140 protein-coding genes and 2 tRNA genes (2 of these 142 running past the window's edge) are annotated in these 107,113 nt (G+C 64.4%); 71 read left to right on the top strand and 71 right to left on the bottom strand.

Annotated elements, in window-relative coordinates:
- On the bottom strand, positions 1–3 hold the beginning of the coding sequence (locus VIF40_RS18165; RefSeq protein ID WP_331938923.1) for a hypothetical protein. It extends 354 nt beyond the left edge of the window; the window shows 3 of its 357 coding nt (coding positions 1–3); its start codon is at positions 1–3; the stop codon falls past the left edge of the window.
- Positions 1–524: the 5' portion of a DnaT-like ssDNA-binding protein gene (locus tag VIF40_RS18160; protein WP_331938922.1), read on the bottom strand. It extends 1 nt beyond the left edge of the window; only the first 524 of its 525 coding nucleotides appear in the window; its start codon is at positions 522–524; only part of the stop codon is in view: it crosses the left edge, with 2 bases visible at positions 1–2. The genes VIF40_RS18165 and VIF40_RS18160 overlap by 4 nt, the downstream gene beginning before the upstream one ends.
- A 3-nt stretch (positions 525–527) precedes the next feature.
- A complete protein-coding gene (locus VIF40_RS18155; RefSeq protein ID WP_331938921.1) occupies positions 528–818 on the bottom strand; it encodes a hypothetical protein in 291 nt (96 codons plus the stop codon).
- Between the two features lie 18 nt (positions 819–836).
- Entirely contained in the window at positions 837–1,562 is a 726-nt protein-coding gene (locus VIF40_RS18150; protein ID WP_331938920.1) for a hypothetical protein, read from the bottom strand.
- An 11-nt stretch (positions 1,563–1,573) separates the two neighbouring features.
- Entirely contained in the window at positions 1,574–1,885 is a 312-nt protein-coding gene (locus VIF40_RS18145; protein ID WP_331938919.1) for a hypothetical protein, read from the bottom strand.
- A complete protein-coding gene (locus tag VIF40_RS18140) occupies positions 1,882–2,445 on the bottom strand; it encodes a hypothetical protein (RefSeq protein ID WP_331938918.1) in 564 nt (187 codons plus the stop codon). The genes VIF40_RS18145 and VIF40_RS18140 overlap by 4 nt, the downstream gene beginning before the upstream one ends.
- 16 nt (positions 2,446–2,461) lie before the next feature.
- On the bottom strand, positions 2,462–3,595 hold the full coding sequence (locus VIF40_RS18135; protein WP_331938917.1) for a P22 phage major capsid protein family protein: 1,134 nt from the start codon (positions 3,593–3,595) through the stop codon (positions 2,462–2,464).
- A gap of 141 nt (positions 3,596–3,736) precedes the next feature.
- A complete protein-coding gene (locus VIF40_RS18130; protein ID WP_331938916.1) occupies positions 3,737–4,537 on the bottom strand; it encodes a DUF6651 domain-containing protein in 801 nt (266 codons plus the stop codon).
- A 28-nt stretch (positions 4,538–4,565) separates the two neighbouring features.
- Positions 4,566–6,119 carry a DUF4055 domain-containing protein gene (locus tag VIF40_RS18125; RefSeq protein WP_331938915.1) on the bottom strand — a complete coding sequence of 518 codons (1,554 nt, stop codon included), beginning with the start codon at positions 6,117–6,119 and terminating at the stop codon, positions 4,566–4,568.
- On the bottom strand, positions 6,116–7,612 hold the full coding sequence (terL, locus tag VIF40_RS18120; RefSeq protein WP_331938914.1) for a phage terminase large subunit: 1,497 nt from the start codon (positions 7,610–7,612) through the stop codon (positions 6,116–6,118). The genes VIF40_RS18125 and terL overlap by 4 nt, the downstream gene beginning before the upstream one ends.
- Positions 7,572–7,955 carry a hypothetical protein gene (locus VIF40_RS18115; RefSeq protein WP_331938913.1) on the bottom strand — a complete coding sequence of 128 codons (384 nt, stop codon included), beginning with the start codon at positions 7,953–7,955 and terminating at the stop codon, positions 7,572–7,574. Before VIF40_RS18115 ends, terL begins: the two co-directional genes overlap by 41 nt.
- Before the next feature lie 110 nt (positions 7,956–8,065).
- Between VIF40_RS18115 and VIF40_RS18110 the strand changes: the two genes are divergently transcribed.
- The gene (locus tag VIF40_RS18110; protein WP_331938912.1) at positions 8,066–8,797 is read left to right on the top strand and encodes a hypothetical protein; all 732 of its coding nucleotides are present in this window, start codon (positions 8,066–8,068) and stop codon (positions 8,795–8,797) included.
- Here the strand turns inward: VIF40_RS18110 and VIF40_RS18105 are convergent.
- The 26 genes from VIF40_RS18105 to VIF40_RS17985 form a co-directional block, all read right to left on the bottom strand.
- A complete protein-coding gene (locus tag VIF40_RS18105; RefSeq protein ID WP_331938911.1) occupies positions 8,794–9,510 on the bottom strand; it encodes a pyridoxal-phosphate dependent enzyme in 717 nt (238 codons plus the stop codon). The two genes, VIF40_RS18110 and VIF40_RS18105, sit on opposite strands and share 4 nt — an antisense overlap.
- 19 nt (positions 9,511–9,529) lie before the next feature.
- Entirely contained in the window at positions 9,530–10,420 is an 891-nt protein-coding gene (locus VIF40_RS18100; protein ID WP_331938910.1) for a class I SAM-dependent methyltransferase, read from the bottom strand.
- Positions 10,420–11,187 (bottom strand): ParB/Srx family N-terminal domain-containing protein, encoded by a 768-nt coding sequence (locus tag VIF40_RS18095; RefSeq protein ID WP_331938909.1) that lies wholly within the window; start codon positions 11,185–11,187, stop codon positions 10,420–10,422. Before VIF40_RS18095 ends, VIF40_RS18100 begins: the two co-directional genes overlap by 1 nt.
- Positions 11,188–12,715: 1,528 nt before the next feature.
- Positions 12,716–12,964 (bottom strand): hypothetical protein, encoded by a 249-nt coding sequence (locus tag VIF40_RS18090; protein WP_331938908.1) that lies wholly within the window; start codon positions 12,962–12,964, stop codon positions 12,716–12,718.
- A 44-nt stretch (positions 12,965–13,008) separates the two neighbouring features.
- Positions 13,009–13,548: a hypothetical protein gene (locus VIF40_RS18085; RefSeq protein ID WP_331938907.1), complete on the bottom strand. Its 540-nt coding sequence runs from the start codon at positions 13,546–13,548 to the stop codon at positions 13,009–13,011.
- Positions 13,549–13,714: 166 nt separating this feature from the next.
- Entirely contained in the window at positions 13,715–15,037 is a 1,323-nt protein-coding gene (locus tag VIF40_RS18080) for an AAA family ATPase (protein WP_331938906.1), read from the bottom strand.
- A complete protein-coding gene (locus tag VIF40_RS18075; RefSeq protein ID WP_331938905.1) occupies positions 15,034–15,249 on the bottom strand; it encodes a hypothetical protein in 216 nt (71 codons plus the stop codon). The genes VIF40_RS18080 and VIF40_RS18075 overlap by 4 nt, the downstream gene beginning before the upstream one ends.
- Before the next feature lie 160 nt (positions 15,250–15,409).
- Complete coding sequence (locus VIF40_RS18070; protein WP_331938904.1) at positions 15,410–16,099, bottom strand: hypothetical protein; 690 nt, start codon at positions 16,097–16,099, stop codon at positions 15,410–15,412.
- Positions 16,096–16,353: a hypothetical protein gene (locus tag VIF40_RS18065; RefSeq protein WP_331938903.1), complete on the bottom strand. Its 258-nt coding sequence runs from the start codon at positions 16,351–16,353 to the stop codon at positions 16,096–16,098. Before VIF40_RS18065 ends, VIF40_RS18070 begins: the two co-directional genes overlap by 4 nt.
- Positions 16,350–17,906 carry a DUF4942 domain-containing protein gene (locus tag VIF40_RS18060; protein WP_331938902.1) on the bottom strand — a complete coding sequence of 519 codons (1,557 nt, stop codon included), beginning with the start codon at positions 17,904–17,906 and terminating at the stop codon, positions 16,350–16,352. Before VIF40_RS18060 ends, VIF40_RS18065 begins: the two co-directional genes overlap by 4 nt.
- A gap of 190 nt (positions 17,907–18,096) precedes the next feature.
- Entirely contained in the window at positions 18,097–19,377 is a 1,281-nt protein-coding gene (locus VIF40_RS18055) for a DUF7146 domain-containing protein (RefSeq protein WP_331938901.1), read from the bottom strand.
- On the bottom strand, positions 19,374–20,246 hold the full coding sequence (locus tag VIF40_RS18050) for a DUF5131 family protein (protein WP_331938900.1): 873 nt from the start codon (positions 20,244–20,246) through the stop codon (positions 19,374–19,376). The genes VIF40_RS18055 and VIF40_RS18050 overlap by 4 nt, the downstream gene beginning before the upstream one ends.
- Before the next feature lie 208 nt (positions 20,247–20,454).
- Complete coding sequence (locus VIF40_RS18045) at positions 20,455–20,631, bottom strand: hypothetical protein (RefSeq protein WP_331938899.1); 177 nt, start codon at positions 20,629–20,631, stop codon at positions 20,455–20,457.
- Positions 20,632–20,798: 167 nt separating this feature from the next.
- Positions 20,799–21,020, bottom strand: a complete 222-nt coding sequence (locus VIF40_RS18040) for a hypothetical protein (protein WP_331938898.1) — start codon at positions 21,018–21,020, stop codon at positions 20,799–20,801.
- Positions 21,010–21,450, bottom strand: a complete 441-nt coding sequence (locus VIF40_RS18035) for a helix-turn-helix domain-containing protein (RefSeq protein WP_331938897.1) — start codon at positions 21,448–21,450, stop codon at positions 21,010–21,012. Before VIF40_RS18035 ends, VIF40_RS18040 begins: the two co-directional genes overlap by 11 nt.
- On the bottom strand, positions 21,447–22,061 hold the full coding sequence (locus VIF40_RS18030) for an MT-A70 family methyltransferase (protein ID WP_331938896.1): 615 nt from the start codon (positions 22,059–22,061) through the stop codon (positions 21,447–21,449). Before VIF40_RS18030 ends, VIF40_RS18035 begins: the two co-directional genes overlap by 4 nt.
- A complete protein-coding gene (locus VIF40_RS21555) occupies positions 22,058–22,528 on the bottom strand; it encodes a helix-turn-helix domain-containing protein (protein ID WP_414684832.1) in 471 nt (156 codons plus the stop codon). Before VIF40_RS21555 ends, VIF40_RS18030 begins: the two co-directional genes overlap by 4 nt.
- On the bottom strand, positions 22,525–23,094 hold the full coding sequence (locus VIF40_RS18025) for a hypothetical protein (RefSeq protein WP_331938895.1): 570 nt from the start codon (positions 23,092–23,094) through the stop codon (positions 22,525–22,527). The genes VIF40_RS21555 and VIF40_RS18025 overlap by 4 nt, the downstream gene beginning before the upstream one ends.
- 2 nt (positions 23,095–23,096) lie before the next feature.
- Positions 23,097–23,312 (bottom strand): hypothetical protein, encoded by a 216-nt coding sequence (locus VIF40_RS18020; RefSeq protein ID WP_331938894.1) that lies wholly within the window; start codon positions 23,310–23,312, stop codon positions 23,097–23,099.
- A gap of 4 nt (positions 23,313–23,316) precedes the next feature.
- Positions 23,317–23,442 carry a hypothetical protein gene (locus VIF40_RS18015; RefSeq protein WP_331938893.1) on the bottom strand — a complete coding sequence of 42 codons (126 nt, stop codon included), beginning with the start codon at positions 23,440–23,442 and terminating at the stop codon, positions 23,317–23,319.
- 13 nt (positions 23,443–23,455) lie between these two features.
- The gene (locus VIF40_RS18010) at positions 23,456–23,962 is read right to left on the bottom strand and encodes a hypothetical protein (protein ID WP_331938892.1); all 507 of its coding nucleotides are present in this window, start codon (positions 23,960–23,962) and stop codon (positions 23,456–23,458) included.
- A gap of 168 nt (positions 23,963–24,130) precedes the next feature.
- Positions 24,131–24,499, bottom strand: coding sequence for a hypothetical protein (locus VIF40_RS18005; protein ID WP_331938960.1), 369 nt, complete (start codon positions 24,497–24,499; stop codon positions 24,131–24,133).
- On the bottom strand, positions 24,499–24,657 hold the full coding sequence (locus tag VIF40_RS18000) for a hypothetical protein (RefSeq protein WP_331938891.1): 159 nt from the start codon (positions 24,655–24,657) through the stop codon (positions 24,499–24,501). The genes VIF40_RS18005 and VIF40_RS18000 overlap by 1 nt, the downstream gene beginning before the upstream one ends.
- A gap of 2 nt (positions 24,658–24,659) precedes the next feature.
- A complete protein-coding gene (locus VIF40_RS17995) occupies positions 24,660–25,196 on the bottom strand; it encodes a hypothetical protein (protein ID WP_331938890.1) in 537 nt (178 codons plus the stop codon).
- Between the two features lie 54 nt (positions 25,197–25,250).
- Positions 25,251–25,937, bottom strand: coding sequence for a hypothetical protein (locus tag VIF40_RS17990; protein ID WP_331938889.1), 687 nt, complete (start codon positions 25,935–25,937; stop codon positions 25,251–25,253).
- Positions 25,934–26,158, bottom strand: coding sequence for a helix-turn-helix transcriptional regulator (locus VIF40_RS17985; RefSeq protein ID WP_331938888.1), 225 nt, complete (start codon positions 26,156–26,158; stop codon positions 25,934–25,936). The genes VIF40_RS17990 and VIF40_RS17985 overlap by 4 nt, the downstream gene beginning before the upstream one ends.
- A gap of 83 nt (positions 26,159–26,241) precedes the next feature.
- On the opposite strand from VIF40_RS17985, the gene VIF40_RS17980 reads away from it, so the two are divergent.
- The 16 genes from VIF40_RS17980 (at position 26,242) to VIF40_RS17905 (ending at position 32,737) form a co-directional block, all read left to right on the top strand.
- On the top strand, positions 26,242–26,670 hold the full coding sequence (locus VIF40_RS17980; protein WP_331938887.1) for a helix-turn-helix transcriptional regulator: 429 nt from the start codon (positions 26,242–26,244) through the stop codon (positions 26,668–26,670).
- Between the two features lie 683 nt (positions 26,671–27,353).
- Complete coding sequence (locus VIF40_RS17975) at positions 27,354–28,550, top strand: DUF932 domain-containing protein (protein ID WP_331938886.1); 1,197 nt, start codon at positions 27,354–27,356, stop codon at positions 28,548–28,550.
- Between the two features lie 55 nt (positions 28,551–28,605).
- Positions 28,606–28,812: a hypothetical protein gene (locus VIF40_RS17970; RefSeq protein ID WP_331938885.1), complete on the top strand. Its 207-nt coding sequence runs from the start codon at positions 28,606–28,608 to the stop codon at positions 28,810–28,812.
- A gap of 3 nt (positions 28,813–28,815) precedes the next feature.
- Positions 28,816–29,019 (top strand): hypothetical protein, encoded by a 204-nt coding sequence (locus VIF40_RS17965; protein WP_331938884.1) that lies wholly within the window; start codon positions 28,816–28,818, stop codon positions 29,017–29,019.
- Between the two features lie 3 nt (positions 29,020–29,022).
- A complete protein-coding gene (locus VIF40_RS17960; protein ID WP_331938883.1) occupies positions 29,023–29,220 on the top strand; it encodes a hypothetical protein in 198 nt (65 codons plus the stop codon).
- A gap of 25 nt (positions 29,221–29,245) precedes the next feature.
- On the top strand, positions 29,246–29,671 hold the full coding sequence (locus VIF40_RS17955) for a hypothetical protein (RefSeq protein WP_331938882.1): 426 nt from the start codon (positions 29,246–29,248) through the stop codon (positions 29,669–29,671).
- Between the two features lie 119 nt (positions 29,672–29,790).
- Positions 29,791–29,931 (top strand): hypothetical protein, encoded by a 141-nt coding sequence (locus tag VIF40_RS17950; protein WP_331938881.1) that lies wholly within the window; start codon positions 29,791–29,793, stop codon positions 29,929–29,931.
- A 2-nt stretch (positions 29,932–29,933) separates the two neighbouring features.
- Positions 29,934–30,212 (top strand): hypothetical protein, encoded by a 279-nt coding sequence (locus tag VIF40_RS17945; protein ID WP_331938880.1) that lies wholly within the window; start codon positions 29,934–29,936, stop codon positions 30,210–30,212.
- A gap of 60 nt (positions 30,213–30,272) precedes the next feature.
- Positions 30,273–30,578, top strand: coding sequence for a hypothetical protein (locus VIF40_RS17940; RefSeq protein WP_331938879.1), 306 nt, complete (start codon positions 30,273–30,275; stop codon positions 30,576–30,578).
- Between the two features lie 5 nt (positions 30,579–30,583).
- Entirely contained in the window at positions 30,584–30,880 is a 297-nt protein-coding gene (locus VIF40_RS17935) for a hypothetical protein (protein WP_331938878.1), read from the top strand.
- Positions 30,877–31,116 (top strand): hypothetical protein, encoded by a 240-nt coding sequence (locus VIF40_RS17930; protein ID WP_331938877.1) that lies wholly within the window; start codon positions 30,877–30,879, stop codon positions 31,114–31,116. Before VIF40_RS17935 ends, VIF40_RS17930 begins: the two co-directional genes overlap by 4 nt.
- A gap of 17 nt (positions 31,117–31,133) precedes the next feature.
- Positions 31,134–31,439, top strand: a complete 306-nt coding sequence (locus tag VIF40_RS17925; RefSeq protein WP_331938876.1) for a hypothetical protein — start codon at positions 31,134–31,136, stop codon at positions 31,437–31,439.
- 12 nt (positions 31,440–31,451) lie between these two features.
- On the top strand, positions 31,452–31,706 hold the full coding sequence (locus VIF40_RS17920; protein ID WP_331938875.1) for a hypothetical protein: 255 nt from the start codon (positions 31,452–31,454) through the stop codon (positions 31,704–31,706).
- Entirely contained in the window at positions 31,703–31,918 is a 216-nt protein-coding gene (locus VIF40_RS17915) for a hypothetical protein (protein WP_331938874.1), read from the top strand. Before VIF40_RS17920 ends, VIF40_RS17915 begins: the two co-directional genes overlap by 4 nt.
- A complete protein-coding gene (locus tag VIF40_RS17910) occupies positions 31,915–32,268 on the top strand; it encodes a hypothetical protein (RefSeq protein WP_331938873.1) in 354 nt (117 codons plus the stop codon). Before VIF40_RS17915 ends, VIF40_RS17910 begins: the two co-directional genes overlap by 4 nt.
- A 37-nt stretch (positions 32,269–32,305) precedes the next feature.
- Complete coding sequence (locus VIF40_RS17905) at positions 32,306–32,737, top strand: hypothetical protein (RefSeq protein ID WP_331938872.1); 432 nt, start codon at positions 32,306–32,308, stop codon at positions 32,735–32,737.
- A 137-nt stretch (positions 32,738–32,874) separates the two neighbouring features.
- Here the strand turns inward: VIF40_RS17905 and VIF40_RS17900 are convergent, their stop codons facing one another.
- The gene (locus VIF40_RS17900) at positions 32,875–33,135 is read right to left on the bottom strand and encodes a hypothetical protein (protein WP_331938871.1); all 261 of its coding nucleotides are present in this window, start codon (positions 33,133–33,135) and stop codon (positions 32,875–32,877) included.
- A gap of 165 nt (positions 33,136–33,300) precedes the next feature.
- Here VIF40_RS17900 and VIF40_RS17895 point away from each other — a divergent pair, with 165 nt between their 5' ends.
- The 25 genes from VIF40_RS17895 to VIF40_RS17780 all read left to right on the top strand — a co-directional run bounded on the left by VIF40_RS17895 (position 33,301) and on the right by VIF40_RS17780 (position 48,610).
- Entirely contained in the window at positions 33,301–34,329 is a 1,029-nt protein-coding gene (locus VIF40_RS17895; RefSeq protein WP_331938870.1) for a PD-(D/E)XK nuclease-like domain-containing protein, read from the top strand.
- Positions 34,330–34,342: 13 nt separating this feature from the next.
- The gene (locus VIF40_RS17890) at positions 34,343–35,497 is read left to right on the top strand and encodes a hypothetical protein (RefSeq protein WP_331938869.1); all 1,155 of its coding nucleotides are present in this window, start codon (positions 34,343–34,345) and stop codon (positions 35,495–35,497) included.
- 19 nt (positions 35,498–35,516) lie between these two features.
- Positions 35,517–36,701 (top strand): recombinase RecT, encoded by a 1,185-nt coding sequence (locus tag VIF40_RS17885; RefSeq protein ID WP_331938868.1) that lies wholly within the window; start codon positions 35,517–35,519, stop codon positions 36,699–36,701.
- Positions 36,698–36,955 (top strand): hypothetical protein, encoded by a 258-nt coding sequence (locus VIF40_RS17880; RefSeq protein WP_331938867.1) that lies wholly within the window; start codon positions 36,698–36,700, stop codon positions 36,953–36,955. Before VIF40_RS17885 ends, VIF40_RS17880 begins: the two co-directional genes overlap by 4 nt.
- A complete protein-coding gene (locus VIF40_RS17875; protein ID WP_331938866.1) occupies positions 36,952–38,076 on the top strand; it encodes an ATP-dependent DNA helicase in 1,125 nt (374 codons plus the stop codon). Before VIF40_RS17880 ends, VIF40_RS17875 begins: the two co-directional genes overlap by 4 nt.
- Before the next feature lie 10 nt (positions 38,077–38,086).
- Entirely contained in the window at positions 38,087–38,269 is a 183-nt protein-coding gene (locus VIF40_RS17870; protein ID WP_331938865.1) for a hypothetical protein, read from the top strand.
- A 7-nt stretch (positions 38,270–38,276) separates the two neighbouring features.
- Positions 38,277–38,708, top strand: coding sequence for an HNH endonuclease (locus tag VIF40_RS17865; RefSeq protein ID WP_331938864.1), 432 nt, complete (start codon positions 38,277–38,279; stop codon positions 38,706–38,708).
- A gap of 16 nt (positions 38,709–38,724) precedes the next feature.
- Positions 38,725–38,904, top strand: coding sequence for a hypothetical protein (locus VIF40_RS17860; protein ID WP_331938863.1), 180 nt, complete (start codon positions 38,725–38,727; stop codon positions 38,902–38,904).
- A gap of 226 nt (positions 38,905–39,130) precedes the next feature.
- Positions 39,131–39,712, top strand: coding sequence for a J domain-containing protein (locus tag VIF40_RS17855; protein WP_331938862.1), 582 nt, complete (start codon positions 39,131–39,133; stop codon positions 39,710–39,712).
- Positions 39,709–41,532, top strand: coding sequence for a ParB/RepB/Spo0J family partition protein (locus VIF40_RS17850; RefSeq protein ID WP_331938861.1), 1,824 nt, complete (start codon positions 39,709–39,711; stop codon positions 41,530–41,532). Before VIF40_RS17855 ends, VIF40_RS17850 begins: the two co-directional genes overlap by 4 nt.
- A 137-nt stretch (positions 41,533–41,669) precedes the next feature.
- The gene (locus VIF40_RS17845; protein ID WP_331938860.1) at positions 41,670–41,909 is read left to right on the top strand and encodes a hypothetical protein; all 240 of its coding nucleotides are present in this window, start codon (positions 41,670–41,672) and stop codon (positions 41,907–41,909) included.
- Positions 41,899–42,228 (top strand): hypothetical protein, encoded by a 330-nt coding sequence (locus VIF40_RS17840; protein WP_331938859.1) that lies wholly within the window; start codon positions 41,899–41,901, stop codon positions 42,226–42,228. The genes VIF40_RS17845 and VIF40_RS17840 overlap by 11 nt, the downstream gene beginning before the upstream one ends.
- On the top strand, positions 42,225–42,413 hold the full coding sequence (locus VIF40_RS17835; protein WP_331938858.1) for a hypothetical protein: 189 nt from the start codon (positions 42,225–42,227) through the stop codon (positions 42,411–42,413). The genes VIF40_RS17840 and VIF40_RS17835 overlap by 4 nt, the downstream gene beginning before the upstream one ends.
- Positions 42,406–42,912, top strand: coding sequence for a hypothetical protein (locus tag VIF40_RS17830; protein WP_331938857.1), 507 nt, complete (start codon positions 42,406–42,408; stop codon positions 42,910–42,912). The genes VIF40_RS17835 and VIF40_RS17830 overlap by 8 nt, the downstream gene beginning before the upstream one ends.
- On the top strand, positions 42,909–43,238 hold the full coding sequence (locus VIF40_RS17825; protein WP_331938856.1) for a hypothetical protein: 330 nt from the start codon (positions 42,909–42,911) through the stop codon (positions 43,236–43,238). The genes VIF40_RS17830 and VIF40_RS17825 overlap by 4 nt, the downstream gene beginning before the upstream one ends.
- Positions 43,239–43,290: 52 nt before the next feature.
- Entirely contained in the window at positions 43,291–43,581 is a 291-nt protein-coding gene (locus VIF40_RS17820) for a hypothetical protein (RefSeq protein WP_331938855.1), read from the top strand.
- Between the two features lie 2 nt (positions 43,582–43,583).
- Positions 43,584–43,988: a hypothetical protein gene (locus VIF40_RS17815; protein ID WP_331938854.1), complete on the top strand. Its 405-nt coding sequence runs from the start codon at positions 43,584–43,586 to the stop codon at positions 43,986–43,988.
- 13 nt (positions 43,989–44,001) lie between these two features.
- The gene (locus VIF40_RS17810) at positions 44,002–44,694 is read left to right on the top strand and encodes a hypothetical protein (RefSeq protein WP_331938853.1); all 693 of its coding nucleotides are present in this window, start codon (positions 44,002–44,004) and stop codon (positions 44,692–44,694) included.
- A gap of 2 nt (positions 44,695–44,696) precedes the next feature.
- On the top strand, positions 44,697–45,191 hold the full coding sequence (locus VIF40_RS17805) for a hypothetical protein (RefSeq protein ID WP_331938852.1): 495 nt from the start codon (positions 44,697–44,699) through the stop codon (positions 45,189–45,191).
- Complete coding sequence (locus VIF40_RS17800; protein WP_331938851.1) at positions 45,188–45,502, top strand: hypothetical protein; 315 nt, start codon at positions 45,188–45,190, stop codon at positions 45,500–45,502. Before VIF40_RS17805 ends, VIF40_RS17800 begins: the two co-directional genes overlap by 4 nt.
- Positions 45,499–45,837: a hypothetical protein gene (locus tag VIF40_RS17795; protein ID WP_331938850.1), complete on the top strand. Its 339-nt coding sequence runs from the start codon at positions 45,499–45,501 to the stop codon at positions 45,835–45,837. Before VIF40_RS17800 ends, VIF40_RS17795 begins: the two co-directional genes overlap by 4 nt.
- Positions 45,827–46,189: a helix-turn-helix domain-containing protein gene (locus tag VIF40_RS21550; RefSeq protein WP_414684831.1), complete on the top strand. Its 363-nt coding sequence runs from the start codon at positions 45,827–45,829 to the stop codon at positions 46,187–46,189. Before VIF40_RS17795 ends, VIF40_RS21550 begins: the two co-directional genes overlap by 11 nt.
- Before the next feature lie 23 nt (positions 46,190–46,212).
- Positions 46,213–47,163 carry a site-specific integrase gene (locus VIF40_RS17790; protein WP_331938849.1) on the top strand — a complete coding sequence of 317 codons (951 nt, stop codon included), beginning with the start codon at positions 46,213–46,215 and terminating at the stop codon, positions 47,161–47,163.
- A 135-nt stretch (positions 47,164–47,298) separates the two neighbouring features.
- A tRNA-Gly gene (locus VIF40_RS17785) sits at positions 47,299–47,373 on the top strand.
- 109 nt (positions 47,374–47,482) lie between these two features.
- Entirely contained in the window at positions 47,483–48,610 is a 1,128-nt protein-coding gene (locus VIF40_RS17780) for a GGDEF domain-containing protein (protein ID WP_331938848.1), read from the top strand.
- Between the two features lie 59 nt (positions 48,611–48,669).
- On the opposite strand, the gene ureG is transcribed toward VIF40_RS17780, so the two are convergent.
- The 14 genes from ureG to VIF40_RS17710 form a co-directional block, all read right to left on the bottom strand.
- The gene (gene ureG, locus VIF40_RS17775) at positions 48,670–49,287 is read right to left on the bottom strand and encodes an urease accessory protein UreG (RefSeq protein ID WP_331938847.1); all 618 of its coding nucleotides are present in this window, start codon (positions 49,285–49,287) and stop codon (positions 48,670–48,672) included.
- Positions 49,284–49,814, bottom strand: coding sequence for a HupE/UreJ family protein (locus tag VIF40_RS17770; RefSeq protein ID WP_331938846.1), 531 nt, complete (start codon positions 49,812–49,814; stop codon positions 49,284–49,286). The genes ureG and VIF40_RS17770 overlap by 4 nt, the downstream gene beginning before the upstream one ends.
- A 68-nt stretch (positions 49,815–49,882) precedes the next feature.
- Positions 49,883–50,587 carry an urease accessory protein UreF gene (locus VIF40_RS17765; RefSeq protein WP_331938845.1) on the bottom strand — a complete coding sequence of 235 codons (705 nt, stop codon included), beginning with the start codon at positions 50,585–50,587 and terminating at the stop codon, positions 49,883–49,885.
- A complete protein-coding gene (locus VIF40_RS17760; protein WP_331938844.1) occupies positions 50,556–51,062 on the bottom strand; it encodes an urease accessory protein UreE in 507 nt (168 codons plus the stop codon). Before VIF40_RS17760 ends, VIF40_RS17765 begins: the two co-directional genes overlap by 32 nt.
- A gap of 10 nt (positions 51,063–51,072) precedes the next feature.
- Entirely contained in the window at positions 51,073–52,785 is a 1,713-nt protein-coding gene (ureC, locus tag VIF40_RS17755; protein ID WP_331938843.1) for an urease subunit alpha, read from the bottom strand.
- A complete protein-coding gene (locus tag VIF40_RS17750) occupies positions 52,775–53,098 on the bottom strand; it encodes an urease subunit beta (RefSeq protein ID WP_331938842.1) in 324 nt (107 codons plus the stop codon). The genes ureC and VIF40_RS17750 overlap by 11 nt, the downstream gene beginning before the upstream one ends.
- Positions 53,095–53,397, bottom strand: a complete 303-nt coding sequence (locus tag VIF40_RS17745; RefSeq protein WP_331938841.1) for an urease subunit gamma — start codon at positions 53,395–53,397, stop codon at positions 53,095–53,097. The genes VIF40_RS17750 and VIF40_RS17745 overlap by 4 nt, the downstream gene beginning before the upstream one ends.
- A 94-nt stretch (positions 53,398–53,491) precedes the next feature.
- Positions 53,492–54,235, bottom strand: a complete 744-nt coding sequence (locus tag VIF40_RS17740; protein ID WP_331938840.1) for an urease accessory protein UreD — start codon at positions 54,233–54,235, stop codon at positions 53,492–53,494.
- Positions 54,236–54,300: 65 nt separating this feature from the next.
- Positions 54,301–54,999 carry an urea ABC transporter ATP-binding subunit UrtE gene (gene urtE / locus VIF40_RS17735; RefSeq protein WP_331938839.1) on the bottom strand — a complete coding sequence of 233 codons (699 nt, stop codon included), beginning with the start codon at positions 54,997–54,999 and terminating at the stop codon, positions 54,301–54,303.
- Positions 55,000–55,003: 4 nt separating this feature from the next.
- A complete protein-coding gene (gene urtD, locus VIF40_RS17730) occupies positions 55,004–55,765 on the bottom strand; it encodes an urea ABC transporter ATP-binding protein UrtD (protein WP_331938838.1) in 762 nt (253 codons plus the stop codon).
- Complete coding sequence (gene urtC / locus VIF40_RS17725) at positions 55,762–56,883, bottom strand: urea ABC transporter permease subunit UrtC (protein WP_331938837.1); 1,122 nt, start codon at positions 56,881–56,883, stop codon at positions 55,762–55,764. The genes urtD and urtC overlap by 4 nt, the downstream gene beginning before the upstream one ends.
- A 10-nt stretch (positions 56,884–56,893) precedes the next feature.
- Positions 56,894–58,468: an urea ABC transporter permease subunit UrtB gene (gene urtB / locus VIF40_RS17720; RefSeq protein WP_331938959.1), complete on the bottom strand. Its 1,575-nt coding sequence runs from the start codon at positions 58,466–58,468 to the stop codon at positions 56,894–56,896.
- A gap of 70 nt (positions 58,469–58,538) precedes the next feature.
- Positions 58,539–59,813, bottom strand: a complete 1,275-nt coding sequence (gene urtA, locus VIF40_RS17715) for an urea ABC transporter substrate-binding protein (RefSeq protein WP_331938836.1) — start codon at positions 59,811–59,813, stop codon at positions 58,539–58,541.
- 141 nt (positions 59,814–59,954) lie between these two features.
- Complete coding sequence (locus VIF40_RS17710) at positions 59,955–61,151, bottom strand: hypothetical protein (protein WP_331938835.1); 1,197 nt, start codon at positions 61,149–61,151, stop codon at positions 59,955–59,957.
- A gap of 171 nt (positions 61,152–61,322) precedes the next feature.
- Here VIF40_RS17710 and VIF40_RS17705 point away from each other — a divergent pair, with 171 nt between their 5' ends.
- The 4 genes from VIF40_RS17705 (at position 61,323) to VIF40_RS17690 (ending at position 66,309) form a co-directional block, all read left to right on the top strand.
- On the top strand, positions 61,323–61,664 hold the full coding sequence (locus VIF40_RS17705) for a hypothetical protein (RefSeq protein WP_331938834.1): 342 nt from the start codon (positions 61,323–61,325) through the stop codon (positions 61,662–61,664).
- A 28-nt stretch (positions 61,665–61,692) separates the two neighbouring features.
- A complete protein-coding gene (locus VIF40_RS17700; RefSeq protein ID WP_331938833.1) occupies positions 61,693–65,064 on the top strand; it encodes a hybrid sensor histidine kinase/response regulator in 3,372 nt (1,123 codons plus the stop codon).
- Complete coding sequence (locus VIF40_RS17695) at positions 65,054–65,971, top strand: DNA-binding response regulator (RefSeq protein ID WP_331938832.1); 918 nt, start codon at positions 65,054–65,056, stop codon at positions 65,969–65,971. Before VIF40_RS17700 ends, VIF40_RS17695 begins: the two co-directional genes overlap by 11 nt.
- A 110-nt stretch (positions 65,972–66,081) precedes the next feature.
- Positions 66,082–66,309, top strand: coding sequence for a SlyX family protein (locus VIF40_RS17690; RefSeq protein WP_331938831.1), 228 nt, complete (start codon positions 66,082–66,084; stop codon positions 66,307–66,309).
- 49 nt (positions 66,310–66,358) lie between these two features.
- Here the strand turns inward: VIF40_RS17690 and VIF40_RS17685 are convergent.
- Positions 66,359–66,443, bottom strand: a tRNA-Leu gene (locus VIF40_RS17685).
- 161 nt (positions 66,444–66,604) lie between these two features.
- On the opposite strand from VIF40_RS17685, the gene VIF40_RS17680 reads away from it, so the two are divergent.
- From VIF40_RS17680 to VIF40_RS17670, 3 genes are all read left to right on the top strand, one after another.
- Positions 66,605–67,186: a YqaA family protein gene (locus tag VIF40_RS17680; RefSeq protein WP_331938830.1), complete on the top strand. Its 582-nt coding sequence runs from the start codon at positions 66,605–66,607 to the stop codon at positions 67,184–67,186.
- Positions 67,183–67,689, top strand: coding sequence for a disulfide bond formation protein B (locus tag VIF40_RS17675; protein WP_331938829.1), 507 nt, complete (start codon positions 67,183–67,185; stop codon positions 67,687–67,689). Before VIF40_RS17680 ends, VIF40_RS17675 begins: the two co-directional genes overlap by 4 nt.
- Positions 67,690–67,812: 123 nt before the next feature.
- The gene (locus VIF40_RS17670) at positions 67,813–68,064 is read left to right on the top strand and encodes a hypothetical protein (protein ID WP_331938828.1); all 252 of its coding nucleotides are present in this window, start codon (positions 67,813–67,815) and stop codon (positions 68,062–68,064) included.
- A 45-nt stretch (positions 68,065–68,109) separates the two neighbouring features.
- Here VIF40_RS17670 and rlmN read toward each other — a convergent pair whose 3' ends face one another.
- The gene (gene rlmN, locus VIF40_RS17665; RefSeq protein ID WP_331938827.1) at positions 68,110–69,276 is read right to left on the bottom strand and encodes a 23S rRNA (adenine(2503)-C(2))-methyltransferase RlmN; all 1,167 of its coding nucleotides are present in this window, start codon (positions 69,274–69,276) and stop codon (positions 68,110–68,112) included.
- A gap of 71 nt (positions 69,277–69,347) precedes the next feature.
- On the opposite strand from rlmN, the gene VIF40_RS17660 reads away from it, so the two are divergent.
- Both VIF40_RS17660 and VIF40_RS17655 read left to right on the top strand, forming a co-directional pair.
- The gene (locus tag VIF40_RS17660) at positions 69,348–70,676 is read left to right on the top strand and encodes a glycosyltransferase (protein ID WP_331938826.1); all 1,329 of its coding nucleotides are present in this window, start codon (positions 69,348–69,350) and stop codon (positions 70,674–70,676) included.
- A 2-nt stretch (positions 70,677–70,678) separates the two neighbouring features.
- Positions 70,679–71,050, top strand: a complete 372-nt coding sequence (locus VIF40_RS17655; protein WP_331938825.1) for a protease inhibitor I42 family protein — start codon at positions 70,679–70,681, stop codon at positions 71,048–71,050.
- A 21-nt stretch (positions 71,051–71,071) separates the two neighbouring features.
- Here VIF40_RS17655 and VIF40_RS17650 read toward each other — a convergent pair whose 3' ends face one another.
- Positions 71,072–71,947, bottom strand: a complete 876-nt coding sequence (locus VIF40_RS17650) for a methyltransferase domain-containing protein (RefSeq protein WP_331938824.1) — start codon at positions 71,945–71,947, stop codon at positions 71,072–71,074.
- Between the two features lie 224 nt (positions 71,948–72,171).
- Between VIF40_RS17650 and VIF40_RS17645 the strand changes: the two genes are divergently transcribed.
- From VIF40_RS17645 to VIF40_RS17630, 4 genes are all read left to right on the top strand, one after another.
- On the top strand, positions 72,172–72,708 hold the full coding sequence (locus tag VIF40_RS17645) for a L,D-transpeptidase (protein ID WP_331938823.1): 537 nt from the start codon (positions 72,172–72,174) through the stop codon (positions 72,706–72,708).
- Positions 72,709–73,075: 367 nt separating this feature from the next.
- On the top strand, positions 73,076–73,579 hold the full coding sequence (locus VIF40_RS17640; RefSeq protein ID WP_331938822.1) for a YbjN domain-containing protein: 504 nt from the start codon (positions 73,076–73,078) through the stop codon (positions 73,577–73,579).
- A gap of 5 nt (positions 73,580–73,584) precedes the next feature.
- Complete coding sequence (gene proC, locus VIF40_RS17635) at positions 73,585–74,409, top strand: pyrroline-5-carboxylate reductase (protein ID WP_331938958.1); 825 nt, start codon at positions 73,585–73,587, stop codon at positions 74,407–74,409.
- A gap of 84 nt (positions 74,410–74,493) precedes the next feature.
- Entirely contained in the window at positions 74,494–75,303 is an 810-nt protein-coding gene (locus VIF40_RS17630) for a TetR/AcrR family transcriptional regulator (RefSeq protein ID WP_331938821.1), read from the top strand.
- Between the two features lie 23 nt (positions 75,304–75,326).
- Here VIF40_RS17630 and VIF40_RS17625 read toward each other — a convergent pair whose 3' ends face one another.
- The 3 genes from VIF40_RS17625 to VIF40_RS17615 form a co-directional block, all read right to left on the bottom strand.
- Entirely contained in the window at positions 75,327–77,825 is a 2,499-nt protein-coding gene (locus VIF40_RS17625) for an esterase-like activity of phytase family protein (RefSeq protein WP_331938820.1), read from the bottom strand.
- Positions 77,826–77,962: 137 nt separating this feature from the next.
- Positions 77,963–78,277, bottom strand: coding sequence for a hypothetical protein (locus VIF40_RS17620; protein ID WP_331938819.1), 315 nt, complete (start codon positions 78,275–78,277; stop codon positions 77,963–77,965).
- Between the two features lie 112 nt (positions 78,278–78,389).
- The gene (locus tag VIF40_RS17615; RefSeq protein WP_331938818.1) at positions 78,390–78,581 is read right to left on the bottom strand and encodes a hypothetical protein; all 192 of its coding nucleotides are present in this window, start codon (positions 78,579–78,581) and stop codon (positions 78,390–78,392) included.
- Positions 78,582–78,735: 154 nt separating this feature from the next.
- On the opposite strand from VIF40_RS17615, the gene VIF40_RS17610 reads away from it, so the two are divergent.
- Both VIF40_RS17610 and VIF40_RS17605 read left to right on the top strand, forming a co-directional pair.
- Positions 78,736–79,443, top strand: a complete 708-nt coding sequence (locus VIF40_RS17610; RefSeq protein ID WP_331938817.1) for a phospholipase — start codon at positions 78,736–78,738, stop codon at positions 79,441–79,443.
- A gap of 72 nt (positions 79,444–79,515) precedes the next feature.
- The gene (locus VIF40_RS17605; protein ID WP_331938816.1) at positions 79,516–79,728 is read left to right on the top strand and encodes a hypothetical protein; all 213 of its coding nucleotides are present in this window, start codon (positions 79,516–79,518) and stop codon (positions 79,726–79,728) included.
- A gap of 3 nt (positions 79,729–79,731) precedes the next feature.
- Here the strand turns inward: VIF40_RS17605 and VIF40_RS17600 are convergent, their stop codons facing one another.
- The 3 genes from VIF40_RS17600 to VIF40_RS17590 are packed head-to-tail and all read right to left on the bottom strand — an operon-like array spanning position 79,732 to position 82,441.
- Positions 79,732–81,099 carry an ATP-binding protein gene (locus VIF40_RS17600; protein WP_331938815.1) on the bottom strand — a complete coding sequence of 456 codons (1,368 nt, stop codon included), beginning with the start codon at positions 81,097–81,099 and terminating at the stop codon, positions 79,732–79,734.
- The gene (locus VIF40_RS17595; RefSeq protein WP_331938814.1) at positions 81,096–81,875 is read right to left on the bottom strand and encodes a response regulator; all 780 of its coding nucleotides are present in this window, start codon (positions 81,873–81,875) and stop codon (positions 81,096–81,098) included. Before VIF40_RS17595 ends, VIF40_RS17600 begins: the two co-directional genes overlap by 4 nt.
- Positions 81,872–82,441: a MarR family winged helix-turn-helix transcriptional regulator gene (locus tag VIF40_RS17590; RefSeq protein ID WP_331938813.1), complete on the bottom strand. Its 570-nt coding sequence runs from the start codon at positions 82,439–82,441 to the stop codon at positions 81,872–81,874. Before VIF40_RS17590 ends, VIF40_RS17595 begins: the two co-directional genes overlap by 4 nt.
- 252 nt (positions 82,442–82,693) lie before the next feature.
- Between VIF40_RS17590 and VIF40_RS17585 the strand changes: the two genes are divergently transcribed.
- The 3 genes from VIF40_RS17585 (at position 82,694) to VIF40_RS17575 (ending at position 85,328) form a co-directional block, all read left to right on the top strand.
- A complete protein-coding gene (locus tag VIF40_RS17585) occupies positions 82,694–83,581 on the top strand; it encodes a branched-chain amino acid aminotransferase (protein WP_331938812.1) in 888 nt (295 codons plus the stop codon).
- Between the two features lie 130 nt (positions 83,582–83,711).
- The gene (locus VIF40_RS17580; protein WP_331938811.1) at positions 83,712–85,130 is read left to right on the top strand and encodes a glutamate synthase subunit beta; all 1,419 of its coding nucleotides are present in this window, start codon (positions 83,712–83,714) and stop codon (positions 85,128–85,130) included.
- A 6-nt stretch (positions 85,131–85,136) separates the two neighbouring features.
- Entirely contained in the window at positions 85,137–85,328 is a 192-nt protein-coding gene (locus VIF40_RS17575; RefSeq protein ID WP_331938810.1) for a hypothetical protein, read from the top strand.
- 58 nt (positions 85,329–85,386) lie between these two features.
- On the opposite strand, the gene VIF40_RS17570 is transcribed toward VIF40_RS17575, so the two are convergent.
- The 3 genes from VIF40_RS17570 to VIF40_RS17560 form a co-directional block, all read right to left on the bottom strand.
- Positions 85,387–85,998, bottom strand: coding sequence for a L,D-transpeptidase (locus VIF40_RS17570; RefSeq protein WP_331938809.1), 612 nt, complete (start codon positions 85,996–85,998; stop codon positions 85,387–85,389).
- 164 nt (positions 85,999–86,162) lie between these two features.
- On the bottom strand, positions 86,163–87,569 hold the full coding sequence (locus tag VIF40_RS17565; protein WP_331938808.1) for an SGNH family hydrolase: 1,407 nt from the start codon (positions 87,567–87,569) through the stop codon (positions 86,163–86,165).
- Between the two features lie 96 nt (positions 87,570–87,665).
- Positions 87,666–88,091 (bottom strand): hypothetical protein, encoded by a 426-nt coding sequence (locus VIF40_RS17560; RefSeq protein ID WP_331938807.1) that lies wholly within the window; start codon positions 88,089–88,091, stop codon positions 87,666–87,668.
- Between the two features lie 253 nt (positions 88,092–88,344).
- Here VIF40_RS17560 and VIF40_RS17555 point away from each other — a divergent pair, with 253 nt between their 5' ends.
- Together VIF40_RS17555 and VIF40_RS17550 are read left to right on the top strand one after the other, a co-directional pair.
- On the top strand, positions 88,345–89,043 hold the full coding sequence (locus VIF40_RS17555) for a ribonuclease T2 (RefSeq protein WP_331938806.1): 699 nt from the start codon (positions 88,345–88,347) through the stop codon (positions 89,041–89,043).
- 3 nt (positions 89,044–89,046) lie between these two features.
- A complete protein-coding gene (locus VIF40_RS17550) occupies positions 89,047–89,898 on the top strand; it encodes a 23S rRNA (adenine(2030)-N(6))-methyltransferase RlmJ (protein ID WP_331938805.1) in 852 nt (283 codons plus the stop codon).
- Positions 89,899–89,947: 49 nt separating this feature from the next.
- Here VIF40_RS17550 and VIF40_RS17545 read toward each other — a convergent pair whose 3' ends face one another.
- The 3 genes from VIF40_RS17545 to VIF40_RS17535 all read right to left on the bottom strand — a co-directional run bounded on the left by VIF40_RS17545 (position 89,948) and on the right by VIF40_RS17535 (position 92,289).
- Positions 89,948–91,105: a Mu transposase C-terminal domain-containing protein gene (locus VIF40_RS17545; protein ID WP_331938804.1), complete on the bottom strand. Its 1,158-nt coding sequence runs from the start codon at positions 91,103–91,105 to the stop codon at positions 89,948–89,950.
- A 19-nt stretch (positions 91,106–91,124) separates the two neighbouring features.
- Positions 91,125–91,646, bottom strand: a complete 522-nt coding sequence (locus VIF40_RS17540) for a transposase (protein ID WP_331938803.1) — start codon at positions 91,644–91,646, stop codon at positions 91,125–91,127.
- Positions 91,647–92,142: 496 nt separating this feature from the next.
- Entirely contained in the window at positions 92,143–92,289 is a 147-nt protein-coding gene (locus tag VIF40_RS17535; protein ID WP_331938802.1) for a hypothetical protein, read from the bottom strand.
- A gap of 995 nt (positions 92,290–93,284) precedes the next feature.
- Between VIF40_RS17535 and amoC the strand changes: the two genes are divergently transcribed.
- From amoC to VIF40_RS17515, 4 genes are all read left to right on the top strand, one after another.
- Positions 93,285–94,061: a bacterial ammonia monooxygenase, subunit AmoC gene (gene amoC, locus VIF40_RS17530; protein ID WP_331938801.1), complete on the top strand. Its 777-nt coding sequence runs from the start codon at positions 93,285–93,287 to the stop codon at positions 94,059–94,061.
- Positions 94,062–94,200: 139 nt separating this feature from the next.
- On the top strand, positions 94,201–94,971 hold the full coding sequence (gene amoA / locus VIF40_RS17525) for a bacterial ammonia monooxygenase, subunit AmoA (protein WP_331938800.1): 771 nt from the start codon (positions 94,201–94,203) through the stop codon (positions 94,969–94,971).
- Between the two features lie 166 nt (positions 94,972–95,137).
- Positions 95,138–96,424, top strand: coding sequence for a bacterial ammonia monooxygenase, subunit AmoB (gene amoB / locus VIF40_RS17520; protein WP_331938957.1), 1,287 nt, complete (start codon positions 95,138–95,140; stop codon positions 96,422–96,424).
- Positions 96,425–96,603: 179 nt separating this feature from the next.
- Positions 96,604–97,074 carry a hypothetical protein gene (locus VIF40_RS17515; protein ID WP_331938799.1) on the top strand — a complete coding sequence of 157 codons (471 nt, stop codon included), beginning with the start codon at positions 96,604–96,606 and terminating at the stop codon, positions 97,072–97,074.
- A gap of 567 nt (positions 97,075–97,641) precedes the next feature.
- Here VIF40_RS17515 and VIF40_RS17510 read toward each other — a convergent pair.
- A complete protein-coding gene (locus tag VIF40_RS17510; protein ID WP_331938798.1) occupies positions 97,642–99,111 on the bottom strand; it encodes a hypothetical protein in 1,470 nt (489 codons plus the stop codon).
- Positions 99,112–99,166: 55 nt separating this feature from the next.
- Entirely contained in the window at positions 99,167–99,637 is a 471-nt protein-coding gene (locus VIF40_RS17505) for a hypothetical protein (RefSeq protein ID WP_331938797.1), read from the bottom strand.
- Between the two features lie 120 nt (positions 99,638–99,757).
- Between VIF40_RS17505 and aroA the strand changes: the two genes are divergently transcribed.
- Genes aroA through gluQRS form a run of 3 tightly spaced genes read left to right on the top strand, consistent with a single transcriptional unit; the run spans position 99,758 to position 102,615 of the window.
- Positions 99,758–101,140, top strand: coding sequence for a 3-phosphoshikimate 1-carboxyvinyltransferase (gene aroA, locus VIF40_RS17500; RefSeq protein ID WP_414684830.1), 1,383 nt, complete (start codon positions 99,758–99,760; stop codon positions 101,138–101,140).
- Complete coding sequence (gene cmk / locus VIF40_RS17495) at positions 101,133–101,780, top strand: (d)CMP kinase (RefSeq protein WP_331938795.1); 648 nt, start codon at positions 101,133–101,135, stop codon at positions 101,778–101,780. Before aroA ends, cmk begins: the two co-directional genes overlap by 8 nt.
- A 16-nt stretch (positions 101,781–101,796) precedes the next feature.
- A complete protein-coding gene (gene gluQRS, locus VIF40_RS17490) occupies positions 101,797–102,615 on the top strand; it encodes a tRNA glutamyl-Q(34) synthetase GluQRS (protein ID WP_331938794.1) in 819 nt (272 codons plus the stop codon).
- A gap of 9 nt (positions 102,616–102,624) precedes the next feature.
- Here gluQRS and VIF40_RS17485 read toward each other — a convergent pair whose 3' ends face one another.
- Entirely contained in the window at positions 102,625–103,656 is a 1,032-nt protein-coding gene (locus tag VIF40_RS17485; protein ID WP_331938793.1) for an AI-2E family transporter, read from the bottom strand.
- A 182-nt stretch (positions 103,657–103,838) separates the two neighbouring features.
- On the opposite strand from VIF40_RS17485, the gene VIF40_RS17480 reads away from it, so the two are divergent.
- Positions 103,839–104,081, top strand: coding sequence for a hypothetical protein (locus VIF40_RS17480; protein WP_331938792.1), 243 nt, complete (start codon positions 103,839–103,841; stop codon positions 104,079–104,081).
- A gap of 66 nt (positions 104,082–104,147) precedes the next feature.
- Complete coding sequence (locus tag VIF40_RS17475; RefSeq protein ID WP_331938791.1) at positions 104,148–104,705, top strand: hypothetical protein; 558 nt, start codon at positions 104,148–104,150, stop codon at positions 104,703–104,705.
- A gap of 4 nt (positions 104,706–104,709) precedes the next feature.
- Here the strand turns inward: VIF40_RS17475 and VIF40_RS17470 are convergent, their stop codons facing one another.
- Positions 104,710–106,743 carry a M23 family metallopeptidase gene (locus VIF40_RS17470; protein WP_331938790.1) on the bottom strand — a complete coding sequence of 678 codons (2,034 nt, stop codon included), beginning with the start codon at positions 106,741–106,743 and terminating at the stop codon, positions 104,710–104,712.
- Between the last annotated feature and the right edge of the window lie 370 nt (positions 106,744–107,113).

Here is a 107,113-nt window from a genome sequence, read left to right as displayed (position 1 = left end):
CATACGCGATACGAGGTTCCGACGATCGGCGAACCGCCGCCCCGGCAGACAAACGGCGCGATGAGATCGCGGACCATTGCCGATACGGCGCGATGCTCCTCGGCCCCGGCTAGCGGGTTTGCGTATTCGGTCTCGATCTGCCCGATAACCTCGCGCTTGATCGCTTCCGACGGGACGATCACCGGAGCGAGCGCATTCGGCGTCTCGAGTTCGATGAGCGCGAGCTCCGCGCATGCGCTCACGATCTCGATCGGGATTTCGTCGCTCCTGATCCCATAGCCCTCGAGATCGGTGCAACTGGCACGGGGCCACGCGAGCGCCTGAGCGCGCCCATGGGTCCGGAGGCCCGCCCATGTCACCGAGCGCGACAAATACGCTGTAGCGCGCCGGATCGCGGCCTCTTTGTCGGCATCCGCGCCGGTCCAGGCGGCATTCCCACGCGCCGCGTGATAGGCATCGCAATTGGCGACCGAGGCGAGAGCATCGGCGCCGGGCAGACCGGAGCCGGTTTCAACGGTCAGCATTGGTCAATCCGCCCAGTTGCTCGAGATGACGCCGCAGCGCCGGCACTGCGCGCCCTTCGGCGTCAGCCAGAACAGGAACTCGCCGCATCGGCAGCGCCAATGCATTTCGGGTTCTATGGCGTGCTTCGGAGCGCCCCAATCGCGCCCGCATTTCGGACATTCCATATGTGTCGTGCCCACCGGAGCGACGCCCACCCATTCATGCTCGCAAGCGCCGCAAACGAACGTCCCGGCCAGATGCGGGCCGTCGATTTCCTCGCACTTCTCCGGTCGAAGATCTATGACGTTGCCCATGGCACTCAGTGTTGCCTCCTACAGGCTAAGGCCGGCCGCCCTGCCGAGCCATTTGTTTACCGGCGAGCGGTTTGCGCCGAACGAACCTGCTTTGAAAATCCCGCCGAAGAATTTCATGCCGGTTGCCTGGACGGGGTTGAAGCCGCCGAGGTGAGCTGGTGATTGACCATTTGTCGCGGAATAGGAGCCATCCGCGACGTCGTTCCGATAGAACGCGCCGCTCGCGGCTCCGTCCATCATGAGCACGCATCGATCGGCGACAGAGAGCGCGGACCCAGCAGGCGCGTCGACCACGCCGGTATGGGTCCCCCATTTCCCGCCTGATCCCGCCCCCGTCTTGGCCAGCATCATCATCGCGCCAGTTGCAAAGAGGCCGGTATAGCTGGACTTGAGCGACGCGATTTCGACCGCTGCGGCGAATGCGCCGGCCACGGCGATCGAATGAAGAAGCTGGTCGTCGACGCCATCGTAGGCGAGCCAGAAGAGGCCCCCGGCGGTGTGGAAGGTCGGCCGCGAGGCCGCTGTGGTTTGGTAGAGATAGTTGCCAGAGCCGGAGAGATCATCGACGCGGCCGACCGGATCGCTATCGGCCGTCACCGGGATCGTCCCGGCTGCATCCTGCCATAAGGACGAGAGGACGCGGATATCCCACACGGCTATCGGCGTAGCCGTTAGCGGGTCGAACGCCGCATTCCCTTTCTTAGATAGGTTTGCGGAGGAAATATTCATCCCGATCCCGAGCATCTTCGGCTGTCTTACGAGATCGACTTCGCGTTGATTTTGTCGCCGACCTTGCCGACGATCGGAAGCCAACCGCCCGCGGCAATGACGACGCCTGCCGTGGTGGCAGCGCTCGCGGCCGTCGCAGCAGCATCCGGCGTTGTCCCGAAGGCGATAGCGACAGCAGTCGACTCGCCATTGACCACGATCGCGACCTCACCATTTGCGAAAGTGGCCGTGGTGGAAGCCGGGATAGTCAGCGATTCGCGAGCCCTGACCTGACCAATGCCCGGCGCATGGATAGAACCCATTCCGCGGGGCTCTGCGAAGCTGATGAAAACGGTCACTGCGCGCCTCCACTGGAGAGTTCGGCGACCGCGGCCGCAGCTTCTTCCTCGGTTGGGAATCCCTTCGAGACGATCGTATCGCCGGCCTTCAGGAAAAAGAGACCGCGGGGGCCTTTGGCGACGGTGAGATCAGGCGTGCCAGGCTCTGGAGCCGATGCAGGGGCCGTTTCCGTCCCGGCGATCGGCTGTTCCGGAGCGGTCGTCGTTTCGACGGCCACGGGTCCCGTGCTCTGCTCCTGCGCTGGAGCGGCCTGAGCGCCGATGTCGAGAGCCTGTTGCGCGACGAGTGCGGCTATGGACGCCGCCTGACGAGCGACTTCTTCCTCGGCGGCCTTGCGCTGCGCTTCCTCTTCCGTAGCCAGGCGCTCGGCCTCGGCGCGAGCCTTCTCGACCGCCTGCACGGCAGCGCTGGCCTCGTCGACATAAAGCTCGTGCCGCTGCGGATCGAAATCCTCCTCATTGAGGACCACGAACAGCCCCTGATCCTTCGACCAAGGCTTCACGCGAATTGTGGGAATCATGTGAGCTCCTCGAAATCGGCCGACGGCGCCAAGCGCCATCGGCCATGTCCCGGCCTTACGCGCCGATCAGCACGCCGGAGTGGCGAGGCGCGACCATCTTCACGCCCCAGGCCAGATTGACCTCGAAGCGCTGCTGGCGCTTCTGTTTGTAGACCGCGAACTCGTAGGCGATGCCCGAAACGGGATCGGTCATCGTCATCACGTCCTCGGCCGCGTCTCCACCATCGGGCATCGCCGGCGCGCGAGTCGCGAGCTGGATCGCCGAGCGATGGAAGAACATATTGCGGGTGGTCGCGCCGATCGTGGTGATGACGGTGGCCGCGGCCGGGATCGCCTGCTGGAGACCCGGTTCGGCGATGGTGATCGAGCCGCCATTCGACACATCGGTGTCGCCGGAAACGACCAAATATTTGTTGGTGTCCCCGGCGAAGCCGATGATATCGCCACCGATGAACGTGCCGGTGCCGGCCGCGGCGAGACCGATCGCCGTCGCCCCGACGGCATAGCCCGCCGTATCGGTCGTCGCCGCGCCATTGTTCGTGCCCGCGGTGACTGCCTTTTTCACCTTTCCCGAGTTGTGGAGCGCGAAGCCCTCCACATCGCCGAGCACGCCGAAGCGCAGAAGCTGATCCGTGCCGGCTTCGTTGACCTTGAAGAGGCCGGACTGTTTGCCGCGGATATTGGCGACGGCGGTGGAGCCGAGCACCATATGCAGGTCGCTCTGCGGGACGCCGTTATCGTCGAGAATGCGCCTCGACTGCGCGAAGTCGGAGAGGTCGCCCGCCGTGCCGAACGGGGTCGAATTATAGGTGCCATAGGCGCGGCTGGCATAGACGTGCAGCGCCGCGATGTCGTTCTCGACCTCATTGGTGAGCGTGCGCAGCGCCTGCGCGATTCGATCCTGAGTGATCGTCCCGATGGTGCCGGAATTTTGCAGGCCACGGGTCTCCTCACCCGTGATTCCGAACGGAACCGAACGGGATTTAGTGATCGTCATCTGCACATTGCCGATGGTCTGGTTCGGCGTATCCGCCGCATAGGCGGCGGGGGTCAGATCCTCAGCGGCCATCGCGCCGACGACCGGCGACGTGACCATCTGGCCGACTGCCGCGCGCTCCGCAGACGAGTCTCGGGAAACGGCGGGAATGAAGCCGACCAGCTCGCGAGAGACAACGTCCATCGCGTTCATGATCGGAGTGATGAGATTGGTGAGGGTAAGCGTCCCCATATCAGGACTCCTTTAGAGTTTGGATCAGCCGGCGGATGGCCCGCCATTCGAGGTGAGCCATCCGGCCCGAACGCCTTCCCTCATCCGAGAGTCGGCTCGAATTCATTCATCGACGACGGTGTGCCCGCTCTTGATCTTCGAGGCTTGGTCGGCGGGCGAGAGTGCGAAGAATTCGGCGCGCCGTATCGTCTTCGCGCCATTGCCGCCGTTGCCGGCGCTCTGGCGCGCTCCCGTGCCGCTGGCTCCGGAGCCCTTGAGGATGTGATCCTTCTGCGGGTAGGAGCCGACGATTGAGGAAAGCGCCTCGTCGAAGTCGGCCAGCTGCCCGGGGCGCGCGGGAGAATAGATCTGCTGCCCCGCGTCATCGTAGGCGATGACCTTTCCATCCTCGAGCTTGAAGTTCTTCCCGAATCGGGCCTGAACCAAGTCGGGTGGAATGACGAGCTTGTCCTTGATGAACTGTGAGCGCGCGAAGGCGCCGCCGATCTTTTCCGCATGTAAGGAGGATTCGAGCTTTTCGCTCTTCGCGCGCTCCTCGGCGATCGTCTGCTCATATGCCTTTTTCGCCTCGGCCATCTTGCCCTCGAGGGCTCGCGAAATGCCCTCCTTGACCTTCTCGACCTCGCCGGCGTCGATGAGCTTTTTCGCGTCGATGTTCGCGAGCTTGTCGAGCGCGTCGCGCGCGGCGGCGGGGTCGATCCCTTCGAACGCTTTCAGCTTCTCGAGCGCGGATTCCTTCGCCTCGCGATGAGTCTTCGCCTCGCCGTTGAGGCGCGAGATCGTCGCCGCGGTGCCCGGGAGATCGACGGCGGCTTCGGAGCCATCGTCGTTCACATAGACCGGCTTTCCCTCCTTGACCTCCGCATAGGTCACGCCGTCTTTCTCGATCGTTTTGAGCTTCATGTGCTACCTCTGGCCCATCCGAGCCGTTCTATGGCGCATCCGCGCCGGGCGCCGGCGGCGATCCGCTGCTGGCCGGGATTGCGGGGCCAGGATTGTTTCCGGCCGCCGCATCTGCTTCCGCCGCTGTCGGATCGCCAGGAGCTTCGTCGAGAAGGAGTTGGCGCTCCTTTTCCGCGTCGAAATTCGAGGAGAGCTTTCCGCGACGCTTGAACTCGCTCCATAGCGTCTCTTGGGAGAGGTCGTTGTTCTTGCGCATCTCGACGAGATCGGCGCTGCCATCATCAGCGCGAAGATCGAGCGAGTCGTCCGACGACATCTCGACTTCGATCGAGTCCGTCTCGCCTACCCACTTCGCGGTCAAAGCGAGCGCGTTTTCGAGCGCGTTCTTGAAGTTCAGTTTCAGCGCTTCGATGACGCTGATCGCCTTGTCTCCGGCAAAGGCAGCCGTCACCACCGTGATGTTGCCGCTCTGCGCCGTGAGAGGCTGGCGCCCGAGCTCCCGGAGCGCTTCTTCCGTTGCCTTCACTTCGTCGGCGAGAAATCGCAGCGACTCGGCGCTTGGCTCGATGAACTTCCACTCACCGTGGTTGCCATCGGAATCCATCGGCGCGTAGAGGACTGTCTTCGGCCCAACCGGAACCGGCTTCGGATTTCCAGTCGCGTCCTCGGCCGGCGTCACTCCGTTGCCCGCGAGCATCGGAAAAGCAGTTACCTCGCGCGCATATTTGAGGGCGCTCTCTTGCTGGAAATGCTCGATTTGCAGTTCCGCTGCGTCTTTCAGAACGGGCTTGAGGCGCCAGGAAGAGCCGATGCGGCGCCCCGCGATGAAAGGGACGATCGGGATAACGCCGATGCTGATCGAGCCGCGGTCGCGGCGCACCCATGTTTCTTTGTCCTGCCCGTTCTGCGGCTCGATCTCCTCCCAAAGCTCCCATATCGCCGGCGCGGCGGATATCGCGTTGTCGAGGTCATCGCGCGTGACCTTACGGTCCAGGACACGGACAAACTCGCGCTTCTTCTCTCCCCAGCCGTCGCGCTGAATGGAACATTCCGCGATGCGCGCATGAACGATCGTCTCTACGCCGCCGATCATTTCGGAATAGACGGCAATCATTTGTTGCGCCGGGATGTGCACCCAATAGGGGCGCGCGCCGAGCGCGGCCTCTTGCGCTACCGTGGCGCCCGGCGGAACATTCTTGGTGTAGTCGACGAAAATCCAGTCCAGCGCATAGGCGAGACCGGCATAGAACGACTGCGCCGCGAATTGATGCAGATGCGAGCCGTGCCCGTCAATATCCTCGACGAATGACTCGACGCGCGCGCTGGCGCCGGTGATAGTGATCTCTGTTCCGAACGGCTTCGAAGCCAGCGTCTCGACGATATCGCCGAAGATGTTGGTGAATTTCGCATTGGAAAGACGGAACTTGTAATCTGCGTCGGTCTCGTTCGGGAACTTCGGCAGATAAGCGCTGGCTTTGCGCATTGCGTCGGCGCCGCCCAAGAGCGCGTCGACCTTGCGCCAGTAGCACTGCATCTCTTCGAAATCCGAAGAGCGAGAGTCCGGTTCTTTGTCGTCGCTCAACCTTGACTCCCGTATGTTCCGAACACGGCAGGGGGCCCCTTTGCCGGCTTCACCAAGCGCCCGAATGCCCCCGACGAAGCGTCGACCTGATCCTTGAACGAGCCGCCTGGAAACAGGCATAGCTCGTCGAGATAATCGTCGTTCCAGGCGCCGCGGACGAGATAGACGTTCCCGGCTTCGCACTGCGCCGAGAACGGCGTGGCGCGCGTCTCCTTGTCGCCGGTCTCTGGCTCGGCCCGAACATCCCAGCCGGCGAGCTGCGCAACGAAATCCGACTTCTGGACCTTGCCGGCTTGGCCAGGATCCTGCGGCAAGCTGATCATCACGCCCTTTCCGTCGATTTCCGCCGTCGCCTTGATGAGCTTGCGTACGGCATTCCCTTCGTCTTGCGTCATGGCGACATGGCCGACGACATAGCGGCCGTCAGGAGTTTTCCCCAGCTTCACGCCGGCGGTGCGCGCCGACGTCTTCTTCTTCGTTGCCGCAAGGTCCCAATGTCGGACCCAGACGGTTCGCTCCGGCGCCGCGCCGATGATCTTTCCATCGAACCATGCGCGCTTGAACAACCCGCCTTCGCGTGGGGTCGGCCGCTGCTGATACTGCCCAGCATAGGAATAGGACCCCATCTCGCGTTGGAGCTTCTCGACTTCCTCACGAGGGAAACGGACCGGATCGAGGAGGTCGCCATCATTCGTGCGCGGGTCCTCGAACCCGATGCAGGTCCGGCACCGCCTCTCTTTCTCGAACTCCATCGGCAGGCAAAGATGGACATATTCCATCCCGAGCTTCAGAATCGTGCCGGAGATGTCATCGGAATGCAGGCGCTGCATCACGACGACGATCGCCGAGCGCTTCTGATCGTTGAGGCGATTGAGCGCGCCCTCACGAAATTTGCGCGTCGTCGCTGTCCGTTCGGCATCGCTTTCGACTTTGGTCGTCGAATGCGGATCGTCGATGATCAGACGATCACCGCGCTGCGATGTCAGCGAACCGAAGGCGACGCCCTCGCGCGTTCCGGTGCTCGAATTCGCGAACGACATTTCGCCGGCGCGAACGAGATCGACCTCGGGCCAGAGACTGCGATACCACTCCGACAGGATCAGATCACGGCACTTGCGCGAGTCGCGTTTGACCGGGACGTCGTTATGAGCGGTGGTCAGGAAGCGCATCGAGCGCTTCCCGATCGGGCCCCATTCCCAGGCCTGCCATAACACCGAAACGATCAGCGATTTCGACGAGCCCGGCGGAACGTTTGTAAGCAGACGCGTGATCTGCCCGAATGTGATCGCCTCTAAATGCTCACAGATCGCGTCGAGGTGCCAGTTCCAGACCAGCGGTGTGTTCGGCTCGAGGATCGGCCATGCCTCGCGGACGAAGCCGGCGAGCGATTGACACCGCGCCCGGATCGCGTCAGCGTTGCGCGCTATCCTTTCCCTTTCTCTTTGCGCCTCCCTACGCGCTCTCTCCGCCCGGATCGCTTCCAGGCTGGGCAATCTTGGCGCGGAGCTTTTCGAGCAAGTCGAGCTCTTCATCGCTCAGCGCCGACAAATCGCAATATTCAATCGGGCCGCCGTTCTTGCCGCCGTGTTCATGAATGGTGGTCTCTTTCCACCCAGCGCGCACCTTCAGCCAGAAGATCGCGGCGGTGACCGACGGGCCGGTGATCCCTTTCGATGTCGCCTTGGCGAAGAGGCTCTGCGCGACCATAGCGTTCGCCTTGATCGCGGCAGTCTCGAGTTCCAGGCCGTAATGCTTTCGCAGCGTCTTCGGATCGATTCCGATAACCGTTCCGATTTCGATGTGCGGAATTCCATAGGACGCCAGCGCTTCGACCATTTTGCGAGACTTGGCGTCAGGCGTATGCCTTGGACGACCTGGCTTTCTAGGTCGTCGTGGTTTGCGTGCAGCCATCGATGAGTTTCTTTTGATGTCGCATTAGACCGGAGTTGCTCCTGCATTCGTTCTGCGCTGTCCTGCGTTCATCAGAACTTCAGCAAAGGAGAGCAGCTATGAATGCCAACGACCTTTCCAAGCCTTTCACCGATCGCTCGAACTGCCGCCGCGCCGCTAAGCGTGAATGCGGCGACGCTTTCGAGATCGAACGCGTCGAAGGCGGCTTCGCGTTTCGTCGGCCGCCTGAGACTCGTTTCCCCGGCGCCGCGAAGGCGATCGCAGAAGAGACCCCCGGCCTGAAGCGCCTCCGCGCATCTTCCGTCGCGATCGCCCTTCGCGTATCCGCGATCGCCGATCAGACAAAGGAAATGACGCGCCAAGCCGAGAAGATGGCCTCCGTCAATATTGAAAACCTCACCCCCGCTTCACATCCGATTGCGGCGGCGAACGCGGAGAGCTGGCCGAAAGGCAAAGCGACAGCCAAGGCGGCGAACCTTGCCAAAATCGACAAGCCCGCAACGGCGAAGGAACTCGGCAAGCGCGCGGCCATTCTCGCAGCCGCGCAGGCCGGCGCGCTTCCGACGCCGCCCGATTTCAGCGCGGCGACGCACGCCCGGTTTCGTGGGAAGCTCGCCGAACTGACGAAGCTCGCGGAGGCCGGCGATATCGAAGGCCTCAAGGCTTACGCCATCAAGCCGGTTTCGAGCAGCCCCAAGGCGCTCGATCGATATCGGAATCTCTGCGTCCTCGCGCTCGAGGCGCGCATGACGGCAGCGGCCGCCTAATCGATGGTTGCCGGCGAGGTCACATTCCAGAACAGCACGAGCCCGGCCCCGCGCCGGGCTTTGCATATCTCCCACGCCTTGGCGTCGTAATGCGGGTCGCTCGGGAATGGCACAGCGGCCTTGCTGGCCTTCTCGAATTTCTGCTGGGCCACATGAATGGTCGCGCCGGCGACGTCATTGGCCTCGAGCTTCTTTCCCACTTGCACGACATGCCGGCGAGCGTTCGGCCATGCGGCGGCGAGGCCGCGGGCGAGCGTTCCAGATCCTGCGGCGCACCAGACCTCATCCGGCTGCACGCCCGAGGCGCGCGCGGCCGCGGCGATCGTCTGAATCGTCTCCGGGAGATCGACACCGAATGGAGCCAGCAGTGAACCTGTCTTCTCGGCATAGGCGCGGGCTCGCGCCGAGACGACGCTCAGATAACCGGGGCTCACCTGATAGACCTTCGCCCCGTGGCGCTTCGCCATCAGCGCCCTGGCGTGCGGCTGGGCGCGCTTGGCGACGAAGATCGTCGCACGCTTGCCGAGGCGCCGCGCCGTGATTGCGAGCGCCGTTTGCGCCGCGCCTTCGGCCGGGCTCGCGTAGACGATCTCATCCGCGTCGTGAAAGAGCGCCGGCAGATAGCGCGCCTTCGTGCCGCCCGAGAACAGATCGTCGCGGACGACGGCAATCCCCTCGTGCTCGCGAATGATTGGCCGTTCACTGGCATTCATTGGCGTTCACTACCATTCATTAGAGCAGCTCGCCGAACTCGTCGGCGGCGGAGGCATGCGGCGTCTCGCCGCCGACTCCTCCTTCGCCGAATGCAACTTCCCCAACGGCCTCGGTCGCCTTGCGCGGGTCGCCCTTGCAGAAGACCAGGACATTTTGGTGAGTCTTGCCGAGCTTCCGTGTCGCGGCGAATTGCTTGCCGGCGCGGATCGGAAGGGAGCCGATCGCGGTGACCAGAACGGCTTCATTGTAGAGACCGGCGCCGGCGGCGCGAAAGGCGCGGATCGTCTCGCCCGGAAAATCCCGATAGAAGCCGTCCGGCCCGCGGAAATCGCCGACGACGAAGCAGGCGAACCGATCCGGCTTGAGAAGCCGAACCGACGACGCGATGATATCGCGATAGGCCTCGCAAAAGGCCTCATGTTTCATCGTCGACAGGTCGGCCGCGAGGTCCGAATAGACCTCGAGGTCGCCATAGGGCGGGCATGAGAACACGAAGTCCGCTTCGACCTCGAGGCCCGGGAGGACCGCTCGGCTATCGCCGGCGATCCACTCCGGAGTCGGAAAGCCATTGCAGATCACCGCGGCCTGCGCGCGATTGGCGATGAGCTGCTCCGGCCTGAGATCGACGCCGATATATCGCCGGCCGAGCCGGCTGGCGACAATGCCGCGCACCGAGCCCCCGGCGAAGGGATCGAGCACGAGGCCGCCCGGCGGGCAGAACCAGCGATAGGCGAGCTCGCACAGGACAGGATCGAAAATCGATGTCCCGGTGATCGTGCGCCCGGCGCCGTCGAAGTTCTCGATCTCGCCAAAGACGAGACCCGCGGGGAGCGATGATCTCTTCTCTCCGACCTCATGCTCCCCGCGCGTCAGTTCCGGGGCGAAGCATCTGGCTTTTCCCTTCGCCATCAGTCCTCGCTCTTTCTGTCACGGAGCTTGGCGCGATTTGCCGCCATCTTCTCGTTCATCGCTTTCCACCCGCCACCGCCGCCGCCGGCGGGCTCAGCATTGGGCTTGCGTCTGCCGCGCGATTGCTTGGGCGCCATGAATTCGTTGGCTGTATCCGACATCCTGAGCAAGTTCTCGCCGCGCCCGACCTCGCTTTCGATGCCGAGCGCCAACCAGGCGCGCTTTCGATCCTGCCACCATCCCTCCCGCGCCGTCAGCACGGAGAACGGCGGAATTCCGAAGCGCTCGATCAAATTGCCGAGCCGCGGCGGCGCGCGCTCGGGCGTCGCGCCGATCGCGTCGCCGTCCCCTCCGATCCCGAAAGGCAGGGCGACGATCTCGTCGAGCGAGAAGCCGGTCAGCGCAATATCGAAGTCGAGCTCCTGCAGCGCGCCGATCTCGGCGGCGAGGATATCGAAGTCCCAGCCCGCGTTCAGCGCGAGCTTATTATCCGCGATGACATAAGCGCGGACTTTCTCCGGCGACCAATCCGCCCCGACGACGAGAGTCGGGACCTCTGTCATTCCGAGCGACTGCGCGGCCTGGAGACGTCCATGCCCGGCCCTGATCTCTCCATCACGGGAAATCAGGATCGGCGCCGTGAAGCCGAACTCGCGAATGGCCGCGGCGAGCTGCTCGACCTGCTCCTTGCTATGAGTCCGGGCATTTCTGGGGAAAGGCTTGAGAAGCGCGACCGCGCGCATCTCCACTGCATTGATCTTCGGCATGGCGCAAGACACCCTTGCCCCGCCGCAGCGCGCGGTGCGGGGTGGCCGGAATCGGCCGGTTCTTGGTCATGCGAGGTCAGCTCTCGCGGCGGGGAGCGCTGGAACGCTCCTCGCCCCCGCTTTCTCCGGTTCGGAGATCATGGGGGCGTCACGAGGCCTTGGGAGGCCGTGTTCGATGGAGCCGCCGGCGCTGTGGCGTCGGCGGTTTTATGAGGGGGAAATTCGACTTTCGTTCTTGGACCAGCTGGACGCTCGCGCCGACGGTGATCGGAGCGCCAGACTGCTTCGGCAGCATCCTTGTAATTGTCTCACAACAGTCTCACAACAGTCTCACAACAGTCTCATAATGATCTCATGGCTATCAAATTCGCGCCTGACCGAGCGAAAGGCACCACATGTTCATCCGATGCGTCTGCCACGCCTGCGGATACGATGTCTTCTCCCAAACATTCCCGCATTTCGGACGCTAGGACAGAGCTCATGCCCGAGCATTCCGCGTCGACGGGGTCTGCTCAGAGCGCGAACGAGCCGAGAAGACGCGGGAGGCCGAGGCTGGAAAGGCGGGGCCAGTCGCTTACAGCATTGAACATGCCCGAGCATTCCGCGTCGACGGGGTCTGCTCAGAGTGCGAACGAGCCGAGAAGACGCGGGAGGCCGAAGCTGGAAAGGCGGGGCCAGTCGCTTACAGCAATGAAACCGTGGGAATCAGCGGGGATGAGTCGGGCGACTTGGTATAGGAGACAGGCCGAGGAAGCCGCGAAGGGCGCGCAATAGGCGCGCCATCTCTGCGGCGTGATGGAAGTAATCGGCCGACGCGATAGCCCTCTCGCCGGGCCACGCTCACCGTGATGAGGCGCGCCTTACACTCCCCAGCCGATATCGGAGCCCATCGGGCGAATTCTCGCGCTTCTGGCCTCCTATGGGAGCGCCGTCGCGCGTCGGTTCTTGGGTTCGGCAGCTCGCTGAACACCGAAAAACAGCGAGGTCCTAGGGGACGGCTTTACGCCCCTGGCTAAACGTGCGCGCTGCGCGCGCCGCCCGCCCGGTCCTACATCAGAGCCCCGCGCATCGAGCGAGAGGGTTCGGGCCGGGCAGGCGAGGGGGACGAGCGCGCCGGACGATCGCTTCCGGACCCTACGCGTCCAGCTTCGGAACCGTGACGCCTGCTGGGGCGCTCGAAACTCTCCGCGGGGGCGCTCCGCGCCCGCCGTGGTCGGTCATATCCAGCTATGTCAGTCGTCAAACACAGCAGTGACCGTATCTCGGACGCGAGAATTGCGGGTTTTGTGCAATCCCGTCAATGAGTTTTGGAGCGGCCTGCGTTCGTGCGGGCGCGCCCTCGAACCGCGGGATGCTAGAGTTCACTGGGGTTTGGCCGCTATCCTTTGGCCTTCGATAATTCCGCTTTTTTCCCGCGGCAGATTTCGAAATTATGGCGCTCTAAACGCGGTGACGAACATGACAAGAGCGAATGACTGTGGTGACAGGACGTGAGTCAGAACGGAATTTGCGCCGCGGGAATGCTCGGTTAATCCTTTCCGATCGAAACCATCGCCCGGCTCGGGTCGTAGTCCATGACGCGATCGGGGATGCGATAGGCGGCGGCAAACGCGCCGGAGCGCCAGAATGTCACCGTGCGCAGCTCGGGCGACCAACGCGCTTCGAATGCGCCGGCGTCGAGCGGAAGCGCCCCGCGCTTTTGGAGGATGGCTGCAGCATATTGGCAGGCCCGAAGCGCCATGAGGTCGCCGCCGGCGACGCGGGGATCCCCGCGCATTCGTTCGTCGAGGCGGGCCTCTCGGACGATGGCGGCGCGAGCGTTCACGGTCGCACCCCGTCCCTGATCACGCACTCGAGAATGATGCGCATCGCGGCGTCGACCCGGTAATTCGCCATCCGGCGCGAGCAGCTGAGCGTCAGACATTCGCGGCTGAAAGAGAGATTGCGCGCCTCGCAGAGGTTCCAGAGCGCTAACGCCTTGCGCGGCAGCTCATGCTCGGACGCGCCGAGATAGCGCATTGGCCAATAGATCGCCTCTTCGATGCGGGAGATTTCTCGGTCCGACCCGGCGCCCATGTGCGAGAGCGGAGCCGCTCCGCTCCCGCGCGGCCGCGTCTTGTTCGCAGCCTGAAGCGCCGTCACCTGATCCGAGAATTCGACCTCTGTCGCAAAGAGCGCTGGATCAGGCCAGAAGCTCTTCATCGCCGCCGGCCCGACGCGGCGGACCAGGCGCTCGCATCCCCTGGCGGCCTCCCGGAGCCTGATCCTGACATGCTCGACTGTCCATTGGAGCTCCGCGGTGCGAATGACCGAAGAGGCGAGCAGGCGCGCCGATCGCGCATCAGAAAAGCGCCCGTTCACGTCTTCGTCAAAATGACGGGCGCTCTCGGATTCTGACATTTTCACCGTGTCAGATGACAGCGGCGCCAACGCGTCAAAACCGCGCAACGCTGATTTCCCTTTTCTAGCCATTGCTTAGCCTGCCCGCATCAAATCTGCGAAAATGACAGCCGATAAAATCGGGCTGTCAGAACATGGGCTCATCGGTCGCTACGGGCGGCGGTGGGTCTTCCCGTCGCTCGCCTCGCGTATTGCCGGCGCTGTCCGATCGGCGCGCGAAGCCGCGCACCTTTTTTCCAGTGAGCCATACAAAGGGATTCTCCCGCATGATGATATTGAGCTGCATCAGCCGTTCCCCGTGCCGCTTCATCGCTTGGCTCAGCGCGTTAGCGCGCTTCTTCGGGTCGTCTTCGTCGGCGCCGTCGAATGCCATTCCGGCGAAGACCTCGCCGAGCTGCTTCCACCGGACGACGTGTGTCCCCGCGGGCAAGTCGAGCGCGGCCGGCGCTTCCTCGCCGTGCTCTGAGAGCGCCTTGTAGATCGCCCGGAGGAAGACCTCACACTGTGGCGTCAGCCTCTGGCCGGCATCGGTGGGCTTTGAAGTTTCGCCTGGCTCCCCTTCGATATTTGGCAAGCGGACGACGCAGCTCGTGAGCGCTTCGCCTTCGGCGTCCTTGCCGATCTCGACCGCGGGCAGCACGAAGCGCCATTTCCGACCGCTCTCGCCGTCTTTCTGCTTTGCCAGCTCGATCTCACGAATCGCGCGACGGTCGACGTCCATCTCTTCGAGCTTCTCGACCTTCAGGACCGAGTCGAGGTTGGCGAGGATCGAGGTATGGCCGCGGGGCTTCTGGCCGCCCGAGTTCATATGATGGACGAGCATGACGGCGCAGGCGCATTCCTGGGCGATGCGCTCGCAGCGCGCGAGCACGGGCCCGACGTCCTTGCTCGAGTTTTCGTCGGCGCCCGGGGTCGCCGTTGAGAGGGTATCGATGACGACGAGCTCCAGTGGGCAATCGAATGTCGCGCCCCAATGCTTGGTCTCAGCGATCAGAGCGTTCGTCGCATCGTCGCCGGCATAGAGGTCGACCTGTGCCGGAAGAAGAACGAAAGGGAGCTCGGCGTTGGTTTCGAGATCATGTTCGAGACGGTAGGCCCTGAGACGCTTTTTGATCCCGCGGCCGCCCTCTCCAGCCTGATAGACGACACCGCCGCGACGCACCTTCGCGCCAAACCAGGAAACGCCTCGAACGATCGACATCGCGAGATCGATCGCGAGAAAGCTCTTCCCGGACTGCGAGGCGCCGACCATCATGGTCCGCTCGCCGCGCGTGATGACGCCCTTGACGAGCCATTCGTGTTCCGGGCCCGGCAGGTCGAGCTCCGTCCAGCGAACCGCCTTGAACTTCGAGACGTACGGCGGCGGCGCGAGATAAGGCGCGCTCTCGCGGATGAAATCCTCGAGCGAAAGAGGCTGCGGCAGGACGTCAAATGGTGGCGCGATCGTCATTCTGCCGCCGCCTCGTCTCGCTCGGCGAGCATCTGCAGTCGCACTTGGACAGAGCTTTTGGGGCGTCCGAGCTTTTTTGCGATCACGCCGAGGCCACCTGGTCTTTGCGCGAGCGGGCCGCGGCGGACCCCGCAATGCTCCAGACGCAGCGCGATAAGCTGAGCGTTTTCTTCAGGCGTGAAGCGACGGTTCTTCTGGCCTTTCTTGCTCATTCTGCCACTGCCTTCGATCGCCGCGCTGCCTTCGCGCGCGCTCTGGCGCGCTTGATCATTCCAGATGGACGCCGGATCACGACGGCAGAGCGCTCGACAGACCTGCGCGTGCTCTTATTCCAGAGGTCGAATTTGATCGTTTCGGGAGGCCTGAACCACATCATGCGGCGCGGCTCCGGAGAAGCGCAGCGCGCGCGGCGAGCCCCACGTATTCGGCGTAGGCTGGCGGAATTGATTCAGACAGCTCGGTCAGGCTCATCCAATCGATCCCCATGGCGCTATAGCCCTCGGCGATGCTGAAATCCGCGACGCCGCGCGCGTGCGAGCCTTCACGACGCTTTCGATTTCGGACATGGCCGCCGTAGAGGCCGATCGTCGCGGGCTGGAGTCCATGACGGCATTCGAGCCGAGGAACCGTGAAGTTCGCCTCGAGGCCGCGATGCCGCCGCAGCTCGGCGCCTGGCACGCCGAGCCCGAACATCGTCCCGCAGAGCGTCACAGGATCTTCGAGTGGAGCTCCTGGGACGTTCTCGATCACATAGAGCGCGCCGCTGGCGCGCAGCATCGCACGCGTCGCCGGAATGAGGTCTTCATGCGGCTTCGCATTGTGCATGCTCTTCATCGCTGTATGCGCTTGGCACGGCGGCGACGCCCATATAAGAGCGAATTTGCGCAGATGGTCAGGGTCGATCGTGAGGGCGTCGCGTTGGACAAACCAAATTCCGCGGCAAATGGGATAGTTCGGCTGCGGATTGATATCGACCCCCTCGACGTCGAACCCGGCGCGGTAGAGCCCCGCTGCCGCGCCGCCGGCCCCACAATAGAGATCGAGCGCAAGTGGGCGCGTCATGGCGCTTCCCCGAATTTCAACTGAAACCCGCGTGGTTCTTCGATGATCGCACCGGCGTCCTGCAGGCGCTCGAGCGCGGCGAGCACGTCAGCGCGCGACAGCTCCGTGACAACAACCAATCGACCGATCAATGTGCGTGAGCGCGGGACGAGTCCAAAGGCATCCGCCTCATTCGCCAGCGCGAGCAAGACGATCTTGGACATCGGGCCCCCGACCGAGCGTGAATAGGCCCAGGAAAGCACATGCAGGCTCAAGACATCCTCCTCCGCATCGTCACGACGACGGTGTTGACATTCGTCCCGCTCTCTCGAAACGAGCCGGGCGGAAGATCGCGGAACGAACCGCCGTTGCGCTCGACAAGCGCGCGGAACGCGACAGCCTTCCTGGTCTCACGGAACTCAGTTCCTGCCGAAATGATCGCGAAGAGTTGGCCTCCCGGTTTCAGGAAGCCAAGCGCGTGGGTGACGTGGTCGAGGTCCCTTTCTCTATCGAATGGGGGATTCATCACGACGAGATCGTAGGGCTCGAACGCGTTCGGCCGCAGCGAGAGGAAGTCGGCGCGGATGACGCGATTGTAGATCCCCTCGGCCTCGAGGCCTGCGGCGAGCTCCGGCTGGATTTCGACGCAGTCGACAAGATTGTCGAAGCGGTATTCGTCGACGTAGTTCCGCCCGCGATTTGACCATTCGGCCATCACTGCAGCCGAGTGGACGCACCGGCGCGCGAGGTTGCCGGTCCCGGCCGATGGCTCCAGGATGCGGAGTCGAGACTCTTCTCTGCGTCGCAGAATCGGAATGCCGGAGACGCATCCGCGACCGCGGAAAAACTCGTCCACCGCCTCTGGTGGCGTCGGGAAAAAACCGAAGTGCCGCGCCGGCGTCAGCTTGCGGTTCTGTAGCGGGTCCTCTTCCTTGGTCGCGCCGTCCGCAATGACCTCGCCATAATATTCGGCGAGCAGCTTATTGACCTTCTCGACGAGGTCATGGCGAGAAAGCCACAAATGCGCGTTGCCGTTTTTGAACGCGCGGATTTTAAAGTAGGGCGTCTCGTGCTCGCTCTGCGATGCTTCGCGCACGCGGCGCCCGACAAGCGCATCGATCGCCGATTGAAACGAGCCTTCAGGATGGCCGTCAAGCACGGCGAACACGCGCTCGACGTCGATAAGCTTGTCCCGGATCGAACCGGAATTGAGATGGCCCCACGAGTCGAACGCGTAAGTCAGAATGATGCGGCCGCCGACCTTGAAGCCGTCGTGCGACTTGAACCTGCGATCCAGCGCAGAAAAGACGTTGGCGATTCCGCGGCAGAAAATCATTCCCGCATCGCCTCGGAATTTCTCAAGCGTCGCGTAAACATTCTCGACCGTGATAGGTGGAAGGCCTTTGTCCATTTCGGCTTGATTGATGATCTGGCCATGAAAGCCGACCTTATCGGGGACGTAAGCCATTTGCTGGCGAAGCTCTTCCTTCGCCTTCGCGTCCATAAGGCGCTCGAGTTCCGTCATCTTGATGAGGTTCGCCCATGTCCCGTTCGCGAGCAGCTTGCGCGCCGTGCGCAGATATCGACCGCGTTCCGGGAGAGCGAGGGCGGCATAGAAGTCCTTGGCCTCTTCGACCTGCGACGACCCGCCGAATATGCGCAATTGGCCGGCGGTCGCCTCTCGTTCCCTGAGGTTCGCGGCCTTCAATGCTTCCTGTGCGATTTCCATCGCATCGAAGGCGCGCTCATAGAGCGCCAGCGCTTCGTCATGCGCCCGCACGATATCCTCGATCGTCTGGCGAGGGACCGGGAGGGCTGTCGCGCTCATCGCGCCTTCCTCCATTCCGAGGCGCCCACCTTCCGCCACCCCTTCGTCGGATGAAGCGAATAAGCGACGTGCCTCACTTCGATCCATTCGACGCGGCCACGCCAATCGAGGAACTTGCGGAGCCCGCGGACGACGCGCGTTGCGACGCTCTTCCTGCCTTTGATCGGGGAAATGCCGGGAGGATGCGTGATCATGCCGCGACCTTCTCCCGTTCCAACAGAAGATCATTCCAATCAATCGAGCGCCCGTCTCCCCAGGCATGCGGCGCCTTCGGAACCGAAACGACGACGTCAACGCCGCCGCGCCTATAGCGCTCGGCTCCGGTGCGGAGAGTCGCCGCCATCTTCGCTGCATCCGCGTCTGCGTCTCCGATTAGGACGAGGCGGCGCACCTCCGGCGGGAGCCAGATCGCCGCGGACCCCATATCCGGCTCCCCGTTCATGATCGTAGCGTTCGGCCGGCCGCGCGGAGGATTCGGATGTGGGCGCGTCCCCGTCGCGCTCCCGCACAGGTTCCCGAGGCTATAGGCCGCTGTGAGCGAAGCGCCTGCGAATTCGTCACCGAGCAAGCCTTCATCGGCTTTCGCTTTCCAAGACATCGCATTTTCGATCCCCTCGGCGCAGGCCATCGTTTCGTGGAAGGGGAGGGGGCCGAGCAGGATCAGCCCGCCACCAGCGTGAAAGACGGCTTTCTTCGCCGAGTTCCGTTTCCGATCGCCTGGCGGCCTCAGCTTGATCGGCTCTCCGCTGGGGCGGTAGGCGTCGCATCCCCGCCCGGCGTCCAAATAGATGCGGTGGACACCTTGGATGCGGCCCGTGCGATCGCGCAGCGCTGCGATGACGCAGTGATAGGAGCCGAGGTCGACTTCCTCTTCAGCATCCCGATCGGAGAATCCGCGATAGGGCAGGTTCGGGATAAAGCGCAAATCACTCGCCGCCAGAATGATCCGCCGCGGGATTCCGCGGGCGTCGAAATAATCCTCGCCGAGGGTTCCCTCGAGCGGGCGGACATCGAACTGCTGGCCGAATAGTTCCCCGCGCTCGAACAGCGCGGTCGCGTTCTCGATCGCACGAAGCAGAGACGCCGCCTCTTTCCGTTCCTCGACAATTGCCGCATCTCTCCGCTCGTCCCGGCGCTCTTTGTCGATCAAAGGATCTGGCTCACGGTGGGGCTCGGATTGCCCCGGCGCATCTTCGTCGAGGACGTATTCGCAGACGCGAATGAAGTCGGCTTTCGGATCGAACCCCTTGATATGCGCCGCCATGGCGATGACGTCGCCGCCGCCGAAGCCCCTGCAATTGAAAACCCGTTCTTTGATGTTGACGCTGAATCGGTCTGTTCCGCCGCATGACGGGCACGGCCCGGCCCATTCTGCGGCGCCGGCCTTCTTCAATTGCGCGCCAAGTCGCTGCGCGACCGGGAGAGGATCGGCGCTCTTCGCGCGCTCGACAAAATCGTCGCGGTCGGTCATAGGCGCACCTCCGGGAATTCTCTGACGAGCAAATCCTCTGGGAGAGGTCTCTTCCCGACGTTCTGCTTGCCGAAGAAGGCGACGCCAGCCTCCCGACATTGCGCGAGCAAGCTACGGGCGTTCGCTTCGTAACCATTATCCCGCGCGCCGGGGCCACTCTCTCCGCCGGCAATGACGAGGTCGAGTCCAGGTCCGCCCCCTTTGCGCCAAGCTGGCCGCAGAGCCGGCAATAATTCATGACCTTCCCCGCCATATTCTGGAATATTGCATGGCGACCAAAATTTGATTGTCGTCAAATCGATCGGCCCGAGCAGCGGCTCCGCTGAGAAGCCGACAATCGGAATCTCGAACTTCATTTTCAGTTGCAATAGCCTGTGTGCTTCCCGTTCCGCGCTCGCTTGATCGTGAACGCTCGTCAGAAGCCATGCGTGCTTCGGCCAGCCTTCGAACCCGGCTTCCGAAAGGCGCTTCTCGATCATCGAAAGGCGCTTTGTCACGATGATGATATCGACGCGGTTACAGGTGACGATAGTGCGCCATGCCTCTACAAACCATTCGAGTGGTGCCTCTTTGTCGAAGAGGTCTCCCATCGACATGCAGAACACGCGACGGCGAATGCCGCTCAACGGCGGAAGCAGACCGCATTCATGGTCTGCCGCCCATTCGGCATAATCATTGTCGAGACGATGCAACAGCGCGCGAGCGCCTTTGATCTTTCTGCGCGGCGCCCCGACGCCCCAAAGTTCCCCGCCGAACCGCTTCGCCCATGTCTCGGCGTAGCAATGGTCGCACGCGGCGCTGACCTTCGTGCAACCCCACCAGAAATTCACGGTCGCATCACACCATTCAATTTTGCTGTTCTCGCTCATCTCCCCGCGGCCTCCCACCCGTTATAGGAGCGGCGCGAGAGCGGGACGATCTCGAGCTGCTGTTCCGACCGTACGGCGCGCCAGTCGCGCAATAGCTTCCCGGCTTCCGACCAGGACGCGCGCTCAGCTCGGTCGTTTCGATTATCGAATACGACCGTCGAGAGCAGGGACCGACCGCCCGCGATAATTCCGAGATGCGTAATGTTGCTCATGGCTCGGCGTTCTCCTTCACGATCTCGCTCAAAATCACGCTTTCTCTGGCGGCTCGCTCCAGCAAACGCGCGGCGACAAAATGAGGATCGGCGCCGAATGGTTCTGCGATGCGCTCGATCTCCGTCATGGCCTCCCGAGACACCACCGCGACAAAAGCCGTTTGCGTGCTCATCTTCGGGGCCAATCGCAATCCATGACGGAATAGCAAGCCGCGGACTCCGTTTGCCGTGAGATTGTGTCTGAGGGATTCGGCGATTTCCGGCGCCGAGGCGCCTGATCCGGCGAGATAGGCTGCGCGGATGATGTCGCTGAATGAATAGCGGTGGCGTCTTGGACGCTTCAATGGCGGCCTCCATCGAGCTTCTTCATGGCGTCACGAAACGCAGGAATGATTTTGTCTTTGCCGATGTCCATTAGGATCACCAGTCGATCGATTACATCGATCCGATTGCTGCGATCCTGACCGAGGCGATAGACGCAATTCTGCGCGTCATCCGCGACGCGCATCAGCTCGTCGATGAAATCGTCGTAGGCATAGAGCTTCGGCTTGCTATCGCTCATCGGAAGCCTCGCTGCGCTCCATCAATTCGCGCAGACGCGCCGCGCTTTCTGCGGGGAGGCGATAGCCCTCGAAGCGGCGAGACTCGATCACGACACCGAGCCGTCGCAAGGCTTTCCGCAGATGGTAGATTTGTGGCTCCATGACGCTTCCGGACACAGCGTCGGGCTCGTCCCAACACGCCGTTAGAAGCCGGCTCTTCGTCACGAAGTTTGGAGATCGACGAAGCAGAAACGCGAGAACCCGCCGCTGCTTGGCCTGCAAAGGAAGGCTCGGGAGAACTGTGGCTTCCTCGTCGTTGCCGCCACGCGCTCCCGACAGCTCGCATTCGAGCTTATCGACCTTCGCGCGCAGGCTCTCATTTTCGGCGAGGAGCGATTTCACGCGCCAGTTCAGGACGAGCGGATCGTTGGCGGCGCCTTGCGCGGTCATGCAGCCTGACCTCCGTCGAACTTGTCCGCCTCTTTCCCCCAGGTCGCCCAGCCGGGGCGGGATTGCCGCGAAAAAACATCCAACCGGCGCGCATCCGGCGAAAGCGCTTCGACCATCTGATAGAATTCCTCGGGCTTGCGCGAATGCTCCCTCGCAAGACCATCGATCGAGCCGTGTTCATGGAGGCTTTCGACGAGATTGATCGTCCGCGGAGATCCGGGCATGTCGGCGCCTGGAAGGCGTCCGACGAAGTAGGGCTCGCAGACGGATCGAAGGACGTAGCCCGGGCCCCAGCGAAGTTTGCCGGTGGCGGTTCTCTTCACCCAGGCGCCTCCGGTAACGGGCGGAACTCCGTAGCGGGTCATCGCCTCGACATGGAATCCCTTTGCCGCCAATGGCCATGTCGTCCAGAAAATCAGAACGCCTCCTGGCGCGAGCAGATCGCCGACCGGCATGGCGCAAATTTCCCCGAGCGTCATGCAGTCGTATTGCGCTTGGGGAGACTTTTCTTGCCCCTTCGCCGATCGTGTCTCGAATGGAGTTGGCGCGTCCATGACCACGACGTCCCATTGAAACGGCATTATGTCGTCGCCGAATGGCCATTCGCTCATCTCGACCTCGCGAGATTGAGACGCTGTGCGATCACTGGGGCGATGAATTCGAATTTGCAGGCTCGCCGGAGAACGTCGTCGACACGGGAACGGTTGCAGTTCCGCCGAGCGCATATTTCGTCCGGGCAGAGCCCTTCGCGCGCATCGATGATGATCAGATTATTGAGCGATGGCTGGACGAAGCCTGGACCCACCAAGGGCGACTGCTGTCTGACGGCTGGCATGGACTCCGGCGCGACAGGCTCAACAGCACGCGGCTGCGCCTCTCTATCCTGCCCGCGACCATGCGGAGCTGCGGGGTTGCGGCGCGGAGCAATCCTGTGGCCATTGAATGCTCGGCCGATGGAATAGATAGTCGACCAGGACACGCCGAACTTGCGTGCGAGCTCGCGCGCGTCCACGCCGCCCGCAAGCTCGGTAGCTACCTGACGGCGTTGTTCGGGAGAAAGGCGAGGTGGCGCATTCATCCTTGCACCCCTTCGCCGAAGAGGTGGAGGTCTGCCGGCGCCGCTCCGCAATGCGTCGCGCAGCCATAGTCCCAGAGCGCCAGCGCGTCACCGATATTGTGGTTTTTGTTCTCACGCGGCAAATATCCGAGCGCGTGACAGCGATCTAGGACGGCATTCTTCGGGTCTTGCGGGCGTGCGGCGCCCAAAAAATGCTTCCTGACCGACTGCACGTTCGCCTGGACGCAGCGGATACCGTAGCAGCCGCCGCAGATCGAATGGACGATCGCGACTAGGCCATGCAGCATCGAGATCGTCTCGGACGACGTCTTGAAGCGAGCGCCCTTTGGCGCTTGATCATCGCGCTCCAGGAAGGCTCCGATGTTCACCGGCGCTTCGATGAAGACGATCTCAGGGCGCTCGAGGACCATTTCATCGCGAAGGAATTGCCCAAGCTTTCGATATGCTCGCGCCGCCTCGTCACCGGGACGTTTCAGCTTCCAGGAGCCGCAACGCGGGTTGCGCTCGCCGGCGATGGCGTTGACGAATCCTGTCTCCGTCGCGAGGTCGAGGGCGAGCGCGCGCATCGTCAGGCCACCTTCACCACAATTACGAGCTGCTGGGGATGGAACGCTGCGCTTTGCAGCGTATCGCTGTCGTCGAACCAGATGCACTCGATCGCGCCGGCCGGGTTCTCCGGGTCGATCTTGTCGACGGACAGACGCAGCGTCGAGCAGTTGAGCCGGACGATATCGCCGATGCCGAAATCATCCAGCTCCGCGCTCGTCGTCGTTTGCTTCGCCATGCGCTCAGCCTCCAATGATCGTGATAACGGGAATGTCGGAACGTAGATTGTGGGAGGCCGCCGCGGCGCCGACGCAGAGGACGACGAGGATCGCCCAATCGAGCCAATCTTCAGGCTGAAACCACTTCATGAGCGCGGCTCCCTCAGGCTTCCGTGGCGTCGGCGCCGGGCAGGCCAATAACAGCGGCCTTCTCGTCCAGCTTCTTGATCCCCATCATCACGCGCTCGCCGTTCTCGCGAAGGCGCTCGGCTTCCTGGTCACGCAAATGGCGGGGTCGGAGGTCGGTCTCATCGTCGCCGGTCGGCGCATTGGCTTTCACGGCCGCGTCGAAGAGGTCGCCTTCATTGGCGATGGCGCGCATCTGCTCCCATGCCTCGACGTCTTCGTCGTCCTCAGGCGTTGCGTTCTCGACCGCGCGGTCATAGGTCCGCTTCGCCAGTTCCGATTTTATCAGGGAGTTGAACGCCGCCTTCGGCAGCCCGGCGTTTTTCGCCGCCTTCTTGATGTCTTTGAGCGGCGCGCGGATTTGGCGGCACTCGTTCATGTTCGCGATCTTCTGCGCGTCTAACTTTTCGTAGACGCGCATCGCCTCACCGAGGAAGCGCTTCACGGTTGTTGGATCGATGGAATTTTGTCCCGCTGTCGCCATGCTCGGCCTTCCCGAAAAGGCCCCGACGCCGCGATGGCGCCGGGGAAGTGCCTACATCGAACGGATCGCCGCGCTTGCCCCGCGGCTCGGGCAGTCCCCTGGGAGGGAATTGGAAGCGATGCGCCGGGACGCTGGACCTGATCCGGCGCATCGCCGCGCTGCGGAGCGTCAACTGCAGCCAGTCGTCGCGCCGCATGTCTCGCATTTCAAACAGGTCCCGTTCCGAACCATCGTCATGGCGCCGCAGTCCGGGCAGGGGTCGCCTTCGTAACCTTTGAGCTTCGCTTCCCGGCGCGACTCCGCAGCGCTCAATCGCGGTGCGACGGCCGGCGCTGTGGTAATTGCGCTTTCCGGTTGCGCCGCGCCGATCTCGATTGCCAACACCTCAGCGAACGCAACCAGCACGCACACGGCGCCCTCAGAACGGCGGGTCTCGGCAGCATTGGCCATACGCTCTGCGGCATTGCCAGCAATGCCGATCGCGAGGCGGAGACCCGCGGCAAAGCCGGCCTGATATTCAGAGCTGAATTTCGCCATCACGGGAACGCCTTTCGGCTCGCATAGCCGGCAGCGACGCGCAGACGCTGCGCCGCCCAGGTCATCACCCCAGCCGGATAGACCAACGCTAGCGAAAGGTTATCCAACACCCACGAAACGACCGCCCACGCGATTCTCGAATTGCCGTCGCGTTCCATTGTCATCGCCCTTCGATTGCGCCTCGGCGCGCCTGTGATTTCAGGTCGTCGATTTCGCGCTCTCGCTGCGCGATTTCTGAATCTATGCGAGCCCCACGCTCGGCGACGCAGGCAGCGACGATCCATGCCGGCGGCGCCTCAAACATCGCAGCGAGAAATTCGGGGCCGTAAGCCGCGATGAGACGCATCATCGCGACGCAGTTCGGCAGAGTCCCGGCCTCGAGCCATTTCTCGACCTGCGCAGCGCTGCATCCGGTATCCGCCGCGACATTCATCGCCGTCTTGCTCGGATGGAGCCGGCGCAGGAACGCCTTCAGGCGATCTCCGAGAACGGTCTGTGCGACGACCGAAGACTTTCGGATGACGCCAGACGAAGATGATCTCGTCATCACCGCCGACGCAGGGTGGTCATGAAAGGAGTAGGCGAAAACAGAATCATGAAACGATTTCACGTCGATACCTCCATCACTGAATTGCACTAGACGAAGATACGCAGAACACAGGACGCTACTGGAAAAGCCCTGCGGCAGACGCCGCATAGAATGCACGCGCGAGTGCAGCGCAGATGATGATTGCGGGGAAGAACAGCATGTTCATGTCGGAGCCCTCCAGAACAGCGCCGCGAGATAGACAACAACGATGGAGTCGAGAGCGACGACAATCCAAAGCATGCCAGCGTCACGCACTTCCGCGCGTTGGATCGACTCGATCTCATCGTCGGCGGCGGTCGCGACAATGAGATCAGAGATGAATGCGGGCCAGGCGCTCTTGCAGACACGCCCGGCCCGCTTCACCATCGCGGTTGCCACACTCACGAGGGATTCCAGGAAATGTCGAAACCCACGAAGAACACGACGGGCCATCTCGACCCGCTCGCCGTGGAGCTCGCCGGAACGCGGCTCCTGTTGCGGGCGCTGCTCGGATATCTGCTCGTCGACGACCTCGACGAGGCCGACCACGCCGTCTCCGCCCTGATCGTCAAGATCGACAGAATGTCCGCGGCGGCTGTCATCACTGGCGACCCGAGTGGAGAAGCCAGAAAGGCCATCCGTGATAGCGCCGTCACGCTGATCGCCGATTTGGGGCAGGCCAGAGGCCCGGTCCAATGACGTGAGGCGGACGTCCGTCGAGAGGAGTTGGAACGGCTTCTCCAACGTGACCGGCGCCCACCGCAGGCGGCCGAGCAAGTACCGGGCGCTTGGGCGCTGTTCCGGCGCCATGCTTGCCGCAGCGAGCGCGACAGGTGCGAACAACACGGATCGGCGGGAGAGGCCGGTCATTGGGCGACCTCCGAACTAGAACTTTTCGGAGCAAAAGCATTCAGGGGTACGACGCCCTTAGTGGCCTCGGATAGCTTCGCGGCGAGCGACATCGAAGGAATCTGCTTTCGGCTTTCGATCTTGCTCAAAAAGCCTTTCGAGGCCCCGACCATCTCCCCGAGCTGGTCGAGCGTGATGTCGTGCTGTCGGCGGTAAGCGCGAAGCGGATGTTCCTGGTTCATGGGCGGCATGGTTGCCTAATACGCAACAACAGTCAAGGAAAAAGTTTCCTATTGGCTTAACGACGCCCGGCCTGAGGTTTCCTATGATCGGTAACATGGGAAATATGGTTACAATTCACGCAGATAAGGCCGGGCCTCGCGTCCACTTCATCGCGGAGTGGCTGGAGCATCGTGGGCTATCGCAAGCCGAAATCGTGCGCGAGCTCGGCGTGAACAAAGGGACGGTTTCGAAATGGTGCAGCGGAGCTCTACCGGCAGAGGACAATCTCCGCGCGTTGGCAGCCTTTCTCGAGCTCGAGCCCGTAGAACTCTTTCGTCATCCCCAGGACGACTGGCTTACTCGGTTTTTCATGAACCGGAGCACAGAACAGCTCAAGCAAATGGTTGCGACTCTGAACGCAGCCTTTCCCCGCAAAGACGACGAGCGCGTGAGGCCGAGCGTTGACCAGGAGGCGCCGTCGGAAAGCCGAGAAAAGCCGCAGACAAAAAACCGCCCTAGAAAGCGGCGGTGAGTAAGCGCTAAGCCCGCCGACTTTTACAAGCTCAGACGATTCGAGATGCTAATTACCTGAAAATAGGGCGATGCTTAGCATTTTGCCTGGTTGGTTTCCGGCCTCGATCCAGTGCGCGCTTGCCGGCGCAATGCCGCCGCTGCCCGGCGTGTCGGACGAGTTGAGACGGGAGCGCGGGATATTGCCGCAAGTCGTGGAAGCACCGGCACGCAAGGCCCCCAGAGTAAAATAGGAACGCGCGGCATTCATTCATGGCCGTCTCGTAATCTGCGGCTTGATCCGCGACATTTTTGATCACGCACCCTCATCAAGATTACGCGCGCGCCTGCATGCGTCTATAAACTCCAGAGATCTCTGAATCTGAATCATACCAGCCCGTTGGCAATTACCAGGGGGGCGCGCTAAACGCGCCCCGCCCTGTACCTATCCTTGCCTACAATCTTGGTACTGATAACCGAATCTCTCAGCTCCACGACTCCTGTAACCCCGCCGGCGCGAATTCAGATGTACGCGCGCAGGGGACGGCTTGTCAAGAAAAGTTTCGTAATATGCAACTCAGCGCTTGACGTTCGTTTCCTATTGCGCAACACTCCCCTCCATCGGCCGAACGCGAGCAAGCCTCGCCGGCGATCCGCCTTCCCCGGAACCAATCCCGGATCGGCGCGAATTTTTGGAGGATCGATATGCAAGCCCAAGCGATTACCAAGAGCCAGGCCGCGGCCCCCTACAAAGTCGGCAATTTCGACAAGGGCGCGCTTCGCGGCGACGTTTCCAAGCAGTGGATTTCGCGCCCCGCCGATCAGCGGTTTCTTTCGCTCGGCGAGCTGAAGGACGCGATGGCCGAGAAGCGCGACACGAGCCACGAGTACCGCGTCGATACCCGCAAGATCGAATTCATCGCGCCGGAGCCCAAACGCCTCGAAGATACCCACGCCCTGACGGTCGGCCTTCCCGACGGCACTGAGATCGCGCCGAACCATTGGAGCTTCGGCCAGCTCTGCAATCTCGCCCAGGCGCCTTCCAGCTACCTTCGCCGGCTTCCGTCGCAGATCGTCGCCGACGCGTTGTCCTACGGTATGCGCTACAGCCGCGATAGCGACGAGATCAAGGCTTATGCGAGCGGCGACTCGCTGCTCGCGGCCACCGGCCCGGACTATGGCCGCATCTTCGATTGCGAGGTCGTCGAGGCCGTCATGCAGATCGCCGGCAACGGGATCGGCGACATGCGCTGGAAAGTTCCTGGCGTCCTGGATTGGCAGACAATGCTCTACAATCCTGACGCGCCGGTCACCATCGACTCGACGACGCTCTACGCGAGCGACCGCGACGTTTTCATTTTCTTGGTCGACGACCGGAATCCGATCGAGGTCGGGAAGCTGCCGAGCGGCGACCCGGACCTGATCTTCCGCGGCTTCTATGTCACAAATTCCGAAGTCGGCTCCGGCTCGCTCCGCCTCGCGGCATTCTACCTCCGCGGGGTCTGTATGAACCGCAATCTCTGGGGCGTCGAAAATTTCCAAGAGCTGACAATGCGCCACAGCAAGTATGCGCCGGCGCGCTTCATCGAAGAGTCCAGGCCTGCGCTCGCTTCCTTCGCGAATGGCTCGACGAAATCCTTGGTCGAGGCAGTCGCGGCGGCGAAATCGACGAAGCTCGCATCGGACCAGGACGAGGCGCTGGCCTTCCTGCAGGCCCGCAGCATCAGCCGTAAGCGCGCGCTGTTGATCCTCGAACAGGGCGAGCGCGAGGAGCAGCGCCCGGTGCGCAGCGCTTGGGATTTCGCGCAGGCGTTGACCGCCAACGCTCGAAGCGAGCCGAATACGGACTCGCGCATCGAGATCGAAACCGTCGCGAAGAAAATCCTCGACAAGGTCGCGTGAACCGGACGGGGCGCGGCATCCGCGCCCCCATCCCATTTTCATTCGGGAGGCAAAGATGCCGCAATTCGAGGTCCGCGCCCCCTTCGCCGGCTATGTCCGCGTGAAGATCGAAGACGAGGACGAGGCCAGCGCGATCGAGAAGGTTCTCGGTGATGAGTTTGTTCTCGCAGAATGCATCGACGAATGGCGCGTTGTCCGCAATCTCGGCAAAGGCTACGCGACCGTGACGCCGATCAATGACTCCGCCGAAGAGGAGCGGTGAGCCATGATCCGCAGCACCAACATCGCTCCGTCGCGAGCCATCGATCCGATCGTCCGAGGCTTCGGTGCCCGCGTCGATACGGAGCTCGCCAGACAGGCTGTCGTGAGAGCGCGCAAGGACGCTCGTCTCGACGCCTTCCTCGGCGCCCACAACGCCACCTTCATCAGCGCCGAGCGCGACGAGCGCGGCGTCTACCGGGTGAGGTGATCCATGGTCACGCTGCTCAACGACGAGGCGACGATCTCAGCAATGGCGCGCGAACTGCGCGCGCTCCAGTCATTCGACATCCGCGGCGTCGCAAAGTTCGCCGCAGTTCTCGCCGGATTTACGACGACCGAGATCGGGCGGTTTCTCGATCGCGCGATCGAATACGAGCGGGGGCGTCGAAAGGCGCTCTCGTCCAGGTAGTCCAGACGATTTTACCAGAAAGGATTTGGCAATGACCGCTGCTGACACGACGGCCACGGATATCCCCGACGATTCCGAAAAGACGATCAAAGATCTGCGCGAGACGATCGCCGGCTATATCGCGGCTCGCGATGACCTCATGAACGAGATCAACGGCCTGCGCCAGCGCAACGCCGCCTTCGCGGCCGAAGTCCAGAAGCTCCAGCATGAACGCGATGTCACGAAGCGCGAGTCCGCCGAGCACGCGAATATCGAACAATCGCTGCGGGCCGAGATCACCGCAGTCGCTGCCGACTATCGCGAGGCACGAGACGAAGCGGCGACGCTCCGCGGCGACTTGTCCGACGCCCGCTTCGCTCTCGCCGAAATGGCGCAGGCATTCGCCGAAGCCCGCAGCGACGCCCGCCTGTCGTCGGGGCGCGTCGAGGTCCGCATCCCGGCCTGTCTATAGGAGCGCCCCGATGTCAGAACAGCAACTCGCCCCTCTGATCGCCGCATCGCCGTTTCTGGCGATCGCCGCGATCTGGATCCCCGCCTTGGCTATCCAGGCGATCTGGGGAGACGACGACTATGTCGATTGACGCGATCATTCGTCGAGCGACCCGCCTGTTCGTCGTCGTCATCGGAATCATCGTCCTCACCGAGGCGATCAGCTTCGACGATTTCGACGACCCCGAAGATTGCGCGGCCTTCGCGCAGCTGGAGAACTGACGATGCCATTCGGCCCCCTCACTCCCGGTGTCTATCTGAGCGGCGTGGATCAATTCCTCGCTGCCGAGGAGCAGCCGGAAAAGCGCTGCGCTTTCCTGGAGAGGCAGCTCCGCGTCATCGACTCGCACAACTGCGCGCTCGAGCGCTGGACGCATAACGGCGGCCGCGGCAACCCGCCGAGCCCCTTCACGGCTTTCGAGCTGGCGCAGATCACGCTCGAGTTGAGCAAGCGTCTCGCCAATGAACGCGAGGCCGCGCGCCGGACGATCGCTGCGGAATAGGAGGACGTCATGGCAATCCACGTCAGATCGACGCCGGCGCAGCGGTCCTCAGACCGCAGGATGTTCGACAGCATCTTTCCGGGCTTCAATCGAACCGTCGACGAATGCGCGGAAAAGATCGAGGAGGCCGGGCGCGACCTCCGCTCGGATGCGATCGGATTTCGTCGGCTCATCATCGGAAGCCCTTACGAGCGCCTGACACTCGCTGGCCAGCTCATCGATATGTGCGAGGAAGATGCCGCCGAGCTGCTCAATCGCGAGATCGATCCACTGACTTTCGACGACGTGCTGGCCTCGATCGCGGCGCTCGCCGCGAAGGTCCGCGCTTTGAAGGATCGCTCTGAACTTCTGAAAGCGGCGGAGTGACGGCTATGGGAACTATCATCGCCTTTCCGCGTCGGAGCGCCGGCATGCTTCCCGGTGAGATCGAAGCGCGCGCCTATTACCGGCTCTGCCGCTTCCTGTTCGACCGCGCGCTCGCGGAAGGCGATGCGCGGGAGGTGATGACGCAGCTTGAAGACGTTCTCGCCTATCCGCTCCCGTTGTTCGGCGATGAGCGGTTGCGAAAGGAGCGCGACGACCTCGCCATGGTGATGGTCGGGATGGCGTTCGCGCGGTTCGTCGACGATGAGCGCAGAGCGCGCCCTGTCGCGGGGGAATGCAGATGAAACAGGCATGCAACAATTGCCGCTTTTGGTCCGCGCTCGCCGTCGAGCAAGTCGGCTTTCACGAAGAGGAGTCGACCTGCCTGAACGCGAAGAGCGCCGACTCCGGCGACATAACGCAAGGGCTCGACGTGTGCGAGCTCTGGGCTGGCGGCGACCTCGGTTCGATCGACGATCCCTGCTGGGGCGTTGAGGATGCGCGCGCGGCTTACGCGAAGTTCGATGGAGATGCGCTGTGATCGTCGGACTCACCATCATGGGCTTCGATTTCGTCGCCGACATCACCTACCGCGTGACGAGCTGGGGCTGCGATGCTCACTACGGATCGTCGACCTATCCCGGCCATCCGGCCGAGCCGCCGTCGTTCGAAATCGATCGTATCCGACTCTATCGCGACGTTCCGCTGACCGCCGAAGAGCATCGGCGCAAGGTCATCAAGACGCCGATCTTCGAGGCGACCGGCGCGCTGTTCGACGTGCTCTCGGAATTGCCCGACATCAAGGATGCGATCCCGATGGATGCTTTGGAACATGCAGATACACCTGACCACGACGAATATTGAGAGGGCCGAGCAATGACCACGAACGAAATCATTGAGGCGCAGGCGAACGAACGCGCCCGCCTCGCTGCCGAAATACGTGCCGAACTGAGCGCGACCGATGACGTCGGAATCCGCGCCGGTCTCGCTATCGCCGAAAGCATCGTGCGCCGCGGGCGCCGGCTGACCGAGACCGAGAAGTTCAAGAACCTCTGCGACGCGCTCGCCGAGATACCGGAGCTGCCCGTCGATTTGGCTGCGCTGCTCAACGATGTCGGAGGTGGGCCGTGACGACGAAGATCAAAGCCGTCTGGGGACCGGCAATGCCGGATGGGGATCGAACGTGCGGCGCGACGATCGATTTCGATGGAGTGACGGAGATCCTCCAGCGGGTCGAATTTGGCATTTTGTGGTTCGACATAATCACCGGCGACAAGCTTTCGCGCTCCATCAATGCGCGGCACGTCGCGGAAGTCCTTTACTACGAAAGTGACGAACTATGAGCATCTTCACGATCATCGCGATCGACGAGAGCATGGCGACGCAGGAGTATGTTCTCCCGCCGCGCCCTGGCTATGACGCGCTCAAACGCGTGCTCGGCCCGATCTTCGAAGAGCAGCGCAAGGGCGCGCATTTCGAGCATGTCGCTGTGCTCGGGGACGATGGGCGGCCCACCGATATGTTCGTCGACGACACGGGCGCTCTCCTTGGGCATCCCATCAATCTCGCTGCCACGCGCGTCTACCATCGGGCCAGCATCGCGCGCGGCGAGCACCATGAACGCGGGATCATCCCCGGCGCGCCGATGATTTATGGACTCGTCGTCGTCTTCGATCGCCGCGTTTGGTTTTAGGGCTCGCGTCGCAACTCTTTTGAAATAGGAGATGACAATGAACTACACGACTGCCGTATTTCTGATCAACAAGAACGTGCGCGCGATCAGAGCGATTTACGAAGCCGACGAAGGCGGGAAGAAAGCCCCGCGCGAGACCTTCAAGACGCTCGACCAAGATATCGTGGTCGGCGATTTCGTGATCGTCGAGTCCGGCACCAGGCACAACATGACTCTGGTGAAGGTCGTCGAGGTCGACGTGGATGTCGACTTCGACTCGGTATTGCCGATGAAATGGGTGGTCGATGTCGTCGACGCGACCGGTCACGCGGGCGTGCTCGCCAAGGAAGAGCAAGCCATACAGGCGATCAAATCGGCGGAGCTGCGGAAGAAGCGCGATGACCTGAGAGCCGCGCTCATTCTCGACCAGGAAGCGCTAACTGCGCTCCCGCTAGCAGCGATCGGCAACGCCGAACCGCCAACGGAATAATGAGCTTATGTCCCCCGCCTATGACTCCACACCACACAGGGGGACAAAGCAGCAGCGCATGCGCGCTGCTGGTCTGCTGCGCAGACAAGCCGTGAGAGGGAATGGGCCGTGTGGTGGAAAGTCCGGGGTTCATTCCCTCAATCGGCGCGGAGAGAAGTCATGGCGTCATGCGCGAAGTGCGGACGGGTGAAAATCCGCAGAGACAAATTGGGGCGCCGCAAGTGCAAGCGCTGCGGCTTTCTCAGATCGAACAGATTTCTTGACCAGGGCGGCAATCCGCAGCCGCCGATCGCCTGCGAAGAGGTGTCGCTGTCATGAACATCATAGCGTTCCTCAAAACCATTCTCGGCGCGGCGGCTACGCCAGCCGTCGAAGGCCGGCGGGTAGCTCGCGGCCATTCATGTCTCGACGCGATGCACCTATCCGACGAAGACCGTGCGGCCGTGCTCGCGACTCTGAAAGAGCAAGGCGGTGATGAGCGCAGCGCGCGGAATATCGCGTCTGCCGTTGGCGAGTTCAATCGGCACCGTGTCTCTGAAGTCAGCGCATAAAGGATTGTCCTTATGACCATCGAAACATTTCAGACAACAACGCTCGGCGCCGCGGCAGCGGCCGTCGTCGAAGGATTGACGCCGAAGCGCGAGCCGTTCGCGCCCGGTATCTATTTCGGCCTCGACGAAGAGGTCTATCACGCGGACGAGGCTCTTGGTTCGACGGACATGCGCCTACTCGCTCGCAATGCGCGCGAGTTTTGGTGGAAATCGAAGTTCAATCCGATCCGGGATGATGAAGACGAGGAAGAGACGGCCCAGTCGAAGGAAACGAAGATCGTCGGGAGGGCCATGCACGCGGCGGTCCTCGAGGGGCACGAAGCGCTCAAGGACAGATATGCGCCGACGTTCCACAAGGGCAACGTCAAGGCCGGCATAGCCGAGCGGGCGGCGATAGTTTCCGCCGGAAAGGAGCCGATCAAGTTCAAGCGCTGGCGGCGTATCTTGTTGGCGAGCTCCCTGATCCGAAATGACCCGGAGTGCGGTAGCGCTTTCTCGAATCCTATTGCGACCGAGCTTTCCGTTTTCTGGATTTGCGGGCGCTCCGGGATGCGAAAGAAGATGCGCCTCGATGCTATCAAGCCGAAGTCGCTCGTCGATTTCAAGACGATCGTGAACCGGGACGACGTTCCTTTCGAACAACTCTGCCTGACGCATATCGGGCGCTACGGCTATTACGCGCAGGCCGAGTGCTATCGCGACGGCTGGGCGGAAGTGCCGGCGCTGATCGCATCCGGCGCCGTCTTCGGCGCCCCATCGACGGAGGCGGTCGACCGTCTTCGCCAAGCCGCGGAGCGCGACCTCACGGCATTCACTTTCGTTTTCCTGCAAAAGACCGGCGCGCCTGCCGTGTTCGGCACGACGATCAGTCCCGGCAACGGAATTGCGGACAATGGGCGCGCGATCGTCGCCCAGGCGGAAGCGAACTGGAAAGAATTCAACGAGCGGTTCGGCGGGACGGAAACTCCTTGGATGGTTCCGCAGCCTCTTCGTGAACTCGATATCAATGACATCCCGCCTTACGCATTCCGCAGATATTGAAAGGACGATCGTGATGGACACCGTCGCCGCCGAAGTCGAAATCCTTCTCCCGACCGAATACGTCCGGTTCGAAGACGGCAGCGCTCTGGCGCTGACCGTCCAGGAGAGCAAGGCGCTCGCATTCTTCACGACAGAGGGCGCCGTTGACCCTGTGCTCACCGCGATCCGGCAGGAGATCGAAGGCTTCTCCGCCGACGTCAGCACGGTGAAGGGGCGCAAGGCGATTGCCGCGATGGCGCGCCGGGTGGCGTCTTCGAAGTCCTATCTCGAGGAGGTCGGCAAGGAGCTCGCGGCGGCGCAGAAGGAAATCCCGAAAAAGATCGACGCCAGCAGGAAGAAGATCAGGGACACGCTGGACGCATGGCGCGATGAGGTCCGGGCGCCGTTGACGAAGTGGGAACAGGTGGAGGACGCGCGGATCACGAAGCATCGCGACGCCATCGCGGCGCTGGACGCGGCCGGCCGCGAGCCTGGCGATTGCTCGTCGGCCGTCCTTCGGGCCGCCCTTGCCAGCGCCACGCAAGCGATCATCGGGCCGCACCTTGAAGAGTTCGCGGCCGAATATGCGACCGCAAAGGACGGCGCGGTCTCCCGCCTGACGGCCGCCATCGTCGCCGCTGAGAAGCGCGAGGCCGAGCAAGCCGAGCTGGCGCGCCTGCGCGAGGAAGCCACTGCTCGCGAAGCCCGCGAGCGCGACGCGCGTATCGCCAGCGAGGCGGCGGAACGCGCCCGGCTGGAAGAGCAGCGCAAGGCGTTGGAGGATATCGCGCGCCGGGAGGCCGCGGCGAAGGCCGAGCGAGACGCGATCGAGGCCAAGGCCCGCGCCGAGCGCGAAGAGGCCGCGCGCCGCGAACGGGAGGCCGCGCTCAGAGCCGACGAGGAGCGCCTCGCCGGCGAGCGCCGGGAGATCGAACTGCGCCGCCAGGCCGAGGAGGCGGAACAGCGCGCGAGGGCCGCCGGGCTGCTCGCCAAGCAAGAATTCGAAGCGAAGCGCGCCCAGGAAGCCGCCGAGGCGGCAGTGCGCGAAGCCGACCGTGAGCACAGGTCAGCGATAAATCGCATCGCACTGGACGCCTTCGTCGAATTTGGGCTCGCACCCGAGGTCGCGAAACAGGTCATTACGCTGATCGCGCAGCGCGTCATCCCGAACGTCACCATCAGCTACTGAGGCCGGAAGGAATTACAACATGGCGGAAGCGCCTCAAACCAGAGACCTTGTGACTGCGTTCAAGACGCAGATGACAAATAACGAGCGCGAATTTCAGATGGCGCTCCCCGTGCATATTCCGGTCGAGCGATTTGTCAGAGTCGTTCTGACGGCAGTGAACGCGAACCCGAAACTGCTTACCGCCGATCGCCGGTCTCTCTTCGAAGCGGCAATGAAGGCCGCTCAGGACGGCCTTCTACCCGACGGCCGAGAAGGCGCGTTCTCGACGTTCAGCACGAAGGTGAAGGGTGACGACGGCCGCGACATATGGATCGACAAAGTTACATGGATGCCGATGATTGCCGGCATCCGAAAGAAGGTCCGCAATTCCGATACGATCGAGACATGGGATGTCCAGGCGGTTCACGACAAAGACGAGTTCGACTATGAACTCGGCGACACCCCCTTCATCAGGCATAAACCGCTCATTCGCGGTGATCGCGGGCCTATCATTGCCTTCTACTCTATCGCGACACTCAAGAGCGGCGAAAAAAGCCGCGATGTGATGTCGGCTCATGAGGTCGAATATGTGCGCAATACATATTCGAAGAAGGACCGCGAAGGGAACTTCTCGCCGGCATGGACGAAATCATTCGGTGAAATGGGGAAGAAGACGCTGGCGCGCCGGCACGCGAAAGTGCTGCCGATGTCGACTGACCTCGACGATCTGCTTCGACGAGACGACGACCTTTACGACCTGAAGGGCGGCGACGCCGAAGCGCAGGCGGCGAGGCTCTTCAAGCCGGTCGTGAACCCCCTCGCAGACGAATCCGACGAAGGCGCTTCCGGCGAGTCCCATACCGAGGAGCAGAACGCGTCACAAGAACCCGCTGCCGAAGGTGAGGGCCACGCGGCAACGGAGGCCGCGGGAGAGGTAGGAAACGCTACAGGCTTGGGCGCTTCCTTGGGGAACTCTCCCGCGGCTACCGGAACGCACAGCGGCGCCAACGCCGATGGTCCCGCCGCCGACGAGGCCGGGAAGAATGCGGAAGTCCATGCCGACCCTCTCGCCGCGAACCCCTGGTTCCAGATCGGTGCGAAGGCGGCGCGGGACGGCATGTCGCGCCGTGGGTTGCCGCCGGAGCTCCGCACGGCTGACCGCGCCGATGATGCCGACGCTTGGTTCACTGGGTTCGATTCCGTGAAGAACGGTGGAGTGTCGTGAGCGCCGCCGAACGCGCCAATGAGGAGGAAGATCTGGCGAGCGCCGAGCGCGCGGCCATCGCCGATCTGCTCGAGAAGGGGTTTCTCCATGTCAAGACGTTCACGGGAAGTGATGGCGGGGAACGGTTGGCTTGGGCTGGGCGCCTCGAAAAGGAGCTGAGTGTCGAGGGGTGCAAGGTGACGATCCTGCATCGCGCGAGGGTTACGCGCGTCTATGCGACCCGGCCGAAGCGAGTGGAAAGGTATCCGGCATGACGACGTGGTCACCCCAGCAGGACTCGGCGCTCACAGCCGTCTCTCGATGGCTGAAGACCGGCCCCGGCGCGCCGCAGGTCTTCCGGCTATTCGGCTATGCCGGAACCGGGAAGACAACTCTGGCGCGTGAGTTCGCGGCCGACGTCGACGGCGAGGTCCTGTTCGGGGCGTTCACCGGCAAAGCGGCGCACGTCATGCATCGAAAAGGATGCTCGGGCGCCAGAACGATTCATTCGCTAATCTATACTGTCAATGAAGCCGATCAGATGCATGAAGAGCCGAGCTTCATTCGTAACCCAGATTCGCCGGTAAAGGATGCCGCGCTCGTCATTATTGATGAATGCTCGATGGTCGACGAAGCGCTTGGGCGTGACCTGCTCTCGTTCGGCACCCCGATTCTGGTCCTTGGCGATCCTGCGCAGTTGCCGCCGGTGAGGGGCGCCGGCTTTTTCACCGAAGCGCGCCCGGACGTAATGCTGACCGAAGTCCATCGGCAGGCCGCAGAGTCGCCGATCATCACACTCGCAACGAGAGTCCGCATGGGCGAGCGACTTCAGGTCGGGGAATTCGGCGATGCGCGCGTCATCACGCGCGCTGACGTAACGCAGGAAGCTGTTCTTGGCGCCGACCAGGTGCTCGTCGGTTTGAACAAGACCCGCACAGCCTACAATGCTCGCATCCGCATCCTGAAGGGGATCAACGCGGCGGCGCCGACGCCGGGAGAGAAGCTGGTCTGCCTGCGCAATGCGAAGGAAAAGCGGCTGCTCAACGGATCGCTATGGACCGTCGTCGACACCAAAAAGCAAACGAGCCGGACGAAGGCGCTGGGCGTGACGAAGCTGAAAATCGCGCCCGATGATGATGGCGCGCAGGAGCGCCGCGTCGACGTGACGGTGAAGAACGAATTTTGGTCCGGTCACGAGGGGGAGCTCGAGTGGCAGGACAAAAAGGGGACCGAGGAATTCTGCTTCGGGTATGCGCTGACGTGCCACAAAGCGCAGGGCTCCCAATGGGACGAGGTGATCGTCTTCGACGAGTCGAGCACATTCCGCGAAGACAAAAATCGCTGGCTCTATACCGCTGCGACCAGAGCCGCCGAGCGGCTGACAATCGTAATTTGAGGGAGGACTCATGAACCCTATCAGGAAGCCCAGTGCGGAGGAGATCGCCGCGATCTACGGCGCCATCGAAGACATCGATCCGGACATATCGACCGAGACGCTGTTCGCCCGGGTCCGCGATCACTTCGGCGGGCGGATCAATGACGGCGATATCGCGGCCGCTCTGAAACTGTCCGCCAATTGTTCGGATTGAGATCGAGATGACCAAGATCGCGAAGCCACAAGGTCGCAGTGTCGAGGAGTGGATCGGCAAGACGCCGGACTCCAAAATCCCCGATCGCGTGAAGCTGCGCATTTGGCGTCGCGAGAATGGCCGTTGCTATCTCACCGGCAAGAAGATCATGCCGTACGACAGCTTCGAATACGAGCACAAGAAGCGAGTCGAAGACGGCGGGGAAAATCGCGAGAGCAATATCTTCCTCGCGCTGACGACGCCGCATAAGCGCAAGAGTGCCGAGGAACGCGCGGCGGCCAAGAAAGCCGACGATATCGCGAAGCGGCATATCGGGATCACCGAGCCGAAGCAGAAACTTAAATCGCGCAGATTTGCCAGGAAGAGGACGATGCCGGCGATCGACAAGAGCGCGCTCGCGCCGCTGCCCAGGCGCATTTTCGGAATCGTGGTGGAATAGGAAGGGGAGCGGTCTGATGCAAAGCGTTCTCGACAATGACCCGCGCATCACGGTGGCCGAAGAAGCAATTCAGAAAATCCTTCTCGAGCTCGAGGAGGAGATCGGCGCTAGCGTCGAGTTCGTCGACGTAGACACCCACAATTTTTGCGCGCTGCGGACAAGCGTCTTTCTGACCTCTGAAAGAAAGAGGATGTGATGGCACTCTCGATTCCTCCCCGCCATGTCGTTGACCCGGGCGCTTTGACGCCGGCCGAGGCCGAATTCGTTTGCGCACTTCAGAGCGGAGCGCGTGGTCTAAAGGACGCCGCGGAGCGGCTGGGGATCAGTCTGAGATCGGCGCAGCGGCGCTCTGGTGTGATCTGCCAAAAGCTCGGCGCTGCGAACTGGCGCGAGGCGGTCGCGATGTGGCGGGAGCGAGCGGCATGACGATCGCTCCTTATCCCCTGCAGTGGCCCGACGGCGTTCCCCGCATCTCCGCGGGACACCGCATCATCAGCTCTCCATTCAGGACGGCCTACGACAAGGCTGTCGAAAACGTCGCTCATTCTCTCGCGGGGTTTCAAAAGGACTCCGGCGTAAAGATCGAGCATGTCGTGCTTTCCTCGAACGTCGACCTGATCAATCGGGCGCCCGCAGATCCGGGCGCCGCAGCTTGGTTCCTGATGGACGGGCAATGGGTCGCTTTCGGAGTCGATCGCTATTGCAAGGTCGAAGCGAACGTCCAGGCGATTCATCACATCATCGAAGCTCGCCGGGTCGAGCTTCGCTACGGCGGCCTCGCGATCGTGCGGCAGACATTTCGAGCGTTCATCGCGCTGCCGGCTCCGAGGCGCACGCATTGGACGGAAGTCCTTCATGTTCCGGCGGACGCGACCGCAGAACAAATCGAGCGCGCTTTCCGGCACGAGGCAAAGACAAGCCACCCCGACGTCGGCGGCTCTGAAGCAGCGATGGCGGAACTCAATCGAGCACGTGAAGAAGCTTTGAAGGAACGAAGATCATGACGACGACTGTTCCATTGACCCGGCTTGTGATGAGCCTCCACAACGTCCGTAAGACGGAGAAGGCGGCGAACACTCCGGCGCTCGCTGCCTCGATCCTGGCGAAGGGGCTGTGGCAGCCCTTGGCGGTGCGCCAGCATCCTGACGACGAAAGCTTTGTCGAGATCGTCGACGGCGATCGGCGGTTCCTGGCCTTCAAGCTGCTCGTCGAGCAAGGCCACTTCGAGGCCGATGTCGCGGTGCCGGTGTATTTTGCGACCGATGGCGTCATATCCGACGAACTAATGCGCGAAGCCTCTCTCGCGGCAAACATCGAGCGGGAACCGCTCCACCCTGTCGACGAGTTCGAGAGGTTCTCCGATCTCGCCAAGACGAAGACGCCGGCGGAGATCGCGGAACGGTTCGGGATCACCAAGCGAACCGTCGAGCAGCGCATCGCGCTCGGCGCATTGCATCCGGAGATCCGCGAGGCATGGCGAAGCGGCGATGTCAGAGACGATGCCGCGAAGGCATTCACGCTCGCGCTGGACCAGGACCGGCAGCTGAAGGTCTTCAAGGAGCTCCAGAAGAAGCAGTGGCTCTATCCGCACCAAATCAAGTCCGCGCTCGGCGTCAATGAAAATGTCACCCAAGCGCTGAAGGTCATCGGCATCGACGCCTATCGAGCGGCCGGCGGCGAAGTCGCCGAGGATTTGTTTGGCGCCGATTCTGTCGTCAGTGATCCGGAGCTCGCGAAGACGCTGCTCGCCGATCGGCTAAAGCAGGAATGCGAGCGCCTGACCGCGGACGGATGGGCCTTCGCCCTCTTGGCCGATTCCATTTCGAACCATTGGAACTGGCCGCGTCTGACGCCCAGCGGCAAGGCAAAGGCGACCAATGAGGAAACAGAGCGCCTCACGACGTTGGAAAATGAAATCGGGGAGATCGAAGGGCGGGGCGACGAGGACGACGGCCTGTCGGAAGAGGAGGAGGAGCAGCTCGAGCTGCTCAACGCCGAGCGCGGCAAGATCAAGGCTTCGATCGAACTGCGTCGCTGGGGGCCGCGCCAGAAGAAGACGGCGGGCTGTTTGGTCGGCGTCTCCTATGACGGCGACATCGAGATCACCTATGGCGTCCAGAACCCCAAGGAAGTCGCGAAGAAGGAGAAGGAAAGGACCGCAGCCGCTGGGGGCGCGAACGCGTCCGCTGGTGAAGCAGAGAATCCGGCGATCAGCGACAAGCTCGCCCTGGCGCTGTCCGAGCAGCTGACAATCGCGGCCGCGAAGACACTGAGGACCGAGCCGGCGCTCGCGCTGCGCGCCCTCGTCGCCACGCTGGAAGGGCCGCGGTTAGATGTCGGGCCGCTGAAGGTGCGAGGCGCCGGTTATGAGGCAATCCCAGATGCCGACGAGACGGGGGAGGGGGCCGAGGATGCTGGCCACCGTCTCAGTGTCGAGGCGGTTTTCGCGGAACTCCAAGCGCAGAACCAGGATGCTGTTCTCGTGCGCCTCGCCATCGCAGTGTCGAAGACGCTCGATCTCCGCCGGCAATCGGCGAGGCAGTCGCTTGGGAAGGGGACGGCCGCGCTGTTGAGCGCGCTTCCCGCCGACATGTTCGACATATCCGCGCGCGAGGTCTTCGACCCCGGGGTCTATTTCAAAGGCGTCAGCGCCGCCCTCTGCAATTCCGCGCTCGACGAGATGGGCTGGGCGATGGCCGGCGGCCGCCCGAAGAAGAAGGGCGAGCTGGCAGCGATGTGCGTCGAGGCGGCGCGGACACTGTTCTGGCTTCCGAGGGAGTTGCGGCGGCCAGCAGCCGATGCGCAACGAGACGGCGAGGAGTGACAACCATGGACGCTCAATCTGCAACAGAGAGCACCGATTCTGGAAACGACGACGGCTTCGAATGGGCTGTCGTCGAAATCTTCGGCCGTCGCCACCATGCCGGCCGAACGCGAGAAGAAGAGCGGTTCGGCGCCAAGATGCTGCGCGTCGACGTTCCGAAATTGGAATGGGTCGAAGAGGACGGGGAGCGGCGCGTTGTCGTGACCGGCTGGGCCACGCATTTTTACGGCGGCGGGGCGATCTTCTCCTTTTCGCTCACGGACGAAGCGAGCGTGATGAAGTCGAACCGGCCCTACGATCCGCCTTCGCGCTTGACCTATCGGCCTGCCGAGGAAGACGAGGACGCTCGGGACGGGGGCGAAGCCGATGGTTTCTGAAGACCGCTCGATCGGCGACCTGCTCGGCGAGGCTTTGCGCCGTCATCGTCACGGGTTGATCCGTCCACTTTGGGCGGACATGCCCAAAAGCGAGCAGAAGGCGGCCTGGCGCCGCCTCGGGCTGCGATGGCTCGAAGATGCGGCGGGCGCACGCAATGCCGCGTTGGAGGCGGCCGCCCATATCGTCGATGAGGCCGCTGTTGCTCTGGGCGGCGGCACGCCCGCGGCGCCCGGTGTAGCCGAGCTGCACGACGCGAGCGCGAAAATCCGCGCGCTCATCAGCGATCCTGTTCCTCTGATGTCGCAGGAAGAGAGATGACAATGCGTCTGGACCCGCGCGCCGAAGCCGACTTCGCGGCCGCCATGTCGGTCGAAATGGGAGCTCCCGCCGCCAAGCCTGCGCAGGCGGCGCAGCGGCCGCACTGCCTGCAAATGCCGCATCTGCGCGCCGGCGGCGTCTCGATCGAGCACATCGTCTTCGAGGAGGCGCGCGAGAATGGCTGAAACGGCGATCCCCTACGGCCTCAAGGCGCTCTCGGTTCGCCAACCCTGGGCCTGGGCCATCTTCAACGGCAAGGATGTCGAGAACCGCTCGCAGGCGAGCCTGCGGTACATGAACTTCGCCGGCGTCGAGCGCATCGCGATTCATGCGGCGAAGGGGATGACGCAAGACGAATATGACGATGCGGCGAGCTTCATGCGCGGGATCGGTGTTGCCTGTCCGCCGGCGATCGGACTGGCGCGGGCCGGCATTATCGGCACAGCGCGCGTCGTCGGGATTGCAAGGGAGAGCAAATCGCCCTGGTTCTTTGGACCTCGGGCGATCGTTCTTGCTGACCCGGAGCCCTGCGAATTCATTCCCGTGGTCGGGCAGCTCGGCCTATTCGATTGGACGCCGGCGGGGCCGGCGATCGTCCCGCCGGCGGCGCGCTGGATGCTCGCCGGGCGGCAGTCCAAATCCGCCATGGAACAGGCCGCGAAAGAGCCGGGGTTGCCGCTGTGAGCCGCTCGCCGATCGACATCCTCTTCGACCGCGCCGACATGCGCTGCACGATCTGTAATGCGCTAGCCGGCACCTGCTCGTGCTGGACGCGCTGCTCCTGCGGGTGGAGCTATGAGACCGGGAAAGCATGCCGGAACCCGAATTGCACGGTATCGCCGCGGGTGACGATCGAATGCCCGATCTGCGGAGCGAAGAAGCGCACGCTGCCCGATCCATCGGACCCGCCGGCGACGGCGCGCATCCGCCTTGCCTGTTCGAAGTGCATCCGCGGCCAGACGACGACGATCGAATATTTCGATGCGGAGGGGAACGAGATCGATGGGTGAATCGAAGCGAAAATCGGAGCGCTTGTCTCCGGTCGATCAAGCCGCGCTCGATTTGACGCGCAAGCTCGCGAATGATGGCAAAATCCTTGAGGGCGGTTTCGCAGCTTATGTCGTAACGAGCAAAATCGGCATTGACGACCCGGCGCTCTGGCGGCTCCGAGACGCCTACATGGCTGCCGCCGAGCATCTGTGGTCGAGCATCATGGCGACGCTCGATCCGGGCGAGATAGAGACGCCCGCCGACATGAGGAGAATGGACGCCATCCAGGCCGAACTCGACGCCTGGCGCGCGCAAAAGATGGCGGCGCTGGCCCAATCCATGCCGACGAAAGGGAGCGCATAACGATGGCTGGTCAAGTTGGAATTCTCAATGTCGGCGCCGGCGATACGAAGCTCGTCTTTGATCCGAGCAATCCGGCCGACTGCATTCGCGCGGCGCGCGTCGTCAAGGACATGATCCGCCGCGGCTATGCTCTGCTCGTCGACACCGGAAAGCGCGACGCGGGAGATCGCCCGATCTATGCGCGCGCCAAAGATTTCGACGAGACCAAATTCGAATACATCATCGCCGATTTCGATCCGTTGATTGCGGCCGAGGAAGATGCAAATGCAGAAGATGAATCGACAGCAGCGCAGAGCGATGGAGCGCCTGGAGAAAAAGCGAAAGTGCGCAAGCCCCGCAGCGTCCGAAAGGCTATCCCGGCCGAGAGCGTCAACGCCATCGCCGTCGCGCGAACGGCGGGAGGCTAACGGCAGGGCGCTTTTGAAGGCGCTCGACGGATTTTCCGGGCTCCGCGACGGTCTGCGCGAGATTGCCGATATGCGCAACGAGTGGGCTGGAATCCCGATGCCTCTCGACGGAATTCCGCTCGTCATCGAGCCGACCTATCGGGACGCGAAAGGGCTCGCGTCGATCGGCAGAGGAAAGCCGGAGGCCGCCAGCGAGTTCGATAATGTCGAGATCATCAATCGGTTTTTCTCGACGCGAAAAGGACGAGACATCGTCATCTGGCGGCAGAATGGGAAGATCGACTGGGGCACATGCGGCCATGTCCACGGCGCCGACTTCGCGCTTCAAACGCTCGGCGCGTCCGACGCGTGGGGGATTGAGCAAGAAGCGAACGCGATTAATACGCTCGGCGGGATGCTTTCGCACCGGGCGTTCAAGCAATATATGCTGACGGGCTGCTTTCTCGAAACGAGCAGACGCAGCGGCGTGGTCTATTTATTCCGCCGGCTTCGGCCGACAATCGCAATCTCGCTGCGGAGTGGCAGTTCCCGAATTCTTGCCGCGCTGTGTATGCACCCGATCGGCTATTATGAAGGATCGTGGGCGGGAGCAATGTGTCCGACAGACGACGTCATCGCGCATCTTGCGTTGATGCGCGGCGACGAGGCGATGCTCTGGCGCCGTTGCAACCAACATGCGCCTTATCGCCCGGAAGCGGGGTTGTGATCATGAGCAAGAAACGCCCTCACGATACGGCGGCCGAGCGCGGTGATCCATTTCCCTATAAGGGGCCGCTCCGTCGAGTCGACGGTCGAGCGCCCTTCAATCACTATCTCTGGCCCCTCGGTGATGATTGGTTCTGGGCCTACAACGATTTAGGTCGGCGGTTCTCCAGCACGTGGAACTTTTCCGCCGTCGCTCTTGCCGATGGCCGCTGGATTGTCGAGGGGTTCGTCAAAGACGACGAATTCGCGATGGAATTTTTTCCATCCCGCGAAACGGCATTGCGGACGGCTGCGGCGCGCCTGATCCGAATGATCCGTCGCGCGCGGCGCTGGACAGGGCACGATCACGTCTCGGCGGAGGACTATCCTATCCTCATCGCTTGGACGCTTGAAACAATCGGAAGGCCTGCGCGGGAGGTTTTTGTCGCTCCGCCGCCTCCACCTCCACCACCCGCTCCGCCCACGACGTTGCTCGAGATCATGGAGCGGGTGCCATGACCGCGCGCCTTCAGTGCTGCGTCCCGTTCTGCCAGCGAACAATCGGCGCCGACAAGGGCTATTCGGAATGGATCTGTCCGAAGCACTGGCGGCAGGTCCCGCGGGAGGCGCGCGCCGCCTACGCGCTCGCCAGACGCCGCGCCCGGCGCATCCTCGCCCGCAAGCCGATCTACCGAGAATATTGGAGGCTGCTTCCCGGCTCGCCGGCGCGGCTTTCTGCCGTCGCGATGTGGCGGCGGGTCGACTCGGCGTGGGAGCGCTGCAAGCGCGAGGCGATCGAGCGGGCGCTTGGGGGAGGGGATGGGCGATGAATTTCGCCTCGGACAGAGAAGAGCGCGAGCGCATCCTCGAGCTGTTCGCCGCCGGCCGCGAGCCCGCAGAGATCGCGGAACGGCTCGGCCTGGACGCGCGTGACGTCGAGAGGGCCATCGCCTCGGCCGAGAGCGCACCGGCGAATTTTTACGAAGCGCAGCTCGTCGCTGGGGGGCGCGCGCTGAGGCGGCGCGCAGGGACGGCCGCGAACGGCAAGCGCATGTCGCGCCGGCGGAAGGCCGCGGCGCTCAGGGCAGGCGGAGTCGCCCCTGTGATGATCGGGGATATCAGCGTGGGTAGCGTGAACAGCGTGGGGGATAGTCATGATGCATGAGGTAGGGTCGCCCGGCGCTCTCGTCTCTGCCGCCCAGGCGGCGGGGCGGCTCGGTGTATCGGAGCGCCAGTTGCGGGAGCTGATCCGGGACGGGAAACTCCCCTATGTCAACGTCGGGCTGGGAGTGCGCCCGGCATATCGGCTGCGCCCGGCCGATCTCGAGGCCTTCATCCTGCAGCGGACGGCGATATGTCAAAAGTTAGAGGCATCTACCAGCGGGGGGGCTCCGGCGAATGGCTCTACGACCTCCAAATCAGAGGTCATCGATTTTGCGGCTCGACGGGCACAACGAATAAGCGCGAGGCCGAACGGTGGATCGCCACGTTCCGGACGAAAAAGAAGGCCGAAGTAGCGGAGTTCTCCGGCTCCGCCCCAATGACCTTCGGTGTCGCGTCGACGCGGTGGTGGGAAGAACGGGGGCAGCATCGCAAGGATTCGCGGGATATCGAGCGTTTCCTGGGATGGCTACAGGCGCAAATCGGGAAAAAGACGGCGGTCGCGGCGATTGACAACAACATGGTGGCGCGCCTGGTCGCCACCCGTCGCGCCGAGGATGTCTCGCCTGCGACGGTGAACCGATCCGTCACCGAGCCGCTCCGGGCCATATTGACGCGCGCCGGCGATATGTGGGGCCAGCAGGTCCAGAAGATCCACTGGGGCGGCCACAAGCTCGCGGAACCGCAACAGCGTGTGAGGGAGGCGAGCGCCGCCGAGGAAGCAAAGCTCTTCGCCGCTCTGCGCCCGGATTTCCATCCGATCGCGAGATTCCTGCTCATCACCGGCATGAGGCGGGCCGAGGCCTGCGGCTTGCGCTGGGCCGTCGTCGATATGGACGGCGGCAGGATTACCGTCCATGGGAAGGGGGATAGGGTCGATACGCTGCCGCTGACGGGGGCCGCTATGGCCATTCTCCGAGGCGAGCAAGGGCGAAGCGCCGAATTCGTCTTCACCTATCAGGTCCGGCACAAATGGGGCGGGAAACTCGGCTCGCGCGTTCCGATCGCTCCCGACACACTCGGCACCGCGTTCTGGCGCGCCCGGCGCGCTGCGGGGCTCGCGGACGCCGATCTCCGACTGCACGATATCCGGCACACCGCCGCGACGCGCCTGGTGCGCGCGACCGGCAATCTAGGGGCGGCCCAGAAAATGCTCCGCCATAGCCGGATCACGACGACGATGCGCTATGCCCACGTCACAGACGATGACCTCAGGGCGGCGATGGAAAAGGCGGCTCCGGTCGCGGCAATTGTCGAGACGCCCGCCGCCGAGAAACAAGGGCAAGCCGCCGAGCCTGTGGCGGATCCCGCGAAGAAGAACGCCGGGTGAACGGGGCACGGGACTTTCACGGGATTCTCGGTTCCGAAAAGCTCCGTTTGTTTCCATTTCCTGCCGATCCGGCCTTTTGGCGGCTTGCTCGGAGAAGCGAAAAACCCTATAGGATTAGCAATCTTGAGGCGGTTCGCGGGCGTAGTTCAGTGGCAGAACGACAGCTTCCCAAGCTGTATGTCGTGGGTTCGATTCCCATCGCCCGCTCCATTTCGCGCAGGTCGTTTCAACAGCGCTTTCTTTTCGACCGCCTCGCTCGAATACGTCGCTTGTTTTCGCGGTGGAGACGGTCGGAAAGTTTCATCCGGATCGTGTGACTATGGCGGATTGTCTCCCGACGTTGCTGCTGATGCACTCCTGCATGTTCGCGATTCTCGGCGCCTTTCTCTATCTCGTCTGGCGCGAAGATCGGGAGGCCGCGGAATATCGCTGGTGGTGCGCGGCCCAGCTCGCGATCAGCGCCGGCGTCGGTCTGCTGTCGTTGCGCGGCTCCTACCCGCTTCTGGCGATCGGACTGGGCAATGCGCTCACCCTTTGGGGCATCGGGCTCGTCTGGGGCGGGGCGCGCGTGTTCAGCGGCCGGCCCGTGGATATGCGGCTGGTGCTGGCGGGCGGCGTGATCTGGCTTTTGTTCTTCTCCTCGAGCGTCGATTCCGTCCGCATCGTCGATCGCTGCGCGATGTCGGCGGTCTACGCTTTCCTGCTCGCCGACGAGTTCGCCTCGTTGCGCCGGCGCCGGACCTGGACCCAGCAGGCGACGATCACGCTCGCCGCCGCGCATGCTGTTTTCGGGGCCTTTATCGCGGCTCTCGTGGTGCTGTCGATGGCGCGCGGCGGCGCGTTCGATCCGCGGCCCTTCGTCTTCGCGGTCTCGCTGGAGGGGCTGGGCTACGGCGTGCTGCTCGGCTTCGCGCTGCTGGCGGTGACGAAAGAGAGCGCCGTGGAGCGGCAGAAGTCCATGGCGGCGACCGACCCTCTGACCGGCCTCTCCAACCGGCGCAGCTTCGATCAAAACGCCGATAGCGTGATTCGCAATTCGCGCGACCAAGGCGATTCCGCTCTGCTCATCTTCGATCTCGATCGGTTGAAGGCGATCAACGACAGCTTCGGCCATTCGATGGGCGATCGCGCCCTGACGACCTTCGGCGAGGTGGCGGCCAAGAGCATTCGCAACGAGGATTTTCTGGCGCGCATCGGCGGCGACGAATTCGCGCTTCTGCTGACGCGCGTCGACAGCGTGCGGGCGGTCGCTGTGGCCGAGCGCATTCGTTCCGCCTATGGCGCGGCGGCCGCAGCGCTCGGCGACGGACTCGCGTCCGTCAGCGTCGGCATCGCGCTCTCTGGACATGAGACGCCCGATCTCTCCGCGCTGAAGGAGGAGGCCGACAAGGCGCTCTATGTCGCCAAATCCGGCGGCCGCAATCAGGTTTTCGTCGCCCAGCGATAATCCCGCGCAGGGCTGGCCGTCTCCCGTCGGAGCGCCTTCCGCTCGGCGCCTCGCGCCCATCAGACGAGCCCGCCCATGCGCTCGATGAAGGCGGCGATCGTGTCGAGGCCGACATTCTCCTTCAGATTGGCGAAGACGAAGGGCCGTTCGCCGCGCATGCGGCGGGCGTCGCGATCCATCACCTCGAGCGAGGCGCCGACGAGCGGCGCGAGGTCGATCTTGTTTATGATGAGCAGATCGGAGCGTGTGATGCCGGGGCCGCCCTTGCGCGGAATCTTGTCGCCGGCCGAGACGTCGATGACATAGAGCGTGATGTCGGCGAGCTCGGGGCTGAAGGTGGCGGCGAGATTGTCGCCGCCGCTCTCGATGAGGATCAGATCGAGATCGGGGAATTTGCGGTTCATCTCGGCGACCGCCGCCAGATTGGCGGAGGCGTCCTCGCGGATCGCCGTATGCGGGCAGCCGCCGGTCTCGACGCCGACGATACGCTCAGGCGCGAGCGCGCCGGAGCGCGTGAGAAATTCGGCGTCCTCTTTCGTGTAGATGTCGTTGGTGATGGCGGCGAGGCGATATTTGTCGCGCAGCGCTTTGCAGAGCCGGTCCATCAGCGCCGTCTTGCCGGAGCCGACCGGGCCGCCGACGCCGACGCGCAAGGGGCCATTGGGCGAGCGCGTCATGAGCGGCGCGCCCTTTTCGATGCGACGAGCGACGAAAGCCGCGCCGAGGGTCGATTCAACCGCGCGACGGCGAAAGCGCAGGCGAAGCCGAGCGCGTGGCCGAAGCTCGTCGCGACAATCAGCCCCCCGAGAAAGGCGACGCCGTCCCCATCCTGCGGCGCGTCCGCGCCATGGGCGAGACCATGGATCAAGCCAAAAGCGCCGATCGCGGCGAGGGCGAGGAGCTTGCGTCCCTCGAGCCGCGTCGTGAGCATCACGCCGAGGATGATCATGGAGTTGAAGGTCAGCGCCTGCAACAGGTTCGGAGGAACGTCGAGCGCGCCGAGCGTGGCGCCGAAGGCCATGAAGGAAACGAAGGCGAGCGGCGCCGCGAAAGCCGCGCGGCCGGGAAAGCGCGCGGCGATGGCGCCGACGGCGATCATGGCGGCGAGGTGATCGAGCCCGCCGAAAGGGTGCTCGAGGCCGAAGGCGAAGCCATGGGTCGCGCCGACGCCCGTATGAGCATAGGCCGGAGCGGCGCCGAGCAAGAGGAGCGTCGCGAATGCGCGCGCCGCCCGTCTCCTAGCGCTATGATCGCGATCTCTCGTTTGAAGGGTCATGAGCGGAACAGCCTCGTATATTGCGTTTCGTGACGCATGGACGCGAGGTCTATGCGCAGGGCTGAGGTGGAGAGCGCGTCGAGCGGCGTCTCTTGCGCGGCGCGCGCGGCGCTCTTGACGATGGGGGCGAGCGCGGCGAGCGCCAGCAGTCCGTCGGTCTGGCCGAGCGGGATCAGCCGCACGCCGGCGGAGACGAGATTGGCGGCGAAGCCCTGCGCATAGGCGATGAGCGCGGCGTCGAGCGGCGCGCCTATCGTCGCCGCGCCGACAGCGACGGGGAACGCGATCTCGCCGCTGCGCCGTTCGGCCAGCGCGTCGAGCGGTGTCCCAGGAAAAGCGGCGCATGTGGCGCGCGCAAAGGCGGCGCCCTGATGGCGCGCTTCGAGCGCCGTTTCCGCGCTGCCGCGCCAAGCCGCGGCGAGATCGGCGATTTCATCCAGCGCTGTTGCGTCACCCGCCCGCGCGGCGCGCCAGGCGGCCGCGAGAAAGACCAGATCGCACCAGCCGCCGCCCGTCTCGAGCGCCGTGCGGACATAGGCCTCGAGGCCGCCGCGGTCGCAGACGTCGCCGGTCTCGACGGACCATTCCAGCCCATGGCTGAAGGCGAAGCCGCCGACCGGATAGGCCGGCGACATCCATGTCAGCAGCGGCAGCAGCCAGTCGCGCGGCTCATCCATGGCGACGCCCATGCTCGTGGTCATGCTCGTGGCCATGCTCGTGCTCATGATGGTCGTGATCATGCGACGCATGACCGCCATAGGCGCCGCCTTCCGGATTGAAAGGCAATGCGCGCCGCGTTGCGACGCCGCCGAGTCCCGCAATCATTTCGGCGATGACCGCGTCGTCGCGAATAACCAGCCGATCGGCGAAAATCTGTATCGCGAGATGGCGATTGCCGAGATGATAGGCGAGGCGCGCGAGCCCCGCCGTCCCCGCCTCGATTTCCAGAACCGGCTCCGGTTTGGCGACGACGCGGATCACCGAGCCGTCCTCGAGCGCGAGCCCGTCGCCTTCGCCGAGTCGCGCGGCTTCGGCGAGATCGAGCAGGAAAGCCTCGCCCTGATCGCTGATCAGGCTGCGGCGCCGACGATGGCGCTCGTCCCAATCGAGAGTCGCGGTTCCGCGCTCTCGGTCTTTGTCCCAGCCCCCCGCAGGAAGAACATTCCCCGCACGCATCTTTGTCTCCTCAGAACAGGAAATAGCGTTGCGCCATCGGCAGGACCGTCGCCGGCTCGCAGGTCAGCAGCTCGCCGTCGGCGCGCACTTCGTAAGTCTGCGCATCGACCTCTATCTTCGGCGTCGCGTCATTGAGGATCATGCTGCGTTTGGAAATGCCGCCGCGCGTGTTGGTCACCACATGCAGCGGCCGTTCGAGCCCATATTTCTGCGCGACGGACGCCTCGCGCGCGGCGCGGCTGACGAAGGTGACGCAGCTCTGCGTGAGGCTGCGGCCGAAGCCTGCGAACATCGGCCGATAATGCACGGGCTGCGGCGTGGGGATGGAGGCGTTGGGATCGCCCATCGCCGCCATCGCAATGCTGCCGCCCTTCAATATGAGATCCGGCTTCACGCCGAAGAAAGCCGGCGACCACAGCACGAGATCGGCGAGCTTGCCGGCCTCGATCGAGCCGACGAGATCGGCGATTCCGTGAGCGATTGCGGGGTTGATCGTATATTTCGCCACATAGCGGCGGGCGCGGAAATTATCGTTGCCGGCACCGTCGCCTGCGAGCTTGCCGCGCTGGCGGCGCATCTTGTCAGCCGTCTGCCAGCAGCGGATGACGACCTCGCCGACGCGCCCCATCGCCTGGCTGTCGGAGGAATACATCGACAGCGCGCCGAGATCATGGAGAATATCCTCCGCCGCAATCGTCTCCTTGCGAATGCGGCTCTCGGCGAAGGCGATATCCTCCGGGATCTTCGGATCGAGATGATGGCAGACGAGCAGCATGTCGAGATGCTCGTCGAGCGTGTTGATCGTGTAGGGCCGCGTCGGATTGGTGGAGGAGGGGAGCACATTGGGCTCGCCCGCCACTTTGATGATATCCGGCGCATGACCGCCGCCGGCGCCCTCCGTATGAAAGGCGTGAATGGTGCGGCCCTTGAAGGCGGCGATCGTCGCCTCGACGAAGCCGCTCTCATTCAGCGTGTCGCTGTGCAGCGTGACCTGCACGTCATAGTCGTCGGCGACGCTCAGCGCGCAATCGATCGCCGCCGGGCTCGAGCCCCAATCCTCATGCAGCTTCAGGCCGATCGCGCCGGCCTCGATCATCTCGACCAGCGCGCGCGGCTGGCTGGCGTTGCCCTTGCCGAAGAAACCGAGATTGACCGGCAATCCTTCCGCCGCCTGCATCATTCGCTTCAAATGCCAGGGGCCGGGCGTGCAAGTCGTCGCCTTCGTCCCTTCCGCCGGGCCCGTGCCGCCGCCGAGCATCGTCGTGACGCCGCTCGCCAGCGCCTCCTCGCACTGCTGCGGGCAGATGAAATGAATATGCGTGTCGATGCCGCCGGCGGTGACGATGCGGCCTTCGCCGGCGATGATCTCCGTGCCCGGCCCGATGATGATGTCGACGCCGGGCTGCACATCGGGATTGCCGGCCTTGCCGATGCGCGCGATGCGCCCATTGACGATGCCGATATCGGCTTTGACGATGCCCCAATGATCGAGGATCACGGCGTTGGTGATGACGGTGTCGACCGCGCCTTCCGCATTGGAGCGCTGGCTCTGGCCCATTCCGTCGCGGATCACCTTGCCGCCGCCGAATTTCACCTCCTCGCCATAGAGGGTGCAATCGCGCTCGATCTCGATCAGCAGCTCCGTATCGGCGAGACGAATGCGATCGCCCGTCGTCGGCCCGAACATTCCGGCATAGGCACGCCGGGAAATCTTATTCGCCATCGCGCGCCTCCAGAGGTCCCATCACCGCGCCATTGAATCCATAGACCGCGCGCTCTCCGGCATAAGGAACGAGCGTGACGATGCGCGTCTGTCCCGGCTCGAAGCGCACGGCCGAGCCGGCGGGAATGTCGAGCCGCATGCCGCGCGCCTTGGCGCGATCGAATTGCAGCGCGCTATTGGTCTCGCCGAAATGATAATGCGAGCCGACCTGGATCGGCCGATCGCCTGTGTTGGCGACTGCGAGCGAAATGGTGGCGCGCCCTTCATTGAGGGTGATCTCGCCCTCGGCGGGAATGATCTCGCCCGGAATCATCGGATCGGCTCGTGAACGGTGACTAGCTTCACGCCATCCGGGAAGGTCGCCTCGACCTGCACCGCCTCGATCATTTCGGCCACGCCCTCCATCACCTGCTCGCGCGTCAGCACGCTGGCCCCTCGAGTGCGCAGCTCCGCCACCGAACGTCCGTCGCGCGCGCCTTCGACGACGAAATCGGTGATGAGCGCGATCGCCTCCGGATAGTTGAGCTTGGCGCCGCGCTCGAGGCGCCGGCGCGCCACCATCGCCGCGACGGCGACGAGCAGCTTGTCTTTTTCGCGCGGCGTCAGATGCATTCCGCCATCTCCCCCTCTCGAGCGAGCCTGAAGGCTCGCGGTCCAATCGCACGCTCGGACCACGAGCCTTCTGGCTCGCCCCGGCGCGTCTTCTTTAGTTCAGCCACAGACGCGGCGCGACGCCGCGTCCGCCGGTCGCCTCTGGTCGCAACGCGGCCAGCGTATCGATTACCGCGCCACGCAGCCGCGCCGCGTCGCTATCGAGAAAACGCAGCAGCAGAACGCCATTGACGAGCGTCGCCGCGCCTTGCGCGAGGTCGCGCGCGCGCGGCAGAAGAGCCGAAGCATGCGGCCCCGCGACGACGATCGTCGCATAGCCGGCGGCCTCGCCGAGGCCGAAGCGCTCGGCGCGTCGCGCGCCTATGTCGCCCGCGAGGCCGATGGCGTCCGCCCACGCCGGCTTGCCGTCGATGCGCAGCATCCAGGCGTCGCGCAGCGCGCCATGGTTCAACCATTCGCCGCTCGCGCGCCGGCCGAAGAGGATCGTCTCGACGCCGAGGAAGCGCGCATTCGGCGAAAGATCGATCTCGATGCGCCGACGTAGGCGCGCGCCGTCGAAGAGGATCGTCTCCTGCGGCAGCCATTCGAGTCGCGCGCCTTCGCCGCAGCGAAGATGCGCGACGATCTCGGCGTCCTCGCCGCTGGAGCGATAGATTTTCTCGGCCGCCGGAGTGGTGATCGTCAGAGCGGCGTCGGCTTCGACGTCGATGTCCAGCCGATAGCGATCGCCGCCGACGACGCCGCCGCCGGTGTTGACGATGGCCGCCTCGGGCGCCTCCTCCGGCTCGACCGCCGGAAACAGCGCCCTCAGCGGCGCCTCCTGCGTCAGATGTCGCAACCGGCTCGCTCCCCGAACATGCGCAAAGCGCAATTCTATGCGGCCCCTCGCGCGCTGAGGGCCGTTCACAACGCCACGAATTCCCTGATGTTGTCCTTGTCCATATCGGCTCCGAGACCTTGCTTGACGATCTGCCCGCGCGACATGACCATATAATGGTCGGCGAGCTCGCGGCCGAAGTCATAATATTGCTCGACGAGCAGAATGGCGAGGTCGCCGCGCCGGCTCAAGCGTTTTATCACCTCGCCGATCAGCTTTATGATGGACGGCTGTATGCCTTCCGTCGGCTCGTCGAGGATGATTAGCTTGGGATCGGCGACGAGCGCCCGAGCAATGGCGAGCTGCTGCTGCTGGCCGCCGGAGAGATCGCCGCCACGCCGCCGCAGCATCTCCTTCAACACCGGAAACATGTCGTAGATTTCGCTCGGCACGGAGGAGGCCTTGCGGGCGGGCTTCACCGCCATGCCCATCAGCAGATTCTCCTCCACCGTGAGGCGCGGGAAAATCTCGCGGCCCTGCGGCACATAGGCGACGCCGCGCGCGGCGCGCTGATTGGGCGACAGCTTCGATATCTCCTCGCCATTGAAGCGAATGGCGCCGCTGCGGATCGGCGTGACGCCCATTATGCTGCGCAGCAGCGTCGTCTTGCCGACGCCATTGCGCCCGAGCAGCACGGTGCAGGCGCCTTTGGGCGCGGTGAAGGACACATCGCGCAGAATATGGCTGCTGCCGTAATATTGATGGAGGCCGCTGATTTCGAGCATGATCCTAGCGCCCCAGATAGACTTCGATGACGCGCTCGTCGCTCTGCACATCGGAGAGCGGCCCTTCGGCGAGCACGGCGCCCTCGTGCAGCACCGTCACCTTGCGCGCGATGGCGCCGACGAAATCCATATCATGCTCCACCACCATGATCGAATGGCTGCCGGCGAGCGACAGGAGCAGCTCCGCGGTGCGCTTCGTCTCGTGATCGGTCATGCCGGCGACCGGCTCGTCGAGCAGCAATAGCAACGGGCGCTGCGCGAGCAGCATGCCGATCTCGAGCCATTGCTTCTGCCCATGCGAGAGCAGGCCGGCGCGCGACTTGGCCTTGTCGGCGAGCTCGACCAGCTCCAGCAATTCGCCGATGCGGTCGATCTGCTCTCCGGTGAGGCGGCCGAGCAGCGAGGCCCGAACGCTCTTGTCGGCCTTTATCGCGAGCTCGAGATTTTCGAACACGGTCAAATGCTCGAACACTGTCGGCTTCTGGAATTTGCGGCCGATGCCGGCGGCGGCGATCTGCGGCTCGTTCATTTTGGTGAGATCGAGCGAGCGGCCGAAATAGACGGTTCCCGTATCCGGCCGCGTCTTGCCGGTGATGACGTCCATCATCGTCGTCTTGCCGGCGCCATTGGGTCCGATGACGCAGCGCAGCTCGCCGACGTCGATCGACAGGGAGAGGCCGCGCAGCGCGCGGAAGCCGTCGAAAGTGACCTGCACATCGTCGAGATAGAGCGCGACGCCGCTCGAAAGCTCCTGCTCGCCGATCATCGCGCGCGCTCCTTGCGGAAGGCGGCCAATGTGTCGAAGAGCCCGATGACGCCCCTGGGCAGCAGCAGCGTGACGAGCACGAAGAGGAGCCCTAAGAAGAACAGCCAATATTCGGGAATGGCGGCGGTGAAGAAGCTCTTCGCGCCATTGACGAGGAATGCGCCGATGAGCGGGCCGATCAGCGTGCCACGCCCGCCGACCGCCGCCCATATGGCGATCTCGATCGAGGCCGCGGGCGACATTTCGCTCGGATTGATGATGCCGACCTGCGGCACATAGAGCGCGCCGGCGAGCCCGCAGATCGCCGCCGAGAAGGTCCAGATCGCGAGCTTGTAGGCGAGCGTGTCATAGCCGCAGAACATCACCCGGCTCTCGGCCTCGCGGATCGCCGTGAGCACGCGGCCGAATTTGCTGGTGACGAGAAAGCGCGAGACGAGCAGCAGAGCCAGAAGGCAGGCGCCGGTCAGCGTGAACAGGATCATGCGCGTCGTCGGCGTGGCCAGCGGATAGTCCAATATGCGCTTGAAATCGGTGAAGCCGTTATTGCCGCCGAAGCCGGTCTCATTGCGGAAGAACAGCAGCATCATCGCATAGGTGAGCGCCTGCGTGATGATGGAGAAATAGACGCCCTTTATGCGCGAGCGAAAGGCGAAGAAGCCGAAGACGAAGGCAAGGCCGGCAGGCGCGAGAATGGCGAGCGCGGCGGAGTAGGCGAAATGGTCGGTGAAGCTCCAGAACCAGGGATAGGCCTTCCAATCGAGGAAGACCATGAAGTCCGGCAGGTCGGAATGATAGCTGCCGTCCTGGCCGATCTGACGCATCAGATACATGCCGAAGGCATAGCCGCCGAGCGCGAAGAAAATGCCATGGCCGAGGCTGAGGATTCCGGCATAGCCCCAGACGAGATCCATGGCGAGCGCCAGCATGGCGTAGCAGAAAAATTTGCCGACGAGCGCGACGGAGGCGTCGGAGAGGTGGAGAAATGAGCTCTCCTGCGCGACGAGATTGGCGAGCGGCGCGGCGACGAATATGGCGAGCGCAGCGACGCAGAAGGCGATCCAGCCGCGCGCGTCGAAGAGCCGCGTGGCGAGCGATGGGGCAGGGGGGATGTAGAGCATCGTTCGAGACTCAATCGGCCTGTCGGCCGCCGAGCGCGAACAGGCCCTGCGGACGCTTCTGAATGAAGACGACGATGAAGATCAAAAGAGCGATCTCCGCGAGAACGGCGCCGGACATATTTTCCAGAATCTTGCCGGCGACGCCCAATCCGAGCGCCGCATAGACGGCGCCCGCGAGCTGGCCGACGCCGCCGAGCACCACCACCATGAAGCTGTCGACGATATAATGCTGGCCGAGATCCGGTCCGACATTGCCGACCTGCGACAGCGCGACGCCGGCGAGCCCGGCGAGGCCGGAGCCGAGCGCGAAGGCCATTGTGTCGATGCGCGAGGAATCGACGCCGACGCAGCGCGCCATGCCGCGATTTTGCGTCACCGCGCGCACGAAGAGGCCGAGACGCGTGCGCGCCAGCAGATAGGAGACGAGCAGCAGCACGCCGACGGAGAAGACAATGATGACGATGCGATTGTAGGGCAGCTCGAGATTATCGGTGACGAAGACGCGCCCCGACATCCATGCGGGATTTTCCACCTGCACATTCTGCGCGCCGAAAAGGCTGCGCACCGCTTGCATCAAGATGAGGCTGACGCCCCAGGTGGCGAGCAGGGTCTCGAGCGCGCGGCCATAGAGAAAGCGGATCACCGTGCGCTCTATCGCGACGCCGACGAGAGCGGCGACGATGAAAGCGGCGGGCGCCGCAGCGGCGAGATACCATTGGAAATAATCGGGCAGATGCGCGCGGAAGAGATTTTGCACGACATAGGTCGCATAGGCGCCGATCATCATCATCTCGCCATGCGCCATGTTGATCACGCCCATCAGCCCGTAGGTGATGGCGAGGCCGAGCGCGGCGAGCAGCAATATGCTGCCGAGGCTCAGTCCCGAGAAGACGACGCCGAGATTTTCGCCGACGGCGAGGCTCGACTCCACATTGCGCAGCGAGCGCGTCAGCGCCACGCGCAGCTCGCCGTCCTCCTCCGTTGCGAGGCGCGTCTTCAGCGCCTCGCGCACGCGGCCGGAAATGGTGGTGCGCAGCGCCTGCGCGGCGGAGAGGCGCAGCGCGCGGTCGGGGCTTTGCAGCTCGCCGAGCGCGCGCATCTGGCGCAGCGTGTCGCGCACGCCGGCGTCGCGCTCCTTCTGCTCGGCCTTGGCCAGCAGCGCGAGGCGGGGCTCGTCGAATTCGGCGTTCTGTAGACGTTTCACCGCCTCGAGACGAAGCGCGCGATCGGGCGACGCGAGCTCGAGCAGAGCGATCGTCTCCTCGATCGCGAGACGCAGGCTATTGCTCGTCGACACGTCCTCGGCGTCGGCGGGACGCTCGGCGGGCGTCCGGTCGAGCGCGTCGACGACTTTGTCGCCGTCGACGATCAGCGCGGCGTCGCCGGCGAGCTTCACGCGATCGGCGAGCAGATCTCTGAGAAAAGGGATGGCGGAAAGATCGCCTTGCGCGGCGGCGGCGTCGAGCGCCTTGCGCTGCTCGTCCGGATCGCCGCCGGTCAATTGGGCGATTCCCCCGCGGTCGAGCGCCATGGCCGGCGCCGCGGACATCGCCAGCAGCATGAGGCCGGCGAGCAGTCTGAGCATACGCAAATTTCAACGCTCCATTCGCTGCCGCATTCGGGCGGCCCGATCGTCGGGCCGCCCGTCTTGTTCGTCAATGCGTATCCGGCTCGTCCTTTTTCTTGTCATTGCCGGGAATGAAGGGGCTCCAGGGCTGCGCCCGCACGGGGCCCGGCGTCTTCCACACGACATTGAACTGGCCGTCCGCCTTCACCTCGCCGATGAACACCGGCTTGTGGAGATGGTGGTTCTTCGCATCCATCTCGGCGGTGAAGCCCGACGGCGCCTCGAACTTCTGACCGCCGACGGCGGCGATCACCTTGTCGACATCGGTCGTCTTGGCTTTTTCGACCGCCTGCTTCCAAATATTGACGCCGATATAGGTGGCCTCCATCGGATCATTGGTGAGCGGCTTGTCGGCGTTGGCGATCGCATGGGCCTTGGCGTAGGCGGCCCATTTCTTCTTGAACTCCGTATTGGCGGGGTTCTTCAGCGACATGAAATAATTCCACGCCGCGAGATGGCCGACCAGCGGCTTGGTGTCGACGCCGCGCAGCTCCTCCTCGCCGACGGAGAAGGCGACGACCGGTACCTCGGTCGCCTTGAGCCCGGCGTTGCCGAGCTCCTTGTAGAAGGGCACATTGGAGTCGCCGTTGATCGTCGAGACGACCGCCGTCTTGCCGCCGGAGGCGAATTTCTTGATATTGGCGACGATGGTCTGATAGTCGCTGTGACCGAAGGGCGTGTATTCCTCCATTATTTCGGCGTCGGCGACGCCTTTGGAATGGAGGAAGGCGCGCAGGATCTTGTTCGTCGTGCGCGGATAGACGTAATCGGTGCCGAGCAGCACGAAGCGCTTGGCCCCGCCGCCCGCCTTGCTCATCAGATATTCGACCGCGGGAATGGCCTGCTGGTTGGGCGCCGCGCCCGTGTAGAAGACGTTCTTCTCGAGCTCCTCGCCCTCATATTGCACCGGATAGAACAGAAGCCCGTTCAGCTCCTTGAACACCGGCAGCACGGATTTGCGCGACACCGAGGTCCAGCAGCCGAAGACGACGGCGACCTTGTCGGCGGCGAGCAGCTGGCGCGCCTTCTCGGCGAACAGCGGCCAATTGGACGCCGGATCGATGACGACGGGCTCGAGCTTGCGGCCGAGAACGCCGCCCTTGGCGTTGATCTCCTCGATCGCCATCAACGCCGTGTCCTTGAGCACGGTTTCGCTGATGGCCATCGTGCCCGACAGAGAATGCAGAATGCCGACCTTGATCGGTCCTTTGTCATCCGCGCTCGCGGGGACGAGCGCGCTCGACGCCAACAGGGCGCCCGCGGCGATCATGCCGAGGCTCTTTACCAGAACTCTACGTTTCATACGTTTCTCTCCCACATCGAAGCATTGAGCGCGTTCCGATCGAACGGAATCGGTCGATCGATCAGAATTCGCTCCAACCAAAGAAGGCGAGAGAGCGCCATCCGATCCTGTCGGGTGGCGCTCTCTCGCGTCGCGCCGCGGTCAGAATTGGACCTGAAGGCCGAGGATGAATTTGTCGACGTCCTTGCGCGCGGTGAACTGATTGATCGCGTAATTGGCGGTGATGCGGAGATCATGGCCGTTGATCACATAGGTGACGCCCATGTCGTATTGGCGCTCCACTGTCGTGGCGAGCGTGTCGCGGAACTGCTGGTAGCGGAAATAAGGCTGCAGCTTGCCCCAGCCGATCGTGAACGGCGTGAGGTAGCCGGCGCCGAGCATGAAGGCCTCGCCGGGGCGAATGCCGCCGACGAGATCGGTCGAGCGCGCATTGTTGAAAGTGGTCGCCACATCGGTCACGCCTTGCGTGTAGTACCGATAATAAGCGCCTTCGAAGGTCGCCACGCCGAATTCGCCGAGCTTCTTCTCGAACAGCAGATCGGCGTTCCAGGCGGTGAAGTCGCCGCGGCGGAACTGGGTGCCGACGCCGTCCTGCTGATGCTGCACGGCGAAGCCGAGCGCCAGAATGTCGGCGGAGCCGTAATAGGTGCTGCCGGTGTAATAGGCCGGGGCCGGATCGGGATCGAGGAAATTATAGGTCACGCGGCCGGCGAACAGCGGATTTCCCGAGATGTTCGACGCGCCGACGATATCGTTGTGGCCGCTATAGGCGCCGAAGACATAGACGAGGCGCTTGTCGAACAATTTGCCCCAGACGGCGCCGCCGTCGAGGCGGCCGGCGGCGCGCCCCGGATAGCGCGAGACGACGCCGGGATAGGACCAGCCGAGCAGATAATACGGCCCGTCGAGATTGGCGCGGTCGCTCGGCGGCAGCATGCGGCCGCCCCAGACGTTGATCTCGTCCATCGGCTCGAATTGCCCGATGCCGTCGATAATCTGCATCGAATTATTATTGTCGATCTGCGTGTTGAATGTGGCTTTCAGATATTGGTTGAACGAGGCGGAGGAGAATACGCGGAAGCTCTCGAGGTCGACGCGGTCGGGATTGGTTCCGGCGGCATGATTGCGGGTGACGTCGCTGAAGAAGGGCCGCAGGCCGAAGCCGACGCTGACCCATTGATCGTCGTCGCCCAACGGAATCACCACACGCGCTTGCGCCGCCTGTTCCCCCAGCAGGCAGCAGACCGCCAAGGCCATGATCGGCGCAGCCTTGGCCGTCAGCTTGGACCGACTGCGCGTCGCGACTCGCGCGGTAGGTGCTTCGTGGGATTGGTTCATCTGTCCCCCTCGTATCGTCCGCCGGCGATTCGCGCCGGTTTCGTCACGTCAAGCACTAGTCGCGTGAGCCCTAGGTAGGAATACGCTGAAATGCGTATTGCTCCGTTTGCGTCTTATCGTCGAATAGCGCATGAGCCGGCCGAGATTCGCCGGCGCGGGGGAGTGACGCGAATGCGCAAATCGACGGCATTGGAGATTTTCGGACTGACCGCGGGAGCGCTGGCTCTCGTCGTCGCGGTCGGACAAGCGAACGCATCGTCGAAGAGCTCGAAGGGCGCCAAGCCGGTCGCGGCTGTCGCCCAGCAGCGTTACGCCGTCGACATGTGGTGGAACATCGGCGGGGACATGGGCGGCCTGAGAAAAGCCACGGACGCCTGCGTCAAGAAGCTCGGCGAGGCCGAGCGGCCGACCCTGGTGTCGCCGCCGCCCTCGACGACGATTCTGACCAAGCCCATGCTAGACTGTCTCGAGGCCGAGGGTTGGCGGCCTGCGGGAGAGCCTCGGCCGGTCTGATCGGCGCGGGCGCAAACACAAAGAGAGCATGCGCGAGCAGCAGCGAATTTTCCCCGTCCGTCGGACCTACAACCAGTTCGTCGCCGATCAGACGCTGGAGGATTATTCGCTGCGCTACACGGCGGAGGCGGCGCGCCGCTTCACGCCGTGGCGCGTCGCCAACACGGCGCTCGGAGCGATCTCCTTTCTCGCCTGCGAGGCGCTGGGCGGCGGCGTGACGCTGATGTTCGGCTTCACCAACGCAATGGCGGCGATCCTCGCCGTCGGCGCGCTGATCTTTCTCGCCAGCCTGCCGATCGGCCATTACGCGGCCAAATATGGCGTCGACATGGATCTGCTGACGCGCGGCGCCGGCTTCGGCTATATCGGCTCCACCGTCACCTCGCTGATCTACGCCTGCTTCACGTTCATCCTGTTCGCGATCGAAGCGACCATCATGGCCGATGCGCTGGAAATGTGCCTCGGTCTGCCGCTCGGCCTCGCTTACGCGGTCTCGTCGCTCGCAATTCTGCCCATAGCGGCGCTCGGCATCCGCTTCATCAGCCGCTATCAGCTGTGGACGCAGCCGCTCTGGCTGGTGCTGCAGACGGCGCCGCTCGTCTATCTGATCTCGGTCGGCGCGCCCGCCGTCTCCGGCTGGATGGCCTTTCCCGGCGCCGCCGGCGCGCTGGACGGGGCATTCGATCTGAAGCTGTTCGGCCTCTCCGCCTCGATCCTGCTGTCGCTCCTCCCGCAGATCGGCGAGCAGGTCGATTATCTGCGCTTTCTGCCGACCAAGGCGCATATCGGTCAGCGGAGCTGGCGCTGCGCTGTCTTCGCCGCCGGGCCGGGCTGGATATTGATCGGCGTCGCCAAGCTCGCCGCGGGCTCCTTCCTCGCCTATCAGGCGCTGTCGCTCGGCGTGTCGGCGGAGCGCGCGGCGCAGCCGAGCGAGATCTATTATCTCGCCTTCTCGAGCCTGGTTCATTCGCCCGGCCTCGCTCTGGCGCTCACCGGAATTTTCATTGTCGTCTGCCAGACCAAGATCAATGTCACCAACGCCTACGCCGGCTCCATCGCCTGGTCGAATTTCTTCTCGCGCATCACGCACAATCATCCGGGCCGCGTCGTCTGGCTGGTGTTCAACGTAACCTTGGCGTTGCTGCTGATGGAGTTCGGCGTCAGCCATGTCATCGACAGCATTCTGATCTTCTACTCCAATTTCGCCGTGGCCTGGATCGGCGCGCTGACCGCCGATCTCGTCGTCGACAAGCCGCTCGGCCTCAGCCCGCCGCAGATCGAGTTTCGCCGGGCCTATCTCTACGACGTCAATCCGGTCGGCTGCGGCGCGATGCTCGGCTCGCTCATCGTCTCGACGGCGGCGCTCTATGGGCTTCTCGGCGAGACCTTGCAGCCGCTCTCGGCGATCGTCGGCTTTATTGTCGCCTTCTCGCTCGCGCCGCTCATCGCCTACGCCACCGGCGGCCGCTATTACATCGCGCGCCCGCCCGCCGCTTTCCGCGAGTCCTTGCGTTGCATGATCTGCGAGAATGTGTTCGAGCCGCGCGACATGGCGTCCTGCCCGGCCTATCGCGGGCCGATCTGCTCGCTCTGCTGCACGCTGGACATGCGCTGCAAGGACGCCTGCAAGCCGGAGGCGCGGCTTTCGGCGCAGGCGCGCGCGCTGTTTTCCGCCCTGCTGCCGAAATTCTCCTTGCCCTTCTTCTCGACGCGCGCCGGGCGCTTCATGGTGGTGCTGGCGCTGCTCGCGGTGACGAGCGGCGCGATCCTCGGCGCGATCTATTTCCAATACGCCGCCGCCGTCGCGCCGGCCGCGCGGCCGATCATTCGCACGACGCTGGAGATCGTCTTCGTCGGCCTGCTGCTGGTCATGGGCGTCGCCGCCTGGACGCTGGTGCTCGCCCAGGAGAGCCGCCGCGTCGCCGAGGAGGAGACGCGCCGCCAGACCGAGATTTTGCGCGAGGAGATCGCCGCCCATGAGCGCACCGACGCCGAGCTGCAGCGCGCCAAAGAGGCGGCGGAGGCCGCCAGTATCGCCAAGACGCGCTTCATAGCGGGGCTCAATCACGAGATACGCACGCCGCTCAACGCCATCAACGGCTATGCGCAATTGCTGGAGCGCGACGCCGCCGAGCGTCCGCAGGATGCGGTGCGCGTCATTCGCCGCAGCACCGAGCACATCACCAATCTCATCGACGGCCTGCTCGACGTCGCCAAGATCGAGACCGGCTCGCTCGATGTCGCGCGCGATATTTTCCGCATCGACGAGACGCTGGACCAGCTCGTCGACATGTTCCGCCTGCAGGCGGCGGCCAAGGGCGTCGCCTTCCGCTACGAGCGCAGCGCGGCGCTGCCGCGCTATGTGCGCACCGACAAGAAGCGCCTGCGCCAGATCCTCATCAATCTGGTCTCCAATGCGGTGAAATTCACCGAGCGCGGCCACGCCGGGCTGAAGGTGTCGTTTCGCAACGACATCGCCGAATTCGCCGTCGAGGACACCGGCATCGGCATAATTCCCGAGGATATGGAGCGTATTTTCGCGCCCTTCGAGCGCGGCCGCATGGCGGCGGTCTCCGCCATTCCCGGCACCGGGCTCGGCCTCACCATCACCAAGCTGCTGACGCAGATCATCGGCGGCGAGATGCGCGTCGAGAGCGAGGTCGGGCGCGGCAGCCGCTTCGTCGTGCGGCTCTATCTCACCGCCGCGACCTCGCCGGAGGAGGGGGCGAAGGCGCCGCAGATTCGCGGCTATGCGGGCCCGCGGCGGACGATTCTCGTCGCCGACGACACGGCGACGCATCTCGATGTGATGCGCCAATCGCTCGGCGGGCTCGGCTTCGATGTGCTGACCGCGGCCAATGGCGCCGATTGCGTCGCGCTCGCCCTGGAGCGCAATCCCGATCTCGTGATGCTCGACATCGCCATGCCCGGCATGGACGGCTGGGAGGCGGCGCGCCGGCTGCGCGACGCGCTCGGGCCCGAGGCGCCGATCATGATGGTCTCCGCCAACGCCCATGAGCTGATGGAGCGTCGCGGGCTGGATTCGCCGCATGATGATTTTCTGGTGAAGCCGATCGAATTCGCGGAAATGCTCGATCGCATCGGCAATCTTCTGGGGCTCGACTGGTTCTATGTGGCGGCGCGCGCGAGCGTTCGCGAGGAGCCCTTCGCGCCGGCCGCGCTCGCTCTGCCGCGCGCCAGCGTCGAGCGGCTGCTGCGGCTCTGTCGCGTCGGCCACAGCCGCGGCATAGAGATCGCTCTGCGCGAGATCGAGGCCGCATCGCCGGAGCGTTCCGGCGCTATCGCGCAATTGCGGGCGATGGCGCAGAATTTCGAATTCGAGGAGCTCGCGCAGACGCTCGAGGCCGCTTTGACGCTCGAGGTCGATCATGTCGGCTGACCTGCGCCAGCGTGACACGGCGCTGGTCGTCGACGACAATCGCGACGAGCTGAGCCTGCTCGTCGAGGCGATGGAGCGCGCCGATTTCACCGCTCTCGCGGCGACGACGGGGGAGGCGGCGCTCGCTCTGCTCGAGCGCGTGACGCCCAATGTCGTCGTGCTGGACGCGGTGATGTCCGGCCTCGACGGTTTCGCGACCTGCCGACGCATAAAGCAGAATCCGCGCTTCGCCCATTTGCCGGTGATCTTCCTCACCGGGCTCAAGGACACCAGCCATGTGCTCATGGGGCTCGAGGCCGGCGGCGTCGATTATGTGGTGAAGCCGGTCATCATCGAGGAGCTGGTCGCGCGCATCCGCATTCACGTCTCCAACGCCAAGGCGGCCTTCGGCGCGCGCGTGGCGCTGGACGCGACGGGGCGGCATCTTCTGGCGATCGACCGCGGCGGCCGGCTGCTCTGGTGCACGCCGCAGGCGGCCGATCTTCTGGCGATGCGTTTCGGCCCTTTCGAGATTTTGCGCTCGCAGCCGCCCGAGTCGTTTTCGGCGCTGCTGCGCGAGGCGGCCGAGCGCCGCGACCATGACGCGCCGGCGGCCGCGGGGCCGGTCTCCGTCTCCTTTCTCTGCGAGATCGGCGGCGAGGAGCTGTTGTTTCGCCTGTCCGAGCCGCAGAGCGTCAGCGACGAGGCGTTTCTGGCGCAGAAATTCGCGCTGACGCTGCGCGAGGCGGAGGTGCTGAGCTGGCTCGCGCGCGGCAAGTCGAATCACGACATCGCCGAGATTCTCTGCATCTCGCCGCGCACGGTGCATAAGCATCTGGAGCGCATTTTCGTGAAGCTCGGCGTCGACAGCCGCTCCTCCGCGACCTCCGTGGCGTTGCAGACGCTGAAGGCGCTGGCGGCGGATTGAGGGGGCGACGAAAGCTCTATCCGGGCCGATGGCTATGAGGAGGCCTTGTTTCTCCGTGCGCTATCGACGATTGGATGCGTGGATCGGCGGAGCCTCCCGAGGGTGGCGCAATGGAGTTCCTGATGAGCGATGAGTTTTCGGATGAGGCGTCTCGTCTCGTCGCCCTGGAGACGGCGGTTGCGCATCAGGACAGGATGGTCGCCGAGCTGAACGACGTCATCGCATTGCAGTGGCGAAGGATCGACACGCTGGATCGGCAGATCGCCCGTTTGCGCGAAGAGTTCCAGAAGCTGGGAGACCAGCGCGATTCGCAGGAACCCCCTCCGCCACATTATTGACGCCGGGCATTCTGCCTATCTATTTGAAATAGCAGCAATATTTTTTAATTGGTGCCCCTGGCCGGAGTCGAACCAGCACTCCTTGCGGAACTCGATTTTGAGTCGAGCGCGTCTACCAATTCCACCACAGGGGCGCGGGCCGGACGGGGCCGGCGCGCGGCGCGGATATTAGCCGGGGCGAAGCCCCCGTCAAGGTGAACTCCGGCCGTTTCACAGCCTTCCTCCGCCGCCAGCCTCGCCTCTGGCCCGCCGAGATGATAAGCGAGGGCGCTGCATCCTCGGAACCGGTTGGAAAATGATCAAAAAGCTCTACGACTGGACCATGTCGCTCGCCGCCAGCCGGCACGCGCCATTCGCGCTCGGCGCCATCGCCTTCGCCGAAAGCTCTTTCTTCCCCATTCCGCCGGATGTGATTCTCCTGCCCATGTCGCTGGCCGAGCCCAAGCGCTCCTGGCTCTACGCCGGGATCTGCACCGTCGCCTCGGTCGCCGGCGGAGCGCTCGGCTACGCCATAGGCGCGCTCTTCTACGACACCGTCGGGCTGTGGCTCATCGATCTCTATGGCTACGCCGCCAAAATGGAGGCGCTGCGGGCCTTCTACGCCCATTGGGGCGCGCTCTTCATTCTGGTGAAGGGGCTCACCCCCATTCCCTTCAAGCTCGTCACCATCGTCTCCGGGCTGATGGATTATAATTTCGGCCTGTTTCTGGCGCTCTCGCTCATCACCCGTGGGGCGCGCTTCTTCATCCTCGCGGCGGCGATCAATCATTTCGGCGATTTTCTCCGCGACAAGCTCGAGGCGCATTTCGGCCTGTTCATCGGCGTGATGGCGGCGATCGTCGTCGTCGGCTTCGTCGTGGCGGCGAAATTCCTGTGATCGCGGCGCTCGTCTCCACGCGGCTCCGCACGGCGCTGGTCATTCTCGGCGTCGCCGTCGCCACCATAGGCGGCGCCTGGATCATCGAGGCGATGGGCTTCGCGCCCTGCGAATTATGCCTGAAGCAGCGCATTCCCTATTACGCCGGCATTCCGCTCGCCGCCTTCGCGGCCATCGCTCTGCAACGGGGAGGGGAAGGCGCCGCGCGCATCGCGCTGGCGCTGCTCGGCCTCCTCTTCGCGGCCGGGACGGCGCTCGCTTTCTATCATTCCGGTGTCGAGCTGAAGCTCTTTCCCGGCCCCTCCGAATGCTCGGGCGCGATGCGAAAGGCGGGCTCCTTCGGCGATTTCCGCTCCTCGCTCGACAAAATGAAGGTGGTGAGCTGCGATCGGCCGGCGCTGCGCATATTCGCGCTCACGCTCAGCAATTGGAACATTCTGATTTCGGCCGGTCTCGCCGGTCTCGCCTTGCGCGCCTGGCGCGGACCACGCGCCGGCGCGTGATCGGCGCGGACCGCGCGCCGAAATTCGTCGGACGCTCTTGTCGAAGTGTCGGCTCGCGCCATCCTCTGCCCGATAGAGACGTGATGATTCCTCTCGGGGCGCGACGACAATTCGGAGAGTTCGATGAAAAGCTTCCAGCAATACGACATGCAGACGCAGGGCGTTCAGACCGGTCCCGACGGCGCGCCGAACACGCGGGCGCTCGCCCGTCATCTCATCATATTGGAGAATCGCTTCAACGAGCTGGCGACCGACGTCAATCTGATGCAGGACAGGCTGACGAAGATCCTCGCCGCGTTGGACAAGCTCGCCGACAAGGGCGCCCCCGCGGACAAGACCGCGCGCGAGGCGACGCTGCGCCGGCTGCTCGGCTGACGGGCGGTTCATCGGCGCGAAACGAAGCGAGCCTTCAGGCTCGCGTCATTCCACCGCGAGCCGCGCCCGCGCGCGCAGCTTCTCGGTCTCGCTCTTCAGCTGCCCACAGGCCGCGAGAATGTCGCGGCCGCGCGGCGTGCGTACTGGGCTCGCATAGCCGGCGTTGAACACGATGTCGGAGAAACGCTCGATCGTCTCCCAATCGGAGCATTCATAGGGCGCGCCCGGCCATGGGTTGAAGGGGATCAGATTGATCTTGGCCGGTATGCCTTTGAGCAGCCGCACCAGCTCGCGCGCTTCCGCCGGGCTGTCGTTGACGCCCTTCAGCATCACATATTCGAAAGTGATGCGCCGCGCATTGGAGGCGCCGGGATAATCGCGGCAGGCGTCGAGCAGCGCGCGAATCGGATATTTCTTGTTGATCGGCACCAGCTCGTCGCGCAGCGCGTCGCGCACGGCGTGCAGCGAGATCGCGAGCATGGGCCCGCATTCGGCGCCGAGCTTCTCGATCTGCGGCACGACGCCGGAGGTCGAGACAGTGATGCGCCGCTTGGACAGCGACAGCCCGTCGCCGTCGGAGATGATCTCGATGGCGTTCTCCACCGGCTCGAGATTATAGAGCGGCTCGCCCATGCCCATGAAGACGATATTCGACACTGCGCGCACATCGGGCCCGGAGGGCACCAGCCCGTCGGTCGGCGGCTCGAGGCCGGGAAAATCGCCGAGCCGCATGCGCGCGACGAGAAGCTGCGCGACGATCTCGCGCGTCGTCAGATTGCGCACGAGCTTTTGCGTGCCCGTATGGCAGAAGCTGCAATTGAGCGTGCAGCCCACCTGGCTCGAGACGCACAGAGTGCCGCGGTCGCTCTCGGGAATATAGACGCATTCGACCTCCGCGCCCTTGTCCTGCGCGTCGACCGGATCGAGCCGCAGCAGCCATTTGCGCGTGCCGTCGGTGGAGACCTGCTCGGCCGCGATCTCCGGCAGCGCGAGCGTGAAATGCTCGGCGAGCGTTCCGCGCAGGATTTTGGAGATGTTGAGCATCTCGGAAAAGTCGCGAGCGCCGCGGAAATAGATCCAATGCCAGAGCTGGGAGACCCGCATTTTGATGTCGCGTTCCGGCGTGTCTATGGCGCGCAGCGCGTCGGCGAGCTCGGCGCGGGTGGCGCCGGCGAGCGACGGCCTCGGGGCGGAAGCGGAAGCGGCGGTCATCAAGTCCTCTTTGTCAGCGAGGAAATCAGTATAACATGCGCGCCGCTCGACTCCATGGGGTGGAGAGGGGGATGAAGACGGATATGGGAGACGGGCGGAAAATCGTCATCGCGACCTTCGGCTCGCTCGGCGATCTCAATCCTTATGTGGCGCTCGCTCACGCGCTGAAGCGCATCGGCTTTCTCCCGGTCCTCGCCACCAGCGCCTTCTATCGCGACTGGATCGAGAGCGAGGGCCTCGGCTTCGCCGCCGTGCGGCCGGACATCGACGCGCTCGCCGAGCGGCTCGGCTTGGACATGGGCGGCCTCGCCGATCGCGTCGCGCGCGAGGACGGCTTCATGTTCCGCGAGCTGATCTTCCCTTATCTGCGCCAGAGCTTCGAGGATGTCGCGGCGGCGAGCGAGGGCGCGGCGGCGGTGGTCGCGCACAGCCTGTGCTTTTCCGCCAAGCTCGCGGCGGAGCGGCTCTCTCTGCCGTTGTTCGACGGCGTCGTCTCGCCGCTCTTCCTGCTGTCGGCCTATGATCCGCCGCTCGGCGCGCGCTCGCGCTTCGTGGCCGAGCCGCGCTCCGCCGTCGCGCTCGCCTATAATAAAGCGATGGCTTTCGCGCTGACGCATTTCCTGGCCTGGCAGGGGCGGCCGATCGCGCGGCTGCGGCGCGAGCTCGGCCTGCCGCTCCGCCGCGGGCGCGATCTTCTGACCGGCGGACCCACTGCCCAGGCGACGCTCGGCCTCTTGAGCCCGCTTCTGGCGCCGCCGCAGCCGGATCATCCGGCCGATCTCTTCATCGCCGGCCATACGTTCCACGACCGCTTCACCGACGCGGCCGAGGGCCTGCCGGATGCGCTCGCCGCCTTTCTCGCGGCCGGCGAGCCGCCGATCATCGTGACGCTCGGCAGCTTCGTCGTGCGCGGCCGCGCGGAATTCTATCGCGCCGCCGGCGAAGCGGCGCAGCGCCTCTCGCGGCGCGCCGTGCTGCTGGTCGCCGACGAGGAGCGCGAGGCGCTGGCCGCGGGCCTGCCGCCGCAGCTCTTCGTCGCCGGCCATGTCCGCCATTCGCTGATTTTCCCGCGCGCCGCGGCGATCGTGCATCACGGCGGCTCGGGAACCTGCGGTCAGGCGCTGCGCGCCGGCCGGCCGCAGCTCGTGGTCCCGGTCTTCGGCGATCAGGACGACAACGCCGCGCGGGTCGAGCGCCTCGGCGTCGGCCGGCTGCTGCCCTATGAGCGCTGTTCCGCCGAGAGTCTCGAGCGCGAGCTCGGCGCGCTTCTCGCCGATGAGCGCCATGCCGGCCGCGCCGGCGAGGCGGCCGCGCGCATCGGCGGCGAGGATGGCGCCGCGGCGGCCGCGGCGATAATCGCCGCACGCATCGGATGCGCGGCAATTGCGGTCGAGGCTTAAGGATGAAGACGCCGATTCTTGTCGCGATCGCGATGATTTTGCTCGAATTATCCGTTTCTCGGGCCGGCGAGGGGCCGCTCGCCCTGGCCAAGGGCGAGACGCGGACGATTCAATTCGTCGAGAATCCCTCGACCGGCTATGTCTGGCGCTTCGATCGCGAGGCGAGCAAAAATCCGGCGATCGCGCGGGTCGGCGAGGGCGGTTTCGCGCCTTCGGGCGGTCGGTCCGACCATCCGCTGGTCGGCGCGCCGGGCCGGCGCTCCTTTCGTATAGAGGGGGTCGCCGCAGGCAGAGCCCGCCTCGTCTTCGTCGTGGATCGCCCTTGGGAGAAGCGGGCCGTGCAGCTCCGGACGATCGAGGTTCTGGTGCGCTAGCGTTTTTGGCGCGGCGGCGCTCTAAGACGTCCCCTCGCGCGGCTTCAGCGCATCCGCCAGCCGCATTTGCGCCGAACCGGGCTCGAGCGGCTTCTGCTGGCTCTCATGGGGCGCCCAGCCGGAGAGCCAGACCAGCTCCATCGTCGCGCGCACGCGCCCGTCGGCGTCGGCGAAGCGCTCGCGATAAATCTCCGCCGCGCGCAGCAGAACGGCGCGCCGCAGCGGCTTGCGGGAGCGCTGCGTCAGCACATTGGCGGCGCCCATGGCCCGCAGCTCGGCGCAGAGCGCGAACAATGAATCATAGCGCAGCGTGAAGGAATCGACGTCGGTGACCGGCAGAGCGAAGCCGGCCCGCTGCAACAGCCCGCCGAGATCGCGCAGGTCGACGAAAGGCGACACGCGCGGGCTCGCGCCGCCGCAAATTTCATCCTCGGCCTGGGCGAATGCGGCGCGCAGCTCTATGAGGCTCGCCCCGCCCGGAAAACAAGCGAGAAACAGCCCGTCCGGGGCCAGCATGCGCCGCGCCTGGGCGAGCGCGCCGGGCAGATCGTCGACCCATTGCAGCGCAAAGCCGGAGACGATGAGATCGAAGGCCTCCGCCGCGAAGGGCAGCGCCTCCTCCTCCGCCACGAGATCGACGCCCGGCGCGAAGAAACGCCCGGCCCGCAGCGGCGGCGGACGCCCGCTCGCGACGACGGTCTCGGCGAAATGGCCCGAGGGCGTGCAGAGATCGAGCGCGCGCGGGAAGGGGCGTCTAATGCCCGCCAGCCGGTCGGCGAGATCGTCGGCGGCGCGCGCGATCAGAAAATCCGGCGCGCCGCGCGCCGCCGCCCGCGCCATCCGGCGGCGCAGCAGGGCGCGGTCGAAAATCGCCGGCGCGGATGAGCTTTTCTCCATGCCTCGTCATGCCCCGAACGCTCGCGGCGCGCAACCGGCGCCGCGAGCGGCGGAATTAAGGCGACGGTTTCCCCAGCTTCTGTCGCGCTTTAGCGAGACAGGTAAGCAAATCTTAGTGTTAAACCGTAACCGCAACCATGGGATGGCTGGCGCGAAATATGGCCGAAGCTAGAATGCGCGACATGTTCGAATGCGACACCGGCCATTCGGAGAAGGTGTGAGCCATGAGTATTTCGTTTCGTCAGCGTATTTCGAGTGTCACGGCCGCGGCGGCGCTCGCCTGCAGCCTCGCCGTTCTGCCGGGGGCGGCGAATGCGGCGCATAATGTCGTCTCCTACAGCGCCCCGGTGCAGGCGGGCACGGTCGTGATCAGCGCCCGCCAGCGCAGCCTGTTCCTCGTCAACGGCGACGGCACGGCCATCCGCTATCCGGTCGCCGTGCCCAAATCCGGCAAGGAATGGTCCGGCTACGCCCATATCGACGGAAAATATGTGAATCCGGACTGGGTTCCTCCGGCGATCGTCAAGCACGACCACCCCGAGCTGCCCAATTTCATCCATGGCGGCTCGCCGCATAATCCGATGGGCGTTCGCGCGCTCACGCTCGATCGCAATCAGGTGGCGATTCACGGCACCACCAGCAAAATGCGTGCTTCGGTCGGCACGGCGGCCTCCTATGGCTGCATCCGCATGCTCAACGAGGATGTCGTCGACCTCTATGAGCGCGTCGGCGTCGGCACGCCGGTCGTCATGACCCCTTAAGGACGGAGCAGAAACGCGTTTCGCCGCCGCGCAGCTTCGCGCAAGCCGCGCGGCGGAGACTTGTCCCATGGTTTTTCGTCGCGCGAATGCTTCAGCTTGTGGACGTCGTCTCGCGGCCTGTAGACCGGCAGAAACGAATCCACCACTGTGCCGACAAGTCCTCGAACGCACATGAGGTTCGTGTCCACGAAGAGTCGAGTCGGCGGCATTTCAATTGTTTCGAGTCATAGTGAACGAGCATGACGATTCGTTTCGTCGGGCGGTTTCCGTAAGAGGGGAACGCAAGGCTCGCAGTCAGCGTATGCGTCTCTGAACAGAGAAGCGTCCGTCGCCCTTGTCTGGCCGACCCTCACATTAGGTTTCGCTCATGCTGATCGCATCTGACAAAGACTTCGACCGTCTCCTGCATCCCGTCGACATCGTGGAGCAATTGGCGGCCACCAACGATTGGAGCTTCGATCGTGACGCCGAAGACGAGATCTCCATTTCCGTCGCCGGCGGCTGGACCGACTACCATGTCGCCTTCACCTGGCTGGCGGAGCTCGAGACTCTCCATGTGAGCTGCGCCTTCGATCTGCGCGTGCCGGAGCGTCGCCGCACCGAGGCGCAGGCGCTGATCCGCACGATCAACGAGCAGCTCTGGGTCGGGCATTTCGATCTGTGGCCGACCGAGGGCGTCGTCATGCATCGCCAGGGTCTGCTGCTGACCGGCGGCGCTCAGCCCTCCGGCCCGCAATGCGCGGCTCTGCTGGACCATGCGCTCGAGACCTGCGAGCGCTATTATCAGGCTTTCCAATTCGTCCTCTGGGCCGGCAAGGGCGCCAAGGAGGCGCTCGAGACCGCGACCTTCGAGACCAAGGGAGAAGCGTGATCCAAATGGCCGCCGCGGCCGGACTGCCCGGCTCGATCACTCTGGTCGGGGCCGGGAAAATGGGCTTCGCCCTGCTCGAGGGCTGGGTGGCGCAGGGGCTTTCGGGCGAGGGCGTGACGATCGTCGAGCCGCAACCCTCGCCGGCGCTCGTCGCGCTCGCGCAAGAGCGCGGCTTTCGCCTCAATCCGGAAGATCGCGCCGCCGCTCGAGCGCTCATTCTCGCGGTCAAGCCGCAGGCGCTGGACCAGGTCGCGCCGGCGATCGCGGGCGAGGCCGGCGCCGACACGCTCGTCGTCTCCATTCTCGCGGGCAAGCGCATCGCCGATCTCTCGGCGCGGCTGCCGCAGGCGCGGTTTTTCGTGCGCGCCATGCCCAATACGCCGGCCGCCATCGGTCGCGGAATCACCGGCGCCTACGCCGCGCCCGCCGTCGATCCCGAGGGGCGCGCGGTCGCCGAGGCGCTTCTCGCGGCGGTGGGCGAGGTGGTCTGGGTCGAGAGCGAGGCGCTCGTCGACTCGGTGACGGCGGTGTCCGGCTCGGGGCCGGCCTATGTTTTCTATTTCGTCGAATGCCTGACCAAGGCAGGAGTCGAGGCCGGCCTGCCCGAGGAGACCGCGGCGCGGCTCGCCCGCGCGACCGTCGCCGGCGCCGGCGAATTGCTGCGCCAGAGCGCCGATGCGACGCCCGCGACGCTCCGTCGGAATGTGACCTCGCCCGGCGGCACCACCGCTGCGGCGCTCGAGGTTCTGATGGCGAAGGACGGGCTGGAGCCGCTGTTGGAGCGCGCCGTGGCGGCGGCCCGGCGCCGGGCCGGGGAATTGTCTGGATGAAGCGCCGAAACGCCTTCCGATCCGGCCAAAACGCCCTAAATTAGCGTGGAAGCGGCTGGCTTCGAGCGATCTGAGGAGGCGGCGATGGCGACGAGCGGCAAAACCAGTGAGACGGGCAATGGGAGCGGCTCGATCCGCGACCGGATCGTCGAATCCTTGATGCGGCTGGCGGCGCGCCGCGCCTTCGAGGACATAGCCATTTCCGACATCGCCCATGACGCCGATGTCTCACTCGCGGATTTCCGCGACAATTTTCCGTCGAAGGGCGCGGTGCTCGCGGCCTTCTCGCGCAAGATCGATCGGCAGGTGCTGGAGGATTTCTCCGGCCGCTACGCCTCCGAGCCCGCCAAGGAGCGGCTCTACGAGGTGCTGCTGCGCCGTCTCGAGGCGCTGGAGCCCTATCGCAATGCGCTGGAATCGGTGTCGCAATGGGCCTCGACCGATCCGCTGGCGGCCGCCGCGCTCAATCGCGAGACGGTCAATTCCATGCGTTTCATGCTGGAGGCCGCCGACATCGACAGCGAAGGCGCGCTCGGCGCCTTGAAGCTTCAGGGTCTCGCCATCGCCTGGTGGCGCGTGCTCGGCGTATGGTTCGACGATCGCGACGCCGAGCTCTGCCGCACCAAGGCGGCGCTCGACCGCGAGCTCTCGCGCAGCGAGGCGGTGATCGAGCGCATAGAGGATTTGAACCGCTTGACCTCGCCGCTGCGCGGTCTGGCGCGGGCGGTTTTCCGCGGCGTGACCGGCCATCGTCGCCACGGCCGCCATCATGCGCGCGACCGCGACGAGGATCTCGAGGAGGATTACGAGGAGGCCCGTCGGCGTCATCATCACGCCGAGGAGCATCATCACGCCGGGGATCATCGCCGTCATCAGGACGACGCCACCGCCTGACGGCGGCGTCGCCTTCTCTCTGGTCAAAAGCCGATGCGCAAGGCCGTCGTCACCGAATGGGCGACAGCGCCGTCGCGGGTCGCGACATCGGCGTCATAGCCGATGCGCCAGCCGATGCTCGGCGTCAGGTCGCCCTGCGCGCCGACGCCGACCGTGACCGAATTGCGGTCATAGGTCGGAATGAGGATCGGCTGCGTCGCCATGGCGCTCAGCACGCCGGCGAGGCTGACGTTCACGCGCTTCGGATCACGGTCGAGCGTCTGATTATAGGCGACCCGCAGCCAAGGGCTGACGCCGAGGACAGAGGCCGAGACCTCGCCGCCAAAGCGCAGCGTCGTCGCGTGAGCGGCGTGCTCCGGATAGACGACATTGCCGCCGGCCGCGCCGCTTTCCGTATAGCCGCGGATCGTCGCGGTCGTCTGCGTCACGCCGAAGAAGGGCGTGAATTGGAACGCATCGAGCTTCAGCCGCAGGCCGGTCTCGCCGCCGACAGCATAGGAGTCGACGCTGGTGCGGCCGACGCCGGTGAGCCCATAGGCGCCGAGGCGGCGAATGTCGGAGAAGCCGACGTCCGGCGAGAAGGTCGCCGTTCCGTGGAGATAGAAGAGATCGCCGAAATAGCCGGCGTAGAGGCTCGGCGAGACGGTCGGCGAAATGTCGAAATAGCCGAGCGCGCCGCCGCCATATTGGCCGGCGCGCACCGTCGCCGCGACGCCCGCGCGAATCTCCTTCCAGCCGTAATCGACGCCGAAGGAGCCGCCATAGAGCGTGCGGTCGCCGTCGAGTCCGGGCTGCGTCGCGGTCGGGCCGAAATCGACGTTGCCGCCGAGCCAGGTGGAGAGGCCCTGCGCCGCGAAGACGCCGCTCTGCGCGCGACGAATCGAATGCAGCTGCGCGACGACCGACGCCGCGGCGCTGGAGGCGAGGCCGAGCGCGCCGGCGTCGATGCGGCCGAGCACCTGCGGCGCGGTATCGCGCATGGATTTCAGGAACAGCGGATCGACCGCGGTCGGCAGGGTGAGTTGATAGACGAGGACCATATTGTCGTTGTTCTGGCCCGAATTATAGCTCTGGCCCTGCATCACGCCATTGGTCGTGGTGAAATCATTGTCGTTGGAGACGAAGAGATAGAAGTCGTTCGGTCGGCCCTCCACCAGCGTCGGGACGAGCGCCATGCCCTCCCATTTTTCCGACAGAGTGAGCTGCGACTGCGCCGACTGGCCGGGCGCGCCATTGTTGAGATTGAGGCCGAAGCGGGCGAGCTGAGTCGAATTGAGCATGTTCACGAGCTCGACCGACTGCGCCGGCGTGATCGCCGGATTCAGCACGCCATTGGGCGCGACCTGGCCGCCGGCTGTCGTATCGGCGGCCGTGCCGGCGATATTGGTCGCCTGGCCGATGTCGACGAGATAGATGGATTTGACCATGATCGGATTGCCGCCCGCCGGGCCCTGGCCGGTTCCGTCGCGCGCCAGCACCAGGAACTGCTTGTCGTTGAGCGCCACCATCTCGCTCTGCGCCGCGGTGCGGTTGGCGGCGCCGCCATCGCCGTTCAGCCTGTAGGTCGGCAGCTGCAGCACATAGGTCTCGATCGGCGCGGCCGGCGTCGGATTGAGCGCGATGTCGTAGACGAGGATGCGCGTGTTGTTGCGCGTCTGCTGCTGGGCGTCGATCAGATCCTGCATCGGCGCGCTCTGCAGGATCGCGAAGAGCCGATTGCCGTCCGGGCTCACCGAGACGGCCTCGAGCCCCTGATTGTTGCGGCGTCCCGTGGCCGGCGCTGTCACCGAGTTGAAATTGATCGCGCTACTGCTGCGCGGCAGCAATGAGGAGGGAATGCCGACCGAGCCGACCAGATTGCCGTTGGCGTCGAAATAGAAGATCGACGGGCCATATTCGTCGCTGATGTAGAAGGAGCGGTCGGTCTTGAAGGCGAGGCCCTCGGCGTCGAGCGAGATCTTGCCGGCGCCGGTCGCGCCCGTCGCCGGGCTCGGCGCGAGGCGGCCGAACAGAGTGGTCGTCGCGGAGCCGGGATCGGCGCCGGTGAAGGTCTTGCCCTGATTGTCGCGCAGCGCCAGGCCGCCGTTCGGCGCGATCTGCACCTGATTTTGCGAGCTGGTGGAGGCGGGGAGATTGGCGCCCGAATAGGGCGAGAAGGCGATGTTGAACTTCAGAAGCCGTCCCGCATAGTCGTAGAAGACGCCATTGGCGGGATCGTTGAGGCCGCGATCGGGAAGGGCGAACATGGTCGCGACGAAAGTCGAGCCGCTGCGCCGCCAGGAATAGGGATCGATGGCGAGGCTCGAGAAGGAGCCGAGCGTGTCGCCGAGGAAGTCGATCGTCGTCGCGGGCAGCCGGCCGGTTCCGACGAGGCCCTGGTTGGTGAAGGTCAGTCCGCCGAGGCTGATGGAGGCGGCGCCGTCATTGGCGGCGACATTCGGCGTTCGATAGGTCTGCGCCATCGCGGCGCCGTGAAGGGCCAGCGCCGAGATGGACGCGAGCAACCAATGACGAAAGGGCATTTCACACTCCGGCTCATAAGCTTGGCCGGAGGTCTATGGTCGCCCCTTAACGGTTTGGTGACGGTTTGGACATGATTGTTAACGGAACAGAAATATTATAGCGTCGTGGCCTTCGCATCACGAAGGCCACGAAGCGATCACAGCGACACGTAGACGAATTTCAGGCCCTTGAGCGTCGGATAGTTTTCGCGCAGCGCCTTGGCGACCTTGCCCACGAGCTCCTTGTCGCCCGCGGCCGAAGGGCCAACGAAGTCCGTTCCCTGCATCCAAGTCTCGAGGAAGCAGTGGAGCTGGTTGTCATAGGCGTCGTCGGTCGGATGGGCCGTCTTGTCGACGAGCGACGCGACGCCGTCCGCATTGACCTCGAGTCGCCAGTCGCGGTCGTCGACGACCGAACCGATGAGCTTCGCTATATCGGCGTCGGTCCATTCGACCTTCAAATCAACCGCCATGATTATCGCTCCTTGCTGCGCGCGGGGGCTCCGTCGCGGAATAAAAGGGACGAAGGGCCGGGAACGCCTGTCGGAGATCCGACAGGCGCGCATCACGGCCCTTACCTCTCGCTCACTTCTTCGTGAGCTTGGCCACCGCCATGTCGATCGCGGTCGTCGCCTCGCCGACGGTTAGCCAGGTGTCCGCGCGATCCTCGCTCTTGAACGTCTTGCCGAGGTTGTACGGCTCCTCACCGGGCACATGCAGGAAACAGGCCCATTTTCCGTCGGGCTGCTCCTCTACCGTCACTTTGTAGTCCGCCACGCGGTCCTCCTTTTGCTTGGTTGCCTAGGCTCTCACGGTGCGCCGGTCCGTCCCCGGCGCGACCTACGCGAAGCAGTTTGGGCGCCACGCCCTCGGCACGCTTATTGAACCCGTCCCACGGCCGGCGAGGCGCCGGCTCCCGACGGAGGAACCCATGACCGATATTGTGGAAGGGCCGGCGCTGGCCGCTCTCTCCTGCGGAAAGCCCGCTTTTCTCGTCGTGATGCTGCATGGGGAGGGCGCGGACGGCCAGTCGATGGTCGATCATGCGCTCAATTGGGCGCCGACGATGCCCAAGGCCGAATTCCTCGCGGCCGAGGCGCCCGCCGGAGCCGATGGCGTTCGGCGCTGGTTCGACGCCGACGACCCCGACGGGCTCGCCAAAGGGCTGGCGACGCTCGCTCTATTCCTCGATGCGGCCTTGGCCAAGCGCCGGCTGCCGGCCTCGCATCTGGCGCTGGTCGGCTTCTCGCAAGGCGCGACGTTGGCGCTGCTCGCCGGTCTCGCGAGGCCGGGTCCGGCGGCGGCGATCGTCGCTTTTTCGGGCGGCTCCTATGGCGCGTCGCCGCCTGTCGGCGCGGATGGCGCGCCGCCGGTCCTGCTGATCCACGGCGACGCCGACGAGGCCGCGCCGCTCGCGGCGGCGCGCGAGACCAAGGCGGGGCTCACGGCGCAGGGCGCGCGCGTCTGGGCGATGACGCGCAAAGGCCTCGCCCATGCGATGGACGATGACGGGGTGATCGCCGCCGGCGATTTCCTCACCGAGCATGTCGTGCACAAGAAGGGCGCGGCGGCGGAGGATCATCACGATCATGACCATGACGATCACGATCACGACGATCACGATCATGAAACGCACTGACGCTCGTCACGGCGACGTTCGGCACAGCTCTTGCGGGACGAGGGCAAGCTCATCACGAGAGGAGATTTGGATATGGCCCTGACCGCCGAGGACATAAAGGAAGGCAAGTGCTACGCGACGAGCGGGTCCGACCGATACAAGGTCGTCGCCGTCAATGCGCGCGGGATCGTCAGCTTCGTGACCTGGCAAGGCAACAACAAGCCTGGCCCCATGCGCGCTAATTGCCCCATGAAGGCCTTTCTCGACGGCGTGACGAAGGAAATTCCCTGTCCTGCCCAGGTTTGAGCGTCACACCGGCAAAGTGACGGTCGCGCGCAAGCCGCCGAGCGGCGAGCCCTCGAGCGTCACCTCGCCGCCATGCGAGCGCATGATGTCGCGGGCGATGGCGAGGCCGAGTCCGGAATGGCTCTCGTCCTGATTCCGCGATTCGTCGAGCCGGTAGAACGGCCGGAAGGCGTCCTCCCGACGCTCGGGCGGAATGCCGGGCCCGTCATCGTCTATGTGGATGGTGAGCGTCTTGCCGTCATTGAGGCCGGAGAGCGCGATGTTTTTCGCATAGCGTTGCGCGTTGCCGACGAGATTGGCGAGGCCGCGGCGGAAAGCGGCCGGCCGCACGGCCACCGGCCTGCGGCCCGCGAAGCTCGCCTTCGCGCCGAGCCCATGACGCTCGGAATCGCTCTTCAGCTCGTCGAGAAGGGCGGCGACGTCGGTGTCGGCGGTCGCCTCGCCGCCGTCGCCGCGCGCGAAAGCGAGATAGGCCTCGACCATGCGCTCCATCTCGTCGACGTCCTTCTTCAGCTCGGTCGTCTCCGTCGTCTCGCCGATCAGAGCGAGCGACAGCTTGAAGCGCGTGATGATGGTGCGCAGATCATGCGATACGCCGTTGAGCATGGTCGTGCGCTGCTCCATGGCGCGCTCGACGCGGCGCTTCATCTCCAGAAAGGCCGCGCCGGCCTGCCGCACCTCGCGCGCGCCGCGCGGGCTGAAGGCCACCTCGCGGCCCTTGCCGAACTCCTCCGCCGCGCGGGCGAGGCGCAGGATCGGGCGAATCTGATTGCGCAGGAAGGAGGTCGCTATGGCGATGATGACGAGCGAGGCGATCACCGTCCAGATGAAGAAGATTTCCGAGTTCGACGCATAGGCCTGGGTGCGATGGGCCAGCAGGCGCATCACCGAATCGTCGAGCGCGACTCTGATCTCGACGATGTTGGAGCGCCCGACCGTGTCGATCCAGAAGGGCCGTTGCAGGCGCAGCGACAACTCCCGCGACAGAGTGTGGTCGAGCAGCGAGAAGAAGGGCTTGGCGGCCGGCGGCGGCAGCGGCTCCTTGGGCAGGAAATGGACATCGATGCTCAAATCCTCGCCCGCGATGCGCTGGAGGATCTCGCGATGCTCGCCTTTCGGAAAGGCGTCGTAGAAATCGATCAGCGCCGCGACGTCGCGCGCCACCGCGGCGGAGAGGCGCGATGTCACCGCCTGCCAATGGCGCTCCATGAAGAAATAGGCCACCGCCGATTGCAGCAGCACGATCGGCAGGATGACGATCAGCAGCGAGCGCGCGTAGAGCCCCTTGGGCATGCGCGCATGCAGCCAGCCGGCGAAGCGCCGCCAGAGCTGGCGCGGGGCGTCGAGCGCGGCGGGGAGGGCAAGGGTCATTGCGCTTTTCCGTATCTCTCGTCCGGGCCGACGACGGCGTCCACCCACAGTCTGTATCCGCGGCCGCGGATCGTCTGCAAATGGCGCGGGCCGCCCGCGTCGCCCTCGATCTTGCGGCGCAGCCGCGCCACCTCGACGTCGACGCTACGCTCGCCGGCGGTTTCGACTTTGCCATCGACGAGGCGCTGCGCCAACCTTTGCCGTGACACGATCTCGCCCGCATTCATCGCCAGCACGCGTAGAATCTCCTCTTCGCGAGTCGTCAGATGGATGATTCGATCATGCTCGCGCAATCGGCCCTTTTCGAGATCAAAGCCGAAGGCGCCGAAACGCACGCTCGAGGCCGCCGGAGCGGGCCGCGCGGAGCGGCCGGCGCGGCGCAATATGCTGGCGATGCGCAGCGACAGCTCGCGCGGCTCGAAGGGCTTGGCGAGATAATCGTCGACGCCCGCCTCGAGCCCGGCCACGCGGTCGCGGGTCTCGCCGAGCGCCGTCAGCATGAGGATCGGCGAGGAGCGCAGCGGCTCCGCCTCGCTGCGCAATTTGCGCGCGAATTCGGGACCGCTCTCGCCCGGCATCATCACATCGAGGACGATGAGGTCGAAGGTCATGTCGGCGAGGCGGGCGCGGGCCTGGGCGGCGTCGGCGGCGGCGCTGACCAGATAGCCCTCGGCGGCGAGATAGCGCGACAGCAGCGTGCGTATACGCCTGTCGTCGTCGACGACGAGAATATGCGGGCCGGGCCCGGCCGCCGGCTGTGGCGCGTCGGCGCTCATGCGGCGTCGTCTTCGGCGAGCTGGCGGCGGCGGCGGCGCGGCGGCAGATGCGCGCGCACTTTCTCGCGATCCGAGACATTGACCATGGCGAGAAGAAAATCGGCCGTCGCCTCGCGCGCTTCCGGCGGCAGCTCGCCGAAGACGCGGCGGAAGCGCTCGGATTGCAGCGTCGCCAGCTCCTGGGCCAGACGCGCGCCCTTCGGCGTCGGGAACAGAAGCCGCTGACGGCGATCGCTCGCGCCGACGCGCGCCTCGACGAAGCCGGCGTCGAGCAATTGCTTGAGCACGCGGTTGAGGCTCTGCTTGGTGATCTTCAAAATATCGAGCAGGGCCGCGATGGCGAGGCCGGGACGGCGATAGACGAAATGCAGGACGCGATGATGGGCGCGGCCGAAGTCATAATTCTCGAGCAGAAGGTCGGCGTCGCCGACGAAATCGCGATAGGCGAAGAAGAACAGCTCGATGAGATCGAACATCGGCTCGCTCTCGCGATCGGGCGGCTCGCGTCCGACGAGCGCCTGCGTCGAGGCCGGCCGCAGCAGCTTGCGTTCGATGGATGTCTTCACGTCGGGAACCGCTATATCTCGGTGGAAGCGAAAGAGCCGTGAACCATGCCCGCGGTGCTTGCACGCAGCGCGATCGGGAGAAGGGCGATCCCTCTCGCCCTCGTTTCGAGGAAAAACCTCACTCGATGATCCTGAACTTATACGTCAGCTATATTGACATATTTCTGACCGATGGCTAGTGATTTGCGGAAGGCCGGCTCGAGACCGGCCGCCGGGACGGCCCCTTTCGCCTTGATCTCATCGGAGTGTCGGATGTCGGTTTTGCCCTTCGACCAGCGCGACGGCTACATCTGGTACAACGGCGCGCTCATACCGTGGCGGGACGCCAAGCTCCATGTCCTCTCGCATGGGCTGCATTACGGCTCCAGCGTGTTCGAGGGCGAGCGCGCCTATGGCGGCGTCATCTTCAAGGCGACGGAGCATTCCGAGCGCTTCCGGCGCTCCGCGCAGATCCTCGACTTCGAGATTCCCTATAGCGTCGCCGAGCTCGACGCGGCCAAGGCCGCGGTGGTGAAGGCCAATGGCTTCGACAGCTGCTATGTGCGGCCGGTGGCCTGGCGCGGCAGCGAGATGATGGCGGTCGCCGCCCAGAATTCGACGATCAATGTGGCGATCGCCGTCTGGGACTGGCCCAGCATGTTCGACGTCGCCACCAAGATGAAGGGCATTCGCCTCGACATCGCCGACTATCGCCGTCCCGATCCGCAGACCGCGCCGGCGCTCGCCAAGGCGGCCGGACTCTATATGATCTGCACCATCTCCAAGCATCGCGCCGAGCGGCGGGGCTACGCCGACGCTCTGATGCTCGACTGGCTGGGCCGGGTCGCCGAATGCACCGGCGCCAATGTGTTCTTCGTGAAGGATGGCGTGCTGCACACGCCGATCGCCGATTGTTTCCTGGACGGCATCACCCGCCGCACCGTCATCGACCTCGCCCGTCGGCGCGGGATAGAGGTGGTCGAGCGCCGCATCGTGCCGGATGATCTGCCCGGCTTCAGCGAATGCTTCATCTGCGGCACCGGCGCGGAGGTCACGCCGGTCGCCGAGGCCGGCCCCTATCGCTTCACGCCCGGCGCGATCTCGCGCACGCTGATCGAGGATTACACGCGCGAAGTGAATCCGAAGGCGGCCGCCGCCTGATATCCGACGAAGTCGCAGCGCGAGCCAGACGGCGACAGTCTGGACGATTTGCTTCGTGTCCTTCGTGTCTTCGTGGTAAAAAATTCCTCGAAGGCGCGAATGAGGCGAAGGGCCGAGGGGTTGGCGAGGCATGGGAAAGGTCACGGGTTTTCTGGAGATCGACCGGCAGGACCGCAAATATAAGCCGGCCGCCGACCGTATCCGCCATTACGACGAATTCGTCATCGCGCTCTCCGAGGAGGCGACGCGCAATCAGGCGGCGCGCTGCATGGATTGCGGCATTCCGTTCTGCCACAATGGCTGTCCGGTCAATAATCAGATCCCGGATTGGAACGATCTCATCTATCATGGCGACTGGCGCCGCGCGCTGGCCAATCTCCACTCCACCAACAACTTCCCGGAATTCACGGGCCGCGTCTGCCCCGCGCCCTGCGAGGCGTCCTGCACGCTCAATCTCATCGACCAGCCGGTCACCATCAAGACGATCGAATGCGCGATCGTCGACCGTGGCTTCGAGGCGGGCTGGGTTCTGCCCGAGCCGCCCAAGTCCAAGACCGGCAAGCGCATCGCCGTCGTCGGCGCCGGCCCGGCCGGGCTCGCCGCTGCGCAGCAGCTCGCGCGCGTCGGCCATGACGTGCATGTCTATGAGAAATTCGCCAAGGCCGGCGGACTGCTGCGCTATGGCATTCCGGACTTCAAGATGGAGAAGCATCTCATCGACCGCCGCGTCGCGCAGATGGAGGCGGAAGGGGTCGCCTTCCATTACAACGTTCATGTCGGCGTCGATCTCGACGCTGATCGGCTCGTCGCCGAGCATGACGCGGTGATCCTCTCCGGCGGCGCCGAGCAGCCGCGCGATCTCCCCATTCCGGGGCGCGATCTGCGCGGCGTGCATTTCGCCATGGATTTCCTGCCGCAGCAGAACCGCCGCGTCTCCGGCGAGCCGCTCGTCACCAATGAGCCGATCCTCGCCTCCGGCAAGCATGTCGTCGTCATCGGCGGCGGCGACACGGGCTCGGACTGTATCGGCACCTCGGTGCGCCACGGCGCGCTGTCGGTGACGCAGCTCGAGATCATGCCGCGCCCGCCCGAGAAAGAGGCCAAGCTCGTCACCTGGCCGGACTGGCCGTTGAAGCTGCGCACCTCCTCGTCGCATGACGAAGGGTCGACGCGCGATTTCGCTGTGGTGACGCGGGAGTTTCTGGGCGCCGACGGCGCCGTCGCCGGACTGCGCTGCGAGCGCGTCGACGGCAAGCTGCAGGCCATTCCCGGCAGCGCGTTCACGCTGAAGGCCGATCTCGTGCTGCTGGCCATGGGCTTCGTCTCGCCAGTGCGCGAGGGGCTGCTCGAGAAGCTCGCGGTCGCGCTGGACCCGCGCGGCAATGTCGCCGCCGACGTCAAATCCTATCATTCGTCACGCGAAAATGTTTTTGCGTGTGGAGACATGCGGCGCGGGCAATCGCTCGTCGTATGGGCGATCCGCGAGGGCCGGCAATGCGCCGCCTCGGTGGACGCCTTCCTGATGGGCGAAACAAATCTACCGAGGTGAGAGAACATGCCCACGGCCTTGTGGTTCTGCGACAATATCGGAAATTCGGCTCTGCCCTATGTGCTGCTCGCCATGCCGATCATCGGCGCCTATCTCTATGGGCAGAAGAGAACGCGTGTCGCCTGGATTTTGATCAGCGTCTGGGTCGTCACGCAGGTCATTATCTCCGGCCTGACCAATGCGAACTGCGGCGGCTGACGGGACGAGAATAAAGTGACGCCGGCGACCGTCTGGAGACGAGCGCCGGCGTTTTTCGTCAGAGAACGTGGACCTGCGTGCCGACCTTCACGCGATTGTAGAGATCGCTGACGTCGCCGTTCAGCATGCGGATGCAGCCGGACGAGACGCCATGGCCGATCGTCCAAGGCTCATTGGAGCCATGGATGCGGAACATCGTGTCGCGGCCGCCCGAATAGAGATACATGGCGCGCGCGCCGAGCGGATTGCTGGCGCCGCCGGTCATATGCCGCGGCAGATCCGGACGGCGGTGGAGCATGGCCGAGGGCGGCGTCCACGCCGGCCAAGCCTCCTTGCGGCCGATATGCGTTTGGCCGCGCCAGGTGAAGCCCGGCCGGCCGACGCCGACGCCATAGCGGATCGCCTGACCATCGGCCATGGAGAGATAGAGAACGCGGTTTTGCGTGTCGACGGTGACCGTTCCCGGCCGCTGACGGGTCGGGTCGGCGACGACGGAGCGCGTGGACGAATATTCGCCGGAGAGCTGGCCGTCGGAATTGGACGGGGCGCTCGCCGCCGAGCGCCCGCTGAACAGGAAAGCGAACGGATTTTCGAAAGCTTGCGCGGCGGGCGCGGCGCAGCCGGACGCCAGCGCGAGCACGATGGAAAGAGAACAACGACGCAACGACATGACAGATACTCCCTTCGAGGCCCTCGGGCCCTTCGAGCGGGAGAAAAATGCTTCGCAGGGCGCGCCCGTTCCCTCGCGAGCGCGTCGTCGTCGCGCTTCATTCGAGATGAATTGAATGCGGAATTGACGGGTTTCGCGCATTTCGAGCGAAACCGCAGGGCGCCTCAGCGCGTCTCGGCCGCGGAGGAGGCCGCCGCCGGCGTGGGCGTGGGCGTCGGAGCCTCGGCGGGCTTGGACTCGGCTGGACGGGACTCGGCCGGCTTGGACTCGACCGGCGTGGCGCCGCCCGGCTTGGTTCCGCCCTTCGGCCAGGAGAAATCATCGGCGCGGCCGGGCTGGCTAGGCTGCTCGCCGCCCTCGACGTAAATATGATCGACGAGCGCGCGCGCCGCGGCGGCGCGGGCCTCTTCGCCAGGGGCGGATGATTTTCCACGTCGCGCCAGCTCGCCGTCGGTCGCGACGATGGCGGTGGTCAGCGATTGGAGCGGGCCGATCGCGGGGCGATCCGGCAGAACGGGCGCGGCCGCCGGAACCGGGCCGCTCGGCGCGATGATCTGGACCGGCGGCGCTACGGCCGCTGCCGGGGCGGTAGCGGGCGCTTCCTCGGCGGACGGCGGGGAGGCGGCTTCGGCCGGCGCGCCGTCGGAGGCGGGGTGGCGCGCGTCGAACAGGCGCTTGATCTCGCCCTCGACGAAATGGGCGAGCTTGCGCGCGCCGACATCGGTGAAATGGACGCCGTCCGCCGACCGCAGCTTGACGATGCGCCCGTTTATATCCGGGCCGAAGGCCTGATATTGGTTGCGCTCATCGGCGAACGCTTCCCAAATATCGATGAAAGGCGCGCTCTCCTGCGCCGCCGCCTGCCGGTAGATGTCGTTGAACTTCGCCATATCGGCGGCGAAATGCTCGCTCTTGGTGACCGGCAGGCCGACCCAGACCAGCGGAATCTTCTTCTCGCGGAAGGCCGCTCGGATGCTCTCCACGCGCTGCGCATAGCGCTCGCGCCAGCGCGGCGACAGGGTCTCGATCGTCTCGGTCCCCTCGTGAATGGCTTGCCGATCATTGGAGCCGATCATGATGACGGCCATGTCGATCTTGTCGCCGCTGGCGAGCATCTCGCGCGCCGCCTTCGGCCAGTCGAAATAATCCTCTCGCACGAGGCCGGTGCTGTCCTTGGCCTTGTGCAGGATGCGGATATCGGGCCGGTCCGCATAGGCCTCGTCGAGACCGTCGGCCAGCATCTGGCCCAGGCTGTCGCCGATCACTGCGACCTGGAAAGGCGGCGGGGCGTTGGGGTCCTCGGGCTTTTGCGTCTTGTCCTTCTTGGCGGCCTTGCTCTGGCCGTGCCAATAGGCCGGCGCGCCATATTCGCGATGCGGCACCAGACGCCGCATGCGGCCGGTCTCGCGCGCGGGCGGATGCGCCTGCGGACGGGCGTGCGGCCGACCGCCGAACAGGCCCTGAAAGAAATCCGCGACAGGGTCCTGCGCGCGCGCGCTGTCCGCGCCGCCCGAGAACAGCGCGAAGAGGAGGATCGCCAATAGGCCGAAGGAGCGGGGCAGTCTGCGCATGTCGCCAATATAGCGCGGCCCCGGCGGCAAAGCGATCCGGCGCCCCGCTGAGGGACGCTCGCTCGCGCGCGGCGGCGTCACTGTCCAGCTCCCGTTTCAGCGCAAATGCGCGGGCGCTTGCGGATTATTCGCCGGATTGGTGTCGTGCTTGGAGAGCTTCTCCACCACGCCGCCGCCGACGAAGGGCGTGAGCGCGGCCTCGAGCGCATCCGCGGCGGCCTTGGGATAGACCTCCTCGCCTTCGACATAGATGGTGAAGGATTTGACGTGCTTGGCCTTCTTGACCGGGTCCTCGATCGTCGCCTTGGTCCATTTGTAGAGCGGGAAGCGCTCGACTCCCTGCTTCTCCGCCTCGGCGACATAATGGACGAAGGCGTCGAATTGATTGCTCAGCGCCGCATGATGCTTCGCCAATATTGCGGCGATCGGCGCGAGCGCGGTATTCTGTGGATCGGTGCGGGCGAGCTCGGCATAGTCGTCGCTGATCGTCAGCCGGATCTGATAGTCCCACTCTTGGCTCATGCTCGAGCTCCCTCGGCTCTTTCCTGTCGGCGGATCGATCGGCGCGGCCAGCGTCGCGCAATTAAAGAGGGCCGCCGCGGCGCAGAGCGTCCGAATTCCGCGCTTCATGTGACGTTTCCCATGATGATCCGTGCAAATATCCTAGTGAATAAGTAGGGTGTGTCAATGACGCGCGGCTCTCGCAGAGCCGCGGCTTGACGCGGCGCCTCGGGCTCCGGCATCAATCCGCAACCTTGCTGTTTCGGAGCGGCGCATGTTCAAGCAATCGACACTCGCCTGCGCCCTCGCGGCGCTCGTCTTTCTCCTCGCGCCGATCGCCTCCATGGCGGAGCCGGAGCTCGCGCGGCGCGAGGCGATCGAGCCCGCGGAGGCGCGGGGCGGCGCCGGGGCCTTCGACTTCTATGTGCTGACGCTCTCCTGGTCGCCGGCCTTTTGCGAGAGCGGCGAGGGCCGTGAATATCGCGCGCAATGCGAGCCCGGCCTCGGAAAGGGCTTCGTCACCCATGGGCTGTGGCCGCAATACGATCACGGCCTCCCGAGCGAATGCGACGGCGCCGCCTCGCCGTCGCGCATGGCGCTCGCGCATGTCGCCGGCGTCTATCCCGACGAGGGGCTCGCGCGGCACGAATGGCGCAAGCATGGCCGCTGCTCCGGCAAGAGTCCGACCGACTATTTCGCCGATGTGCGCCGCGCCAGCGAGAGCGTGACGATCCCGGCGCTGTTCGAGCGGCCGCGGCAGGCGCAGAGCTTCGCGCCGCTCGATATTCAGCGCGCCTTCATCGCCGCCAATGCGCGGCTGCGGCCGGGCATGCTCGCGGTCACTTGCCGCAAGGGCGCGCTGCAGGATGTGCGCATCTGCTTCTCGCGCGATCTGCGCGCGTTCCGCCCCTGTCCGGAGATCGTGCGCGGCGCCTGTCGCGCCGGCGAGATCGCCGTTCCGGCGCCGCTATAGACGATGAATTATCGCCATGGGTTCCACGCCGGCAATTTCGCCGATGTGTTCAAGCATGCGCTGCTGGCGCGGCTCCTTCTCTATCTCACGCGCAAGGAGACGCCGTTCCGCGTCATCGACACGCATGCGGGGGAGGGCGCCTATGACCTCGCCGCCGACGAGGCGCGGCGCACCGGCGAATGGCGCGGCGGCATCGGGCGGCTCGCCGATCTCTCCGGCGCGGATGCGCGGCTGCGCGATCTGCTCGCGCCCTATCTCGCCATCGTCGGGACTCTCGACGAAGAGGGGCGGCCGGCGCTCTATCCAGGCTCGCCGCTGATCGCGACGCATTTTCTGCGCGCGCAGGATCGCGCCGTCTTCTGCGAATTGCGGCCGGACGCTTTCGAGACGCTGCAGATGCGCTTTGCGCGCGACAAGCGCGTGAAGACGCTTCACCTCGACGGCTATGTCGGCCTGTCCGCCTTCACGCCGCCCAAGGAGCGGCGCGGGCTCGTGCTCGTCGATCCGCCCTTCGAGCAGCGCGACGAGACGGAGCGCATGCTGAAGACGTTTCTCGAGGCGCATCGCAAATGGCCGACGGGAATTTACGCCTTGTGGCGGCCGATCAAGGACGAGGCGGAGTCCCGCTGGCTCCTCGGCGCGCTAGGCGCGAGCGGCGTGAAGAAGATTTTGCGCCTCGATCTCTCGGTCGGCGGCGCCGATGACGATCAGAAGCTGCGGCGCACTGGGCTCCTCGTCGTCAATCCGCCCTTCACCTTCGCGGAAGAGGCGCGGGAGCTGTCGGCCTTTCTCGCGCAGCGATTGGCGCAGGGCGCGGGCGCCGGCGTCGAGATCGAATGGGTGAGCGGCGAGTGACCGACGCTCGCCGCTCGACGGCGGCGGCCCTTTTGCGGCCCGACGGGCGTCAGCGATCGACGAGCAGGAAGGGGCAGCTCCCGGCGCATTTGCGCGCGCAGAGAAGGGCGGCGTCGCCGGCGATGGGCTGGCTCGCCACGCTATCGGACAATTCGGCGTCGTCTGCCGGCGTCTCTTCGTAGAGCGGCGTCTCTTCGTAGAGCGGAGAATCGAAGCGCGGAGCGAGCGTCGATCGGCGGGCCGTCTCGAACGCGCGCCGATCCGAGGCGGTCGTCACGGCGAGCGCGCTTTGCGCTTCGATTCTCGGCGCGTCTTCGTGCAATGGCTGGAACAGCCGCCGCTCGCGCGCCTTCACGAATCGTCCAGACGGGCGACGCACGAAAATGCGCGAGAGATCGCGCGGATCATAGCGCACCTCGAGGCGCCTGCGCCCGGCCGCGAGATCGTCGGCGAATGCGCGCGACCAATAGAGGCGGCCGAGCAGCCGCAGGCCGTCCTCCGCGAGCGCGCCTTCGTCGTCGGGCAGCAGCGACAGGCGGAAGTTCACGCAATCGAGCGGCATGCGCAGCAGATCGGGACGCATATGCCGGCGCCAGAGCGCGAGCGGCGCGCGGCCGAGATCGCGATGCTTGCGACAATGATAGCCGCCCGCGATCTCCGCGCCGATCCAGCTCTCGAGCTCGCTCAGCATGAGCCGCTGCGCATGTGGGCCGACATAGGGATCGCGCTCGCCGCGCTCCATGGGGCCGACATTGGCGATGAGCGGAATGCAGCCGAGGCGATTGCCGATCAGCGCCTCTATATGCGCGCCATAGCGGGCGCCCGCCGGCTCGCTCCAAACCGTCTCGATCCCGATCTCGCGGCAGACGCGCACGAAGGCGCGACGGCCGAAAAAGCTGTTGGAGTCGACATGGATCGCTTCGGGAAGTCCGGCGACCGGCCAATCGACATCGACCCCGCGCTCGGCGAGCCAGCGCGTCTTGTCGCAGACGGAGTGCAGAATGCAGAAGCTCGCCGAAAGGCGCGTCGGCGGCGCGAGCGAGAGATGAAAGCCCGTCGCCATGCGCGTGAACGCATCGATCCCGAGCGTGATCCAGGGCCGGCCGATCTCGCGGCCGGTCTCGTCGTCGACGATTATCACATCGACTTTCGCGTGATCGATCTGAACGGCCTCTAGCGGCCGTGTGGCCTCTGATCTCTTCCGCACCTTGCTCGCCGCTGTTTCGCTATTCGGTTTCGCTGCGTCGCCGCGTCCGCGTCTGAATGTCGATGTCGTGCACACGCGCCTTGATGGTCCGCCAATTGGGCGCCGGCAGACGCTCCTTCAGGCAGCGCTTGGCGATCTCGCGCACGAGCTGGCTGAATTTCGGCCGCGCGGGCTGCAGATAGAAGGTCTCGATCGTGTCGCGAATGAGCGTCTCGCGCGCCGAATCGAGCACGCGCGCGCCCTTGGGCCGGCCGACCGGACGCGTCATCGGCGCGGTGACGGCGCCGCAGCTGCGGAAGGTCTTGATCATCCGATAGGCGGTGGCGCGGCTCACGCCGAGATCGCTCGTCAATTTGCGAATGACCTCTTGCGACAGGCGCTCTCCCTCACGCGTGAGAACCTCGCGAATGACGTCCTCGCGGTGACGATTCTCGTCCGGGCGCCGACTGCGTCGCTCGCGTCGGTCGCCGATCGACGTCGCGATGCGATCGGGCGCCGGGGCGAGGCGGGGATGGTCGGGGTCGAGAACACTTCCGCTCATTTCCAGGCGCTCCTCGTGCAGACTGAACCTCCGCGCCGCGCGCGTCTCGATCTCTTAGCCGCGCGTCGCCGCGAGGCACTTTTTCTCATGATTACAAAACCGAAGACAATGTTCGATTTTGCACGGCCCGCAGGCCTCGGCCGGGCGGGGCGGCCGAGGCCTGCGGGCGAGCCGCCGCCTCCGCTCTCGTTCGACGCCGGAAAAGCCTTAGGAAACCACATGTTTCGACGATGTTTCACGGAATTGGAATAGTTCAAAATAGCAAGAGCGACCGCCTCGAACCGAATAGATGCAGTCTTGCTACATAATGTCGCAGCGTAGAGTTTCGCCGATGCAGTGGAGCGCATGTCCGTACGTAGTCTATTTCTCGAGAGAGCTGGAGAGGATGCGTCGGCCGTCCGCGAGCCGGATGCGCGCGCGGAGGGTCGGATCTGGCGGTGTCGCGATCGACTCACGAATCGATCGCTCCGCCGAACAGCCCGAAGCGGACCATCTCCTATCGGTAAGGGCCGTCGCGGTCGCAGGCGACCGCTCGCGCCAGATCGGCGGAGAGATATTTGGCGCTCGGAATGATCTCGAAGGTCGCGCGCTTCTCGCTGCGCCCCTCGTTCGCGAAGAAGCCGAGCGATCCATTCTCCGCCACGGATAGCGGGACTTTCGTTCGGCCGACGGCCGCTGACGTCGGCGCCGTGGAATTCGGCCTCGACCAGGAATTCCCAAGGCGCGAGCAGGCCGTCCTTGTGAAGCGCCTGTTCTCGGACAGATCATAGACCAGCGCCGACGCACGGGTCGTCACTACGGCGACGCGCGCGCCGGTCACGTTCGCGAGATAGGCGTAGATCAGCAGCTGTTGCGCAGGCTCGGGACGCCGCCGCCCGCAGTTCTACGCTGCGGCGGAATAGATCAATTCGCATCGAGCGAACACCTCTCACCTTTGCGGCGCAGGCGGATTTTCTCAGCCTGCGCCGACCTTTGCGCGCGGCGCGCAGGGTCAGAGATTGAGCGCTCTGTTCACCGTCGGGATGAAGATCGCGAAGACGAAGATCGTGACGAGAATCCACAGCACGACCCATTTGAGCTCTTCGACCTTATGCAGCATTCGAGCTTTCTCCTCCCGTTTTTAAAATTGGTCGACGCCGCGTTTCGAGGCGACGCACGCTCTTGTCTTGATCCAAGAGGCGATGAGGCGCAACAAGCATAGGGCGGCGTCACAATGCCACAGTACTTAATAATATAGGAAATCTCATATTTTGTAATTAGTATCATTTAAAAATGCAGCGTTTATCGCCTTAGTTATTGGGAATGTCTCATTTTATATACGATATAAATATCATAGTATTGCACAATATAAGTATTAAATACACTATATGCAGCATAATGTCGCATATGTATTGTTTATGATCAATTGACAAGCGCGGCGCGCGACATGTTAGGCTCCAGCACTGCAAGGAGCTTTCTGGCTCTACTGCAAAGAGGCGCGGCGCTGAAATAGTTCCGGCGACCGGCCTCGCGCTCCGAACGTCGCGAGGCCGCAAGGAGGGCCTTCGAGGCGAACCGCGCCAAGGGAAGACAAAGCGTCATCCGGAACGGCGGGAGACCGTTTTCGAACGGATGATTTCAAAGAGGAGGAACGCGACAATGAGTCTGACGACAGAGAAAGCGGCCGGGTCCGTCCGGGCCGCGGAGAGCGACAGCATCGTCAATTACTGGCCCGCCTATTGGACGATGATCTGTCTCTTCGTGTTCTATGTGACGATCCGCATCTATGAGCAGTATTTCGGCTGGAAGGCCGGCCTCGATTCTTTCGCGCCGGAGTTCCAGACCTATTGGCTCAATCTGATGTGGACCGAGCTGCCGCTCGAATTCATCGCCTTCTGCGGCATCGGCGGCTATCTCTGGAAGACGCGCGACCGCAACATCGACGCTGTCGCGCCGCGCGAGGAGATGCGCCGTCTGCTGACGCTGGTCGGCTGGCTCGCGATCTACGCCTTCACCGTCTATTGGGGCGCCTCCTACTTCACCGAGCAGGACGGCACCTGGCATCAGACGGTCATTCGCGACACCGACTTCACGCCGAGCCATATTCTGGAGTTCTACCTCAGCTACCCGATCTACATCATCGCCGGCTGGGGCGCCTTCATGTATGGGCGCACGCGCATTCCGCAGTTCGCGAAGAAAATCTCGCTGCCCTTCCTGCTGTTCTTCGCGGGCCCCTTCATGATCTTCCCGAACATCGGCCTCAACGAGTGGGGCCACACCTTCTGGTTCATGGAAGAGCTGTTCACCGCGCCGCTGCACTGGGGCTTCGTGTTCTTCGGCTGGTTCGCGCTCGCCGTCTTCGGCACCACCTGCCAGGTGCTCGACCGCGTGATCGAGCTCTCGAAGGACTTCGAGCAGGACGTGCTCTCTCTCTGATCGCGCGCGCGAAAACGCATTCTCTTCCTCCGCGAAAGCGATCGCGCGTCTCGCGCGGTCGCGGCGGGGGCGGGGCAAGCAAAAGAAAAGTCCGGCGCGCTTGCGCCGGGGAGCGACAATCTCAAGGAGCAAAAGCAAAATGTCCATTTCCACCGAGGCCGGCGCATCCGCCGGCAAGACCTGGAAATCGAAGGAGGAGTTCCTCGGCTGCGTGATGCTGACCGATTGGATTCTCCTCGTCGTGCTATTCGCCGTGGTGCTGGGATCCTTCCATATCCACTATATGCTGCTCGCCGGCGACTGGGACTTCTGGATCGACTTCAAGGACCGCCGCATGTGGCCGACCGTGGCGCCCATCGTCGCCATGTGTTTCGCCGCCGCGGTGCAATCCTTCCTGTGGCAGAAGTTCCGTCTGCCGATCGGCGCGACAGTCGCTTGCCTCGCGCTGCTCGTCGGCGAATGGATCAACCGCTACGACAACTTCTGGGGCTGGACCTTCTTCCCGATCAATCTGGTCTTCCCGTCGGCGCTCATCCCCATGGGCTTCTGGCTCGATGTGGTGCTGATGCTGTCGGGCAGCTGGCTGGTGACGGCGCTGGTCGGCTCCATGGGCTGGGGCCTCTTGTTCTATCCGATCAACTGGCCGGTGCTGGCGCAATTTCATCAGTCCACGGAGATCGACGGCGTGCTGCTGACGCTCGCCGACCTCATCGGCTTCAACTATGTGCGCACCGGCACGCCGGAATATATCCGCATGGTCGAGCGCGGCACGCTGCGCACTTTCGGCAAGGACGTCGTTCCGGTCGCCGCCTTCTTCTCCGCCTTCATCTCCATGCTGATCTATTTCCTGTGGTGGAAGATCGGCACTTGGTTCACCAACACCAAATACATCGAGGCCGACGACATCTGATCCGCGAATATTCGCGAGCGCGAGGCGGACTGCGTCACGCGGCCCGCTTCGCCGAGACCTCACAATTCACGACGAAATCCAATCACGACGAAATCCAAGAGGCCCGTCTGTCTTCGGCATGACAGCGAGGCCGAGAAAACAAGGATAAGGGAGACCGATCGAAATGATGAACAAGCTCCTCGCGACACTGGCGGGATGCGTGAGGCCGCGGGCGCTGCGCGCCTTGGCCTTCGGCCTCGCCGCGGCGATCGCCGCCACCACTCTGCCGGCGGCGACGCCCGCATCGGCGCATGGCGAACGCTCGCAGCAGGCGTTTCTGCGCATGCGCACGCTCAACTGGTACGATGTGAAATGGTCGAAGACCGAGGTCAATATCAACGAAGAGATGGTGCTCTCGGGCAAGGTGCATGTCTTCTCCGGCTGGCCGCAGGCCGTCGCCAAGCCGGATGTCGCCTTTCTGAACGTCGGCGAGCCGGGCCCGGTGCTGATCCGCAAGGGCGCTTTCGTCGGCGACGTGCCGGCGCCGCGCTCCTTTTCTCTGCAGGTCGGCAAAGACTATGAATATAAGCTCGTGCTCAAGGCCCGCCGGCAAGGGCGCTTCCACGTCCATGTGCAGATCAACGTCGAAGGCGGCGGACCCATCGTCGGCCCTGGCGAATGGATCACCATCAAGGGCGACATGGCGAATTTCACCAATCCGGTGACTTTGCTCGACGGCTCGACCATCGATCTCGAGACCTATGGCATCACCTGGACCTACATCTACCACTTCGCCTGGATGGCGGCCGCCGCGGTCTGGATCCTCTACTGGTTCATGACCAAGGGCCTCATCGTGCGCTATTGGTGGGTGAAGGCCGGCAAGGCCAATGAGCTCATCACCTTGCGCGAGAAGCGCATCGGCGGCCTGTGGCTCGCCGCCTCCATGCTGGCGGTGCTGTTCGGCTACGCCTGGGCGAACAACGCCTTCCCGCGCACTCTGCCGATGCAGGCGGGACTGCTCAAGGGCATCGATCCGATCGCTCTGCCGCAGGCCAGCGTGACGGCGCAGTTTAAGGGCGGCTCCTATACGGTGCCGGGCCGCGAGCTGTCGGTGAAGCTGCGCATCACCAATAGCGGAACCGAGCCGGTGAAGATCGGCGAGTTCACCACCGCGGGCCTGCGCTTCCTCAACCCTGCGGTGTTCACCACGCGGCCGCAATTCCCCGAATATCTGCTCGCCGATCGCGGCCTCGCCGTCAGCGACGAGACGCCGATCGCCCCCGGCGAGACGCGCGATGTGACGGTCGTCGTTCAGGACGCCCGCTTCGACATAGAGCGCCTGTCGGACCTCGCCTATGACACCGACAGCCAGTTCGGCGGCCTGCTGTTCTTCTTCAGCCCGTCGGGCAATCGCGTCGGCGTCGAGATCGGCGGCCCGGTGATCCCGCGCTTCGCGGCCGGAGCGACGCTCTGACCACAAGAGAGCTTCACGCGGTTCTCTTCACTCTTCTCCGCGTGTTGGTGTGAAACTTCCTCCCCCGCCCGGTTCGTCCGGGCGGGCTTTTTTGGCTCGGCGGGGGCGGGCATGGCGCTTGCGTGGGGAGAGCGCGTCCCGGCCTCCGCCGGGGCAACTGAGCGTTTTGCGGGATCGCCATGCACGAGCAAGCCGGGGACGTCCGCGCCGTTCCGGCGCAATTGTTGGAGCGCGGCTTTCGGCTGCTGGCGCTGCGGGAGTTTCGCGCGACCGATCAGCCGCCGGCTTTGGCGTTGATTCAGCAGAGTATTTTGCGCGACGTGCATCGCGTTCATCGCCATGGCGTCTCTTTCGGCTGCACGTTTTTGCCGCAGATCATGCAATGGCTGATCGATCTGCTCGGCCGTCCCTCGCTGCATCCGCCGGATTATCCGGCGAGTCCCGCCTATCGCAACCCGGCCTGGCCGTCCTTTCATTGGCGCCCGGAGAGCCGGCTGTGGGAGGAGGGCGTCGAGACAGTGGAGTGGCATGTCGATGTGATCTTCGCCGATTCCGCGTCTTTCGACGCTTTCGTGGCGCGCTGGCGCGACCGTCTGACGGAAGCCGACGCGCCGGGCGACGCCGCAGATGCGTCGAAGGCCGCGCTCTGACGCGCGGCCTCGGCTTTCGGAGGCGGGCGCAGGCGGCTAGGAACAAATTCAGCCCGCGCGGGCGCGCCCCGGCGCCTCGCGGCGTGGGGGAGAAGGGCGGCTCGGGACGCTCCGGCCCCTTCGGCCGGTGCGCGAGGAAATCATCCGGGGCCGGAGCGTCCCGAAACGCGGTTGTCGTTCTCGTCGACATCCCGAGGCTTGGTCGAACCCGCGAATCCTGGGGTTTCTCGATCAAGACGCGATCGAGTCCGACGGCCTGGGATCACGAACGGTTCTCGTTTCTCCCTATGGACGGGAGAAGAACGCCGTCCGGCGACGCGCTGCCTGTCCATGGATGGGGGTCGCCATCCCGGATGGAGCCGCCCCCCGCCCGCGCTCCCTGACCCGAGAAACGCGCCCTTCATGGGCGGAGGTGGGAGCGATATAGGAATATTTTCAGGGTGTGTCAAGTGGCGCTGTTCGGGTGGGCGGGTTTTGGGCTATGAACCTGAGCGGACCTTCAGATCCAAGACGAATTTCAAGCGTGCCAAAGTTCTAACTCTTGCAATGGCTCGAACTCGTGTGGCCTCACGCTTTCGATCCGGAAGGCTTGTTATCCTTCCTTGCGTCGATCAGCACGATATCGTAATGCCCACTCAGCTCAAGTTCCTTGAGTATCTTATCGACCTTCCGCTTTTCGGAAGCGTCAAAATAGATGATGACCTTAATGCCTTTCTTCGCACCACTGGCCGCTTGGTAGATCGGCAACTGCTTTTCAAGGTTTTGTTTTAGCTTTGTGTTTTTGGCGAGTTTCATTTCGATGAGAGTTTTATCGAAGGCACCTCGACTGATCTTAAAATCAACTGGCCCCCTCCCGTCATTGACCTCGGCGCTCGCGTCTGACGGCGTGCCGAACCAAATAAATTTGCAGAGAATTTGAAGGTCACTCTCGCGCTGGATGGCTTCGTCGCCATGCCAGAAAATCCGGTGCCCGCCCTTGTTTTCGATCACATCTTTGAAGAAGGCGAGACGCTGGTGTGTCTCTTCGTACGTTACGCCTGGCGTCGTGTAGAATGCAGTTGTTTCTGCCAGTTGTGACTGGATTGATTTGACCTGTTGTTCAAAAATAAACTTCGTCAATGCGACTTTGTCTGCACTTATATCAGTCGCGTCGTCTCCGTGTTCCTCCTTATAACGGATGTACCAATCTACCAGTTCAGGGAAGTGCAGATAGGTCTTAATCGCTGCTTCCGCGCGTTCTTGCGCGCTTGGCTCCCGATCCTTTGGTTTCGCAAGTACGCTTTCGAAATAGGCGAAAATCTGGCCTCGCAGTTCGTTGTCAGGAATCGCAACTGGAATTTCCTCAAACTGGCGTACCATGTCACCCTTGTTGATCCAGTTTTCGTCGCGAGTGAGCATGTCTTTTGGTGTCAACAGGACATAATCACCGTCAATGTACGGCAGCTCGTATTGCATACGTTGCCATGATTTAGTGTCGTAGTTAAACTTGGCTTTTTTAATCCAGACGATCTTTCGAAGCTCGGGCGCTATGTACGCCTTTGCAAACTCCTGAGTGTATCGGCATATAAAGTCGAGAATCAGATTCAATGTAAAATCGCTGATGTTGTCACGACCAACGCCCTCGCTAACGAGGCAGACCTTTTCGATATGGCTACCCTTCGATATTCGCTCCTTGCCGAAGTCAGAAAATATGCTGTGTAAGTTTGCACTTAGCGCTACCGCAAATTTTCGCCCGAGACCGGAGCCTCTATTACCGACAAGCGAAAAGCCTAGCCAGTTCTCTTTGATTTCTGGGAAAAGAAACCACGCATCAATGAGATCGTCATTGACACGACCCGCGATGACCTGGTCTCGTAAAAAAGTGATGTATTGCAGAATTTCATCATGTAGAAGTTGATAGTCGGAATTTGCGCTATTAAAGAGCAGAAAAGGATCAATGAACAATGGCAGATCATTTATTAGCGAGACATTGAAGGCACCGTAGTCTTCCACATCCTGTTCGGAGACACCGAAAAACTCGTTGAAAAAAGTCGCCATGCATTCATTCCTGCTCGGCCGTGCGGCAGCCGTGTCTTTAAGATCAGTTATCCTGCTATCCTTGGCGAAGCCTCGAGATCGTGCTCCCCGACACTCCGCGCGAGGTCAACTTGCGTCGCGGGGCTTTGGCAAGCTCCGCAAGAGCCTCCTCGCGCTGAACGTCTCGCGTCTTGGCCTGGCTGTGCCCTTCGCTCGTGCGGACGCGCATCAGCGCAAACTCGAATTCAGCAAGTTCACCGATTACAGTCAAGTCTTCGTGGCTGGCCGAATTCGCGGTCGAGCCCCTCCCAGGAACATCCGTTATGGCGCGATTTTCCCGTTCGGGGAAGGCCGACGAGGAAGCATGGCCCCCATACGCCCAAATCCAGATCAAGAACGCATACACAGCCGCGTCATGCCCGCGCTCGTCGCGGGCATCCACGCCGGGACATTGCGACACGTGGGAAGAAGACGCGGCGTTGTTCCGCTTATTCTTTGAATTCTCCTCGGTCGTCGCGGCGTGGATGGCCGCGACGAGCGCGGCCATGACGCTGGGAGTCCTGGGGCAGGGGCTCGCGGCCGCCCGGGCTCGCGGCCGCCTGCGCTGCCTGCGCGCGGCATTTGTGACGCGGCGGCGCGCGTTGTATATGCCGGAGCCGCGCGGGCCATGGGAAACGGCGCCGCGGCCGGAGATCGAGCCAGATTGCACACCGACGCCGAACATTCCCCCTCGCCGCTCAGCGCCCTGCGTGCGAGCGGGCTCTCCGGACGCTGCCGCCCGCCCGGCGATAAATCCGTCTCGCATCGCTCGCTGATCCTGGGGACGCTGGCGGTGGGCGAGACGCGCGTCGAAGGGCTGCTCGAGGGCGACGACGTTCTGCGCACCGGCGAAGCCTGCCGCAAGCTCGGCGCGCGGATCGAGCGCCTCGCGCCGGGCAGTTGGAGCGTGCGCGGGCCGGGCCTCGGCTCGCTGCTGGAGCCGCGCGAGACGCTGGATTTCGGCAATGCCGGCACTGGCTCGCGGCTGATGATGGGCGTCGTCGGCGGCCATCCGATCAAAGCGCGCTTCGATGGCGACGCCTCGCTGCGCAAGCGGCCGATGCGCCGCATTCTCGATCCGCTGGTCCTGCAGGGCGCCCGCGTGCTGGAGCAGGCGGAGGGCGGGCGCTGCCCCATTCTGCTGCAGGGAACCGCCGAGCCTCTGCCGATCGAATACAAGACGCCGGTCGCCTCGGCGCAGATCAAATCCGCCGTGCTGCTGGCCGGGCTGAATTCGCCGGGCCGCACTGTGGTCATCGAGACCGAGGCCTCGCGCGACCATACCGAAAAAATGCTGATCCATTTCGGCGCCCGCGTCGTCAGCGAGCCTTATGGCGAGCATGGACGCAAGGTGACGCTGGAGGGACGGCCCGAGCTGCGCCCGAGCCTGGTGCGCGTGCCGGCCGATCCGTCCTCCGCGGCCTTCCCCATTGTCGCGGCGCTGATCGCCGAGGGCTCGGAGATCGTGGTCGAAGGGGTGATGACCAATCCGCTGCGCTGCGGCCTCCTCACCACGCTCGCCGAGATGGGTGCGAGGATCGCGCTCGAGAACGTCCGAGAGGAGGGCGGCGAGGAGGTCGCCGATATTCGCGTCGCCGCCTCGCGCCTCGCGGGCGTGGATGTGCCGGCGGCGCGCGCGCCGTCGATGATCGACGAATATCCGATACTGGCGGTGGCCGCCGCTTTCGCCGAGGGCGAGACGCGCATGCGGGGGCTCTCCGAGCTGCGGGTGAAGGAGTCCGATCGTCTCGAGGCGATCGCCGCGGGGCTGAAGGCCAATGGCGTCGATTGCGAGATCGTCGGCGACGATCTCATCGTGCGCGGCGGGGCCGGGCGTGTGAAAGGCGGGGGAAATGTCGAGACGCATCTCGACCATCGCATCGCGATGAGCTTTCTCGTCATGGGGCTCGGCGCCGACGCGCCCGCGGTGGTGGACGACGATCGCATGATCGCCACGAGCTTTCCGAATTTTCGCGCCCTGATGGAAGGGCTGGGGGCCCGCTTTGTCTGATCGTGGATTGGTCATCGCCATAGACGGGCCGGCGGCCTCCGGGAAGGGCACGCTGGCGCGGCGGCTCGCGGCGCATTTCGGCCTGCCGCATCTCGACACCGGCCTGCTTTATCGCGCCACCGCCTGCGCGCTGCTCGACGAAGGGCGGCCGCTCGACGACATTCGCGCCGCGGTGGAGGCGGCGCGCGGCCTGGCGCTCTGCGATTTCGACGAGGCGCGGCTGCGCACGCGCGAATTGGGCGAGGGGGCGTCCGTCGTCGCCGCCATTCCGCAGGTGCGCGCGGCGCTCATCGAGATGCAGCGCAGCTTCGCGGCGCGCTCGGAAGGCGCGGTGCTCGACGGGCGCGACATCGGCACGGTGATCTGCCCGGGCGCCGCGGTGAAGATTTTCGTCACCGCCAGCGCCGAGACGCGCGCCCAGCGTCGCGCGCTGGAGCTCGCCTCGCGCGGCGAGCGCGTCGTCTACGCCAGTATTCTCGACGATGTGCGCCGGCGCGACGAGCGCGACAGCGGCCGCAGCTCGGCGCCGCTGAAGATCGCCGATGACGCGGTGCGGCTGGACACGACAGATCTCGACATAGACGCGGCCTTCGCGGCGGCGCTCGACATCGTGCGGGAGAAGGCGGCGCTGGCCGGCTGAAGCGGGATGCGCGGATATGAGCGCCGACGAGACGAGAAAAGTCTTTCGCTTCGCGCCGTCGCCCAATGGCTATCTCCATCTCGGCCACGCCTATTCGGCGCTGCTCGATTTCGATCTGGCGCAGCGCGAGGGCGGCCGCTTCCTGCTGCGCATGGAGGATATCGACCAGGGCCGGGCGCGGCCGGAGCTCGAGGCCGCGATCTATGAGGATTTGGCGTGGCTCGGCGTCGTCTGGGAGACGCCGGTTCGCCGGCAGTCCGAGCATTCGGCCGATTACGCCGCCGCGCTCGACCAGCTCGCGGCGCTCGGCTTGCTCTACCCCTGCGTGTGCTCGCGCGCCGATATCGCCGGCGCGAGCCGGGAGCGCGATCTCGACGGCGCGCCGCTCTACCCCGGAACCTGTCGCGGCAAGGGGCTCGCGCGCGACGGCGCCAATCTGCGGCTCGACATGGCGAAGGCGGCGGCGCTGGTCGGCGGCGAGGTCTCGTGGCGCGAGCATGGCAAGGAGATCGTCGCCGCGCCGCAGGAATGGGGCGACGTCGTGCTGGCGCGCAAGGATATAGGGACGAGCTATCATATCGCCGTCACCGTCGACGATGCGCTGCAAGGCGTGACCGATGTGGTGCGGGGCAGGGACCTCTACGAGGCGACGCGGATTCATCGGCTGCTGCAGGAGCTGCTCGGCCTGCCGGCGCCGGCCTATCGCCATCATGCGCTGGTGCTGGACGGGGACGGCCGCAAGCTCGCCAAGAGCCGGGCCTCCGAGCCCTTGCGGGATTTGCGGGCCGAGGGCGCGACGCCGGCGGATGTGCGGGCCATGCTCGGATTGCCGTGAGCCGGCCGCTCAGTCCGGCTCCCGCGGCTCTTTGTCGGAGAGCAGCGCCGCGACCCAGCGGCTCGACGGGAACTGGTCGCAGAGCGTCAGAAAGGCGATGGCGATCGGCACGCCGATGAAGGCCCCCGGCAGGCCCCATAGAAATGTCCACAGCAGCACCGAGAAGACGACGACCGTCGGCGACATGGCCAGCGCCGAGCCGGAAAATGCCGGCTCCAGCCCGCTGCCGATGACCAGCTGGACGACGCTCAGAACGCCGAGAACGACGAGCGCCGTCTGGCCCGAGTCGAATTGCGCATAGGCGAAGAGAGCGGGCAGCAGCGTCGCCACGGCCGGGCCGATATAGGGCAGATAATTCAAGGCGAAGGTCAGCACGCCCCAGGCCGCCGCGAGATCGAGGCCGATGACCAGCGCGAACAGGAAAACCACGACGCCGGTGGCGAGGCTGGCGACTGTGCGCACCAGCATGTAGCGGCGTAGCTTTTGAGCGATGCGCGCGCCGGCGTGCAGGAGGGAGCGCGCCGTCTCCTCATTGCGCGAGGCGGCGAGCTTTTTCTCGAATCCGGCAGATTCGGCGAGGCCCATGATCACATAGATCAGCACCACCAGGGCGAAGCCGACGAATATGTTGACCCGCGTCGCCGCCGCCCGCAGCAGCGCCAGCACCCAAGCGGCGTTGAAATGCTCGGTAATCAGCGAGGCGACGAAAATATCATGCGCCTCCAGCCATTTGGTCGCGTTCTCGAAGGAGGCCTTCACGCGTTCGACATTGCGGATGAACCAGTCGACGATCTCGCCGCCGCTCCAGACGATCAGCGAGGACAAGGCGATCATCACGGCGAGCGCGATGAGAATGCTGAGAATGAGCGCCACCGGCCGCGGGGTTGTCGTCTGCAGCCATTGCTGCAACGGCCAGATCAACGCGATGATGAAGAGCGCGAAGACGACCGGCTCCAGCACCGACTGGCCGATGGAGAAGGCCGCCAGCATCACGAAGCCGATGACGATGACCGCCGCCGTGTCGGCCGCTCTCTCTCCCATCGCCGCCGCTCCCGCTTTTTCCAACCCGGTATCCGCGCCCGATTTCCCGGCCCGATTTCCCGGGCCTCGCGCTCGCGAGCAAAGGTAGAGCGACGCCGTCTCTTGAAAACGCCTCGCAATTGTCGAGAGCGCGCCGAGCGCTAATTCCCAGCGAGCGTTTTCGGACCAATTGGAGAGATGAGATGTCGACTCCCGAGGACAACAAGGACGACAATTTCTCGCGCCGCGCCTTCGCCGCGGGCCTGCTGGCGGCTCTGGTCGCCGTTCCGCTGGTCGCCGCCGCTCCCTCGCGAGCGGAAGCGCAGGAGCGGCAGTTCGTGCGGCCCTCCCATACGCCGCGCGTGCAGCGTCCGCGCAGCCATGTGCGCGGTCCCGTGATGCATCGCAGCCTGTTCCGCCGGCGCGTCCGCGTTCCGGCGCGGTGACGCGAGAGAACCATTCGAGCGCGCATGCCCGCTTTCGGGCGGCATGCCTCAGGGCAGGGGATCGAGATGAACGACTATAGCGTCGCGCCGGAATTCGGAGAGCACGCCGTCGCGGCGCGGGCGGGCGCCTGGCTGAAACGCAAGGCGCCCTATCTCATCGTGCTCGCTCTGGCGATTTTCGGCGTCGCCTATACGAGCGTCGCCCAGACGCCGCTCTATGGCTATTGGGAGTTTCTGGGCGTCGCGATCGGCGTCGCCTGCGTCGCGATCGGCTGGCGCCAGGCGTCCGACCGGAGCGCGCGTTTCGCGCTGGCGCGCACCCAGGCGCTGCATTGGGCGGCGTTTCTCGTCGCCATGAACATCGTTCTGTGGCCGAGCGTGAACAGCTTCCTCAATGCGCCGGCGACCGGGCTCGCTCTGCTGCTGCTGCTGGCGCTCGGCACTTTCGTCGCCGGGATACATGTCTCGTTCGACATCGCCGTGCTCGGACTCGCGATGGCGGTCGCCGTTCCGGCCATCGCCTGGTTCAAGCAATCGGCGCTGTTCCTGATCCTGGCCGTTCTCGTCCTGGGCGCGGTCGCCGCCGCCTTCTGGCGGCGCGGCGGGGGCGAGCCCTCCGCGTGAGATTTCAGCGGCCCTGCCGCGTGGCGACGTGGGGATTGTTGGGCGCCTTGGCCATCAGCTGATCGATCCGGTCGCGCTCGCGCTTGAAGTCGGCGAGCAGCTTGCCGTCGAACTCACGCGTGCGCGCCAGCTTGACGCGCATCGGATCGACGAAATGGCCGTTGACCATCACCTCGTAATGGAGATGCGGGCCGGTCGAAAGGCCCGACGAGCCCAAAAATCCGACGATCTGGCCCTGCTTGACGCGGATTCCATCGCGAATACCGCGCGCGAAGCCCGACATATGATTGTAGGAGGTCGAATAGCCATTGGCGTGCTGGATTTCCACGCGGCGGCCGTAGCCGCTGTGCCAGCCGGCCTCCACCACGACGCCATTGCCGGCCGCCAGAATGGGCGTGCCGATGGGCGCAGCCCAATCGACGCCCGTATGCATCTTGTAATAGCCGAGGATCGGATGGCGGCGCATGCCGAAGCCAGAGCGCGTCTCGCCCGCGGCGATCGGCTTGCGCACCAGGAACTTGCGGCTCGAGCGGCCGTTCTCGTCATAATAGTCGACGAGGCCGTCGTCGGCGGTCTGATAGCGATAATAGCGCAATGTCTCGTTGCGCGTCGTGATGGAGGCGTAGAGCAGCGCCTCGCGCCCGGAGCCTTCCTCGTTCTCGTCATAGAGGACGTCGAGCGAATCGCCGCCATTGACGCCGCGCTGCAGATCGAGATCATTGGCGAAGATGCGGACGAGGTCGATGATGATGGGCTTGGGAATGTCCTGCTTCAGCGCGGTTTCATAGAGCGAATCATAGAGGCGCATGCCGCCCGGATCATCGTCGTTCTCGCCGCCGTCCTCGTCCACGCCCGCGGCGCCGCGGCGGCCGGCCTTGGCGAGATTGGCCGGCGCCGTCACCTGCAGGAAGGTTCCGCGGTCGGTCGCCGCCACCATGGTCTCCAGCCGGTCGTCGGTATAGATCGAGATGCGGGCGAGCTGGAGATTGGCTCCCGAGCCGTCGAAATCGGCGAACAGCAGCTTGATTCTCTGGCCCTCGCGCGCCGCGGTCTCGATCCGCTTGCCGCCGAAGGCGGCGGCGACGGCGCCGATGCTCGCCCGGGGCACGCCATTGGCGATCAGCGCGTCGACCAATGTCTCGCCGCGACGCAGGACGATGAGCTTCTCATCCATCTGGGTCGGCTGCGGCCCTGCGGAGCGCGGCGCGATGGTGACATTCTCCGGCACCATGCGCACTTCTATGGCCGAGAAGGGCGCGGTGACCGAGGGCGTCCCCGCCGCCGCATAGGCGAGCGCCTGCGGATCCAGCGAGGCGCGGCTGGTGCGCGACAGCAGCCATTGTCCGGGGAGGGGCAGGGCGGATTTGGAGCCGGCGGCGAGCTGCGTCTTGGCCTGCTCGCCGACCTGCGCCTGACACTCCTCGAGCGACAGCGTCGCAATCTGCCGCTCCGGCTCGCTCGCCGCGAAATCACGCGTGACGAAGGAGACCTCCGCATCGTCGGGCGCTATGTCGGGCTCGGCCGCGCTATCGGAGGCGTTGCGCGCATCCGCCAGCAGCTTCAACGGGTTGAAGGCGGGGACCTCCTCGGCGAAGCTGGTCGGCGCGAGCGTCAGCGTCGTCGCCACATGCGTATAGGCGCGTGTGCGCATGACCTCCTTCTCGCCGGCGCGGGAGGTGGTCGTCGTCTTGAACGTCTGCTTGGCGGCGACAATATCCACGGCCCGCAGAATGCGGTCGCCCTTTTTGGGATTGACGACCTGACTGTCCCTTTCGTCCTTGCGGCCGAGCTGGGCGCGAGTCGGCGCCTCGGCGAAGCGGGACTGGTGATCGAGCGCGGTATAGGCCGCCGAGCTGATGAGCAAAGCGCCGGACAGGCCGGTCAGCACCGTGCCGGCGAGCCAGCGGATGGAGACCCGTCGGCGATCGAGCGGGGAGTGGCGCTGGCCGTCCGCTTCAATGGCCGGCTGGTCGCCGATGTCGGTCCAGTCGACCTCCGCCAGAGCGGGAATGAGGCGCCTGTTCGCATCGAGGGGCATTGATTGGCGGCCGATCCGTTTTTCGGGTGCGATAAACGACTGAGACGCGGGGCGCTTCGACAGGCGCCGCGGGAGCCGGTCCCGAAGCCGCAAAACGAAGCCTGCGCATTATGGCCCAATTGCGGCGCTGACGTTCTCCACCGCGGAAACCCACGGCTCGCAAGGGGTTTAGATGCATGACGACGGTTTCGTGAAAAAAGCGCCGAGGCGTGTTGACAGTGCCGAGGGCGCGGCCCTATAAGGCGTTCATCGACGGCGGCGCTGCCAACGAGCAGCGCACGAAGTCGCTTCTTCGTCTTTCTAGCGGAGTTCAGCCACCCGGCTGGTTCGTCGGGACGAAGAGGCGTCTTCAGTATCGGGGCTTCGGCCT

The organism is Methylosinus sp., assembly GCF_036560965.1.
GTDB lineage: Bacteria > Pseudomonadota > Alphaproteobacteria > Rhizobiales > Beijerinckiaceae > Methylosinus.
This window is presented reverse-complemented; position numbering and strand designations above follow the sequence as displayed.

Coding starts and splice junctions, on each gene's coding strand:
- VIF40_RS17690 (WP_331938831.1), top strand. CDS start 66,082: ATGGAGTTCCTGATGAGCGATGAGTTTTCGGATGAGGCGTCTCGTCTC.
- VIF40_RS18045 (WP_331938899.1), bottom strand. CDS start 20,631: ATGAGCACGCAAACGGCTTTTGTCGCGGTGGTGTCTCGGGAGGCCATG.
- VIF40_RS17585 (WP_331938812.1), top strand. CDS start 82,694: ATGTCGGTTTTGCCCTTCGACCAGCGCGACGGCTACATCTGGTACAAC.
- VIF40_RS18020 (WP_331938894.1), bottom strand. CDS start 23,312: ATGGCGAAGCAAACGACGACGAGCGCGGAGCTGGATGATTTCGGCATC.
- VIF40_RS17925 (WP_331938876.1), top strand. CDS start 31,134: ATGGGCTTCGATTTCGTCGCCGACATCACCTACCGCGTGACGAGCTGG.
- urtA (WP_331938836.1), bottom strand. CDS start 59,813: ATGAAACGTAGAGTTCTGGTAAAGAGCCTCGGCATGATCGCCGCGGGC.
- urtC (WP_331938837.1), bottom strand. CDS start 56,883: ATGCTCTACATCCCCCCTGCCCCATCGCTCGCCACGCGGCTCTTCGAC.
- VIF40_RS17670 (WP_331938828.1), top strand. CDS start 67,813: ATGAAAAGCTTCCAGCAATACGACATGCAGACGCAGGGCGTTCAGACC.
- VIF40_RS17940 (WP_331938879.1), top strand. CDS start 30,273: ATGTTCGACAGCATCTTTCCGGGCTTCAATCGAACCGTCGACGAATGC.
- VIF40_RS17895 (WP_331938870.1), top strand. CDS start 33,301: ATGACCATCGAAACATTTCAGACAACAACGCTCGGCGCCGCGGCAGCG.
- VIF40_RS17515 (WP_331938799.1), top strand. CDS start 96,604: ATGCACGAGCAAGCCGGGGACGTCCGCGCCGTTCCGGCGCAATTGTTG.
- VIF40_RS17805 (WP_331938852.1), top strand. CDS start 44,697: ATGAGCAAGAAACGCCCTCACGATACGGCGGCCGAGCGCGGTGATCCA.
- VIF40_RS17540 (WP_331938803.1), bottom strand. CDS start 91,646: ATGAGCGGAAGTGTTCTCGACCCCGACCATCCCCGCCTCGCCCCGGCG.
- VIF40_RS17920 (WP_331938875.1), top strand. CDS start 31,452: ATGACCACGAACGAAATCATTGAGGCGCAGGCGAACGAACGCGCCCGC.
- VIF40_RS17600 (WP_331938815.1), bottom strand. CDS start 81,099: ATGACCCTTGCCCTCCCCGCCGCGCTCGACGCCCCGCGCCAGCTCTGG.
- VIF40_RS18015 (WP_331938893.1), bottom strand. CDS start 23,442: ATGAAGTGGTTTCAGCCTGAAGATTGGCTCGATTGGGCGATCCTCGTC.
- VIF40_RS21550 (WP_414684831.1), top strand. CDS start 45,827: ATGATGCATGAGGTAGGGTCGCCCGGCGCTCTCGTCTCTGCCGCCCAG.
- VIF40_RS17470 (WP_331938790.1), bottom strand. CDS start 106,743: ATGCCCCTCGATGCGAACAGGCGCCTCATTCCCGCTCTGGCGGAGGTC.
- VIF40_RS18095 (WP_331938909.1), bottom strand. CDS start 11,187: ATGCCGAAGATCAATGCAGTGGAGATGCGCGCGGTCGCGCTTCTCAAG.
- VIF40_RS17700 (WP_331938833.1), top strand. CDS start 61,693: ATGCGCGAGCAGCAGCGAATTTTCCCCGTCCGTCGGACCTACAACCAG.
- VIF40_RS21555 (WP_414684832.1), bottom strand. CDS start 22,528: ATGAATGCGCCACCTCGCCTTTCTCCCGAACAACGCCGTCAGGTAGCT.
- VIF40_RS18055 (WP_331938901.1), bottom strand. CDS start 19,377: ATGACCGACCGCGACGATTTTGTCGAGCGCGCGAAGAGCGCCGATCCT.
- amoA (WP_331938800.1), top strand. CDS start 94,201: ATGTCCATTTCCACCGAGGCCGGCGCATCCGCCGGCAAGACCTGGAAA.
- VIF40_RS18000 (WP_331938891.1), bottom strand. CDS start 24,657: ATGGAACGCGACGGCAATTCGAGAATCGCGTGGGCGGTCGTTTCGTGG.
- VIF40_RS18025 (WP_331938895.1), bottom strand. CDS start 23,094: ATGCGCGCGCTCGCCCTCGACCTCGCGACGGAGACAGGATTCGTCAAC.
- VIF40_RS17505 (WP_331938797.1), bottom strand. CDS start 99,637: ATGGCCGCGCTCGTCGCGGCCATCCACGCCGCGACGACCGAGGAGAAT.
- VIF40_RS18040 (WP_331938898.1), bottom strand. CDS start 21,020: ATGAGCGATAGCAAGCCGAAGCTCTATGCCTACGACGATTTCATCGAC.
- VIF40_RS17645 (WP_331938823.1), top strand. CDS start 72,172: ATGAGTATTTCGTTTCGTCAGCGTATTTCGAGTGTCACGGCCGCGGCG.
- VIF40_RS17875 (WP_331938866.1), top strand. CDS start 36,952: ATGACGACGTGGTCACCCCAGCAGGACTCGGCGCTCACAGCCGTCTCT.
- VIF40_RS17745 (WP_331938841.1), bottom strand. CDS start 53,397: ATGCATCTGACGCCGCGCGAAAAAGACAAGCTGCTCGTCGCCGTCGCG.
- VIF40_RS17640 (WP_331938822.1), top strand. CDS start 73,076: ATGCTGATCGCATCTGACAAAGACTTCGACCGTCTCCTGCATCCCGTC.
- VIF40_RS17950 (WP_331938881.1), top strand. CDS start 29,791: ATGTCGATTGACGCGATCATTCGTCGAGCGACCCGCCTGTTCGTCGTC.
- VIF40_RS17900 (WP_331938871.1), bottom strand. CDS start 33,135: ATGGCCGCGAGCTACCCGCCGGCCTTCGACGGCTGGCGTAGCCGCCGC.
- VIF40_RS18080 (WP_331938906.1), bottom strand. CDS start 15,037: ATGACGATCGCGCCACCATTTGACGTCCTGCCGCAGCCTCTTTCGCTC.
- VIF40_RS18130 (WP_331938916.1), bottom strand. CDS start 4,537: ATGAAGCTCAAAACGATCGAGAAAGACGGCGTGACCTATGCGGAGGTC.
- VIF40_RS17860 (WP_331938863.1), top strand. CDS start 38,725: ATGCAAAGCGTTCTCGACAATGACCCGCGCATCACGGTGGCCGAAGAA.
- VIF40_RS17830 (WP_331938857.1), top strand. CDS start 42,406: ATGGCTGAAACGGCGATCCCCTACGGCCTCAAGGCGCTCTCGGTTCGC.
- VIF40_RS17655 (WP_331938825.1), top strand. CDS start 70,679: ATGAAGACGCCGATTCTTGTCGCGATCGCGATGATTTTGCTCGAATTA.
- VIF40_RS18100 (WP_331938910.1), bottom strand. CDS start 10,420: ATGGCGAAGGGAAAAGCCAGATGCTTCGCCCCGGAACTGACGCGCGGG.
- VIF40_RS17560 (WP_331938807.1), bottom strand. CDS start 88,091: ATGAGCCAAGAGTGGGACTATCAGATCCGGCTGACGATCAGCGACGAC.
- VIF40_RS17680 (WP_331938830.1), top strand. CDS start 66,605: ATGATCAAAAAGCTCTACGACTGGACCATGTCGCTCGCCGCCAGCCGG.
- VIF40_RS18050 (WP_331938900.1), bottom strand. CDS start 20,246: ATGAGCGAGAACAGCAAAATTGAATGGTGTGATGCGACCGTGAATTTC.
- VIF40_RS17610 (WP_331938817.1), top strand. CDS start 78,736: ATGACCGATATTGTGGAAGGGCCGGCGCTGGCCGCTCTCTCCTGCGGA.
- urtD (WP_331938838.1), bottom strand. CDS start 55,765: ATGATCGGCGAGCAGGAGCTTTCGAGCGGCGTCGCGCTCTATCTCGAC.
- VIF40_RS17480 (WP_331938792.1), top strand. CDS start 103,839: ATGTCGACTCCCGAGGACAACAAGGACGACAATTTCTCGCGCCGCGCC.
- VIF40_RS17970 (WP_331938885.1), top strand. CDS start 28,606: ATGCCGCAATTCGAGGTCCGCGCCCCCTTCGCCGGCTATGTCCGCGTG.
- ureG (WP_331938847.1), bottom strand. CDS start 49,287: ATGACGCGCTCGCCCAATGGCCCCTTGCGCGTCGGCGTCGGCGGCCCG.
- VIF40_RS17570 (WP_331938809.1), bottom strand. CDS start 85,998: ATGTCGTTGCGTCGTTGTTCTCTTTCCATCGTGCTCGCGCTGGCGTCC.
- VIF40_RS17710 (WP_331938835.1), bottom strand. CDS start 61,151: ATGAACCAATCCCACGAAGCACCTACCGCGCGAGTCGCGACGCGCAGT.
- VIF40_RS18060 (WP_331938902.1), bottom strand. CDS start 17,906: ATGAGCGCGACAGCCCTCCCGGTCCCTCGCCAGACGATCGAGGATATC.
- VIF40_RS17965 (WP_331938884.1), top strand. CDS start 28,816: ATGATCCGCAGCACCAACATCGCTCCGTCGCGAGCCATCGATCCGATC.
- VIF40_RS18075 (WP_331938905.1), bottom strand. CDS start 15,249: ATGAGCAAGAAAGGCCAGAAGAACCGTCGCTTCACGCCTGAAGAAAAC.
- VIF40_RS18135 (WP_331938917.1), bottom strand. CDS start 3,595: ATGAACGCGATGGACGTTGTCTCTCGCGAGCTGGTCGGCTTCATTCCC.
- VIF40_RS17475 (WP_331938791.1), top strand. CDS start 104,148: ATGAACGACTATAGCGTCGCGCCGGAATTCGGAGAGCACGCCGTCGCG.
- VIF40_RS17945 (WP_331938880.1), top strand. CDS start 29,934: ATGCCATTCGGCCCCCTCACTCCCGGTGTCTATCTGAGCGGCGTGGAT.
- VIF40_RS17835 (WP_331938858.1), top strand. CDS start 42,225: ATGACAATGCGTCTGGACCCGCGCGCCGAAGCCGACTTCGCGGCCGCC.
- VIF40_RS17625 (WP_331938820.1), bottom strand. CDS start 77,825: ATGCCCTTTCGTCATTGGTTGCTCGCGTCCATCTCGGCGCTGGCCCTT.
- VIF40_RS17980 (WP_331938887.1), top strand. CDS start 26,242: ATGATCGGTAACATGGGAAATATGGTTACAATTCACGCAGATAAGGCC.
- VIF40_RS17865 (WP_331938864.1), top strand. CDS start 38,277: ATGACCAAGATCGCGAAGCCACAAGGTCGCAGTGTCGAGGAGTGGATC.
- VIF40_RS17960 (WP_331938883.1), top strand. CDS start 29,023: ATGGTCACGCTGCTCAACGACGAGGCGACGATCTCAGCAATGGCGCGC.
- proC (WP_331938958.1), top strand. CDS start 73,585: ATGGCCGCCGCGGCCGGACTGCCCGGCTCGATCACTCTGGTCGGGGCC.
- VIF40_RS17910 (WP_331938873.1), top strand. CDS start 31,915: ATGAGCATCTTCACGATCATCGCGATCGACGAGAGCATGGCGACGCAG.
- amoC (WP_331938801.1), top strand. CDS start 93,285: ATGAGTCTGACGACAGAGAAAGCGGCCGGGTCCGTCCGGGCCGCGGAG.
- urtE (WP_331938839.1), bottom strand. CDS start 54,999: ATGCTCGAAATCAGCGGCCTCCATCAATATTACGGCAGCAGCCATATT.
- VIF40_RS17650 (WP_331938824.1), bottom strand. CDS start 71,947: ATGGAGAAAAGCTCATCCGCGCCGGCGATTTTCGACCGCGCCCTGCTG.
- VIF40_RS18090 (WP_331938908.1), bottom strand. CDS start 12,964: ATGCGCGGGGATCCCCGCGTCGCCGGCGGCGACCTCATGGCGCTTCGG.
- VIF40_RS18150 (WP_331938920.1), bottom strand. CDS start 1,562: ATGCTCGGGATCGGGATGAATATTTCCTCCGCAAACCTATCTAAGAAA.
- ureC (WP_331938843.1), bottom strand. CDS start 52,785: ATGGCGAATAAGATTTCCCGGCGTGCCTATGCCGGAATGTTCGGGCCG.
- VIF40_RS17985 (WP_331938888.1), bottom strand. CDS start 26,158: ATGAACCAGGAACATCCGCTTCGCGCTTACCGCCGACAGCACGACATC.
- VIF40_RS17565 (WP_331938808.1), bottom strand. CDS start 87,569: ATGCGCAGACTGCCCCGCTCCTTCGGCCTATTGGCGATCCTCCTCTTC.
- VIF40_RS17595 (WP_331938814.1), bottom strand. CDS start 81,875: ATGAGCGCCGACGCGCCACAGCCGGCGGCCGGGCCCGGCCCGCATATT.
- VIF40_RS17800 (WP_331938851.1), top strand. CDS start 45,188: ATGACCGCGCGCCTTCAGTGCTGCGTCCCGTTCTGCCAGCGAACAATC.
- VIF40_RS17885 (WP_331938868.1), top strand. CDS start 35,517: ATGGCGGAAGCGCCTCAAACCAGAGACCTTGTGACTGCGTTCAAGACG.
- VIF40_RS17705 (WP_331938834.1), top strand. CDS start 61,323: ATGCGCAAATCGACGGCATTGGAGATTTTCGGACTGACCGCGGGAGCG.
- VIF40_RS17790 (WP_331938849.1), top strand. CDS start 46,213: ATGACCTTCGGTGTCGCGTCGACGCGGTGGTGGGAAGAACGGGGGCAG.
- aroA (WP_414684830.1), top strand. CDS start 99,758: ATGGGAAACGGCGCCGCGGCCGGAGATCGAGCCAGATTGCACACCGAC.
- VIF40_RS18070 (WP_331938904.1), bottom strand. CDS start 16,099: ATGACGCGCCCACTTGCGCTCGATCTCTATTGTGGGGCCGGCGGCGCG.
- VIF40_RS17840 (WP_331938859.1), top strand. CDS start 41,899: ATGGTTTCTGAAGACCGCTCGATCGGCGACCTGCTCGGCGAGGCTTTG.
- VIF40_RS17575 (WP_331938810.1), top strand. CDS start 85,137: ATGCCCACGGCCTTGTGGTTCTGCGACAATATCGGAAATTCGGCTCTG.
- VIF40_RS18005 (WP_331938960.1), bottom strand. CDS start 24,499: ATGGCGAAATTCAGCTCTGAATATCAGGCCGGCTTTGCCGCGGGTCTC.
- VIF40_RS18035 (WP_331938897.1), bottom strand. CDS start 21,450: ATGACCGCGCAAGGCGCCGCCAACGATCCGCTCGTCCTGAACTGGCGC.
- VIF40_RS17580 (WP_331938811.1), top strand. CDS start 83,712: ATGGGAAAGGTCACGGGTTTTCTGGAGATCGACCGGCAGGACCGCAAA.
- VIF40_RS17930 (WP_331938877.1), top strand. CDS start 30,877: ATGAAACAGGCATGCAACAATTGCCGCTTTTGGTCCGCGCTCGCCGTC.
- gluQRS (WP_331938794.1), top strand. CDS start 101,797: ATGAGCGCCGACGAGACGAGAAAAGTCTTTCGCTTCGCGCCGTCGCCC.
- rlmN (WP_331938827.1), bottom strand. CDS start 69,276: ATGACCGCCGCTTCCGCTTCCGCCCCGAGGCCGTCGCTCGCCGGCGCC.
- VIF40_RS17870 (WP_331938865.1), top strand. CDS start 38,087: ATGAACCCTATCAGGAAGCCCAGTGCGGAGGAGATCGCCGCGATCTAC.
- VIF40_RS17845 (WP_331938860.1), top strand. CDS start 41,670: ATGCTGCGCGTCGACGTTCCGAAATTGGAATGGGTCGAAGAGGACGGG.
- VIF40_RS17750 (WP_331938842.1), bottom strand. CDS start 53,098: ATGATTCCGGGCGAGATCATTCCCGCCGAGGGCGAGATCACCCTCAAT.
- VIF40_RS17620 (WP_331938819.1), bottom strand. CDS start 78,277: ATGGCGGTTGATTTGAAGGTCGAATGGACCGACGCCGATATAGCGAAG.
- VIF40_RS18140 (WP_331938918.1), bottom strand. CDS start 2,445: ATGGCGCTTGGCGCCGTCGGCCGATTTCGAGGAGCTCACATGATTCCC.
- VIF40_RS17935 (WP_331938878.1), top strand. CDS start 30,584: ATGGGAACTATCATCGCCTTTCCGCGTCGGAGCGCCGGCATGCTTCCC.
- amoB (WP_331938957.1), top strand. CDS start 95,138: ATGAACAAGCTCCTCGCGACACTGGCGGGATGCGTGAGGCCGCGGGCG.
- VIF40_RS18115 (WP_331938913.1), bottom strand. CDS start 7,955: ATGGTCGAAGCGCTGGCGTCCTATGGAATTCCGCACATCGAAATCGGA.
- VIF40_RS17995 (WP_331938890.1), bottom strand. CDS start 25,196: ATGCGGCGTCTGCCGCAGGGCTTTTCCAGTAGCGTCCTGTGTTCTGCG.
- VIF40_RS18030 (WP_331938896.1), bottom strand. CDS start 22,061: ATGAGCGAATGGCCATTCGGCGACGACATAATGCCGTTTCAATGGGAC.
- VIF40_RS17905 (WP_331938872.1), top strand. CDS start 32,306: ATGAACTACACGACTGCCGTATTTCTGATCAACAAGAACGTGCGCGCG.
- VIF40_RS17760 (WP_331938844.1), bottom strand. CDS start 51,062: ATGCGTGCGGGGAATGTTCTTCCTGCGGGGGGCTGGGACAAAGACCGA.
- VIF40_RS17855 (WP_331938862.1), top strand. CDS start 39,131: ATGACGATCGCTCCTTATCCCCTGCAGTGGCCCGACGGCGTTCCCCGC.
- urtB (WP_331938959.1), bottom strand. CDS start 58,468: ATGCTCAGACTGCTCGCCGGCCTCATGCTGCTGGCGATGTCCGCGGCG.
- VIF40_RS17630 (WP_331938821.1), top strand. CDS start 74,494: ATGGCGACGAGCGGCAAAACCAGTGAGACGGGCAATGGGAGCGGCTCG.
- VIF40_RS17795 (WP_331938850.1), top strand. CDS start 45,499: ATGAATTTCGCCTCGGACAGAGAAGAGCGCGAGCGCATCCTCGAGCTG.
- VIF40_RS17990 (WP_331938889.1), bottom strand. CDS start 25,937: ATGACCGGCCTCTCCCGCCGATCCGTGTTGTTCGCACCTGTCGCGCTC.
- VIF40_RS17660 (WP_331938826.1), top strand. CDS start 69,348: ATGAAGACGGATATGGGAGACGGGCGGAAAATCGTCATCGCGACCTTC.
- VIF40_RS17850 (WP_331938861.1), top strand. CDS start 39,709: ATGACGACGACTGTTCCATTGACCCGGCTTGTGATGAGCCTCCACAAC.
- VIF40_RS17780 (WP_331938848.1), top strand. CDS start 47,483: ATGGCGGATTGTCTCCCGACGTTGCTGCTGATGCACTCCTGCATGTTC.
- VIF40_RS17555 (WP_331938806.1), top strand. CDS start 88,345: ATGTTCAAGCAATCGACACTCGCCTGCGCCCTCGCGGCGCTCGTCTTT.
- VIF40_RS17765 (WP_331938845.1), bottom strand. CDS start 50,587: ATGACCACGAGCATGGGCGTCGCCATGGATGAGCCGCGCGACTGGCTG.
- VIF40_RS18155 (WP_331938921.1), bottom strand. CDS start 818: ATGGGCAACGTCATAGATCTTCGACCGGAGAAGTGCGAGGAAATCGAC.
- VIF40_RS18105 (WP_331938911.1), bottom strand. CDS start 9,510: ATGAATGCCAGTGAACGGCCAATCATTCGCGAGCACGAGGGGATTGCC.
- VIF40_RS18010 (WP_331938892.1), bottom strand. CDS start 23,962: ATGGCGACAGCGGGACAAAATTCCATCGATCCAACAACCGTGAAGCGC.
- VIF40_RS17485 (WP_331938793.1), bottom strand. CDS start 103,656: ATGGGAGAGAGAGCGGCCGACACGGCGGCGGTCATCGTCATCGGCTTC.
- VIF40_RS17550 (WP_331938805.1), top strand. CDS start 89,047: ATGAATTATCGCCATGGGTTCCACGCCGGCAATTTCGCCGATGTGTTC.
- VIF40_RS17815 (WP_331938854.1), top strand. CDS start 43,584: ATGGCTGGTCAAGTTGGAATTCTCAATGTCGGCGCCGGCGATACGAAG.
- VIF40_RS17605 (WP_331938816.1), top strand. CDS start 79,516: ATGGCCCTGACCGCCGAGGACATAAAGGAAGGCAAGTGCTACGCGACG.
- VIF40_RS17695 (WP_331938832.1), top strand. CDS start 65,054: ATGTCGGCTGACCTGCGCCAGCGTGACACGGCGCTGGTCGTCGACGAC.
- VIF40_RS17975 (WP_331938886.1), top strand. CDS start 27,354: ATGCAAGCCCAAGCGATTACCAAGAGCCAGGCCGCGGCCCCCTACAAA.
- VIF40_RS17510 (WP_331938798.1), bottom strand. CDS start 99,111: ATGGCGACTTTTTTCAACGAGTTTTTCGGTGTCTCCGAACAGGATGTG.
- VIF40_RS17890 (WP_331938869.1), top strand. CDS start 34,343: ATGGACACCGTCGCCGCCGAAGTCGAAATCCTTCTCCCGACCGAATAC.